General features: G+C 41.6%; 108 protein-coding genes and 1 pseudogene (1 of these 109 running past the window's edge). 65 read left to right on the top strand and 44 right to left on the bottom strand.

From position 1 onward, the window contains the following. The 8 genes and pseudogenes from AAE02nite_RS16240 to AAE02nite_RS16210 all read left to right on the top strand — a co-directional run. On the top strand, window positions 1–549 hold the 3' portion of the coding sequence (locus AAE02nite_RS16240; RefSeq protein ID WP_146899775.1) for a BREX protein BrxB domain-containing protein. The gene continues 42 nt to the left of window position 1, outside the view; 549 of the gene's 591 nt are visible here — the last part of the coding sequence; the start codon falls outside the window, past its left edge; its stop codon occupies window positions 547–549. Between the two features lie 5 nt (window positions 550–554). Beyond that, window positions 555–4,103 (top strand): BREX system P-loop protein BrxC, encoded by a 3,549-nt coding sequence (gene brxC, locus AAE02nite_RS16235; RefSeq protein ID WP_146899771.1) that lies wholly within the window; start codon window positions 555–557, stop codon window positions 4,101–4,103. Between the two features lie 10 nt (window positions 4,104–4,113). Further along, window positions 4,114–7,746: a BREX-1 system adenine-specific DNA-methyltransferase PglX gene (gene pglX, locus AAE02nite_RS16230; RefSeq protein ID WP_146899768.1), complete on the top strand. Its 3,633-nt coding sequence runs from the start codon at window positions 4,114–4,116 to the stop codon at window positions 7,744–7,746. A 42-nt stretch (window positions 7,747–7,788) separates the two neighbouring features. Next, window positions 7,789–10,329, top strand: coding sequence for a BREX-1 system phosphatase PglZ type A (pglZ, locus tag AAE02nite_RS16225; protein ID WP_146899765.1), 2,541 nt, complete (start codon window positions 7,789–7,791; stop codon window positions 10,327–10,329). After that, window positions 10,329–12,356: a BREX system Lon protease-like protein BrxL gene (gene brxL, locus AAE02nite_RS16220; RefSeq protein WP_146899762.1), complete on the top strand. Its 2,028-nt coding sequence runs from the start codon at window positions 10,329–10,331 to the stop codon at window positions 12,354–12,356. Before pglZ ends, brxL begins: the two co-directional genes overlap by 1 nt. A gap of 458 nt (window positions 12,357–12,814) precedes the next feature. Then, window positions 12,815–14,542 (top strand): C-type lectin-like domain-containing protein, encoded by a 1,728-nt coding sequence (locus tag AAE02nite_RS16215; protein WP_146899759.1) that lies wholly within the window; start codon window positions 12,815–12,817, stop codon window positions 14,540–14,542. A gap of 491 nt (window positions 14,543–15,033) precedes the next feature. Beyond that, on the top strand, window positions 15,034–15,234 hold the full coding sequence (locus AAE02nite_RS26720; RefSeq protein ID WP_246151094.1) for a hypothetical protein: 201 nt from the start codon (window positions 15,034–15,036) through the stop codon (window positions 15,232–15,234). A gap of 15 nt (window positions 15,235–15,249) precedes the next feature. Then, a pseudogene (locus AAE02nite_RS16210) lies at window positions 15,250–15,888 on the top strand (DNA/RNA non-specific endonuclease); the annotation flags it as partial. Window positions 15,889–15,932: 44 nt separating this feature from the next. Here the strand turns inward: AAE02nite_RS16210 and AAE02nite_RS26855 are convergent. Then, window positions 15,933–16,064, bottom strand: coding sequence for a hypothetical protein (locus AAE02nite_RS26855; protein ID WP_262713468.1), 132 nt, complete (start codon window positions 16,062–16,064; stop codon window positions 15,933–15,935). A 356-nt stretch (window positions 16,065–16,420) separates the two neighbouring features. Here AAE02nite_RS26855 and AAE02nite_RS16205 point away from each other — a divergent pair, with 356 nt between their 5' ends. The 4 genes from AAE02nite_RS16205 (at window position 16,421) to AAE02nite_RS16190 (ending at window position 20,845) form a co-directional block, all read left to right on the top strand. Further along, entirely contained in the window at window positions 16,421–16,984 is a 564-nt protein-coding gene (locus AAE02nite_RS16205; protein WP_146899756.1) for a Panacea domain-containing protein, read from the top strand. Then, complete coding sequence (locus AAE02nite_RS16200) at window positions 16,977–18,929, top strand: hypothetical protein (protein ID WP_146899753.1); 1,953 nt, start codon at window positions 16,977–16,979, stop codon at window positions 18,927–18,929. The genes AAE02nite_RS16205 and AAE02nite_RS16200 overlap by 8 nt, the downstream gene beginning before the upstream one ends. Before the next feature lie 857 nt (window positions 18,930–19,786). Next, complete coding sequence (locus AAE02nite_RS16195) at window positions 19,787–20,029, top strand: DUF5712 family protein (protein WP_262713467.1); 243 nt, start codon at window positions 19,787–19,789, stop codon at window positions 20,027–20,029. Window positions 20,030–20,281: 252 nt separating this feature from the next. After that, the gene (locus tag AAE02nite_RS16190; RefSeq protein WP_146899746.1) at window positions 20,282–20,845 is read left to right on the top strand and encodes a hypothetical protein; all 564 of its coding nucleotides are present in this window, start codon (window positions 20,282–20,284) and stop codon (window positions 20,843–20,845) included. A gap of 49 nt (window positions 20,846–20,894) precedes the next feature. Here the strand turns inward: AAE02nite_RS16190 and AAE02nite_RS16185 are convergent, their stop codons facing one another. Further along, entirely contained in the window at window positions 20,895–21,752 is an 858-nt protein-coding gene (locus tag AAE02nite_RS16185) for a hypothetical protein (RefSeq protein ID WP_146899742.1), read from the bottom strand. A 935-nt stretch (window positions 21,753–22,687) separates the two neighbouring features. On the opposite strand from AAE02nite_RS16185, the gene AAE02nite_RS16180 reads away from it, so the two are divergent. Beyond that, on the top strand, window positions 22,688–23,410 hold the full coding sequence (locus AAE02nite_RS16180; protein WP_146899739.1) for a recombinase family protein: 723 nt from the start codon (window positions 22,688–22,690) through the stop codon (window positions 23,408–23,410). Between the two features lie 332 nt (window positions 23,411–23,742). Beyond that, on the top strand, window positions 23,743–24,609 hold the full coding sequence (locus AAE02nite_RS16175) for a type IV toxin-antitoxin system AbiEi family antitoxin domain-containing protein (protein WP_146899736.1): 867 nt from the start codon (window positions 23,743–23,745) through the stop codon (window positions 24,607–24,609). Here AAE02nite_RS16175 and AAE02nite_RS16170 read toward each other — a convergent pair. The 3 genes from AAE02nite_RS16170 to AAE02nite_RS26315 form a co-directional block, all read right to left on the bottom strand. Beyond that, window positions 24,596–25,492 carry a nucleotidyl transferase AbiEii/AbiGii toxin family protein gene (locus tag AAE02nite_RS16170; RefSeq protein WP_146899733.1) on the bottom strand — a complete coding sequence of 299 codons (897 nt, stop codon included), beginning with the start codon at window positions 25,490–25,492 and terminating at the stop codon, window positions 24,596–24,598. The two genes, AAE02nite_RS16175 and AAE02nite_RS16170, sit on opposite strands and share 14 nt — an antisense overlap. 129 nt (window positions 25,493–25,621) lie before the next feature. Continuing rightward, complete coding sequence (locus AAE02nite_RS16165; RefSeq protein WP_146899729.1) at window positions 25,622–26,797, bottom strand: DUF3800 domain-containing protein; 1,176 nt, start codon at window positions 26,795–26,797, stop codon at window positions 25,622–25,624. A 163-nt stretch (window positions 26,798–26,960) separates the two neighbouring features. Further along, window positions 26,961–27,161 (bottom strand): DUF4113 domain-containing protein, encoded by a 201-nt coding sequence (locus tag AAE02nite_RS26315; RefSeq protein WP_170252622.1) that lies wholly within the window; start codon window positions 27,159–27,161, stop codon window positions 26,961–26,963. Window positions 27,162–27,658: 497 nt separating this feature from the next. Here AAE02nite_RS26315 and AAE02nite_RS16155 point away from each other — a divergent pair, with 497 nt between their 5' ends. The 4 genes from AAE02nite_RS16155 to AAE02nite_RS16140 all read left to right on the top strand — a co-directional run bounded on the left by AAE02nite_RS16155 (window position 27,659) and on the right by AAE02nite_RS16140 (window position 30,416). After that, the gene (locus tag AAE02nite_RS16155) at window positions 27,659–27,934 is read left to right on the top strand and encodes a hypothetical protein (protein WP_146899722.1); all 276 of its coding nucleotides are present in this window, start codon (window positions 27,659–27,661) and stop codon (window positions 27,932–27,934) included. 213 nt (window positions 27,935–28,147) lie between these two features. Further along, window positions 28,148–29,236: a replication initiation protein gene (locus AAE02nite_RS16150; protein WP_146899718.1), complete on the top strand. Its 1,089-nt coding sequence runs from the start codon at window positions 28,148–28,150 to the stop codon at window positions 29,234–29,236. Between the two features lie 642 nt (window positions 29,237–29,878). After that, window positions 29,879–30,166 (top strand): hypothetical protein, encoded by a 288-nt coding sequence (locus tag AAE02nite_RS16145; RefSeq protein ID WP_146899715.1) that lies wholly within the window; start codon window positions 29,879–29,881, stop codon window positions 30,164–30,166. Window positions 30,167–30,170: 4 nt separating this feature from the next. Beyond that, a complete protein-coding gene (locus AAE02nite_RS16140) occupies window positions 30,171–30,416 on the top strand; it encodes a hypothetical protein (protein WP_146899712.1) in 246 nt (81 codons plus the stop codon). Between the two features lie 55 nt (window positions 30,417–30,471). Here the strand turns inward: AAE02nite_RS16140 and AAE02nite_RS16135 are convergent, their stop codons facing one another. From AAE02nite_RS16135 to AAE02nite_RS16040, 21 genes are all read right to left on the bottom strand, one after another. Continuing rightward, window positions 30,472–31,242 carry an IS3 family transposase gene (locus tag AAE02nite_RS16135; RefSeq protein WP_146899709.1) on the bottom strand — a complete coding sequence of 257 codons (771 nt, stop codon included), beginning with the start codon at window positions 31,240–31,242 and terminating at the stop codon, window positions 30,472–30,474. A gap of 158 nt (window positions 31,243–31,400) precedes the next feature. Further along, window positions 31,401–31,778, bottom strand: coding sequence for a hypothetical protein (locus AAE02nite_RS16130; protein ID WP_146899706.1), 378 nt, complete (start codon window positions 31,776–31,778; stop codon window positions 31,401–31,403). Window positions 31,779–31,858: 80 nt separating this feature from the next. Then, window positions 31,859–32,224 carry a hypothetical protein gene (locus AAE02nite_RS16125; protein ID WP_146899703.1) on the bottom strand — a complete coding sequence of 122 codons (366 nt, stop codon included), beginning with the start codon at window positions 32,222–32,224 and terminating at the stop codon, window positions 31,859–31,861. Between the two features lie 5 nt (window positions 32,225–32,229). Then, entirely contained in the window at window positions 32,230–32,448 is a 219-nt protein-coding gene (locus tag AAE02nite_RS16120; protein ID WP_146899700.1) for a hypothetical protein, read from the bottom strand. A gap of 133 nt (window positions 32,449–32,581) precedes the next feature. After that, window positions 32,582–33,004 (bottom strand): hypothetical protein, encoded by a 423-nt coding sequence (locus AAE02nite_RS16115; RefSeq protein ID WP_146899697.1) that lies wholly within the window; start codon window positions 33,002–33,004, stop codon window positions 32,582–32,584. A gap of 15 nt (window positions 33,005–33,019) precedes the next feature. After that, window positions 33,020–33,391: a helix-turn-helix domain-containing protein gene (locus AAE02nite_RS16110; protein ID WP_146899694.1), complete on the bottom strand. Its 372-nt coding sequence runs from the start codon at window positions 33,389–33,391 to the stop codon at window positions 33,020–33,022. 14 nt (window positions 33,392–33,405) lie between these two features. After that, window positions 33,406–33,699 carry a type II toxin-antitoxin system HigB family toxin gene (locus AAE02nite_RS16105; RefSeq protein ID WP_146899691.1) on the bottom strand — a complete coding sequence of 98 codons (294 nt, stop codon included), beginning with the start codon at window positions 33,697–33,699 and terminating at the stop codon, window positions 33,406–33,408. 297 nt (window positions 33,700–33,996) lie between these two features. Continuing rightward, window positions 33,997–34,122 (bottom strand): beta-barrel fold lipoprotein, encoded by a 126-nt coding sequence (locus AAE02nite_RS27040; RefSeq protein ID WP_371863468.1) that lies wholly within the window; start codon window positions 34,120–34,122, stop codon window positions 33,997–33,999. Between the two features lie 40 nt (window positions 34,123–34,162). Next, window positions 34,163–35,089 carry a conjugative transposon protein TraN gene (gene traN / locus AAE02nite_RS16100; protein WP_170252621.1) on the bottom strand — a complete coding sequence of 309 codons (927 nt, stop codon included), beginning with the start codon at window positions 35,087–35,089 and terminating at the stop codon, window positions 34,163–34,165. Window positions 35,090–35,110: 21 nt separating this feature from the next. Next, window positions 35,111–36,391: a conjugative transposon protein TraM gene (gene traM / locus AAE02nite_RS16095; RefSeq protein WP_146899683.1), complete on the bottom strand. Its 1,281-nt coding sequence runs from the start codon at window positions 36,389–36,391 to the stop codon at window positions 35,111–35,113. Between the two features lie 27 nt (window positions 36,392–36,418). Beyond that, complete coding sequence (locus tag AAE02nite_RS16090) at window positions 36,419–36,712, bottom strand: hypothetical protein (RefSeq protein ID WP_146899680.1); 294 nt, start codon at window positions 36,710–36,712, stop codon at window positions 36,419–36,421. Window positions 36,713–36,989: 277 nt separating this feature from the next. Next, complete coding sequence (gene traK, locus AAE02nite_RS16085; protein ID WP_146899677.1) at window positions 36,990–37,613, bottom strand: conjugative transposon protein TraK; 624 nt, start codon at window positions 37,611–37,613, stop codon at window positions 36,990–36,992. Window positions 37,614–37,628: 15 nt separating this feature from the next. Then, window positions 37,629–38,660: a conjugative transposon protein TraJ gene (gene traJ, locus AAE02nite_RS16080; RefSeq protein WP_146899673.1), complete on the bottom strand. Its 1,032-nt coding sequence runs from the start codon at window positions 38,658–38,660 to the stop codon at window positions 37,629–37,631. 19 nt (window positions 38,661–38,679) lie between these two features. Continuing rightward, entirely contained in the window at window positions 38,680–39,294 is a 615-nt protein-coding gene (locus AAE02nite_RS16075; RefSeq protein ID WP_146899670.1) for a hypothetical protein, read from the bottom strand. Between the two features lie 37 nt (window positions 39,295–39,331). Then, a complete protein-coding gene (locus AAE02nite_RS16070) occupies window positions 39,332–39,727 on the bottom strand; it encodes a hypothetical protein (protein ID WP_146899667.1) in 396 nt (131 codons plus the stop codon). A 30-nt stretch (window positions 39,728–39,757) separates the two neighbouring features. After that, entirely contained in the window at window positions 39,758–42,250 is a 2,493-nt protein-coding gene (locus tag AAE02nite_RS16065) for a TraG family conjugative transposon ATPase (RefSeq protein WP_146899663.1), read from the bottom strand. Window positions 42,251–42,253: 3 nt separating this feature from the next. Then, entirely contained in the window at window positions 42,254–42,577 is a 324-nt protein-coding gene (locus AAE02nite_RS16060) for a DUF4133 domain-containing protein (RefSeq protein ID WP_146899660.1), read from the bottom strand. Between the two features lie 12 nt (window positions 42,578–42,589). After that, a complete protein-coding gene (locus AAE02nite_RS16055; protein WP_170252620.1) occupies window positions 42,590–42,916 on the bottom strand; it encodes a DUF4134 domain-containing protein in 327 nt (108 codons plus the stop codon). Window positions 42,917–42,935: 19 nt separating this feature from the next. Next, window positions 42,936–43,697 (bottom strand): hypothetical protein, encoded by a 762-nt coding sequence (locus AAE02nite_RS16050; RefSeq protein WP_146899654.1) that lies wholly within the window; start codon window positions 43,695–43,697, stop codon window positions 42,936–42,938. Between the two features lie 418 nt (window positions 43,698–44,115). Next, complete coding sequence (locus AAE02nite_RS16045) at window positions 44,116–44,646, bottom strand: DUF3408 domain-containing protein (RefSeq protein ID WP_146899651.1); 531 nt, start codon at window positions 44,644–44,646, stop codon at window positions 44,116–44,118. 5 nt (window positions 44,647–44,651) lie between these two features. Continuing rightward, window positions 44,652–45,404 carry a ParA family protein gene (locus AAE02nite_RS16040; protein WP_146899648.1) on the bottom strand — a complete coding sequence of 251 codons (753 nt, stop codon included), beginning with the start codon at window positions 45,402–45,404 and terminating at the stop codon, window positions 44,652–44,654. A 984-nt stretch (window positions 45,405–46,388) separates the two neighbouring features. On the opposite strand from AAE02nite_RS16040, the gene AAE02nite_RS16035 reads away from it, so the two are divergent. From AAE02nite_RS16035 to AAE02nite_RS16020, 4 genes are all read left to right on the top strand, one after another. Next, window positions 46,389–46,829 carry a plasmid mobilization protein gene (locus AAE02nite_RS16035; RefSeq protein WP_146899645.1) on the top strand — a complete coding sequence of 147 codons (441 nt, stop codon included), beginning with the start codon at window positions 46,389–46,391 and terminating at the stop codon, window positions 46,827–46,829. Next, entirely contained in the window at window positions 46,814–49,258 is a 2,445-nt protein-coding gene (locus AAE02nite_RS16030) for a relaxase/mobilization nuclease domain-containing protein (RefSeq protein ID WP_146899642.1), read from the top strand. Before AAE02nite_RS16035 ends, AAE02nite_RS16030 begins: the two co-directional genes overlap by 16 nt. 170 nt (window positions 49,259–49,428) lie before the next feature. Continuing rightward, the gene (mobC, locus tag AAE02nite_RS16025) at window positions 49,429–51,420 is read left to right on the top strand and encodes a conjugal transfer protein MobC (RefSeq protein ID WP_146899638.1); all 1,992 of its coding nucleotides are present in this window, start codon (window positions 49,429–49,431) and stop codon (window positions 51,418–51,420) included. A 5-nt stretch (window positions 51,421–51,425) separates the two neighbouring features. Next, the gene (locus AAE02nite_RS16020; protein ID WP_146899635.1) at window positions 51,426–51,788 is read left to right on the top strand and encodes a hypothetical protein; all 363 of its coding nucleotides are present in this window, start codon (window positions 51,426–51,428) and stop codon (window positions 51,786–51,788) included. Here the strand turns inward: AAE02nite_RS16020 and AAE02nite_RS16015 are convergent. Continuing rightward, window positions 51,767–52,504 carry a M23 family metallopeptidase gene (locus tag AAE02nite_RS16015; RefSeq protein WP_146899631.1) on the bottom strand — a complete coding sequence of 246 codons (738 nt, stop codon included), beginning with the start codon at window positions 52,502–52,504 and terminating at the stop codon, window positions 51,767–51,769. The two genes, AAE02nite_RS16020 and AAE02nite_RS16015, sit on opposite strands and share 22 nt — an antisense overlap. A gap of 279 nt (window positions 52,505–52,783) precedes the next feature. On the opposite strand from AAE02nite_RS16015, the gene AAE02nite_RS16010 reads away from it, so the two are divergent. The 7 genes from AAE02nite_RS16010 (at window position 52,784) to AAE02nite_RS15980 (ending at window position 59,745) form a co-directional block, all read left to right on the top strand. Beyond that, complete coding sequence (locus AAE02nite_RS16010) at window positions 52,784–54,121, top strand: DUF3945 domain-containing protein (protein ID WP_170252619.1); 1,338 nt, start codon at window positions 52,784–52,786, stop codon at window positions 54,119–54,121. A gap of 95 nt (window positions 54,122–54,216) precedes the next feature. Further along, window positions 54,217–55,854, top strand: a complete 1,638-nt coding sequence (locus AAE02nite_RS16005) for a toprim domain-containing protein (RefSeq protein ID WP_146899623.1) — start codon at window positions 54,217–54,219, stop codon at window positions 55,852–55,854. 434 nt (window positions 55,855–56,288) lie between these two features. Further along, window positions 56,289–57,275 carry a hypothetical protein gene (locus AAE02nite_RS16000; RefSeq protein WP_146899619.1) on the top strand — a complete coding sequence of 329 codons (987 nt, stop codon included), beginning with the start codon at window positions 56,289–56,291 and terminating at the stop codon, window positions 57,273–57,275. Between the two features lie 138 nt (window positions 57,276–57,413). Next, window positions 57,414–57,821: a hypothetical protein gene (locus AAE02nite_RS15995; RefSeq protein WP_146899616.1), complete on the top strand. Its 408-nt coding sequence runs from the start codon at window positions 57,414–57,416 to the stop codon at window positions 57,819–57,821. Between the two features lie 190 nt (window positions 57,822–58,011). Continuing rightward, window positions 58,012–58,266 carry an antitoxin VbhA family protein gene (locus tag AAE02nite_RS15990; RefSeq protein ID WP_146899613.1) on the top strand — a complete coding sequence of 85 codons (255 nt, stop codon included), beginning with the start codon at window positions 58,012–58,014 and terminating at the stop codon, window positions 58,264–58,266. A 12-nt stretch (window positions 58,267–58,278) separates the two neighbouring features. Next, on the top strand, window positions 58,279–59,316 hold the full coding sequence (locus AAE02nite_RS15985) for a Fic/DOC family protein (RefSeq protein ID WP_146899610.1): 1,038 nt from the start codon (window positions 58,279–58,281) through the stop codon (window positions 59,314–59,316). Between the two features lie 114 nt (window positions 59,317–59,430). Further along, window positions 59,431–59,745: a type II toxin-antitoxin system HicB family antitoxin gene (locus AAE02nite_RS15980; RefSeq protein WP_146899607.1), complete on the top strand. Its 315-nt coding sequence runs from the start codon at window positions 59,431–59,433 to the stop codon at window positions 59,743–59,745. A gap of 630 nt (window positions 59,746–60,375) precedes the next feature. On the opposite strand, the gene AAE02nite_RS15975 is transcribed toward AAE02nite_RS15980, so the two are convergent. Next, window positions 60,376–60,666, bottom strand: coding sequence for a HigA family addiction module antitoxin (locus AAE02nite_RS15975; protein ID WP_146899604.1), 291 nt, complete (start codon window positions 60,664–60,666; stop codon window positions 60,376–60,378). A gap of 18 nt (window positions 60,667–60,684) precedes the next feature. Next, window positions 60,685–60,969, bottom strand: a complete 285-nt coding sequence (locus AAE02nite_RS15970) for a type II toxin-antitoxin system RelE/ParE family toxin (protein WP_146899601.1) — start codon at window positions 60,967–60,969, stop codon at window positions 60,685–60,687. 721 nt (window positions 60,970–61,690) lie between these two features. On the opposite strand from AAE02nite_RS15970, the gene AAE02nite_RS15965 reads away from it, so the two are divergent. The 4 genes from AAE02nite_RS15965 (at window position 61,691) to AAE02nite_RS15950 (ending at window position 65,023) form a co-directional block, all read left to right on the top strand. After that, entirely contained in the window at window positions 61,691–62,029 is a 339-nt protein-coding gene (locus AAE02nite_RS15965) for a four-helix bundle copper-binding protein (protein WP_146899598.1), read from the top strand. A gap of 3 nt (window positions 62,030–62,032) precedes the next feature. Then, the gene (locus AAE02nite_RS15960) at window positions 62,033–62,833 is read left to right on the top strand and encodes an SDR family NAD(P)-dependent oxidoreductase (RefSeq protein ID WP_246151091.1); all 801 of its coding nucleotides are present in this window, start codon (window positions 62,033–62,035) and stop codon (window positions 62,831–62,833) included. Between the two features lie 68 nt (window positions 62,834–62,901). After that, on the top strand, window positions 62,902–64,101 hold the full coding sequence (locus AAE02nite_RS15955) for a family 1 glycosylhydrolase (protein WP_146899594.1): 1,200 nt from the start codon (window positions 62,902–62,904) through the stop codon (window positions 64,099–64,101). Between the two features lie 31 nt (window positions 64,102–64,132). Beyond that, window positions 64,133–65,023, top strand: a complete 891-nt coding sequence (locus tag AAE02nite_RS15950) for a cation diffusion facilitator family transporter (protein WP_146899591.1) — start codon at window positions 64,133–64,135, stop codon at window positions 65,021–65,023. 150 nt (window positions 65,024–65,173) lie between these two features. Here AAE02nite_RS15950 and lpcA read toward each other — a convergent pair whose 3' ends face one another. From lpcA to AAE02nite_RS15900, 11 genes are all read right to left on the bottom strand, one after another. Next, the gene (gene lpcA, locus AAE02nite_RS15945; RefSeq protein ID WP_146899588.1) at window positions 65,174–65,773 is read right to left on the bottom strand and encodes a D-sedoheptulose 7-phosphate isomerase; all 600 of its coding nucleotides are present in this window, start codon (window positions 65,771–65,773) and stop codon (window positions 65,174–65,176) included. A 47-nt stretch (window positions 65,774–65,820) separates the two neighbouring features. Continuing rightward, window positions 65,821–66,147, bottom strand: a complete 327-nt coding sequence (locus AAE02nite_RS15940; RefSeq protein WP_146899585.1) for a hypothetical protein — start codon at window positions 66,145–66,147, stop codon at window positions 65,821–65,823. A 77-nt stretch (window positions 66,148–66,224) separates the two neighbouring features. Further along, window positions 66,225–66,833 carry a cation efflux transmembrane domain-containing protein gene (locus AAE02nite_RS15935; RefSeq protein WP_146899582.1) on the bottom strand — a complete coding sequence of 203 codons (609 nt, stop codon included), beginning with the start codon at window positions 66,831–66,833 and terminating at the stop codon, window positions 66,225–66,227. Between the two features lie 103 nt (window positions 66,834–66,936). Beyond that, window positions 66,937–67,389, bottom strand: a complete 453-nt coding sequence (locus AAE02nite_RS15930) for an OsmC family protein (protein ID WP_146899579.1) — start codon at window positions 67,387–67,389, stop codon at window positions 66,937–66,939. A 23-nt stretch (window positions 67,390–67,412) separates the two neighbouring features. Then, window positions 67,413–68,807 carry a dihydrolipoyl dehydrogenase gene (gene lpdA / locus AAE02nite_RS15925; protein WP_146899576.1) on the bottom strand — a complete coding sequence of 465 codons (1,395 nt, stop codon included), beginning with the start codon at window positions 68,805–68,807 and terminating at the stop codon, window positions 67,413–67,415. 21 nt (window positions 68,808–68,828) lie between these two features. Next, window positions 68,829–70,865: a heavy metal translocating P-type ATPase gene (locus AAE02nite_RS15920; protein ID WP_146899573.1), complete on the bottom strand. Its 2,037-nt coding sequence runs from the start codon at window positions 70,863–70,865 to the stop codon at window positions 68,829–68,831. A gap of 22 nt (window positions 70,866–70,887) precedes the next feature. After that, on the bottom strand, window positions 70,888–71,508 hold the full coding sequence (locus AAE02nite_RS15915) for a hypothetical protein (RefSeq protein WP_146899570.1): 621 nt from the start codon (window positions 71,506–71,508) through the stop codon (window positions 70,888–70,890). A gap of 206 nt (window positions 71,509–71,714) precedes the next feature. Next, complete coding sequence (locus tag AAE02nite_RS15910) at window positions 71,715–72,959, bottom strand: efflux RND transporter periplasmic adaptor subunit (protein ID WP_146899567.1); 1,245 nt, start codon at window positions 72,957–72,959, stop codon at window positions 71,715–71,717. A gap of 2 nt (window positions 72,960–72,961) precedes the next feature. Further along, a complete protein-coding gene (locus AAE02nite_RS15905; RefSeq protein WP_146899565.1) occupies window positions 72,962–77,356 on the bottom strand; it encodes a CusA/CzcA family heavy metal efflux RND transporter in 4,395 nt (1,464 codons plus the stop codon). A gap of 124 nt (window positions 77,357–77,480) precedes the next feature. After that, the gene (locus AAE02nite_RS27035; RefSeq protein WP_371863467.1) at window positions 77,481–77,792 is read right to left on the bottom strand and encodes a DUF6660 family protein; all 312 of its coding nucleotides are present in this window, start codon (window positions 77,790–77,792) and stop codon (window positions 77,481–77,483) included. Window positions 77,793–77,989: 197 nt separating this feature from the next. Then, the gene (locus AAE02nite_RS15900) at window positions 77,990–78,181 is read right to left on the bottom strand and encodes a hypothetical protein (RefSeq protein WP_146899562.1); all 192 of its coding nucleotides are present in this window, start codon (window positions 78,179–78,181) and stop codon (window positions 77,990–77,992) included. Between the two features lie 642 nt (window positions 78,182–78,823). Here AAE02nite_RS15900 and AAE02nite_RS15895 point away from each other — a divergent pair. Beyond that, window positions 78,824–79,336: a hypothetical protein gene (locus AAE02nite_RS15895; RefSeq protein WP_146899559.1), complete on the top strand. Its 513-nt coding sequence runs from the start codon at window positions 78,824–78,826 to the stop codon at window positions 79,334–79,336. Window positions 79,337–79,975: 639 nt separating this feature from the next. On the opposite strand, the gene AAE02nite_RS15885 is transcribed toward AAE02nite_RS15895, so the two are convergent. Continuing rightward, window positions 79,976–80,242 (bottom strand): hypothetical protein, encoded by a 267-nt coding sequence (locus AAE02nite_RS15885; protein WP_246151090.1) that lies wholly within the window; start codon window positions 80,240–80,242, stop codon window positions 79,976–79,978. Between the two features lie 230 nt (window positions 80,243–80,472). Here AAE02nite_RS15885 and AAE02nite_RS15880 point away from each other — a divergent pair, with 230 nt between their 5' ends. Next, the gene (locus tag AAE02nite_RS15880) at window positions 80,473–81,153 is read left to right on the top strand and encodes a DUF6766 family protein (protein ID WP_146899553.1); all 681 of its coding nucleotides are present in this window, start codon (window positions 80,473–80,475) and stop codon (window positions 81,151–81,153) included. Between the two features lie 394 nt (window positions 81,154–81,547). On the opposite strand, the gene AAE02nite_RS15875 is transcribed toward AAE02nite_RS15880, so the two are convergent. Next, complete coding sequence (locus AAE02nite_RS15875; RefSeq protein ID WP_146899550.1) at window positions 81,548–82,342, bottom strand: histidine phosphatase family protein; 795 nt, start codon at window positions 82,340–82,342, stop codon at window positions 81,548–81,550. 229 nt (window positions 82,343–82,571) lie between these two features. Then, on the bottom strand, window positions 82,572–83,423 hold the full coding sequence (locus AAE02nite_RS15870; RefSeq protein ID WP_146899547.1) for a murein L,D-transpeptidase catalytic domain family protein: 852 nt from the start codon (window positions 83,421–83,423) through the stop codon (window positions 82,572–82,574). A gap of 1,124 nt (window positions 83,424–84,547) precedes the next feature. On the opposite strand from AAE02nite_RS15870, the gene AAE02nite_RS15865 reads away from it, so the two are divergent. Further along, complete coding sequence (locus tag AAE02nite_RS15865; protein ID WP_146899544.1) at window positions 84,548–84,880, top strand: hypothetical protein; 333 nt, start codon at window positions 84,548–84,550, stop codon at window positions 84,878–84,880. Window positions 84,881–84,982: 102 nt separating this feature from the next. Here the strand turns inward: AAE02nite_RS15865 and rpe are convergent, their stop codons facing one another. After that, a complete protein-coding gene (rpe, locus tag AAE02nite_RS15860; protein WP_146899541.1) occupies window positions 84,983–85,636 on the bottom strand; it encodes a ribulose-phosphate 3-epimerase in 654 nt (217 codons plus the stop codon). 87 nt (window positions 85,637–85,723) lie between these two features. Here rpe and AAE02nite_RS15855 point away from each other — a divergent pair, with 87 nt between their 5' ends. The 29 genes from AAE02nite_RS15855 (at window position 85,724) to AAE02nite_RS15715 (ending at window position 115,330) form a co-directional block, all read left to right on the top strand. Further along, on the top strand, window positions 85,724–86,353 hold the full coding sequence (locus AAE02nite_RS15855) for a DUF305 domain-containing protein (protein ID WP_146899538.1): 630 nt from the start codon (window positions 85,724–85,726) through the stop codon (window positions 86,351–86,353). A gap of 310 nt (window positions 86,354–86,663) precedes the next feature. Then, window positions 86,664–87,896 carry a di-heme oxidoredictase family protein gene (locus AAE02nite_RS15850; RefSeq protein WP_146899534.1) on the top strand — a complete coding sequence of 411 codons (1,233 nt, stop codon included), beginning with the start codon at window positions 86,664–86,666 and terminating at the stop codon, window positions 87,894–87,896. A gap of 2 nt (window positions 87,897–87,898) precedes the next feature. After that, window positions 87,899–88,336 carry a QcrA and Rieske domain-containing protein gene (locus AAE02nite_RS15845; RefSeq protein ID WP_146899530.1) on the top strand — a complete coding sequence of 146 codons (438 nt, stop codon included), beginning with the start codon at window positions 87,899–87,901 and terminating at the stop codon, window positions 88,334–88,336. Beyond that, window positions 88,333–89,574, top strand: a complete 1,242-nt coding sequence (locus AAE02nite_RS15840) for a putative porin (RefSeq protein WP_246151089.1) — start codon at window positions 88,333–88,335, stop codon at window positions 89,572–89,574. The genes AAE02nite_RS15845 and AAE02nite_RS15840 overlap by 4 nt, the downstream gene beginning before the upstream one ends. Window positions 89,575–89,826: 252 nt before the next feature. After that, window positions 89,827–90,213: an ArsR/SmtB family transcription factor gene (locus AAE02nite_RS15835; RefSeq protein ID WP_146899526.1), complete on the top strand. Its 387-nt coding sequence runs from the start codon at window positions 89,827–89,829 to the stop codon at window positions 90,211–90,213. Window positions 90,214–90,216: 3 nt separating this feature from the next. Then, on the top strand, window positions 90,217–90,825 hold the full coding sequence (gene merTP, locus AAE02nite_RS15830) for a mercuric transport protein MerTP (RefSeq protein WP_146899523.1): 609 nt from the start codon (window positions 90,217–90,219) through the stop codon (window positions 90,823–90,825). Beyond that, window positions 90,825–91,031, top strand: a complete 207-nt coding sequence (locus tag AAE02nite_RS26715) for a GDCCVxC domain-containing (seleno)protein (protein WP_146899520.1) — start codon at window positions 90,825–90,827, stop codon at window positions 91,029–91,031. Before merTP ends, AAE02nite_RS26715 begins: the two co-directional genes overlap by 1 nt. A gap of 203 nt (window positions 91,032–91,234) precedes the next feature. Beyond that, window positions 91,235–91,753: a hypothetical protein gene (locus AAE02nite_RS15820; protein ID WP_146899517.1), complete on the top strand. Its 519-nt coding sequence runs from the start codon at window positions 91,235–91,237 to the stop codon at window positions 91,751–91,753. 63 nt (window positions 91,754–91,816) lie between these two features. Further along, entirely contained in the window at window positions 91,817–92,149 is a 333-nt protein-coding gene (locus AAE02nite_RS15815) for an ArsR/SmtB family transcription factor (protein WP_146899514.1), read from the top strand. A gap of 37 nt (window positions 92,150–92,186) precedes the next feature. Next, the gene (locus tag AAE02nite_RS15810; protein ID WP_146899511.1) at window positions 92,187–92,759 is read left to right on the top strand and encodes a DUF6428 family protein; all 573 of its coding nucleotides are present in this window, start codon (window positions 92,187–92,189) and stop codon (window positions 92,757–92,759) included. 63 nt (window positions 92,760–92,822) lie between these two features. Then, window positions 92,823–93,260, top strand: a complete 438-nt coding sequence (locus AAE02nite_RS15805) for an arsenate reductase ArsC (protein ID WP_146899508.1) — start codon at window positions 92,823–92,825, stop codon at window positions 93,258–93,260. 18 nt (window positions 93,261–93,278) lie between these two features. After that, the gene (locus AAE02nite_RS15800) at window positions 93,279–94,058 is read left to right on the top strand and encodes a metallophosphoesterase family protein (protein ID WP_146899505.1); all 780 of its coding nucleotides are present in this window, start codon (window positions 93,279–93,281) and stop codon (window positions 94,056–94,058) included. Between the two features lie 26 nt (window positions 94,059–94,084). After that, window positions 94,085–95,188: an ACR3 family arsenite efflux transporter gene (gene arsB / locus AAE02nite_RS15795; protein ID WP_146899502.1), complete on the top strand. Its 1,104-nt coding sequence runs from the start codon at window positions 94,085–94,087 to the stop codon at window positions 95,186–95,188. Between the two features lie 10 nt (window positions 95,189–95,198). Then, the gene (locus AAE02nite_RS15790) at window positions 95,199–96,032 is read left to right on the top strand and encodes a universal stress protein (protein ID WP_146899499.1); all 834 of its coding nucleotides are present in this window, start codon (window positions 95,199–95,201) and stop codon (window positions 96,030–96,032) included. Between the two features lie 222 nt (window positions 96,033–96,254). After that, the gene (locus tag AAE02nite_RS15785; protein WP_146899496.1) at window positions 96,255–96,620 is read left to right on the top strand and encodes a metal-sensing transcriptional repressor; all 366 of its coding nucleotides are present in this window, start codon (window positions 96,255–96,257) and stop codon (window positions 96,618–96,620) included. A gap of 65 nt (window positions 96,621–96,685) precedes the next feature. Continuing rightward, window positions 96,686–99,082 (top strand): heavy metal translocating P-type ATPase, encoded by a 2,397-nt coding sequence (locus AAE02nite_RS15780; protein WP_146899492.1) that lies wholly within the window; start codon window positions 96,686–96,688, stop codon window positions 99,080–99,082. Between the two features lie 21 nt (window positions 99,083–99,103). Further along, the gene (locus tag AAE02nite_RS15775) at window positions 99,104–99,496 is read left to right on the top strand and encodes a heavy-metal-associated domain-containing protein (RefSeq protein WP_146899490.1); all 393 of its coding nucleotides are present in this window, start codon (window positions 99,104–99,106) and stop codon (window positions 99,494–99,496) included. Next, entirely contained in the window at window positions 99,496–100,185 is a 690-nt protein-coding gene (locus AAE02nite_RS15770) for a cytochrome c biogenesis protein CcdA (protein ID WP_146899487.1), read from the top strand. The genes AAE02nite_RS15775 and AAE02nite_RS15770 overlap by 1 nt, the downstream gene beginning before the upstream one ends. A 466-nt stretch (window positions 100,186–100,651) precedes the next feature. Next, complete coding sequence (locus AAE02nite_RS15765) at window positions 100,652–101,563, top strand: T9SS type A sorting domain-containing protein (RefSeq protein WP_146899484.1); 912 nt, start codon at window positions 100,652–100,654, stop codon at window positions 101,561–101,563. A gap of 759 nt (window positions 101,564–102,322) precedes the next feature. Then, window positions 102,323–102,568, top strand: a complete 246-nt coding sequence (locus AAE02nite_RS15760) for a hypothetical protein (protein WP_146899481.1) — start codon at window positions 102,323–102,325, stop codon at window positions 102,566–102,568. A 687-nt stretch (window positions 102,569–103,255) separates the two neighbouring features. Beyond that, complete coding sequence (locus AAE02nite_RS15755; protein WP_146899478.1) at window positions 103,256–104,356, top strand: DUF4856 domain-containing protein; 1,101 nt, start codon at window positions 103,256–103,258, stop codon at window positions 104,354–104,356. A 230-nt stretch (window positions 104,357–104,586) separates the two neighbouring features. Continuing rightward, window positions 104,587–105,621, top strand: coding sequence for an imelysin family protein (locus AAE02nite_RS15750; RefSeq protein ID WP_170252618.1), 1,035 nt, complete (start codon window positions 104,587–104,589; stop codon window positions 105,619–105,621). Further along, entirely contained in the window at window positions 105,608–106,999 is a 1,392-nt protein-coding gene (locus AAE02nite_RS15745) for an HTTM domain-containing protein (protein ID WP_246151087.1), read from the top strand. Before AAE02nite_RS15750 ends, AAE02nite_RS15745 begins: the two co-directional genes overlap by 14 nt. Before the next feature lie 7 nt (window positions 107,000–107,006). Then, window positions 107,007–109,394, top strand: a complete 2,388-nt coding sequence (locus AAE02nite_RS15740) for a TonB-dependent receptor domain-containing protein (RefSeq protein WP_146899472.1) — start codon at window positions 107,007–107,009, stop codon at window positions 109,392–109,394. Window positions 109,395–109,728: 334 nt separating this feature from the next. Beyond that, window positions 109,729–111,093 carry a vanadium-dependent haloperoxidase gene (locus AAE02nite_RS15735; RefSeq protein WP_146899468.1) on the top strand — a complete coding sequence of 455 codons (1,365 nt, stop codon included), beginning with the start codon at window positions 109,729–109,731 and terminating at the stop codon, window positions 111,091–111,093. Between the two features lie 52 nt (window positions 111,094–111,145). After that, on the top strand, window positions 111,146–113,326 hold the full coding sequence (locus AAE02nite_RS15730) for a TonB-dependent receptor family protein (protein ID WP_146899464.1): 2,181 nt from the start codon (window positions 111,146–111,148) through the stop codon (window positions 113,324–113,326). Between the two features lie 292 nt (window positions 113,327–113,618). Further along, complete coding sequence (locus AAE02nite_RS15725) at window positions 113,619–113,933, top strand: hypothetical protein (protein ID WP_146899461.1); 315 nt, start codon at window positions 113,619–113,621, stop codon at window positions 113,931–113,933. 1 nt (window position 113,934) lies between these two features. Further along, a complete protein-coding gene (locus AAE02nite_RS15720; RefSeq protein WP_146899457.1) occupies window positions 113,935–114,429 on the top strand; it encodes a DUF2231 domain-containing protein in 495 nt (164 codons plus the stop codon). A gap of 4 nt (window positions 114,430–114,433) precedes the next feature. Then, the gene (locus AAE02nite_RS15715; protein WP_146899454.1) at window positions 114,434–115,330 is read left to right on the top strand and encodes a cation diffusion facilitator family transporter; all 897 of its coding nucleotides are present in this window, start codon (window positions 114,434–114,436) and stop codon (window positions 115,328–115,330) included. Window positions 115,331–115,343 lie beyond the last annotated feature (13 nt).

Below are 115,343 nucleotides of genomic sequence, written 5' to 3'. Positions count from 1 at the left end.
TTTCAGGATCCTACAACTGGTAATTTGTATTTTCCGGCTTACATGTACATGTATGATCCAGAGCAGGAATATCAAATCCAGGCAGAGATTCAGAATATCCGGGATAGGCTTTATAGGCCTAATAGCTACTTAAATGTTTTAGTGATTGATATTTTTCAGGAGTTTCTTTCCTTTTTGAAGGGAAATAATTTTGGAAAGAAAACCAAGTATGAGTTCTTCCTGGAGCAAGAAACAATTAAACCTGAAAAAGTGGATGAATCGCTGAAACGTGATGCCAATAGTGATAGATTTATAAATTATCTCCATACCAGAATTCAGGAACACTTTAGTGTATCAGGAGATTTTGAGGTGGGTTATGTGTTAGTACATGGCTTTGGAGCTATTTTCCCTTATTTACGTGCTAGCAAGTTTTTAAACAATTTCGAGAAATACATCTCGTCCAGATACAAGATTATCCTTTTTTATCCAGGCGAGGCCAAGGAACATTATAACCTTTTCGGTCTGCTAAACGACGAAAATCTTTATAGAGCCATAAAATTACTCAATTAGTACCCATGAAAATTAGGGAGATTTACGACAAACCTATTGATAGGGATATTAATCCTGCCGTTGTAGTTAGTAACAAGAATGCCGAGACAGTTAAAGCAGAAATTAATGAATACATCTTTACCGATGAACTCATTGAAAAATTGTACTTGATATTAGATACGGTACAAAATAAAAAGAAAGGGAAAACTGGTATTTGGGTAAACGGTTACTACGGGTCCGGAAAATCTCACTTTATTAAGTACATCCACTACTGCCTTAATCCAGAAACATCCACGTCTGCCCTGGACCATTTCATGGAAGCGGTAATGAAATATGACACCACCAAGGCTGGTAAAAACGAGAATATTACTCCCAGCAATGTTGCCTTAATGCGGAAGCGTATGGCCCAGGCAGCATGTGATAATATTATGTTTAACGTGGAGGATGAAACGGATGACGGCAGTGGTGAGCGCCTGACCCGGATCTTCCTGAATATGTTTAACAAGTTCCGGGGCTATAATCCCAATGACATTCCGTTAGCTCTCCTGTTTGAGAAATACCTGGATAATAAAGGTAAGTTTGGAGAATTTAAGCAATTAGTTACAGATGAACTTGGACACGATTGGAAGTCGGATGCAGCAGATGTAGCCTCTTACGAGCTGGAAAGTGTCCTGGGTATTGCTAAACAGTTGGTCCCGGAATTAGATACGGTTGCACTGCATGCCAAGCTTACAAATCCTGATACTTTTAAAATAAGTATTACCTCCTCGCTTATTCCAGAGCTAAGAGAATTCTTACAAGGTAAAGATAAAGATTACCGGCTAGTGTTCCTAGTAGATGAGGTATCGCAATATATTGGTACCAACAAAGAAATCCTGCTTAACTTCCAGAACATAGTAGAAAGAGTAAGCGAAGACTGCAATAACCAAGTCTGGATTACCTGTACGGCTCAGCAAACCCTAGACGATGTTTCTTCGGGAGCAAAAGGCTCTGTTGATGTCCAGGATGAATTCGGTAAGATTCTGGGTCGCTTCGATACTCGAATTTCCCTGGAAAGCAATGATGCTTCATACATTACTCAAAAAAGGGTTTTAGATAAAAACTCTAAGGGCATTGAGGTATTGGGTAAAATGTACCGCGATAAAAAGGATGCCATCGAAAACCAATTTAAAATGCGGCATGAGCTTTATAAAGGTTACCATCGGGAAGAGGAATTTATTCTGGCTTATCCTTTTGTTCCTTACCAATTTAAACTAATTGCTCATGTATTCGAATCTTTCCAGTCGCTAAGATTTGTAATTAAAGAAGTAAAAGATAACGAACGCTCAGTTTTGGGTATAACCCACTATACCGCTAAGCAAAACGCTGAGGTGGAGGTAGGGCATTTTATGCCTTTTGATGCCTTTTTTAACAAGCAATTTCTAACTAACCTAACCCACCGTGGCCGGAGGGCCATTGATAACGGGCTTACTTTATCTTATGTAAAAAATAATCTTTTTGCAGAGCGGGTAGTTAAAACGCTCTTTATGATTTCCAACCTGCCCCAGCCAACGCTGCTTACCTTCCCCTCTAACTTGGATAACCTAACGGTTTTGATGATGACGGATGTGGACCAAAATAAGCTTCAGTTGCAAAACAAGATAAAAGAAGTACTGGATAAGCTAATTGAGGAAAGCATAATCCGGGAAGAGAAAGGCAGCTATTTCTTCTTTAACGAAGATGAAATAGATGTGCAGATGATGATTAAGAGCTTAAATGTTGGTTTTGATGACAAACTTTCTGAGTTTGATGAATTCTTTAGAAAGTTAACCAAAATAGCGCCAAAGCATACTTTCGGGCAAAACGATTTTAGAGTAGCTTATGCTGTAGATGATAAGGAGTTTTTCCGTTCGGGTGATTTTAAATTAACGGTGTTGTTTACAGACACCAGTGATATACAGCAGAAAGCTTTAAACAACAGCGGGAACGATTTATGTATCTGCGTAAATGAATGGTACCACCAGGATGCTCAGTTTAAAACAGATTTTGAGTGGTTTTGTAAAACCAAAAAGTATTTCCGGAACAACTCCGAAGCCGCCACAGGAGAAAGATCCAATACCCTGGAGAAATTCAGGGCTCGCAATGAAGACCTTCGAAAAAAGCTGGTTGCCAAGCTGGAAAACAATTATAGTTTAACCCGCTTTTTATCCGGACAGCAGGTTTTAGAAGCAAATGAAATTAATGGAACGCTGCCGCATGATCGCTTCAGAAGCTTGCTAGATAAACACCTGGAACGGGTTTATAAGTACCACAGGCTATCGGCAAGTTATGCCAAAACGGCTATAGAACTGCGCACCTCAGCGGCAAGTTTGCAACAGGAAATGCCTGATTTAACCCCACCCGAACAAATGGTTGATGATTTTATCTCCAATCATGGGAATCAGGTTGCGGTGAGCGATTTAATAAACCATTTTGAAAAGGCTCCTTTTGGCTGGCGTGATACTGCCGTGCTGGAGATGCTGGTTAAATTAGTAAAAAAGAAGAAGCGGGAATTTGAATACCGGAACCAGCCACGTTTCTCCGTAACTGAGTTTATTAATAAAGCTTTGTCTACTCCGGAGCGGCCGGTTTGTATTGTTAAAGCTGGGGAGGCAATAGACCAGCAAACCATTGATAAAGCCATCATGAATTTCCGGGAGGTTTTTAACCTGGACTTATCAGCCACATCAGATGGAAATGAGCTTAGCGAATTAATAATAGCCAAGCTGGTTCAAATTAGTAAAGAATATATTTCGCTGGAGAACGATTACCATGGAAAGTATCCTTTCGGCGAATCTTTCTACTCCTTGCGGAACAAGCTGCAGGAATGGGCTACTAAACGTAATCCGAAACAACTCTTCCAGTTGCTGGAGAATGAAAAGTTGGTTGTAAAAGAACTTTTCGACAAGGCAAAAGGAATGAAGGATTTTGCCAACCGGGCCCGTGCCGACTACGATGCTATTAAACGCTTCTACCAGGATAACCAGCAAAACTTCAAAGCCTTACCCCCTTCAGCCCAGGAGAAAGCCGAGAAGATGGGTGAATTTTTAAAATTAGAAGACCCTAGGTTTGAGTTCCGGCATGTGCGGAAGGCTTATGACGAGTTGAAAGCCGAGCTAAAAGAATTGGTAGAAAATCTGAAGGCAGGTGTGGTACAGCAATACACAGAAGTTTTCGCAGAGCTTAAAAAAGATGCAGAAAGCTATGCAGTAAATGAGCCACATATTTATTCGGATGAAGACCGCACTATAAAAACAATTCAAGCGCTGAGTGCAATAACAGACCTCAAATTAAAAAAAGCCCAACTATCAGAGTTTAAATCTAGTGAGCTTAAGAAGATAGTTGCGCATGCCTCTAAAAAGGCTGCTGTACTACCAAAAGAAAACGGTACCGGAGTAGACGTTAAGCTAACACCAGTAGGCGAACCTCAGGAATATTACATTACAGGCATTAAGTCTAAAATATCAACCGAAGAGGAATTAGAAGAATATTTACAAAAAGTTAGAAAAGAAATGCTGGCCCTGCTGCAGCAAAACAAGACCATAATCATCAAATAAGTTTTAAGCCATGGATGTAAATTTTGATACTACCATAGATAATACAGAAGTAAAACCAACAACCCGGAGCGGCATAAATACATCCAGGCTTAAAACCTTTGCCCAAAAAGCAAGAACCATACTATTGGCCGGGGTAGAGCGAAAAGTAATGTACTGGGGCTTTGATAAAAAAGGAACCATAACCGAAGAACCGCAAGCTATTGCTGGGGGATATATGTTCCGGGGCAATGTATTTGATGATGCTACTTTGCCGAACAAATGGAAAGCACTAAAAGCTGCCATTAACCGTAAAGGCATAAAAGAAGTAGTGGAAGAGGCGGCCTATACCTGGTTTAACCGCATGATGGCCATAAAAATATTGGCGCAAAACAACTACGACCTGCCCCAACTGGAATATGCTGAAGGTACCAGTTTATTGCCGGTAATTCTGCAAAGAGCCCGCCGGGGCCAATACGATTTTTTAAATAAAGAAGAAAGACAGCGCCTGCAAACCATAATTTCTGATTTTGAGAAGGAAACAGAAGCATTCGGAATTCTGCTGATTGGCTATTGCCACAGCCATACCTTGCTTAACCGGGTGTTTGGCGGCATTGATGATTATACCGAACTGCTTTTGCCCAACGATATTTTATCGGAAAAAGGATTCCTGCACCTGCTTAATACAACGGATGCCATCTCGGAGGAAGATTACAAACAAGTAGAACTGATAGGCTGGTTATACCAGTTTTATATTTCTGACAGGAAAGATGAGGTTTTTGCCGGTTTTAAAAAAAATAAAAAAGCTGAAGCAGCGGATATTCCGGCCGCCACTCAAATTTTTACGCCTAACTGGATTGTAAAATACATGGTGCAAAACACCGTAGGCAAATTGTGGCTGGACCTGAATCCGGAGAGCTCCTTAAAGCAGGAAATGCGCTACTTAGTGGAAGCTCCGGAGCAACAATACAGTAACCCTATTATTAAGGAAGTAGCAGATATTAAATTACTGGATCCTGCTGTTGGCTCCGGGCATATTTTAGTAGAAGGGTTTGATTTGCTTTACCAGATGTACCTGGAAGAGTATTACCCGCCCGAAGAGGCCGTAGAGAGTATTCTCAACAACAACCTATTTGGTTTGGATATTGATAAACGAGCTGCGCAGCTATCTCGCTTTGCAATTCTACTTAAGGCTGCCTCTAAGAATAAAGGCGTCCTGAAGAGCGGTATTCTGCCGCGGGTGTATGCTATGCCAGAGCCAGCGCAATTTAGCAGACAAGAAGTACTGGACTTTTTAGGTAAAGAAGGTGTTTCTTATGAGGAGTCGTTGACAAAGGCACTTACACTGATGCAGGATGCACAGAACCTTGGCTCCATCATGCAGTTCTCCCTAAAGCCTAAGGAGCTGGAATTCATTCTTAAGCGCTTCGATGAGCTGGAGATTAAGCCTTTTAGGGAATTCTCTGAAGAGGCCGTTCTGCCTAAGATTCGTCCGTTTATAAATGTGCTGGAGCAACTGACGATAAAGTACGAGGCCGTGGCAGCGAACCCACCATACATGGGGAGGTCTAATATGAACGGTAACCTCAAAGCCTATATTGAGAATAAGTACATAAAATCAAAGCTAGATTTGATGACTGTATTTATGGAGGTCTGTTTAGCTCTAGCAAAAAATAATGGTGCTATTTCAATTATAAACATAGCATCTTGGCTTACAAAGGACTCGTTTGTTGATTTAAGAGAGTTGTTGCTAACTTCTACTTTTATTAAAAGTTTGTTAGATTTTGGGAGAGGTATATTCGGATCAGATTTTGGTACCGTAGCCTTTAATGTCTTAAAAACAAGTGATAATAGTGAAGTTGGAATTTACAGAAAGCTCTATCACCATCATGTAAAGGTTGAGGCTCCAAGTATTAAGCAAGCTAGGTTCTTTAATCAAGATTTTGGCTTTTATACGGCTAAACAAAAAATATTTTTAGACATACCGTCTGCACCCTTCGTCTATTGGATGAGTACGAATGTAATTGAAGCATATAAAAAATCAGTCAATCTTAGAACGGTAGCAGAACCAAGAAAAGGAATTACGACTGGAGATGATGACAAATTTATTAGAAGCTGGTGGGAAGTAGATAGTAGAAAAATTAACCTCTTCGGTAGACCGAACATGTTTAATGAAGGTAAGTGGTTCCCTGTAGTAAGAGGTGGAGACTATCGCAAGTGGTATGGAAATTTGTATGCAATTATGGACTGGCAGGATGATGGCAAAGAAATTAGAAGCTTTAAAGATAGTAAAGGAAAACTTAGATCTAGACCCCAAAATATAAGTTACAATTTTGCTGATGGATTGTCATGGAATGATGTGAGTAGAAGTGGTTTTGCCGCGAGAGAAACTGGTGAAGGGAAGCTGATGCAGGCTGTTGGTCCAAAAATTTTCAATGCTTTTGACCAAAAAGCTTTGTTAGGGCTTTTAAATAGTAATGTAAGTAAACATATCTTTAGCCTTATTGCACCTGGACAAAAGTTCGAAGTTGGAACCGTCGGAGATTTTCCTATAATTCAAGATTTGTTAAACAATGGTATTAATGAAGTTAAACGAACTTTAATTAATGAAAATGTTGAAATATCGAAAAAAGATTGGGATACAAGAGAAACAAGCTGGGACTTTAACATATCCTCTTTAACAAGTTGTGACATCAGCTTGGAGGAAAGTTTTAAAAAGTGGTTAAATGCAATTACTACAGATTTCTTTAAAGTTCTTAAAAATGAAGAGCAATTAAATCAATATTATATAAATCTTTATGGCCTTCAAGAGGAACTAAATCCAGAAGTGCCATTAAGTCAAATTACATTATTTCAGGATGAGTTATATTATGATCAACTCAAAAAAATAGAATTGAAATTTCGTGAGGGAAATCGGGATAGGATTGAATTACCTATCAAAAGAGATGTAGTGTTAAAGCAGCTCATTTCTTATGCGATTGGCTGCTTTATAGGGCGATATCGATTGGACAAGCCAGGCTTACAAATCGCATATCCTAATCCTGCACCAGAAGAAATCGCCTCTTATGCTATTGCTTCTCCTTTGCACATTGGTACAAAAGAATTAGCCTTTTCTATTGATGAGGACGCTATCCTACCATTAATGGGTAAGTCCTGTCGCTTCACAGATGATGTACTTCACCGTACAGTTCATTTTATAGAAATTATTTGGGGCGAAGAAACCTTAACGATAAACATGAACTTCCTGCAGGAATGTCTGAACCAGGACCTGGAGCAATATCTGGTGCGTGATTTCTGGAAAGACCATGTGCGTACGTATAAAAAGAAACCAATATATTGGTTGTTCACCTCGCCTAAAGGTGCTTTTCAGGTTTTGGTATACATGCACCGCATGAATCGATTTACGGTAGGCAAAATTCGGGACAAATATTTGTTGCCCCATATGCAGTATCTAAACCAGCATATTGACCAATTAGAAATTCAAGGAGCAGCCCTAGGTCGGACGGAAGCACGGCAACTAGATAAGCTGCGGAAAGATTTGCTAGAATGTGAGCAATACGATTTACTGCTTAAGGATAAAGCCGATCAACAAATTGAGTTTGACTTGGATAATGGCGTTACTGCTAATTACGAATTATTTAAAGGCGTAGTAGCCCCTATTAAGTAATAAGCCCAAAATTCAAATATTAGTTGAATCAGAAAGAAGTAAATGCTGCAGGAGAAAATAGAGAAATATTATCGAACACACCCCCAATTACGGGTGTTGTTTTTTTTTGATAAAGAAGCAGATTTTAAAGAAGAGGTAGCGGCATTAGCCTTAAAAGATATCCGGGTAGTTCAGTTTCAACAAAACTATTTCTACATGAAAGCCATGCTGCATGGTGAGTGGAAACAGCAAAAAGTATTTTTGTACCTAAACCAAGAGAGCCCCAAAAAACAGGATGAATACTTGAACTTCCCTTTGCTGGATTTGCTCCTGGCCAACAAAGAATTATTGCTAGACGATGAAGCTGCTTTTATGGAAGAGTACCGGTTGCAGCGCCACCATCAGCCACTTATAAAGCGCTACATGCGCGAGCTGAAATACAGCTCGGTGCAGGAAGTTTGTGCTCCCATACTTAAACCTGAGTCTTTAGATGAGGCCAACTTGGTTCAGGCTTTATTTTCGGCATTCCTTAAATTTAAGGCTCCGGAAAACTGGTCCTTGCTGTTGGCAAAATTGTTTTCGTTGCTACGACCCGGCCAAGAAGAAGAACTAAAGCGTGTAGGTCGGAAAGTGCGCGAAAACAATTTGTTGGAGTGGCTCAACAAACAAATAAAGCAACATTTCGACCAGGAAATAAATGAATTGGAGCCGGATAAGCTTGCCAACCTATTAAAGGTTTTTAAGTACAATTCCCTTGCCCAGTTTATTCCGGATGCAGCTGCCGAAGATCCTTATAAAAGTCTTAAAATTAAAAAGGCAGCAGTACTTAGCCGCCTGAACCAGTTGCAGGAAGAAGCAGCCCGGAAAGATGGTTTAGGAGCACAATTTCAGGAAGCCGTTGAGGTAAACGCCGGCTCAGTTCAGGAGCTTAAGCTGCTGGAGATTTACGGAGCCACGGCCGATTTTGCCTTTTACACCCTACCCATGAAATGGCAACTAATAGCTGAGCAGGCAGCAAACCTGGATTATAACCCACAAGCTGTTATCCAATGGCTGGAAAAAATAAGTACATCCGAGCCAACCACTGCTTCTCTGAATAGTTGCCTAACTTTTATGCTGCATGCCGCCGAAATGATGAAGCTGGTAAATTCTATCTCCAGTTACATCTTAGATAAACCAGAAGATTATGTAAAAGTTTATACTTCGGAATGGTATAAAATTGACCAGGCTTATCGACGGGCTTTGTGTGCTTACCGGAGTATGGATGATACCGAAATTCCTACCCACATAAAACTTGAAGAGCTGGTTGGTCTAGTAAACAAGCGTTATGAAGAATTCCTGGAGAAAAGTAATCGGGAATGGTTAAAATGTCTAAATGCCTATCAATTTGATTATAAAGGGCTAAATATTCCGAAGCAGTACGAGTTTTATAAAAGGGAAATAGAGCCTTTTGAACAAAAATTAGTGGTTATTATTTCTGATGCATTGCGCTATGAAGTAGCAGAAGAATTGCTGTCCGAACTACACGGCGACCCTAAAAACAGCGCCGATATACGCTACCAATTAGCTTCTATACCATCTAAAACCAGTATTGGTATGGCACAGTTACTCCCGGGTAAAAAGTTCGCATTCAACCAGGGAGCCATTACCATCGATGGACTCTCTACAAGTGGCTTGGAAAACCGGGAAAAATTGCTGACTGAAGCGGAACCAGAGGCAAGAGTAGTTCCATTTTCAGATATCCAACAGAACAATCAGGAGCAGAATAGGGAGATATTTAAGGCTAAGCTGGTTTACATTTACCACGATGCCATTGATATGATTGGGGACAAAAAGGTATCTGAGCGTAAAACTTTAACTGCCGCCAAAGAAGCTGTTGAGGAATTAAAATTATTGGTGAAGAAATTACATGGCTCCTTGAATGTTGCCCGGGTCATTATCACCGCTGACCATGGGTTCATATTCAATGACCGGGAAATAGATGAAAAAGATAAGGAAAATGCCACAGGTTTAAAAGCAGTTACTACCCATAACCGGTATGAGATAGTGGATGATTTGGGGCAACCAACCTTGGGTTATAAGATACAATTATCGGCTACCTCTCTTTTTACTGATTCTTTATCCGTGGTTATACCGGCATCGGTTAACCGGTATAAAAAGCAGGGAGTAGGACACCAGTTTGTGCATGGGGGTGGCAGCTTACAGGAACTGGTTGTGCCGGTTATTGAGAGCTCCCGGAAGCGTCAGGATATTACCCAGAAAGTGAAACCGGTTTTGGTAAAGAGTGCTCCGCTCAAAATTGTATCTAATGTGATGCGGGTAAGTATCCTCCAGGAAAACAAGGTATCCCGGACCGAGAAAGAACGAGAGTTAGTGGCAGGTATATACAAAAATTCCGAACTGGTTAGCAACGAAGCAAACCTGTTATTAAATTCAACTTCTAGTATGCCTACTGAGCGCATCTACAAATTAGAATTTAATTTGTTGCATTCAGCCGCGCAGGAGACTTATCTGAAGCTCAAGATTTTTGATAAAGAAGATAACCTGAATACTTTAATTGAAGAACCGGTAAGTAACAATACCCTGATTGAGCAAGACTTTTAATGGAATTACAAGATAAAATTTTAAAATACTTTGAAGGGAAAGTAGTACGCAAAGATTTAACCTCCAGTGTTAAAGGCAATGCCGTGGTACCTACTTATGTGTTGGAATATTTACTGGGACAGTACTGTGCTATTAATGATGAAGAAATTATAAAAGCGGGTATTGAGAAAGTAAAAACGGTTATTAAAAATAATTACGTTCATAGAAGCGAAGCCGAAATAGTAAAGTCAACCATCCGGCAGCAGGGCAGTTATAAAATCATCGATAAAGTAAATGTTTCCCTTAATGATAGGGCTAATATTTACGAGGCCGAGTTTGCCAATTTAGGTATCAACCATGTACCAATAGCTGATAAAATGGTGATGGAGCACCAGAAACTGCTAAGTGGTGGCGGTGTGTGGTGTATACTAACCATGGGGTACACCCATGCGGCTGATGCCCAGGTGCGCTGGTTGATAGAAGATATAAAACCTATCCAGGTTTCTAATGTAAGGCTTGATGATTACCTGGAGGCCCGAAAGGAGTTCACTAGTGATGAATGGCTAGACTTGCTCATGCACAGTATAGGATTAAACCCCGAGTTTTTTAACAAGCGAGGAAAACTAATCCAGATTTCAAGGCTAATTACGCACGTAGAAAACAATTACAATTTTATTGAGCTTGGTCCAAAAGGAACCGGTAAATCCCATATTTTTTCGGAGCTTTCCCCGCATGGTGTTTTGGTTTCTGGTGGGGATGTTTCTAAAGCTAGGTTATTTGTAAATAATACTGGTAACCGCATTGGCTTGGTCGGATACTGGGATGTGATTGCTTTAGACGAGTTTGAGCAGGAAGTAGGAGGGCGCCGGGTGGACGGTGATTTGGTTAAAATTATGCAAAACTACATGGCTAACCAATCCTTCAACCGAGGCAAGGAGACTTACCAAGCTACAGCTTCTTTAGCTTTTGTCGGCAATACCAAACATACGGTGCCTTACATGCTGAAGAACTCCCATTTATTTGAATCCATCCCGGACGGATACATTAAAGGCGCTTTCCTGGACCGGATGCATATGTACATACCCGGTTGGGAAGTGAAAATTCTGAAGAACTCGGTTTTCTCCACGAGCTATGGTTTTATAGTAGATTACATAGCTGAAATCCTGCGCGAACTGCGAAAAGCGGATTATAGTGGTTTAATGGACCAGGTTATAGATTTGGACGGTTCCTTATCTACCCGTGATAAAACTGCTATCCGAAAGTCATTTTCCGGACTGGTAAAATTACTATATCCGCACAAAGAATTAACACAGGATGAATTGATTGAGCTGCTCAATTTTGCCATAGAAGGCCGAAAGCGGGTTAAGGACCAGTTATACATCATTGACGAAACTTTCCGCAACGAACCGGTTAATTTTACCTACCGATTAAAAGCTAGTGGTCGGGAAGTATCTATTGAAACGCTGGAAATGCAAAATTACTTGGCGGCCCTGAAGGATAAGAAAAAAGAGGCCGAGGAAAAAGAGGAGGCTCTAAATGAAACGAATGATTTTGTAATCCAGGAATCTAAAGCAAATCCATCTCCGCACCAGGTCTTAATCAAGGATAACCAAACAGGTATTTCTTATCGGAAGCTATTCGGTCAACACTTGAAAGGCGCTTCCAAAATTACTCTGCAGGACCCATATATCCGAATGCATTACCAGTTTAAAAACCTGCTGGAGTTTTGCATTATGCTGGAACAAATAAAGGAACCCGATGAGGAGATAGACTTGCATATTGTAACCTGGAATACGGAAGACCGCATGGCCGAAGCTATTGCCAATTTTGATGACCTAAAAGAAAACATGGTTGATATAGGTATACACTTAACCTATGAGTTCAGGAGTGTCCATGACCGCAGCATTATGGCCGATAATGGCTGGAAAATAAACCTGGGCCGCGGGCTTGATATTTTCGATCGGTACGAGGGTAAATTTAATGCTGCTGACCTTTATCAGGAAAAACGGAAGTGCAAAGATTGCGAGATTACTTTTTTGAGGATCTAAATACACTCCCGAACCCATTTACACTCTTTCTTAGACACTACCTCTCTACTTTCTAATGCCGCGGCCCCAGTTCGTTGCTCCCGTTCCTGAATCTGGTGCTACTGCTTCTTCTCCTGCTCTATCTTGGGCTATCCTGAGGCAGCCGCACCTTCGCACTCCCGTGCTCGGTCCTCTACTGCTTAACCTGTGGTAAACCAGCTTGCGGCTCGCCAATACGGTATTTGCACCCGCTGGATAATCTGAGTATATTCCTTCCAAAATATACCCGTACCATGCTGGGTACACACAATCCATATAAGCCACATGCTTCAGCAGACAGCCTCGCACGCCTCATGTACCAGGGTGTCTTGGCATGCTATCATAAGGACAATTATACTTGTTAAATTACTGGTGTGACAATTATTAAGTATTAAAATGCATTACGGACCAAATATTTATCTAATTAAAAAAATAAGTATTTGATTAACAATATGTTATTAAATAAAAACTACAACATTTCAACTTTTTACGTTTGCGGTATATTTAGCAATATAAAATTTATAAGGGCAGTGGGACAAGAAACATTAAAGCTACTTAGTAATGAACTCAATCAATATGAGGTTTATATAGCTAAGCTTATTAGTGATAAAAGATATCTTTCAGGCAAGGAGTTAACCAAAGAGTTAGTAAACACATTCCAGATAAAGGATGATAATGCTAGAAAAATCATTCAACGAACTGTTGTTAAAGGAATACTCGTCTCATCTAATCCCTTAAGCTTTGGTAATGGTCAATTTATATATTTAAATCCTAGGGATGGGTTAACTCTATCCCTGGTTAAAGAAGTTTCTAAAAAGCATCGCCCACCAATTTATCGATTGTTAGAAGCAATTGATATAAATGACGGAGTTATATCCTACTATGAAGCATTAAAGATCGTCGCTGCTCCACTTGAAAAATCATCTACAAAGGTAAATACACTGGATGAAATAATAAAAGAGCTTAGATTAATGAAATTTATATATGAAAAGACTGATTCAAATAATATCAAATATATTTTAAAGGAAGAAAGTAAAAAGGAAGAAGGTAAGGAAGAAAGCTTACTAAGCGCTCACTTTTCTAAGATGGTTATAGATGGGATGTTTTTACCAGACATTCTGCGGTGGTTACAAAAAAGTAATATAATAGATAATTACAAGACAATTTACCGCAACAAGAAAACACCTTCAATTGGCGCAAAGCAAAATAATTTGGTTTGGGATGCTTTCGCCTATACCAAAACAACTGGAATAAACTCAACCTTTGGGAAAAAAGCGGATACTATAGAGAAACAAACCTTAGTTGTCTTAGACGTAGTTATCAGTAGAGACTACTCCCAAATAGATCTTGACGGTTTTTATAATAGGATACAAATTAATTTAAATGCTGTTAAAAATGGAAGGCGCAAAATTCTTCCTATCATTATTTACAAGACAATAGCAGTAGATGTTTTAGAGAAAATAAGCTCACTGGGATTTATTGCTTTTGATTTAGGGTCTATTTTTGGAACAACAATTTACGATGTTGTCGAAAAGCTCAACATTTTACAGCTAAAAAAAGTGGCTGCAATAAGTGATGACTTTAATGTAACAATTGAATCTGCACTAACTACGATTAGAACATCTGGACAAGAAGATAGCTTAAAAGACATACGAGGAGTTTTATTTGAATTCCTATTGTATCCACTACTAAAGCACTATTATAGTAGTGCAGAAATTCTACATGGTAAGACTTTATCAATAGTAAAGCCTGAGGGTGGAAAAGAAAATTATGAGTATGATTATATTATTAAATCTTCTAACCCTAATGAGATTTTGATAGTTGAACTAAAAGGGTACTCTTCATTATCAAAAATTCCTATTGGTAGTTCAGATACTAAAAACACTCTAAGCTGGTTTTTTAGACGTACTTTGCCATTTGCAAAAAGGCATTTTCAAAAAGAAATTCAAGATACTGGGAAAAAATTCAGAGGTTGTTTTATTACTTCTGCTTCCTTTTATGAAGACGGTATAAATTTTTTAAACGGAATAAACAATGGTTCATTTAAACCACAAAATTTAAATGCTTTTTATGATGGACAGAGCTTGCTTAAATTATTAGAAGAAAACAATTACAGCAAAGTAAAAAGCACGGTTGAAAAATTTTTTATAAAAAGCGAAAGGCTTTAATAGCCAAATCTTACATTATCGATAAAGTGTAATGGTTCAAAAGATACGCTACATTTTACCCTTTGCAGCAATCTTATTTCTGAAATTCCAGCCTTTCTATATAATAGGGAAGCGCTTCCGAAATATGGTAGGTAAGATAAAGTACCAAAATTTTCGGTTCAATAGGTTTAGCGGATCCAAAGGATCACGACAACTTAAACTAAGCCAAGGACACTGTCTCAATTCAAGCTAGGTAGATGCTTATCGAGCCCCATGACCTTCAGTTTCTGCTTCGCCAGCTTTTTTCCAGCCTATTCAGTTCATCCAGATTTTTGAGCCCGCTGGCCAGTAATAATAGATAATGGGTGGAAATGAATGCTGCCATCAGAACCATGCTTTAGCCATGAAACAGATTTACCTCGGGCCATCAAGTTTTCCGGCCGGAAAGCATCTTTTTAACCTTATTTCAATATAATACAATTACCTTAAAACCTAAAGCTTCCGTTCACTTCATGTTCCACAAAAACCTTTACCTTCTATTCTTCCTGCTCTTACTGATTACCGGCTGTCAGGAAAGCGAAGTAACACCCACGGCTCCCAAAGATTTGATTCCCTACGAGCACCTGTTGCTAGGTAATCCCAGCCAGGCGACCCCGGACGAAGTGAATGCGAATAACTTTCTTCTACAGAAACCACAGTACACGCTTTCTTAAAGCCGGGATAGAGGCACGCCTAATTGGGTGAGCTGGCACGTGAGTCCGGATTGGCTGGGCAATGCTCCCCGACAGGATGATTTCCGGGCGGATAATACCTTGCCAGCCGGCTGGTACCGGGTAACCCCAACGGCTTATAGCGGCAGTGGCTTTGACCGGGGACACAATGTACCCTCCGCCGATAGAACCAGGTCAGCCGCAGATAATTCGGCGACTTTCCTGATGACCAATATGATTCCCCAGGCTCCCAACAATAACCAGGAAACGTGGGCCAATCTGGAAGAGTATACCCGCGATTTAGTCCAAGCTGGTAATGAAGTATATGTTATCATGGGCAATTACGGGGTCGGGGGTACTGGCAGTAATGGCCCCAAACAAACCCTTACTGCGGGTCGGGTCACGGTGCCGGCGCAAATCTGGAATGTGCTGGTAGTGCTGCCGGAAGGCCCGAATGATTTAAACCGGATTACTAGCAGCACGCGAGTCATCGCGGTGAATACGCCCAACAGCCAAACCGTGCGGGCGGATTGGGGTTCTTACCGCACCAGTATCGATGCCATTGAAAGAGCAACCGGTTATGATTTACTAAATTCGCTTTCTCAGCCGTTGCAAGTAGCCCTGGAGGCGCCAGTAGATAAAGGGTTAACGCAATAGAAGGGATATCAGGGTGCCTGGTGAAAGGATGATTACCTCCAAGCTTAATGGCAGATGTCGGAGAGGTCTACCATCGCCAAAGAGGGCTCCAAGCAAATCATACTTTTAGAGCTTCTTACTACCTCTATTTGATTATTTTCTACCTGGTACCAGACCTCGGCCAAGAATTTGCCCATGGTGTACAGGCAGACGCTACAATCCCCGCTTGGACGAACGGCCAAGGATTGTCCCTGCTCCCTAAACAAATGCATATTGCTTTGTAAATTGACTATTTACATGGCCTTTTTCTCTTACCGGGTAACAAATTCTATTAAGGTTGGAATACGAGTAAAAACTTAACCGATATATTTCTCGAAAAAAACACCTACTTAAACGTTAAAAAGGTTTTATCAACTACTAAAAATCTTCACTTGTAAATGATTGGCCATCTATTATATTTGAATTAAATATAAGGCCTAAGCTACTTCCTACAGAACACATTTCTTAAAGTCTATCGTATAGCTACTTTAATAGACAAACGATTATTATATATATGCTTCAACTACAAGGAATTACCTGCAAAATTAAAGCATTTGAATTTTTTATAAAACAGTTAGTCACTTGGTATAAAGAGCAAAATAATCAAGAAGGGTTAGACAAAAATGATCTGAGCAGACTTAAAGTCCTTAAATTACACTTCTTTGTCTGTGCAAGTACCGCCAATGAAAGGGAGGATGGATTGCTGGGTGTTTTTGATAATTTCTGGGCAATGCCCTATGGCCATGTAGAAAGCGATATTTATAAAAATTTGGAAAATTTAAATTATTGTGAGATAACCAACCAAAGATTAAATATTATTAAAGAACATAGTGAAGAGTATTTTACCAATTTAGACCCAATTATAAAAAGGGAAATATTGAATTCTTTCCAAATAATAAAATCAAAAAATAAGGATTTAATCAATTATATGGCTATTGACTTGGTAGAACTAAGCCATTCATGGTATTCATGGAGAGCTATGTATAAATTAGCAAGGTCATTCCATAAGTATAGCCTCAAAATCCCAAACGAAATGATTAAATCTGAAAACAAGCAATTCAGTTTACAAAGTGCATAAAAGCTTTCTCTATTTTAACGACACTATTACAAAGCTTGATTCTTTAGCTACACTATACTCTCAAAGTGCAATTTCCAACTATCTTACAGCTTCTGAAAACCAAAAAGAAGATCGTACATTAATATCAATTTTGGAAATAAATAGGGCTTCCGAGTCCATTTATTCAGCACTTAATAAATCTATTATAACAGGTGACTACATTCAAATAGACGAGTTAGAGAAAAGAATAGATGCTCTGAAGCTTAAAATAAACGAAATAATTTCAGGAATTCCATTTTTAGGAGAAGACAAAATTGAAATTGTAAATGAGCTTTTCGATGACTTACAAAGCTCCTTCAGCCTACCTGTATTACAGTCCATTTCTCAATTCAAGCTATTGATAAGCCAGATAAAATATAGGCTTTCTCCTACGAAATCTATTCACTTATTTGATGTAATCACGGAAGACGATATAGCCCCAAATTCTAATCCACTGAATACAATTACTCATGACTTAAGTCAATTATTTGGAATAAACATTCAACTTGCACGGATAGATCATAATATAGCCGTAAAAAAGGAATACTTAGAAGTATTGTTAAAGCTGCAAAAAAAACTTGAAGATGATTCATATAATTTTTCCCAGAGTACGCCTCAGATTGCAGATATCTTAGTTGATAAGTGTAATTATCTTCTTTTTAAAATTTTATATAGATTAGAAAAAGGCAAAAAGAATTTCCTCTATATCCATAATTACAAAGATAAAGAACTTAAGTTAGAGGAAATTAAGCAATCAATCTCTTATTTTAAGCCATTCCTTGAACATTCGGAGAACCATTATTATTCTGGCGACAGGTTTGGTCCATTCTATGACAACCAAATTAGGTTAATCAATGAAAAAATCAGAGCAAAAGAGAAACTATTTCTGGGAGATTATCATACTTTAATAAATTACTATAAAGACCAAAATAGAAGTTTTGAACAGGTAAATAATTTAACTGAAAGCTTTTCTGATGTTTTTAAAGAAAGGCCATACTTACAAAAACGGGAATTTGATAATAAAGCTTTCAATATATCATATAATTACTTTCTCAATAACAGGCTATCACTGTTAATCTATAAAAATAAATTTTCCATTGAATTTACAAATGAGTTAGAAAAGTATTTAGATAGAATTTCACTAGTTCAACAGGAGACGCATATTTATAACTACTTTCCATTTTACCGCTTTTGTCAATATTTATTAAAATCGATAAAAAAAGGGTTGAATGAAGATAGTATAGAAGTCAATCTGATTCAAAAGCTCTTCATCAAATTAGAAAAAAATCTAAAACGGTCATTTGAGAACTTTGAATGGTGCCAAGATAAAAATTTCTTAGCTTTTCAATTACCCAAAAAGGAATGCACTTTATTCAATAGAATTAATATCGATGGGGAAGATCTACCGATATTCTTAGCATCATCATTTATACTTCCTATTAATTATGAAGAGGCAAGAAGAGAACTTGATTTTATGTATAATGAATTAAATAGTCTAAAAAGCCAATTTGATATTCAACAAAGAATAAATGAAGAAAGGACCAAAATTGAATCTATAAGAAAAGAAATAAGTCAACACAATGGAAATCAAATTGAAATATTAAGCATTTTTGCTGCTATAGTTCTATTTGCTATAGGGAACATTCAGCTTTATGACAATGTTGAAAACTTTAGTCAGGCAATGCTATTCATGGTTGTATTTGCTTTTAGTTTAGGGTTATTTGTTCTTTGCATTTATGTAGTAACTAGATATGGCACAAGAAGAATTACTCCACTTCATTGGTTAATATTTATCTCCTATGTGGGTTTTACAATATTATTAGGTTCTGCTTTGATTGATTCAAAACAAGAAAAATATCCTAAGAGCAATAAGCCTTCAAGCCAAGTACCAAACAAAAAAGATAAAACCTACGTCGATAAGAAATAATAGGCTAAATGTAAATCGTAAGCTAAAAGTGGAAGTGGTGGATTTAAGTATTTTGTAAACGCTGGGCCCTATCACTTCTTCTGCGTTGGGTGAAAGCGCGTTGCTTGCTATTGGCACGTTGTTTTAGTTTTTCTTCCCTTTTGTTATCCTAAACCTGAGCCGGCGTACCATTATGCCAAGATTCATGGTAACCCGGCTGGTTATCATCCGGCACCCATTCGCCAAGGCGCTGTTCCAAATCCGGTGGTAGCTAATCGTGCGCCAACCGCAGCAGGTTTTTCATTGAGTGGTGATAACACGCCATCTTCCCTGGATTTATATACCACCTACACCTAATTAATCAGTATTTATTTTCAAACCATAAACGCACATTCAGGAATGGTAAAAAGCATCGGCTTTTTTGTCAGTCCGCTACTTTTGCCATTTTTTAGGGTAGTAGGTGATTTTACAAACCATAAACGCCTCTCAATGGGGTCTAACTACTCAAACGTACCATTTTCCCCGCGGCGCTCCTAAAACCATTTAAATTGCGTGTTACTGGTAAATAATTGGTTCTCAGCTCCTGAAAAGGTGCATTACAGCCTCTATATCAAAAGTATGGGTGAATCGCTTTTCCTTAAAATTAAATTCTATTTGCCAATTGATAAAATGCCAGGTATGCGTTGCCGGCTAAGAGATAAGGTTGATTAATTCTTCCCATTACTCAACTACTACCTATCTGCTGAGAGAGCAACTGGATAATCCGGAGCATACTGGTTAAGCGTCACCGGAATATCTAAGCACAGCCAGTTATAATAGTTAAATTAGCTATATTGACGACTCGCGGGGAAAATGGTTCTATTGAGTAGTTAAGCCCTATGTTATATAGCAAACTACAACATGTACCTATAAAATCGAGGATGTTTGACGGGGAAGCGTTCGTTCGGATGGGAGAAGAGGCGTTCGGGCGGCAGATCGGCTATAAACGGGAGCAGAAGGAAAATTTTGCTTATTGTAATGCGGTAAAAGACAGCGGGGTAGCAGCCATCCAGGAGCAGGCCAGGGCTAGGATAGAGCAGGAGCAGCAGAAATCGAGAGGACTCTATCCGATTTTAATTTAGCCAGGTGCCAAAAATAAAAGCTAGGTAAGCATCAAGCGATTAATCAGATCTGGTGCGGCAGCGCAAGTGGGGAAGTAGGAGGATTTAATTTCTTCCCTAATGCCTCTTTTACAATTGTAAATAATCATAATTAAGCAAATAGTTCGGTGTATATCCTCAGGTGTAAGGGAGAGAAAGCTAAATATTTCTTTATCATATTCATCTTAAACGTTATTTTCAATACTTTTAGTAATGATAAAGACATCAACCAATATGAAATACTATACAAAAATAATAACCTTATTAATTAGTATTATTTCTATTAACTTAGGAAATGCACAAACTATAAATGAAACAAAAGAATACATAATAGATAAAGTTAAAGTTAATCCATTAAAGAGTTATAAAACAGATGCCGTATTTGGAGATAAAATACTTCCACACGTTGTAAATATATATGCTGGTGAAGAATTAAAGAAGGATGAGCAGGAGCGTATTTTTATAATTGAGGCAACTCTATTACATCAAGGTAAACCCATATTAGTTCTTCTTTCGGCTTTTGATGTAAAAGGAATTAATTCTGTTACAGTTGCTTCTCAAAAAAATAATAATGGGAGGGAATTTAACTATTTAGCTATTAATATTAAAAACGATTTTTTAAATAAGACAATAACTCCTAAAGAGGGCGGCCAATATGAAACTCAGCCTAATAATAATAATGGTATTGTTGAAATACCTGTAAATTTAACTAAGGAAGGTTATGATTCATTGAGAAAAGCGTTTTTACATCTTTGTAAATCATATGGTGGCTCACCACTTAAAGATGGATTGTTTTAAGAATACTTAGCAGAACATACAGCATATTTCAACGCGTTATACATGTTGTTTATGTGTTAATTTGTTCTTTCCAACAATCAAGTATATCACTTACTCTGCAAATGTTATAAGTTATTGTTCCATCGTCGAACAGTTGAGGTAATAATGACAAACAAGAGAATACATTTGCATATTTGTTATCAATTTTTTTAAATGCAGATTTAAATGGTATTAAATCACAAATCTCTGTCCATATTAAAGGAAGAATTGCAAAATTAACTTCTTTGCCATCTTTAAGCTTTATTCTATGAAAATTTTCATCTAGATTCGGAGTTTTACTTTCTAACTTTCGATTAAAACGACCTTCAAGGAAGCTTATTAAGTCATCATCGTTGCTTAATTTTTTTGTATCAATATTGTGTATACTTACAAAATCTACATAAATTTCATCATCAAGTTCTTTGTCGTAAAACACAAAATCAGCCCTTTTTGGATTGGGCATTTTTTGTTCAATTGCTTTCAATTTAAATCTCTCTCCTGCAGAATAAATAATATGGTTCAACCCGACGATTTCACCAATGAAGTTCAAGTACTTTGGATTATTAGGAATTTCAACATTGGTATCGATGGACGATACTATTTTTTTAATTGTTCCTCTAATTTGATTATGAAACTTTTGCTCGGTTCTTTCTAGTAATTCAAAAACTTCGCTCTCTAGGTACATTAAAAATGATATTGCTTTCTCATCACCTCTTTTTGCTAAGAGCACCCAATCAAATAAGCAATGAGGCTTGTCAGGTGAATTTTGAATTTGAACTAGACTATCTAATCTCGTTCTGTATTTTATAAAAGCATCTTCCAATTCTGCTTCACTTAATTTTGATTCAGAAATGATATTTGGTATATACTTTTTTATGACTTCTTTCATTATAAATTTACCAAATTTAGGTTGTTAGCTAATCTAGCTTATATGAAGCGTAGTTCCAACGTTACAAAAAATAAAATTATTTTTCAATAAAGGATTAAAAGTTATCCTCCTCTAGTACCAAAAGAGGCGAAAACAAGCCATGTTCAGAACGCAGGAAAGGGGTTTTCGCCGATAACATGAATTATGTTAAAAGGCCTTGGTATTCTTACTAATAAACGTATCCATTTACTACCTGGTGGAGGTAGTTGTAAAAGGTAAATTACAAATCATAAATGCACCATTAAAAATCGTAAGAGCCACGGTATTTCTGCTACCCATACCACTTGTGCAATTTTTCTAGGAATTATTCAATAGCATCAAAAGGCACCAGCAGAATTACAAATCATAAAGGAACCTTCTAAATTGTAAACTGCCTACCTAATTATAAATAGGATCCTATGCCGGGGTTTGCCGGCTCGTTTACTTACCTGGTGTTTGTAGTATGAAATAATTTATAGGTCAAAGTAAAACGGTGCCCCCCCCCCCGCTTTTACCTCCTCACACCTTACCGGATTTTAGCCTTTTAAAAATTTTTAAACCTGTTTACATGAGCTCTACGGACAATGAGAAATTGTAAAGCGTAGAAGCCTCTTCCGCTACCCGCTCCTTTTTGGTAAAATTTTCTCAGCCGGACCGCTGTTTACATAAGCACTACGTTCATTCCATAATTGTAAAAAGCATCAGCCTTTTCGTCCGCCCGCCACTTTTGCTATTTTTTTAGAGAAGTTGGTCATTTTACAAATCAGGAACGCACGTTGCTGATTTGTAAAATGATGCTTACTTTAGTAAAAATTATTGAAAAAAGGGTAATAAGGAAGCAATGTTCGGATTCTGTTGTACTAGTACAACTGCTTCCTGAAAAATCATTTCCTTACCTGCGGCTATAATATATATATATGGAGTATCAAAAGTACATTGCCTACTACCGGGTGTCTACCCTCAAGCAGGGCCGGAGCGGGTTGGGCCTGGAAGCCCAACAGGCAGCGGTTATTTCTTTCGCTAAAAATCCAGCCAGCATCATCCGGGAATTTAAGGAAAATGAATCCGGCAAAAACGATGACCGCCCTTTATTAGAACAAGCCATCTTGGAAGCGAAGAAACACAATGCCACTTTAATCATTGCCAAGCTCGACCGCTTAAGCCGGGAAGTGGCCTTTCTGTTCCAATTGAAAAAGCGGGTAGAGAAAAATAACATTAGTTGGCTCTGCCTGGACATTCCCGAAATGAATACCCTCAACATTGGTATCTGGGGAACGATGGCCCAACACGAGCGGGAGCAAATCAGCAAACGCACCAAGGTAGCCCTGCAGGCTTTGAAAGCCCGCGGTCAGAAATTGGGCAACTTAAATAATTTAACTGCTGCCGGTCGGGAGCTTGGGGTGGAAGCTATTAAAAAGAAAGCCGCCACCAATGATAACAATAGGCGGGCCGCTGAATTAGTTCGTCTTTACCGGGAACAGGGTCTGACCTGGTTAAGCATTGCCGAAAAATTAAACCAATCGGGATTTAGAGCCAGCAAAGGCGGCGCGTTTCAAGCCACCCAGGTACAACGTATCTTTAAACGATACTGTGTGGAAAGCAAAAATGAGCTTGTGGCACCTGATTACTTAAATACTTAAATACATAATTACATAATTACATAATTACATAATTATTTAATTATTTAATTAAGTAATTGGTTATATATTTTACGGTCCCAGCGGTATATGATTTCTTATTTTTCCCTCTAGTATTCTGTTTTAGTCTAACAGTATAATTTTTACTTGCTTTTGACAATATAAATCATTAACTTTACATATATAAAGTATATATACTTTATATACTTCAGAGTATTTCAATCGTTTTCTTATTTTCAGCCGCTTAGCAGGCAGTACTTGACTTTATCATCTTAAATGATTAACTTTACGAGAAGTATATATACTTCTCGTCTAAAAATACAATCTTTACCGTTATGCCCGGAAAATCCCGCTTTGCTATTGCTGAGAGTGGTATGAAGTCTTTCTTTAAACAAAATCCGCGCAATGTCTTTTCCCGCGAACAACTTAATGAAATTTTTGAAGAAAGAAGAATTGCCTGGAATTTACCGGCTTCTACCACTGACCTTAGATTTATTGAGCAGCTGCAGAAAAGAGGCATTCTGACTAAAATTGAAATCCTCTTCGACGGGTATATCAATAAGAAGGAACGGTATATCACGGCTGATGCGCATGAATTTGAGATAGCGACCTCTTTGATTAACAAGTCTTACCTATCCCATTATAGCGCTATGTTTTTGAATGGCCTGACTACCCAGGTACCAAAAACTATTTATATCACCTTTGAGCAAAGCAAAAAAACAGGTGGTAACCGGCAACTAACGCAAGAGGCTATCGACGCGGCCTTCGCTAAGCCACAACGCCGAGCAATAACCGAGGCCATTTACGGAGATTTTTCTTTCCTCATTCTAAATGGTATGTTCACCGGCAGAGCTGGCATCCATTCTATAGATAATATACCGGTAACCAACCTGGAGCGTACCCTGATTGACATTACCGTACGCCCAAGTTATGCCGGGGGCATTTACTCGGTGCTGGAAGCTTACCAAAATGCCTTATCCAGTATCTCCCTAAATAAACTGGTGGCCACTTTAGACAACCTGGATTTTATTTATCCTTACCACCAGGCCGTTGGTTTTTACCTGGAACGGGCCGGCTACTCCGGCAAAAAACTGGAGGAATTGCGCAGCCGGAAGCAAGCGTTTAAATTTTACCTGACCTACGAAATGATGGAGAAAGATTTTTCGGAGGACTGGCAGCTGTATTATCCTAAGGGAATGTAAGCGGCTGGAAAGTATTGACGACATAATCAAAGTAGAAATCAAAGTTTTCTGATTCGTCAAACTTAGAAACAGTATCTTTAACGCTTTCCCAATTCCCTTTATGGAATTCCTTATTTATACTAATATCCTTGATGAATGATAGCGGAACCCGCTTAGCTTCAAATACCTTGGTTATAAGTTCTTTATTTTTATCCAAGGATACATCAATTTGACGCATCTCCATAATAAGGTGAATATCATAGAAATCCCGTGCCCGGGGTCGCGGGGTAAAAGATTTAATAATCTCCCTGTATGAGGGCAATTGTTGACAAATTGCCCTCAGCTTTTCAAAAACAATCATTTCCGGGGCGTATACATATATCGTATATCCGCCAAAATCAATCGGATTTTTAAGGCCTACATACTCAAACTTACTAAACTCTAATTCGAAAGTAGGAGAGGGCCCGACAGAAGAACGGCCTGGCTTCACCGGTATGGCCAGGTTTCGTTGATTTTTTAAACTGCCTTTGTTTTCATCAAAAGCTTTCTGGTTTAAAACTTTAAAAGTAACCAGATAACCTCCCCAAAACTCAGCATGAGGGCCAGTGGCTACTTTGGGTTTATTAAGAAATTTGTAGTCAATAATGGCGAAACCGTTTTCACTAAAAGTTTGCACCAAAGTTTTTTGAATGCGTTCCCTTATAATATCCTCGTCTTCCTGGAAATCGCCATCCTCAATCGAAAAATCTAAATCATAGGAAGTCCTGGAAATAGAATTATTACCATGGTAAGCAATATCTATGGCATTGCCGCCTTTTAGAACAATATTTTCAATTAGCTGGTCATCAGATGCTAAAGCAATAATTGCTAACGCTTTGATTTTATTAACTAATTCTAAATTCATTAAACAGTCATCTTTTAAAATCTAAGTATGATTAAATAGGCCAATAAAATGGGTGGGAACTTAATAATACTTGGGGCTTTCTCATTTTTACACATTACCTGGAGACCACCTTCCTATTTAGGTAAGTTATTAATATAGGGATTGCTTATCTTTATCCAGGGCCTTAATAAGTTCATGGAGTAACGAATAACTGGCATTTGCACTCAACATATCTACTTCTTGTAAGCTACTAACCATTAATTTGCGGTTACAGATATTAATGCGGTTAATCATGGGCACGATGCTGTTTAGGTAGCGGTTGTAAAAGCCGGCGATATCTTCTACCCGGTCCGGGATTTTATAGCCGGACTTCCCTTGAATGCTAACGATAAGTACCCCATTGTCCCGCAGGTGTTGGATACAAACCCGCAGTTGCTGCTCGGTAAAGTTGGGGTAAGCTATTTTTACTTTATCAATGATTTCGTATTTCTCCACCAGTCGATCCGGAGCGGTTCGGAACATGAGATATAAATATTGCAAAACCGCTTGTGCTTCATCCGAGAATTTATGACCACCGGCAAGGGCTTCCCGGGCAGAGGCGGCCGCAATTTTGGCAATCAGCTCGTTTTTTTCCTGGTCCCGCTCCGGAATAGCCAGGGAGAAGTCGGTTTTCTCAAAGGGAAAAAAATCTACAAAAGTCCGGTCATGCAACAAATCAAATAAGAAAGCCGCTTTTTCGTGGCTATGGCTGGTGCAATATATTTTACCTAAACAGCCTGAAATAAAATCTGCTATTTGCCCTAAGGGTTCTTCTAACCTATCTTCCACCAATTGATAGGTACGGTCGGGCGTGAACAAATCCCGTTGAATAACTTTATTATGAATATAATGGTGCAAATCGCGCTTAAATTCCGGCCAGCCCACGCCATCGGCATGAATGGAAAATGCGGTAAAGTTTTGCGGAAATTGCTTTAAAAAAATGCGGTTGAAATATTTGTAGAATATGTCTTTTTGTCCCAGGCCTTCCCCGGTTATCTTACTTTTATTAATGACTAAGCTTAATACCAGAAAATCTAATTGACGCATCTCCTTTAAAATAGCCAGCCGTTTTCGAAAACCTGCATCATCGTTCGACAACCGGCTGGATTTAATGGGATGCCCTTGAAAATATTGCTGGCTTATGGCTGACCGGAGGGCGCGGGCCTGCTCTAGCTTGCCTTCTTCTATTAAAACGGCGGTGAGGACATAATGAGAAAAAGTGCCCGTTTTCTCCAAATTCAGATGGGTGTTACCAAACTCATCAACAAATATATGAAGGTGCTGCATGGTGGTAGATAAGCCTAATATTCTATTTCTTTAAATTTAATGTTGGGGGTATAAAGGATATTTTCCGGATTATTTACATAGACTTTTACCTGATTCCGCCTTCCAAAAAAATTAAAATGGGTAGTATAGCCTGTCGTTTCACCCTCCAATATAATAATTCTGATTAACGAACCCTTAAAACTTCTTCTATCCGAATAGTAAAACAAGGGGTGTCATAATCCTGACGCATTTTCCAATTATTATTTTTCCCTTTACTTGCCAATTGAATTACTTCTCTTCCCATCTTTTTGGTCAGCTTATCCCGGGCATTCCTTAAATCGGTGTGTTGGCCCCGGTCTAAGGCATCTAATAAGTATAATTGCACGGAGGATGCCGGACAAATATTCAAAATTCTAAAACTAAACAATTTAGTATATGCGGACAAAGATTGCCAAACAGTATGTTCAATACTAGGAGTTAATACTAATTGAGTTATCAATTAAAGCCAATTTTAATAATTTTAATAATAAAATTCCAATTGCAAAATTTAACAGCTTAATTTTTAATTAAATCCAATTTGAAAGCCATTAGTTAAACCAGTTCCTTTTTTAACTAAACGCTTTTTTAAAAAACAGTTACCGGCTAACCGCTTCATACTACAGCAAATCCCTCGGCCGAAAAACCGGCCACGAGGATTTACTTCCGTATTTTGCTAGTTACCCCGTAACTTCCAACGGTAAATCTACTTCCAAATTGAATTATAGGTAAGGGAAATAGTGCCCTATCATTAGGATTGTTTAAAAATTAATAATACATTTCGTATCAATTAAATATACGGAACGTAAACAATGCAAAAGGAATTTTAACCTAATGAATTTAATCATGGATAAGTTAACCATTTTTGCGGTGATAAAAGTAAAAGATGCTTTGGCGCTGCCATTGCATTTTGCTGAAAGTAGAGAAATGGCCGAAAATTTATATTCGAAGGCATTGGATAGGTTTTGTAAGCCTAATATAGCCATTCAGTTAGTTTCCTTTTGGGTAGATAAGGACAGCCTGTATGATTTCATAGTAGGCGAGGACGACGAGGAAAAAGGGAAGTATTTATTTAATGCTTTCTGTAATTTTCATTCTATTATAAAAAGCAGTACAGACTAACTTTAAATACCGATTTTACGGAAATGGTATTTAAGTATGTAGGGCCCGGCTTTGGTTTACTGGGGCAGATAGTAAGGATAATTTTGGTTTTAATAGTTCAAGTAATTTATATTGTATTTAAAACTACAATTTTAGTGGCCTGGGCGCTTTTCATTGGTATAGTGTCTAGCTTGTTTGCAGGTATCCGGAGGGTTTAATAATTGTAAAAAGGGAATGGTTAAAATAGCAGCAGCACCGCAAGAAGAAGATAATAATAAGGTAAAAAAGGCCAAGCTAAAACGGTTAAGAAAAGCAACTCTGCCGGAAAAGTTAACGATGATAAAGCAACCTAACCAGGTTACGATGCTTCGTTATGATTTTAGCACCTTACAAACCCGGATCCTATATTCTATTATCTTTCATTTACAAGTTCATATAGAAGCCGTTATAAAAGGTGTAAATATGGATCAGCTTCCTTTATTTCAGGAAAATACCAACAAAGTAAGGTTAGTTATTCCCATTAAGGAATTTGGAATGCCGGCTAAACATTATTATTTGCTTCGGGATGCTATGTCCGCAGTGGCAAGTATTCCGGTTCAACTCGATACCAGAGATCCGGTAACGGGGGCAGAAGCCTGGAAGGTGAGTGGTTTATTCGAAGCGTATGTGCCAAAAGAAAAGTATCAGCGTAATATCACAATAGAAATTGATAAGCTGGTAGTACAATGGATGATAAATACCAAGCTGGGAGGATTTACTAAGTTCGCCTACGAAATTGCCATGAATGCTTCTACCAAGTGGACTTCCCGGCTATACGTTTTTATTTCTTCCTGGAAACAAAAAGGCGGTGTTACCATCACTTTAGAAAACTTCCGTCATATGTTATGCCTGGAAGAAAAGTATCTGAAATTCTCCCATTTAGTCGCGCGCGTGATTGAACCGGCCAGAATAGAATTACATGAAAAATCAGACGTTTGGTTTGAGTATAGCGTCATTGATAAGAAAGGAAAACCGGATAAAATAGTATTTAAAATTATTCAGGCTTCGGAGGTCAAGCAGCGCGAGATTGAGTTGGAAAATAAGAAGAACCAAATTATGTATTGGTGTTCAGACCGATTTAATTTTAAGGAAAATCATAAGAAGAGTATTCTGGAAATACTTACTCCAGAGAATACCACTCTTATCTTTTTAAAGCTGGCAGAGCTTTACAACTATATTTACGTTGATAAGAAGGTGGCTGATCTGCGAAACGTGCCTGAATATGTCTTAAAATCAATTCAAACGATGCTGGCAGATGTAACTATTAACTCCGAAATAAAATAAGAAGTTACAATGTTCCAATTTTGTGCCCTGCAAAATCGGCCAGAATGTTCCAATTTTGTGCCTGTAATAATTCGGTCAAAATGTTCCAATTTTGTACCTGGATAAAGTGGTTTTATTATATGTTCCAATTTTGTGCCCGTAACTAAATTGGTCAAAACCGCAGGTTATTAGCAAAAATGTTCCAATTTTGTGCCCCAAGCTTAATAATGTTCCAAAAGTGTGGTTAATAATGTTCCAAAAGTGTGGCCACAATGTTCCAAAAGTGTGGCAGCAATGTTCCAATTATGAACCCTAAAAGTGGCGCTATGCTTTAAAAATCAATGACTTATGGCACCTACTACTTTATCTACTTGATTAAAAAATCTTAATCTACGACTATTTTGATTAGATTTAACCAAATAATGGATTAAAGTGAAGGGGAAAAAGGCCAAAAGGACCGCCATTTTGTCTGCTTTTAGGATATTGCCACAGTTAAACGTGGATTGCTACTGAAAATGTAACCAAATGTTCCAATTTTGTGCCCGAAAGGAATTTTTAACAATTGTAAATGTTCCAATTTTGTGCCCGTATTCGTTTATGAGGCTAATAGCTAATATTTTATAGCTTTTTTAACAAGAAGCAAATGTTCCAATTTTGTGCCCGATGAAGACAACTGAAATAAATTTTGAGGATGATTTAAGGTATGTTAAGGTTAAAATTGGCTTGACTGAGGGTAAGATTAAGAGCCTGGATGAAGTATTTAAAATTATTCCAATAACTCATATTGCTAGAAAACTTAATTTGAATGCCGTACGTTTGCAGTCAAAAATAAAGGATCCCAGTACATTTAGGGTATCTGAATTGCAAGCATTTGCAAAACTAATAGATATTGATTTTTTGGCTTTAATGGCATTTATTTATAGACCATCAACGGAAGAAGGTACTAACTAAAATTATGAAAAATCAGGTTGAAATTGTGCTGCATACCCAGGAAGGATTTATTATAAAAGTAGAAAGTACAGAATTGAGAAATAAATTCTTTGCTTCTTCTCAATATCAAATGGTGGGAGATTGCCCCCTGGAAAAGTTTATTACGTTTATTCGGGAAGTTATGAAATGTCAGGTTCCAGAGCAGAGCCGGGAATTATTGCAGAATATTTTGCTTGAATCAGGCCATCCACAACATCAGCAAACTGCGTAATTTAAAGTAAAATTCGGCTAAATTTAAAGGTAGGTTCCTGAAAATACTTTACAGGTTAAACGGTTAAAGTACTATTAACTTTTTTATCAAACTGATTTTTATTCATAGAATTTTTTCTGTTGTGCTTTCGCCATCGCTTTCTTAATAAGCCATGCTGCTGGTGGGCCAGGTTAGGAGTCAGGTAATCACAAGAAGCAGGGGGTCGCAAGTTATTATAAGCTTGAATGCTCTTGGCTATTGCAGCTCTGGCCAGTTCAAAAGTAAGAAAGGCCCGGCAATGGAATTCTTCTTTGATGGTTCTGTTAATGCGTTCGGCAATGGCATTTTCACCCGGGTCTCCCTGACTGGTCATACTGATTTGAATAGTATGGGAGGAGAGTAATTCAATATAATCCTTGCAGCAGTACTGTAAGCCGCGGTCAGAATGATGAATCAGGCTTTCTTTTCCCTTTTGTAACGTTTTGGCAGCCATATTCAAGGCAGCAAGTGGCCCTTTGGTATGCAATGTTTCTGCTACCGCCCAACCTACGATTTTATGGGAATAAGCATCTGTGATTAAACTTAAATAGCTAAAATCACTTCCTGTTCTGATATAAGTAACATCGCTTATCCATAGCTGATTGGGACGGGTAAACACCAGTTCCTTGATGAGATTAGGATACTTGTAAAAAGGATGCTGGGAGTTAGTGGTCCGGGCCCGTTTACGCTTCTTTTGACATAATAAATGATTCTCCCGGAGCAAGTCATACAGCCTATACCAGCCCAAATTTATATGGTGCTTAGCTAAGAAGTCCGTTAATAAATGATGCAGCTTTGCTGTTCCCACGCCTAGTTACTGCTGCCAAATCTTCATTACTTGCTCTAAAATAGCCTCCTGATTTACTTCATTTTTATCTTCCTGCCATATTTGCTCATAATAAGCTTGCCGTGACTTTCCAAACAATCTGCACGGTTTTCCCAAGCCAGTTAAGGGATACTGGGTGTTTAACTCCTGGACTGCTTGGAACCATACTTTTTTCTGATTTCTATATTTAGCTGCTTTTCAGCTACCGAAATCATGGTTTCTAAAGCTGTCGTCTTTAATTTTTCCTGCGCTAATTGTGCCTGGGCAGCGGCTAATTGCTGCTTTAGTTGATCAATAGTGGGCTCCATAAGCAAAGATGGGTTTGGTCTAAAATATTTTAACAATCTAGTTTTATAATACCAGCGGCTCCAATCTTGTAAGATAGATACCGACACCTGGTATTGCTTCGTGCTTTGCCGGATAGTCAGCATGCCGGAACGAAGTTCTTCGACAATTTTTCTTTTCTTTGCAGACGGATAATTCCTTTTTACAGTTTCTTTTAAATTCCTATTATTCATAACTTTATACTTAATGTGTAAAGCTATTTCAGGAGTTTACCAAAAGTCCTATAATAAACATTATGTTAAATTGGGGGTAATCAGCCATTGGTTAAAAAACTTTGATATTCGGCAAAATCCGCTGAACCCATCTGCTGCCGAACATACTCATCTAAACCAATGTCATTCTTTTCGTTTACATACCGCGTAAATGACAAGATGCCTTTACAAGCTTCAAATCCCCGCTGCTGCATATCATGCCGCATGTTTTCGGGTAATCCCTCCAGCCATTCTTCAAAATCTTTTACCGTCGGATTAAATTCTTTCGCTTCCTGGTGATAGCGATAAGATATATTGCCATGGGTAAATAACAACTCGTGAAAACGGCGTTCCTCTGCCGGGCACTTGGCCAGGAATGTTTCCTGAATTTGATTGCAGCTTTCGTCCGGATGCTTTACTTTAATCATTATCGCTACTCATAGTAATACCAAGTGTTCTGTATTTTGCCATCTTCCCAAGTCCCTTCAAACTGGGTGATTTGATGATGCGCTTGACGATTGTTGTCATATTGAGAAGTACGCGTGACTAAAAATGAAGAAGAAAATTGGCTTTCTGCTTCCTCTAATGAACTATAATCTCCTATGTAATCGCCAGTATCGTTAAAAACGTATTCGTATAATCTGTATGTCATAACTTTATATAAAAATCTATTAGATAAATGTTGGTGCTTTTTTAAAAAAGTAATATGGGGAAGTGCTACCCGCTTGGATAAAATGTTTAACGTAAGTCGCCCCTACTATTTTTCTTAAAAAAGTGGCCATTCCTTAAAAGGCGTTAATCATCTGCGCTGGTGCCACGGGTAAATCTTGGTTTTCTAGCCGTTGCAGAAATTTAAGCTGCCGCTTGATGCTTTCCAGTACCTGGATGGTATCTACCCCGGCTAGCTGCTGCAGGGCGTGCATCAGCGGCGATACATCTACTTTCTGGCGAATAAAGTCTTTCACCCGGTAAAGCTCCAGCTCGCCCAGGTCCGTGACCTGGTGGTGCTTGATGAAAAGATACAGGTCGAATTGATGTGGCTGGTATCCCGGCTGCCGGCGGACCATGGGCAGGACCACCACCACAGTATTATGCAGGATATCCGGTTCCTGGAACTGCTGCTGCAAGTAAGGAGCACCCTGGATGATGGGCCAGATTTCAGCATCATCATAAAACTGCTCGATAAAAGGCGTGATTTGTTCCGGCATAAAGGGTCAGGTTAATTAAAGGGTGTTCAGTTTAGGCTCGGCAATCAGCACCTCCAAAGGAAAGCGCAGGCCCCGGTGCAATTTCCGGATCATCTCCAGGGAAAGCGCACGTTTGCGACTAAGTACCTTAGACACATTACCCTTGTTGCCCATGTAAGGCACCAGGTCTTCTTGCTTCAATCCTAACTCTTCCATGCGAATCTTAATGTATTCAATCGGGTCCGGCTCCTCAATCGGGTAATTTTCCTCCTCGAACTTATTTACCAGCAGGACCAGTATCTCCAGCTCTTCCGCCGCCGGCGTACCCGGTTCCGCTTCCCACAGCGCCCGTATCTTTTGAAGAGCAGCCTGGTATTCAGCTTCGGTATGAATTAATCTTACGTCCATGGTAAATATGCCTTTTACAGGTCTTTTATTTTGATTTTATTGTACTCGGCATGTGTGCCCAGCCATAGTACATATACCCTTTTGGTTCTGAACCCCACCAAAGCCACCAGCCTATAATCATTGGCCTTAATATTGAAAACAACTTTGCCATCTACTACCATTTCTGCGCTGGGAAAGTCGAGCCGCATCTCTTTTACGCTTTCCCATTCGGCTTTCTTGACGGTTTTGAACCAGGCGGTTAAGTAAGGTTTGGCGGCAGCATGCTTTTCATAGTATTCTCGGATAGCCTTGTAGCTGATGATGTGCATGCGGCAGGTGTAGGTTACGACAAAGATAATGGTTTGTTGTCAAAAAGACAACTTTTTCTTCCCTTTTGTAAATACGCTTTCTTTGGTTCTAACGAAGGCCCTGTACTTTGAGCAGCAAGCCAGCCGGATTCTTATCAGCTTTGGTCCTGCCTTTCTTAAATAGATTGTAACTAACCCTTAAATCAGTATTCTGATTAATTTGGGTGCAATTACTAAAACGTACATAAACCGCCACTTAAGCCTTATAGGAAAAGGCGCAAAAGCAGGCGGAAAGGTATTCTTTTAATTTGGAGCTAGCTAAATAGCAATCAAGGATTTATTATTATTGCCATAATCCCCGGACTGTTTAATTACTACTTTATAAGTACTGCCTGCCGAATTTACATTATGCCTATCATCCTGCTCACAGGAAAATAGAAAAATTAAAAAAGAAATGGAAAATATTCTTTCATAATAGTTCAGGCTATTTTGCTTTAAAGTTAATAGTAGAAGCTTTTACAATATCCTTGTTCTTTATATGCATTGTCATTACCCGGCCCCCGTTCTTCTCAAACATTTCTACTACCAGGGTTTTTTTATCTGGAATAGTGAATTTTTCCAGGCAGTAAACCCGGTTTAATTCCGATTTACCAAAAATGGTCCTGTGGCCATCCGGATAGACGAAAACCGGATTTACTTCTGTTTCCTGAACTGCGGTTCTTTTAGGCTGTTTTTTATCCCGGATATAGAATTTTATAAAATCTATGTCGTAGTTAATATTGCTTTTATTTTTGGCGTTAATGCTGTAAAAAATCACATTATCCTTCACGTAGATACCAGCTATATCAAAATTAATTTTGTTTTTATTCATGCCGATTCCCGAAATTTTATTCCCTCTTTCCGCTATTTCCCGGCTGTAAAAGTTCAGGTCTGCTTCATTCATGTTGATAGTTTCAAAGGTAACCGGGGCATTATTTAAACTGGCCGTCAGATAGATTTGAGGAGCTGTTTTACCTGTAGCCTGGGTAATGGTTTGCGTATTTCCGGTTAAATCTTCTCCTTCCATCCGATAGGTTAAGCTGGAAGGTTCTTCCTGATATTTAACGTAGAAGGAATAATATTTACCATCTTTAGTAATTACAGAAAGGTTTGTTTCCGGAAAGCCTTTTACATTGGCTTTAACCCGTAGTACATTTTCTACCCCGGAAAACTTATCCGCAATAACAGCAGTAGAACCCAAATCTACACTATGTACCCCACTGGGGAAAATAAGGCTGACGGTTTTGGAATAAGAAACCCCCAAGGAAAAAGATTTTAGCATTTGGCTGTCTTTAAAAGGTTGCCGGTTTTGGGCCAGTGCCGAAATGCTAAACACTACTACCAGGCAAACAGAGAAAATATGCTTTTTCATAAAATTTTTGGTTGACATGAATTAAGAATTTTCCGGTTTCAGGAACACCCGGTAATTTGCTTTAACATGAACTTTAACTAATCTGGTTTTTTTAGAGGCCAATGTTTTAAGGCCATTGATGCCGCTTTGCGCAGCCTGCATGGTAAGCTGTTCCTTTACCCCGCTTGCCATCGTTACATTATAACTGCCCCCGGAAGCCATTGAGCCCAGAGCCTCTTTCCCAGCATCCCGGTCGATGGATCCGGGTATATACACTCCCAGCATCCCATCATTATCATATACTTTCAAATTAACCGGAACAATATCTTTTCCGTAGCGGATATTCTCTATGTTAATATCCAGGCGTTCATTTTTCACGGAAGCGACGCCGTAGATAAAGGAATTTGCCGGGATAATGGTACCCTGCACCTGAATATCAGAAAGCAGCCGCAATTTAACCGTAGATCCCGTTACCAGGGTTTGGTCGTCGTGGATCATGGCGCTAATCGTATTTCCGGTTAAATGGGTACTACTGCCCCCCAGCGAATAAAAAGAGTTGCCTGGTTTTGTATTTGGCCGGGTTTCTTCTTCACCTACTTGGGGCAGTTTATGAACTACCTGCTGCTTAGGCCCCGAAACCTCAATTATTTGTTTTTTCAGTTGCTTTTTAGTAGTCGTATCCGGAACCTGTTTTACCTGCTTCTCACCGGCAAATTGGCCGGAAGTTAAGGTGCGTTGCAAATACTGTAAATATTGATTGTTTTTAAGTTCTTTATCTACGTCTATATTTCCCCCATTTTCTGCTCTTTCCATTAATTCGATTAACCGGTTGATTTTGGCTTCCGAAACTGCGGAATTATTGGCCGGGGTTTGGTAAAAGGAATTTACTTTGCCGTTTAAATGCTCATATTCGCGGCGGTCGGGACCAGGTGCCGGCCGGGTATAGGACCGGGGAGCCGACGTATAAGCCAGGCCAGTAGGCTCCCGTTCAACCGCCCCTGTATCTAATCCACTAGAAGAAGCCATACTGGTAGTGGAAAGATCATCGAGGGAACGCATCCTGGCGGCTTCTTCTTCCTGCTGGTCTTTTAATTTATAGGCACTTAATTTATCCTGGACAGAACTAGTATGGGAGTTTTCAGCAGGTTTAGGAATTTGTGTATTAAGTCCGGTAGCGTGCATCGATGCCGTAGCAGCCGGAGTGCCGCCGCCAAATAAATAAAAGATAATACCCAGGAAAGGCACCACAAATACCGGCAACATCACGGCCATTTTCCGCTTATTTAAAAATTCCTGGGAATGTTGAACTGGGGAATTTTCCATATTAGTTAATTTTAACTGAATCTTGTTTTAAACCACGTGCCTTAATTTTTGGATAACCTTATGGTAATCCATTTCATTAAGACTAAAGAAATCTACTTTTAAGCCCGATCCAATGAATTTTAAACCATCCCATTTACCCAGACTATCACCATACATGAGTCTATATTCTTTAATTGGTAGATGCTCGCTTAAATGGTTAATTATATTTTGAATATTGTTGGTAACAGACATTCCCCCATTATCTAAATCCCTTATCCAAACTACATCCGTATCAATGCCCCAGGTATAATCAGATTTAGCCGCTAATTTTTCAATGCTCATTTTATTTTAATGGAATCTTGTTTTATAGCCGGATACTTAACGATTGGACGTTTTATAGGCGAAACAGAAAAGCCCGAAGTACCATATCCGGCCAGGCCGGAAACCAGGCAAAACAGGAAGAAGCCCCCAAAGGAAAAAACGAACAGGAAAAAGTAGATTTTCTTTTGCCCCCGGGATAACCCTCTTTCCTTTCTTTCTAAAAATGTAACGATAGATTTCTGAACCGTTTCCCATTGGAATTTTAACCAGTTCAAAGGCGTACTATTTCTTTGCATGGCTACCGGGGAATAACTTTCAAATCCCTGTTTTCCAATACCCGCCAGCGTTCCATCAAAAAACCATGCGGGTTATTGTCGCTCCGGGTTACATCACGTAACTGGCATTGGGATATAAGGGAACGTTGGGTTTCAGAAGTAGCCCGAATAATGGTTTGGGTCGCATAACATTTGGCGGTATAAGGGTATTCATTAAAATTGGTTAATACGCTGTCTATCTTAATTTCCTGGCTTACATTACCGGCAATCAGACCGGTAAAATACCCTGCTTCTTTCAAGTTGGCGTATTCATCCTGCGCTGATTCATCACACAGATTAAGGGCCTGATTAATATTGTAATCTATTGCTTTCTGATCCGGCGCTAAGGTAAAAAACAGCTCATGGAACCGTTTTACGTGATCCCTGGCTTCTACGGGCCTATTCTGCTTCATGTCTTGCGAGATAGCCAGCATTAAGGATTTGCCATTATCAAGAACATATATTTTTTCCCTGGATTTCTTGGCAAAATTAAAGGACATATAAACCACGTAACTGGATAAGCAAAATGTTAATCCTATAAAAATTATTAAAAACAGCCGCATTTGTTTAAAGCTGGTTTCAATATTTGTTAAACTTTTGAATTGCATATTTTTCCCCTTTCCTTAAAGCTTTTTGTATCCTGCCATCACCTGAGCAGGGGCATTTACCAAATTTTTAGCGGCGACCGCCCCCCGGCCCGCTACCGCCCCGGCACCGGCTCCAGCCACCGATCCAGCGCTGCCAATTGTACTGGCAGAAGTATTGGTTATACTGGTCATAAACCGGCCACCGCCACAGCTTTGCACAATCCAACCGGCTACCGTCGGAACGCAGGTATAACCAAAAATACCAATCAGCAGAAAAACCAGGTAAGCTGTATTGGTGGCATCAAAATCGCCACCGTGTTGTAAATCGGCAATATCTTTTTGCAGCATCAGGACATTAATTTTAGAAACTATTGCTCCGAAAATATTAGCCACCGGAAGCCATAAAAAAACATTGATGTAACGGGCAATCCAATTGGTCAAAGTGCCGTGGAAGCCGTCAAATACGGCCAAACCAAAGGATATTGGTCCGATAATAGCCATCACGATTAGGAAAAAAGTTCTAATGGTATCCAGTACCAAGCTAGCAGCTTCATAAAGAACAATTAGCAATTCTTTAAACCATTCCCGCACACTCGTTTGCATTTGGTACATTGCCCGTTCGGTATACATTCCGGCCATTTCTCCAATGTCTGTAGGGTTCAATTCATCTAGTTTTTTTTCAAAATCCGCATCATCAACCATCCAGCCCTTACCCTCTTTTTTCATGCTGGCTTCTTCCAGTTTAGATAGTTGTTCCTGAAATTGCCGAACTTCTATATTCTGGTTATCAACTAAAGCACCAGTAGCAGTTACAATTGGATCTAGCACCCCGTTTAAAGTGCCAATCACCAAGGGAAAAAACATAATGCACCAACCTATAACAAAAGGCCGAAACAGGGGGTAAAAATCAATCGGTTCGTTATTGGCCATGTGCCGCCAAACCCGGTTTGCAATGTAAAAGATCGCACCTAATCCGGCCAGCCCTCTAGCTACTCCAATCAAGGAATCGCATAGGGGTAACATTTCGTCATATAGCTGTCTTAATATTTGATGCAGACTTTCATCCATAGCCGTATATTTTTAATTATTAGTGGGCTAATCCGTAAAGTCGCATTACCCCATCGGTATTGTTTCTTTTTTTCGCCCGGAGGTAGGAAACGGAGATGTTTTTATTTGTATAATATTGTACTAATGCTTTATGCTGCCTTACTTTTTCAAAAGTGCTACTTATCATATCCAGGCGCTCTTTATCGGTCATACTTAAGGTAGTAGCTTTAGCACCTAAGTTTAGATCATCCACGAGCCGGGAACTTTCCTTTAAAAGGTTGCCGTACCCATCCGTTATATAGCCAATTTCGCTGAGTGAGAAATTTTTATCCATCCGGAACCGGGTAATATTGGTCGCGTACAGGTCTACAATTTGGGCAGTGAGTTCTAGGGTTTCGTAGATTTTTTTATATTCGGCCACCGTATTATTTACCCGTTTCAGGCCATCGTACCACTCTTTCCCCTGATTATATATTTCATTCGTTTTCTGAAATTGCCGAACCAATTCGTATTTCTGCTGAATCTGTTCCGTAATATTGGAAATCTGCTGGATGGCTCTCTGAGAAAAAGCCGTTGGATCGGCTACCACAAATTGGGCAGATGCAGTAAAATTGAAAATAGTTAAAAACGTCCCGAGAAAAATCAGCTTTTTCATAATCCAATCACTTTTAGTTTTTCAATTATTAAAGACTTTATTGTTTTTTCGATACCCGACTATATTTGCCACCATTGCCAAATACAATCATATCTTCCTTTTCGATGTACATGATATCCATTGGCACCCCTATATTCAACCGTATAATATTGTTTTCTTCATCCCAGACACCTGGTACTGTTTTTTTTCCTTGCTGAATTAAGAAGTTATTTCCGTTTCGGGTTATAATTGCATGATCCCTTCCCTCACTTTGAACTGACTTCCATTCCCCAATAAAATTGTCTTTGTAGGGAGAAATTGGAGGTCTTTCCTGATCCGGATTAGAGGATTGCCCGGAATCGGTTTTTTCGGTTCCAGAGGAACAGGCAGATAACAGGGCTAACAGAATCCCTAACACATAATATTTGGTTTTTTGCAATTGTAAATTTTCCATCGTTCAGAATTTAGGTTTAACAGGTTTACATTAACTGGCTCTGGCTATGTTAGCCATTTCCGTAATGGCTAATTCCATACTCCCTTTCCGTTTAGCTAATTCAAATAGTTTTACTTTTTCCGTTTCTTCCGTGGTATAGGTAAAATATTCTTCCGGAGAAACTTCTGTGGCGTACACGGCGCTTTTTACACCGCCCAGGCCAATCCAAACTTCTTTGTATTTTCGGTTAGGGTTATTATCCAGGTTAATGGACAATACCTGTTCTTTTTCCTTATCAGATAATCCTAATAAGTTTTGAATCTGTTCGAATTTATTTAAGTACTTGCGCTGATCCAGCAAAATTTTACAATCGCTATTATTGATAATGGTATCTTTTACAATTGGAGAATGAATAATGTCGTCTACCTCCTGGGTAACTACCACCGCTTCGCCAAAGAACTTCCGAACTGTTTTAAAGAGGTATTTAATATATTCGGCCATCCCTTCCTTGGCAATAGCTTTCCAGGCCTCCTCAATTAAAATCATTTTGCGAACACCTTTTAGCCGGCGCATCTTATTAATAAAGGTTTCCATGATAATCAGCGTAACCACCGGGAAAAGGATTTTATGATCCTTTATATTGTCAAGTTCAAAAACAATGAAACGCTTATTCAGCAGGTCTAATTCTTTGTCCGAGTTCAGCAGATAATCATATTCGCCTCCTTCGTAATAGGGCGCCAGGACATTTATAAAATTGTCAAGGTCAAAATCTTTTTCCCTTACTTTCTTTTCTTCCAGAATCTTCCGGTAGACGCCATTTACAAATTCGTAAAAGGTATTAAAACTTGGGGTAATACTATTTTTGTCTTTCAGAGCAATCAGGTAGTAATTAACGGCATTGGATAAAGCTACTTCTTCTGCCCGGGTAGGAATATCCGTATCCCTTTTCCAGAGCGTTAAAATGAGCGTTTTAATACTTTCTTTTTTCTCAATATCAAATTGCCCGTCTTCGGTATAAAAAGGGTTGAAGCTGATCGGGTTTTCCTCGGTATAGGTTAAATAAACGCCATCCCTCCCCTGGGTTTGCCGGTTAATTAAATCACATAATCCTAAATAGGAATTCCCGGTATCAACCAGGAGCACATGGGTTCCCTGTTCATAATACTGCTTTACCATGTGGTTCGTAAAAAAGGACTTGCCGCTTCCCGAGGGACCGAGGATAAATTTATTCCGGTTGGTGGTAAACCCTTTTTTCATGGGTTCATCCGAAATATCGACCAGAATGGGTTTGCCACTCATGCGATCGACCATTTTTAAACCAAACGGACTACTGGAAGATATATAGTTGGTTTCGTGATTGATAAAGCAGCAAGCTTGTTCCAGGAAGGTATAAAAAGTTTCTTCACTCGGACAATCAGAAGCATTTCCCGGAATACCCGCCCAGAATAAAGCCGGCATATCTTTTGTATTCAAGCGAGGTTTGCAATCCATGGTTGCAATTCCAGCTGTAGCCAAATTTCGGTACTCTTTTAATTGCTCCGGGTCTTCCGACCATAAGAAAACGTTAAAATGAGCCCTTACTGAAGTCTGGTTAAAGCTAATGGCTTCATTCAAAAATTGGTCGTACCATTCTTTATTTATCGCATTTTCCCGGCTATACAAAGACAAAGAATTTAAATTTCGGGCCTTCCTTTCAAACTCTTTTAAATTTTCCGCATGATCGTCAATAAAGAAATATTGGTTATAGATATGGTTACAGGAAAGCAACAATCCAACGGGGGAAGAAAACCCCATATTGCAGTTGCTTTTATCCGTACTTAAGCGGTCATACCTTTTTTCGGTACTTACCGAACCGGGCAGATCGTCTATGTTCGATAAGGTAAATAAATTAAAGTTCTTCGCTCCTATTTGTAAACCATTGGTAAAATCAATATCTGCCAAGGGTACCACCTCATCCTGGCTAACCGCTAAGTATTTTTCAATAATGCCTGCTTTTCCTTCGGTGCCGACAATTTCGGATTCGGTTAAACGAACCAAGCCAACCGCTCCGCTATCCGTTAAGATCCTTTGAAACTGGCTGACCGTATCAAAAAAGTTGGTGATAACCACCGGGGAATCTATTTCCTTCGGGATAATTTTACCCCGAACTAGGGAGCCCCACATACTATTTTTCTTAGCCTTTTCCGGATAGGAAAGGGTAATATAGAGGTAGCAATAATGGTTAAGATAGGGCCGTTCGTTAAAATGGCGTTCGAATGCCCGATCCAGAAAACTTAAATCATCCTTGGCAAAATCCGGCTGATATTTTTCTTCCACAAACCAATCCTGTTTATGAATGATGGTATATTTTGGAAGTATTTTTAACGCTTTAATCCAGGTTTGATGTAAACTTTCATACTCCGGTTGCGACAGGGTAAATATCTCTTTCAGATTTACCCGAAAACAGACTGTTATTTCGGCAAACTTGTTAATAATACAGTCATGCTCCACCTTATACAAAGGCAGTTTCTTTTCGAGAGAATCCGATTTATAAATAACGCCCATTGGTTACCTCTTTCTTTTATACTTCAATATTTTTAAGAACCGGCCCTGATTTACCAGATAATTAGGCCGTTTTTGGGCCGCACTATTTTTCATCAGGCCATGCTCCCCGTAAATCCGGTTATACTTAAAAACTAAATGGAATAACAAGCTGGTTTCCAGAAGGGTAAACAGGATACAGAGATAGGCGTTTAAACCAATTATGTAGAGAATGGTAAAAACTAAAAAAATACCTAGTAAACCGGCCGCAAAGTAGAATAGATATTGCGCCTTTAAGCCCTTGAATTCAACGGGCTTGTTAATTCCCTTATTGATATTATAGGTTGCCACAATCGAGGTGAATTACAAAAAGAAGGCTCTTAAAATAGTCGCTACGACTACGAGGAATACACAGCTGCCAAACCAACCGGCGGCCACTTTCTGGGTATCCGGATCCCCGCTATTCCATTTGGAATAAACTTTAACCCCGCCAATCAGGCCGAGCACCGCACCTACCGCATACATTAAGTTAGTGGCCGGATCAAAGTAACTGGTTACTTGGGCCGTAGCCGCTTCGATGCCGGCAGCGCCGTTCCCCTGGCCAAAAGCAGCCGGGGCGATAGAAAATAACGCAACCAAAGCCACCGCACTTAATAATTTTTTGTTTTTTGGGGTTTTAAAATTTTTCATGTTGTTATAAATTAGGCTGTTAGAAATGGATACTATGTTTCATTAATTTTTTTACATCAACATCAGCGAAGGAATCTTTAATAACCTGCTCCCCTATTTCAGGTACTTCTTCTGCAAAGAATTTATCTCCAAAAAGTAAGTCCAGCTTTTCCTTTGCGCGGGTATTATCAGTGGTGATGCTTTGCAGCAAAAAGCTGTCTTCAATTAATTCCAGGTTCTTAGATAATTCCCTTTTTTCTGAGAATGAAATTTCTTCCTGTTGCAGCAGATCTACAGTTCTATCCAATTCCGCCACCGTGATGCCTCCGGTAAGAACTTCGATTGAATCTGCCTCTTCAAAAGAGATAAATTGCTCTTCCACGTTTACTTCATCGTCAAAAAACATATCTTCTTCCGGGTCTTGCACCGCAAAGGCATTTTCATCATCCCCTGGCAGTATGCTTAGTTCCGGGTTATGGTTAGTTACTCCGGTATCCGATGCATCTGAACTTCCCTCCTCTTCCGTTATTTCAGGTTCTTTATTCTCTTGATGGGTGGGATTATCAGTACCACCAGGGGTAACGGGAGCACCCAGGCTACTGCCATAATCCGGCGTACTACCAATAGCAGAAATGACGGGAACAGCCACCGGGGAAGGTACTAAATCAGCTGGCTTCTTCTTTTCTTGGAACTTGCCAAACACTTCGGCCCGGTAGTAAAGTAATATTACTACCACATAATAAATACTAATCGCAACCAGAAGGAAAAGGCCAAATTGCCCCCATGTAATACCTGCAAACATACCTAGTGAAAATTTATCTATATTATAAATAATTTTTATTCATATCAGAAATATTTTTTTGATATTTTTAGCTTTAAAAATTAGTTATCGATTCTTGTTTGGTAAAATAGAATGCTTATTTATTAGAAAATTAAGATATTGAGCGGTTTTTTACCCGGAATGGATTATTTTTTCTTAAAAAACTATACGTTAGGGAATATTTATAAGATGAATAAATTTAGGATATTTTTAAAATATATTTTCATTAACAATTGCAAAAAGAAATGGCTACCACCAGTGTTTAAACCGATGGTAGCCATTTCTTTAGAAACGGGTTGCGGGCCCCTCCCCTACTTTGATTAATTTTTTTATTTATCCCTAATTTTCAATTACATAGGTTTGATTGAATAGAATAAAACTCCTTAATATTCAAAACTGCTTATAAGTTATCGAACAGGGATTTTCTAAAATGGTCTTTAATTTGAGTTTCGTACTTTTCAAAGTGTTCATCCAGGACATTTTCTAAATAATCGGCAATAGCTATTTTATTACTTGTCAGGGCCAGGATCTGTCTAATCTTGGAATGTTTTAGATCGGATATATAGACATGGGAATTTTTACGGCCGGAAGTAGGCGTTAAAAATCTTTCATATTCCCAGGTATTTCCAGCCTGCGATTTGGGAGTAGCGGTACTGCTGGCAGATTTTTTTTTCCCTTTGCTTTCTTCCGGCATAACTACCGGCGCAGCAGCACTCTGGGGAGCCGGCGAAGGTTCTGTGTTTTCTAATTGTAAATCAGGGTCCAGGTTACTAGGTTCTTCCTCTTTTCCCCCTGGTACATCAGGTTCAGGCGCATTGGTGACAGCCGGTATTTCTACTGGTGGTTCAGGTTCTTTATTTCTATTCAACCCGCTGATACTGCCTATTAAAAAGCTTTCATCAAAAGCCGGAGTAGGTCTTTTCTTGGACATAACTTTTATTTTAAAGCATTAATACTAATACCAACAACCTTTAAAACTTCTTCAATTAAGGGAATCATACTGGTGTCTTTGATTAAGTTGGGCTGCATAGGGAATATAGTAGACCTGAATTCAGGTTTACGGAATTTTACGCTTTGCCCAATCATGGTCTCCAAAACCTTTAACCCGGCTTGTTCTATTACAGAATTCGTCATTTCATATAAATTTGACTTTTCCGATTTGACAACGTTATTCCAAAAGAAGTGCAGGGTCTTTAAATTTATATTTGGTTTATCTATTAAGTTATCGTTTACTAATACCCCAAATTCAAGAGAACTTTTAATAACCAGCTGATCCGCAATCAAGGGTATAAAGATATGGTCTAACTGGCTAATGGTTGCCAGCACCCCGGGGGTATTGATGGTGCCGGGCAAATCCACAAAAATTATATCGTATGGCTCCTCCCCTGCTTCCAGATCCAAAAATATATCCATTTGTGCTACTGCTTCGGTTGGATTGCTATTGGCAATTGGAAAAACTGGTTTGCCTAGACTTGCAAATGCCTGCTGATAGGCTTCGCTCCTTTTAACCAGATTGATTTCATCTTCCCTTAACTTATGAATATTTAATTGAGGATAATCGGCATCCAGAATAGCAATTTTTAATCCGAGTACATTGTGGCAATAACTAGCCATTAATATTTCTAAGGTTGATTTGCCTACTCCTCCCTTTTGATTAAAGAATGATATAAATTTTGTTTCTCTCTCCATTTTCAGTTTTGGACGTTACTTAATTACTTCTTTATATGTCTACTTAGATAGATAAATACTTATTTATAAAAAAGGGTTATATGTTATTTACCTAATCAGAAAATCATATGAATATATATTTACTTATCCCCTTGGTCATATAGGAACCCATCTACTTATTCAACTAATTATGTAAACACCTATTTACTTATTTACTTAAATATATAACTATGTTTTTACTTAATTATATAGTTGCCTGCTTAAGTGGCTGTAAAGATAAATAAATACTTTAAAATATAATTACAGAATTAAGTATTGTTCTCTTTACCTTTTTAAGTAATTAGGTGAATAAGTAATTAGCTAAATAGATAATTAGCCCGATATGTAATTAGCTGGATAAGTTGTTAGCTTAATAGATATTTTGCTGAATAAGTAATTAGCAGAATAAGTAATTAGCTAAATAAGCTATTAGTATAATAAGTAACTATATAATTATATATCCGGTGGAATAAATAAGCATATAAATACTTGTTTTGCTGGTTATATATTTAGTTTTATAGGTAATTAAATTTCTTCCTATATAACTAAATGTATAATTACATATTTTTGTAATCATATAACTAACTACCTGCTTAAATATTTGAATATATATTTACTTACTTTTTAGAATCGGGTATATATTAAAGAAACTTTAAAAATTACTTATTTATATATTTACTTAATTAAGTGATTAGCTAATTTTGCTTTGTATCCTTTATAGTATGTTATATAATTACTTAATTATATGATTACGTGTTTACTTATTTATTCCGGTCTTCTATAGGCGCTGGAATACCCTATTAGGTCCGAAAACTATCTGCTAACGAAATCAGTATATTGCCTTATGTTTTGCGATAGCAAAAAGCAAGATGTGTTTTTGTGCTACAAAAACTAAAATTGCCAAAATTCAGTGCTAATGCCAATTATTAAAAATGCTCCAGAGGCGCTTTTAAAAAATAATAATTAATGGAAAAAGAAGAACCGGCAAGTGAGCGAAAGAAGGGTAGGGGAGGGAGAAAGCCGAAGCCAGACCACGAACGGGCAAAGAACGATATTCATTTTCGGGTAACCGATGCAGAGCTAAAATACTTTGAGGAACTGTTTTTAAAAAGTTCTTATAACAGTAAAAGCGATATGTTTCACGATATGGCATTTAACAAAACGCTAAGAATTAAAGACAGTACCGGCGTAATTTTAGCAACCGAAATGCAGAATCTGATTCGGGAAATTAAGGATATCGGTACCAATTATAACCAGGTAGTAAAGAAGGTTAATTCCTTAACCCAGGCAAAACCTGTACCACCAGAATTAACAAAGTTGATCTGGTTAACCGAAAAATTAGAAGAAAAGCAAAACGAATTTTATAAAATTATTTTACAATTAAGGGAGAAATGGTTGCAAGGATAATAAGGGGGAAGGATATTATCGGCCTTTTAAATTATAACGAAAAGGAAAAATCATCCATCCTTTATGCGCAACTAATTAATGATATAAAGGCTCCGGCGGATATTACCCTGAAGGATAAAATCCAGGCTTTCCAGGCGTATATTAATCTGAACCCCAAAATCAGCAAACCTACTTTTCACCTTTCTTTAAATCCGGATCCTTCCGATAAGCTAAATGATAACCAATTAACCGAGATTGGTCGGCAGTATATGGACCGGATGAATTACGGCCAGCAGCCTTTTATTATTTACAAGCATGAGGATATTGACCGTACCCACATTCATATTGTTTCGGTAAATATCGGTTTAAATGGTAAAGCCATTCCAACCAGTAATGAGCGATACCGTTCCGAAGCGGTCCGGAAGGAACTGGAAATTGAATTTGGGTTAGTTAAAGCGAGTGAAAAGGTAAAAAACAGCCAGAATATTTTTGAGCCTATAAATGTTCAAAGCATTGAATACGGCAAGACGGATACAAAAAGTGCCATTTCATCCGTGGTACGTTCCGCTACCAGAGATTTTAAATTTACTTCTCTTCCGGAATTTAAAACGCTGCTCAATCAATACAATGTTACTGTAGATGAAGTAAAAGACAAAAGTGATCCGGATAAAACTTTAGGATTATTGTACTCCGTCATCAATAGGGAAGGGGAGAAAGTAAGCACCCGGATAAAGGCCAGCAGCATTGATAAGAAAGTAGGCTTGACAGCTTTGCTGGATAAGTTCAGCCAGGACGAAAAACAGATAAAGGATGCCAATCTAAAATCCATTCTAAGCCAGAAGATAAACGGCATTTTAAAAGCATATCCTTATATAACCCAGATTGATTTCAAGGACCGGTTAAAAGATCAGGGGATCCAGGTTGTTTATCACCAGAGCAAGGAAAAACGCCTTTACGGGATAACCTTCATTGATAACGGAAGCAAAATGGTTATCAATGGCCGCAGCTTAGGGAAGGAATATTCCGCCCATACCTTAAATCAGCGTTTTTCAGAAACTACGCTTTCGGGCCAGGACTTACAAAAAGCAAATAAAACGTTAATAGCTATTTATAATGAGTACCGGAAAACGGATGATACCTATTTTTTCGAAAGCAGTATTATAAAAGCTTTACCCGAATTAGCAGGAAAATTGGTTTTGCAATTGCAAAAACAGGCTCCCGATATGGGAAAGGAACAGGCCAATCTGGCGGTAACCGACTTTATTCAATATCGGCAAAAGCAATTACCGAAAGTACAGGAAAAGGAAACTGCTTATTTTTCCGCTAATACCCCGCAGCTGGTAGATTTTATCCGTTCTAATACGGCTCTAAGCTTAAAGCAAAAATTAAGCTTCTTGTACGCCAATAATATTACCTTTTCCCAAAAAGGAGATGACCTGCTGATCCACTCTACCAAAAGCCAGGAAGTAGGTTACCCGATGCCTCAGAACAACATTTTTAATTTATTTGGCACCCCGGCCACCGAAGAGAAATTAGCCGTAACAGCCAGGGAAATTCCTTTCTTTAAGAAGGCAGACCGGGATATTTTAAAGGTATTAAGCCATAAACCAGCGGACAGGAATTATAAAGATTTGAAACTAGCTGACAGAATTAACTTTTTAGATCGTTCGCCCATCCTGCCTTATTTGTCCAGAACAGATAAACATTTGCTATACAGCCATGCTAATTTAAGTTATGTGGATGGTTTTTTCAGGACCCAGAATAAAGATTTAAACTATCATCAAACCCTTTCTAATATGTTGGATAACGGGTTATTGGTAAAGCTGGTAACCGGTAGTCAAGGGGAAATTGTCTCTTATAATATCGGGTATTTCAAGTTCCCCGAAAGCACCTTTGTCAAAGCCGGAGCAAAAATTACCAACTATCTGAAAGCTAATAATTTTAACCTTAAGACCGAAGCCAGTATAAAAAAGCTAGTATTTCGGCAATTGGAAAACGGAGCGGTTAAAGTTTCGCCTAAATACAGCCTGATGGTAAGGTTAAATCAAGCCTACCAAAAAAATGACCTAAAAGTTACCCATAACGTATTAAGTTTAATTCATAAGATAAATAAATCGCTTGCCCTGAAAATTGAGAAAGACATAGCGGAAATTATCAAACTTAATCACAAAAACGGAGATGCAGAAAAGGTACAAGCGAAAGATTTAATTCCAGTAATTCAGAAAGAAATTGCGGGATACCCGGCAGATGCCCTGCGGGAACAAAGCCTGAATAACCATTTTACGAGCCGTTACAGCCCGGAATCAAAGCAAGGTGCCGGGATTTTAGAAAGTTTGGGAACGCTATTTAACAATCTGGCCGATGCTGTTTTTGGAATTGAAAGCGGAGAAATGGAAGAACATAAGCCGGAGAAAAACAAGCGGAAAAAGCGCCGCCGCCCCCGTTGGTAAACTTAAATTTCTGCTTAAATTAATTCACCTGGTAAATAATCTGGTTATCATTTTTAAAAACAGTACCTTATCGGAGGCTGCTGGCAAAATAATTTATATTTGCTTTGGCTCTTGTCTGAACCGGAATTTACTCCGGCATTACTGGTATTGAACCTTAACTTTTAAAGCAAATGCACGAAGATCAACGAGCCTTATCCAAGCTAATGGACTTTACCCAGGTTATTAGTATATTTCTCCTCTTATTAAATATTTATTGGTTTTGTTATGCTGTTTTTCAGGATAACGGATGGACGGTGCCATTTATAGATAATGTTTTAAAAAAGTTGAATAAAGGAAGTGGCCTTTTTCAAGAATCCATTTATTCTAAATTAGCTTGTATTCTCTTTTTAGCCATTTCCTGTTTGGGTACCAAAGGCGTTAAATCCGAAACCATTACGGGTAAAAAGATTAGAATATATTTTGTCCTGGGCGCTTTCCTGTTTTTTGCCAATGATCTCTTTTTAAATTTATTTAATCGCTTAACTTTAAATGCGTTCCTTTATATCAGCACCTTAACCGTCGGTTACCTGATGCTTTTAAAAAGCGGAAACTATCTAACCAGATTATTTAACCATGATCTGATGAAAGATATTTTTAACGAGGAAAACGAATCTTTCCCCCAGGAAGAAGCTTTCATGCAAAATGAGTATTCTGTTAATTTGCCCACCGAATACCAACTAAAAGGCAAAATACGCAAAGGCTGGATAAACGTGGTTAATCCCTTTCGGGCCACTGGCGTAACCGGTACCCCCGGGTCCGGTAAATCTTTTGCGGTTATTAATCAATTTATAAAGCAGCACATCCAAAAAGGGTTTGCTATGTATATCTATGATTATAAGTTTGACGACTTAAGCCGGATTGCTTATAATACCCTTTTAAAGAATTATGATAAGTACCAGGTAAAGCCAAGCTTCTACGTTATCAACTTTGACAACCCGGCCAAGAGCCACCGTTGTAATCCGCTTTTACCTTCCATGATGAGTGATATTATAGACGCTTACGAAAGTTCCTATACCATCATGCTTAACCTGAATAAAAAGTGGATCGAAAAGCAGGGAGAATTTTTCGTGGAATCTCCTATTAATTTTCTGGCGGCCATTATTTGGTTTTTACGGTTATATGATAACGGTAAGTATTGTACGTTTCCGCATGCCATCGAATTTTTAAGCCGGAAATACGAAGAAATTTTTCCTATCTTGGGCAGTTACCCGGAAATTGAAAACTACGTTAAGCCGTTCGTTTCCGCGTTTGAAGGGGGGGCGATGGAACAGCTGGAAGGCCAGATTGCCAGCGCCCGGATACCTTTATCCCGGTTAGCTTCTCCGCAATTATATTGGGTGATGAGCGGCAATGATTTTACGCTGGATCTGAATAACCCGGAAGCGCCCAAAGTTTTATGCGTCGGCAATAACCCGGACCGGCAAGCCATTTATGGCGCCGCCCTCGGTCTGTATAATGCCCGGATTATAAAACTGATTAATAAAAAACATAAGCTGAAAAGTTCGGTAATTATCGACGAATTGCCAACCATTTACTTTAAAGGTTTAGATAATTTGATTGCCACGGCCAGGAGTAACAAGGTTAGTACGTTATTAGGCTTCCAGGACTTTTCCCAATTGGAAAGAGATTACGGGAGGGCAGAAGCGACCGTAATTAAAAATACAATTGGCAATATTTTTTCCGGTCAGGTAGTAGGGGATAGCGCCAAACAGTTATCCGAGAGATTTGGCCGGATATTACAAAAGCGCCAGAGTATTTCCGTAAGCCGGGATAGCACTTCTTCTTCTACTTCTACCCAATTGGATAGCATGATCCCGGCCAGTAAGATCGCTAACTTATCTCAGGGAATGTTTGTCGGTGCCGTAGCGGATAATATGGGGGAAGAAATAGGACAAAAGGTTTTCCATGCCACGATTAAAATAGACGTTAAAGGGGTAAAAGAAGAAGAAAGTAATTACCAGGAAATTCCGGTCATTACCAATTTTACCGATAGTGCCGGCGTAAACCGGATGGATGAAATCATCCAGAATAATTACCTTCAGATTAAAGCCGACATTGAGAATTTAATAAAAGCAGAATTAATCCGTATTAATACAGTTGTAAAAGCACCAGTAGCTAAGTAAATATAATGGAAAACAAGGTTGAAGAATTGGAAGATTCCCAGGAAAAAAATAAGGTGGTACCCATGGATACAACCGAATTTCAGGTAATTGTGGGAAAACGATTGCTCGAAGTCCGGACTTCCATCCGGCCCAAATTATCACAAATGAAGCTGGCAGAGGACACAAATTTAAACCAGGGCATTATTCATCGGATGGAATCAGCGGGAAGGGGAACGATAGATAATTTCCTGGTCCTGCTAAATTATTATTTAAAGAAAGATTTTAACCTGAATTATATACTAGCCGAGGATAATTCTATGTTTGCGCCAAAACTACGCTTACAAGATAAAATAGACAATATTGATAATTATTTTGAACTGCCGGAATAAACAGGCTTTTCTTTTGCTCTAAACTTTTCAAACATTAAAAAGCAAAAGGGATACGGGTCCAGGGCAAAACCATTTTTAATTAAAATATAATGTAAATGGGGTCCCGTGCTCCAACCCGATTGCCCGACGTAACCAATTACCTGCCCTTGTTTTACCGTCTGCCCCGGTAGGACAATAAACCGGAGCAAATGGCCATACAGCGTAATAAATCCGTTTAAATGGTTTAGCTGAACAAAATTTCCCAGGGAGGAATGAAATTTTACCGCGCTAATAACCACGGCATCGGCCACGGCATAAACCGGCGTACCATTAGGAGCCGGAATATCAATCCCCCCATGAAACATATCATTATTTTTTAGGGGATGCTTCCGGTAACCAAATCCGGAACTGATTTTAAACTTAATTATCTTCGCCTGTCGGATCGGAACCAGGCTAGGGATCGTTCGCATCATGCCGGAATCCCAATTGGAAATCCGAAGGACAGTATAAACATCGTTGTAAGTAGCCGCGTGTTTTAAAAGGTCAATGGTGGCCTTTTTTATTTCTTCTTTTAAAGCTCTTTTTTTCAACCAAAGCAGCGAAGCTTTTAATTTTTCTGCCTCGGAAATCTCTTCCCATATAGCGGTATCTTTTCCAATTGCAAAACCTTGCGCGTGCAGTTGTATATTAGCCAAAAAAATAAAACTAAAAGCTGTCCATTTTAAGTGCCGCGGCATGCCATTTTTTAAAATTATTCGTATGATGAAATATACGCATTAAAAAAGGCGTAAGATTATCTATATTATAAATAATTTCGTTTTTATCCCGACCAAAACAGGATTTTATTAAACCTTTTATTTTGTGAAATTATGGCAGCGTTTGCACCCTCCTTCCCAAGTACAGAAAACAGCAACCAGGAAGAATCGATTAAGGGTCCAGTAAAAACAGAAAGAAATATAGGCGAAACGGTGCAACACTTATTTACCGTAAATAAAGAAACCGGAGAAGTAAGTATTTTGGGCAAAGACGAACAAGGCAATCCCCAATTACATAATCCAGCGAAACCCGGCAATCCAGCTAACCCGGCGTTTGAGGTAATCCTCCACCAAGGGTTTTTGGGAAATTTTATTATAAACTTCCATAACAATTACAAAAATCATAATTTAGAGGTGTTAGCTGTACCTACATCAAAAAAAATAGATAAAGCAGCCGCGGAAATAAAGGAGCATCTGCCCAGTTTAAAATCCAATTTAATAGATGGCCTGAGAAAACTAAAAGAGAAAACCGGCATTACCGGCATTACAGATAGAACGGAAAGGGCCTTTATCAATCTTCCGGAAGACCAGAGACAAAAAATATTTCAAAAAATGGCAAATGATCCGAATGGAGATAAGGCCTATTCTTATAATCAAAAGAATGGCCTTTATCAAATGCCGGATGATGAATTGCCGAAAACCAGTTTTCGAACAGATTTAAGAAACTTTATCCAATTTCTAAAGAATGAAGATTTTGAATTTCCAGAAAATAATGAGCCATTAAATACAAATAAAACTATAAAAAAAGAAAATTCTAATCAAATGCAACAACCAAAATTTAATCCGGATGCCATCAACTGGAAGGATGCCGAGAAGTTAGGTTTAACCAGGGAACTACTCGAAAAGACTGATAATATGAAGAAATTATTGAATGGGGAAAAGACTTCTTTATTTCAGGGACTTAAAGGCGATTTAGGCGGGGTTAAAATTTCATTGGATGGGAAATTTCGTTTGGTAGAGAATCCGGCCGGGCAACCTACCTTCGTTTTCCACGGGGTTAAGGCCGCATTAGATATTCCCAAAAATTATTTGGGCTATGAATTTTCAGATGAAGATAAGCAAAACTTAAAAGAAGCCGGAAATCTGGGTAAGCAGGTCACACTTATGGACAAAACTACTAATTCGGAATTTAAGGCTTATGTAGGGGTAGATAAGGATACGAAAGAAATAGTGGCCATTCGGGCCGACCGGATTAAAATTCCAAATATGTTGAAAGGAGTTTTATTAACGGATGAACAAAAGAAGTTATTAGAGCAAGGAAAACCAACCCCAATCACCGGCATGAAGGATGATAAAAACCAGGAATTTTCAGCAACGGTACAAATAGATCCGGCTAAAAAAGGTTTTTCCTTCCAGAAATTGCCCGAAACAACTATCAAAGAAACGGTAAAACCAGAACATAAAATTCAGGTAGCAGCCAATAACGATGGTAATAAAGCCGATACGGTGAAACAAATAGATACGGTAAAAAGCCAGCAGCAGAAAGATCCTAAATTAAAAATAGTACCTGGAAAAAAAAGAGGGGGACCAAAATTATAAAATTGTGAACCACTATTTTACCATTATTAATTCAGTCCAGGTATTAAGATAGGAATCTGTTTCCCCTTTTCTATTAATTGCTTAATTTTTCCCCCATGGAGGATATTAAAAATAAGTTTCCCCAGGCCAGAACCTTCGAGGACTTTCGTAACGAAATTTCTATTATTGAATTGGCCACGGCCAATGGTTACCAACACGAAATAAAAAAAGGCTCCCGGACACCGGTTTTTTTTAATCCCCAAACGAACGACCGGATTATTATTATGAATCCAACCAACCCGGGCAAACAGGGTTATTGGAATCCGGATGATGATACCGATAAAGGCAGCTTAATAAATTTTGTAAAAAGAAGATTAGGCACCACTTTTCCGCAAAACAATACCAGGAATGAAAATGCCAATGTGAATGCTGTTTTATATAATTACCTTAAATTACCCCAGCCGGTTAGACAGCAGAACCGGGAATTAGTAAATTCCGAAGTGCTGCAAAATATAGAGGCCCATAAATTCCTGGTTGATTATTACAAAATTAAACCTCTCTTTAAAAAAGACTTCTTTCGCGAAAGAAGCATTTCTTTAGACACCCTGGAAAAACCGGAATTTACCGGACGTATTTTTAATGTGCAGTACCAGGATCCAACTAAACCGGGACCCATATATACAAACGTAGCTTTCCCTTATCACCTGGCTAATGATACCCGAATGGTAGGGTTAGAAATACGAAACAGCAATTATAAGGCCCATGCGGAGGGCTCTGACCGCAGCAATGGTGTATGGCATTCCAATATGCCCCCCAAGCTAGATAAAATGGTACTGGTTGAAAGTGCCTTGGATGCCCTTAGTTATAAAGAACTCCGGAATCCGGAGAATACTTTGTTTGTATCCTACGGGGGAAACTTAACCATAAATCAAATTCAGACCATAAAAGACTTAAAAGCCAAAGGAAATACGGATGCAAATTTTAAATACGTTACCGCCAACGACAACGATAAAAAAGGCGCTTATTATGATCTGATGTTCCTGCGGGAACTGGCTTCTGAAAAATTTCCTTCCCAACGTCTTGCCAACCCCAAAAATAGCATTAAGCTGGCCTTCGCCAGCTTACAGGCCCAAAATCCAGGCACTCCCGCGCCTAGTTCGGTCATTGATTTAGCCGATAAATTAATGCAGGAATTGAATCCTTATAATAAGCAGATTGAGGAAGAAATGAAAAAAGAAGGGTTGAGTAACGTCGTTAAATTGGAGTTGGAAAAGGATAAAATTAAATTTAAAGTAGAAGGAAATCAGTTTTTGGTCCAAATTCCGGCTACGTATTTTGCCATGCACCAGTTTAATAAAGCGTTGGTAGTAGCAACTGGGTTAGAAAATGTTATTAAGATAGATAAAGCTGTATTAAACGATTATAATGAGGATTTAAAGTTGTTTAAGCTGATTAATAAGAACCCGGAAATTTTAGCAGATATCAATAAAAATGATCTCCAAAAGAAGCACGAAGAAAAGCTGGCGTATTCAGATTTAAAATTTGTGGTTTCACAGCCAGGACGCTATGAGCAGCTCCAAAAAATGTTCGATTTGAGTAACGCGAACCAGGAAAGTCAGGAAATTTTAAAGAAAGAAAATAACGTTTCAGGGATAAGTAGAAGCCCGGATACAGTAGGATTAGCAGCAGATAATCAGTCAAGTAAACCAGGTAACTTTAAACAAAAAACATACCAGGCAAGGCTAGGATTTTAAGGTAAAAGTTGGAATTTCAGCAGTATTAAAAGGTATAAAATTAAGAATTTCAGAAGTGCCGATAGTAAAAGCCAGATCCGGAAAAGGGTTTGGTTTTTTTTAAAAGAAGGAGGCTCCCTATTGGTCGAACCCTTCCAGGCTACGCTTTGCTTTGGTCGCAAGCGACAAATTTACTTTGTAAATTCCCTTCCAGGCTTCTAGCCCACAATCCTTTCAATATCCAATTCAATGGGACTTCCCGGCTTAACTAAAAAATTGTAAAGTACGCTTTTAGTGCCTGATATCCAGGAAGAAAAAGGATTTTAAGTGAAGGGGAAAAAATATCGCCAAGTTATAAATGTTTGTAAATAAATATATACTAATCGTATCTTTAAATGATACGTTTCGTATAAATATATATAGACAATAAGTTAACAATTGTAACTAAAAAGATTATGGCAACGCAAAGCACAATTTTAGAAAAAGCAACTTCCTGGGATAATATCTGCTTTCCCATAGTGGAAGAAAAATTACAAGACCTTTTACCCGGCTCTTATAAATTGCTGCCATCCGATAGACAACGGGCAATCGTTGGCTATATGCCCGATGGTACCCAACACGTTTTTGCCCTGCAATCAGATGAATATACTTTAATACCCAATGATTTTCTTCGGTCGGTCGTGGACAGCGTGGCAACAGATTATAAAATTGATGCCCGTTATACTTCCCGAGGTGATTTTGGTATCAATATTATTCTTCCTGATAGCCTGAAAGTAGGCAATGAGCGCATATACAAAAACCTCATCATCAATAATTCTTATACCGGAAAAAGTCCTTTTAACATTCAAGGCTCAAGCATTGAAAGTACGAACGAGGATAAAGTAAGAATATCTTATTACCGCCAGATTTGCGCGAATGGCCTGATGGGATGGGCAGACGAATTTATGAGTTATGAGGAATATTTTAATTGGTTAGCCAATGGCCAGCCTAAAAAATATCTGGATGCTTTAAAAGAAAAAGTAGAACACGTAAATATCGAGCGGATTAAAAAAGAAGAAAAAATATTGGCCGAAACTTTTCACCATAAAGGTTTAAATCTGGAATTTTTCAAAGAGCATTTAACTAAAATCTTAAAAAATTTCACGGCTCAAAACAGTTCCGTAACGGGTGCCATTTATAATAAATTGGTTCAGGTGGCCTTACCTACTGATGCCGATGTTCAACAGGTTATTTTGGAATCCGGATTGCCGAAAAAACTGGCTTCCATGGCGGTAGAACGGTTACGGGTTGAAGAGCAGGAATTGCAGACCGACGCTAATTTATGGCTTTTATATAATGCTGCTAATTATGCCCTTTTTAACGGTAAATCGGCCTTAACCATTAACGAGAGGTTTAAAGCTGATCAAAAAGCTTTTCATAATATCGCCCAAATGGCGCTTTAAGGGGCGGAAAGAAGCCGGTAAGAGCAACCCGTTTTTACCGGCTTCTCCAGCACTTTTTACAATTGTAAAACTCCCATTTTCGAAAAGTATCAATTTTGCCTTAATTTTTTCCAATTGTTTTAATTTAAAAATCTCTTTATGGAAGCTGTAAAATTAAATCCAGAATCCTTTTTTAAAGAATATTTTTTTAACCAGAACCACGTTTGCACAAACCCCGAAAAAGCTTTTTCCTGTTATGTAGATCTGGCTAATTATTTAACCATTACCGTAGCGCAGCATCCCCTAAACGGCCGGTGGTGCGTAGGAGAGGATTATGCCAGTAATCAGGTCTGCAGCTTTGAAGGAGGATCGTCCAGCGCCAGCCATAATCCGAACGAATTAGGAACCGGATACTTAACCGCTAAAGAAGGATTAAGAATTAAAGTAAACCATATTTTAGAAAATCTGAACCGGTACCGCCTGCACCCTAAAATTTTGGAAGCGCTCAAAATTTATGGCGTTACCTTAGATATGGTAGTGCCGGGCCAGCAGCTACCTTTATTCTGAAATTTTAAAATCTGGGCAAGCTTTTACGCTTGCCCTAATTTTTCCCAATCTTTTCCGGCCGCCAATTAGGTCCCAATTGCCATCGTACGCCAGGAATTAAAAAGGCTTAAATTTGTTCTATAGTTAGAACGCTATTAGGTAGCTGTTTTAACTTTTTTTCGATTCGATTCTTATAAAAAAACCTGATTTTATGAAGTTAGACGTATTTAAAGCAGCGCCCCCCGGATTAAGCACCGAGCAATTGGCAGCCAGAAATAAAAGAGAAAAGTTAGTCCTAAATTCCCTTGCCTGCACTATTACCAATGCTCCCATGCCAGATGATTTTACCCTGGGCCTCATGCAACGCTATATCGATGGGGAATTGACTTTAGAAGAAGTCGAAGATAAATTATTTGCCGAGATCAAGCGGAAATTTCCCCCTGTTACTACCGAAGGCCGTTTTTAACAATTGTAAAATATGGCAGATCTTTTTTCGGATAGCAACGGCGTATTAATTAATAATTTAAACATAACCAATGCCAAAGATCTGTCCCAACAGGAAGCTAACATTTCCTTTTTAAAATTATCCCAATTAAACGATAGGGGAGGGATACCCGGGGGGAAATTTGATAAAGACCATTTTCAGGAAATCCATAAAGCCTTATTCGGAAGAATTTACCCCTGGGCCGGGGAAACCAGAGCTGACCGGGAATTTCAGGGACATAAGCAAAGTTATGCCACCGGGGAACGGGAAATTATGGTATTCGCTCCTTATACCGATATAGACAAAAATTTAAAAGCCCTGTCGAATCAATTAGCGAAAGAAAATTATTTGATTGGTTTACCCATAGATAAATTTATTGACCGGACCGCTTTTTATCTCGATCAATATAATTATACCCATGTTTTTCGCGAGGGTAACGGAAGGAGTATGCAAGCTGCTATTTCGCAATTAGGAATTCAGGCCGGTTACAGCATTGATTTTTTTAGCATGAATAATAAGGAGGATTATAACCGGGCAAGAGATTTAGGTATAATCCGGAAGCATGGTGCACCAAACAATAACGAGAACCTTGACGAATTAAAAAATTTATTACGGGGAATTACCAGGCCCATACAAACCAAAGAAGCCGAGCAGATCCGTAACACTCCCGCATCGACCACCCCACTTCTAAGCGAGGAATTGGCGAGAATGGAAGTTAAAAGAGAGTTTGATGTTACAGGCATCCGGCTAATGGAAATCCATTCCTCGCTCCGGGGTACGGAGCCACTGGAAGTATATCTTCAGCGCCTGACTGAAACCCGATTTAATGAGAAAAATATAGTACAGCATAAGGATAGTTTTAATAAAGTTATAAAAGCTGTTTTTAATCATTCAGTCATTGCACCCGGAACCCAGGATTTCAAAGATGCAAAACGGTTTGAGCAGTCTGTTTTACAATTGGAAAAAATTGCCAAAGGGCAAAATATTGGTGAGGATCTAAAGCAAAAACCGAAAGGACCAAAATTAAGATAAAAGCAAAGATGGCCTGTTCCGCAAAGTGCTGGGGCTTCGTTAGAACTAAAGAAAAAGTATTTACAAAAGGGATGAAAAAATCACTTACTATTCTGAATCAGTAAACTTGTACTTATGAAACAGCGCACTTATCGCATATTGCTTACTCCACAGGAAGAAGGAGGATTCAGCGTAAGCGTGCCTACGCTGCCTGGATGCTTCACCCAAAGCGAAACAACGGAAGAGGCTATCAAACTGGCTAAGAAGGCTATTAGCTTATATGTCGAAGGTCTTGAGTCAGACGGCGAAACTTTTCAGGTAGTCACAGAAATTTCTGATGCGGAGGCAAAAGAGCTACTACAAGCCAAGCGTGACTTTCTAGAGGGTAAAATCACAGCCCGTCCCTGGGAAGAAATTAAAAAAGACTTAGTTCGTACCACCCTTTTCTAATATTGTCAACTTTTTAATTTCGCCGTATTTTAACTTATTACTAAATAATAGAAAGCCATGGATGTGATACCTTATATCATTATTGTCAGCCTTACTATCGGTCTTCTTTGTACTTACGTATTAAGCCGAAATGAACGGCAGGAATTTATGGAAAGGGAGACTTACAAAACCCTTAGCATTATTTCTTTTCTTTTTAATATGACCGGCAGCATCCTGTGCATGTTTATGCTCTCCCAATAATCAAGAACCCCACTTAAATATTATTTTATGGATTCAGGCGAAAAGCCTTTAGGCCCCTCTGCGGGCCTTTTTTTGGGCACATTTTTGGTGCATTTACAGGGAAATTAAATACTCAGGTGCTTATCTGGGCCTGCTCCCGGATGGCTGCTACCCTGCCATTCTTAACGACATGACTATATATAGAATTTTCCTACTGGACCCGTTTTAGCCTGTTTGCCCGCTTAACGCCTCTTCGCCTGTACGAACCTTCTGCTGGGTCAAAAACAAAATAAAGAATCGGTACTAAAGCAGCCGCCGAAAGAATCAGCACCGGCAAAAAAGAAATGCCGTTGGTGGCAATGGTAAATTACAAAAGGGAAGAAAAAATAACTTTTTTAGTTTGATACCTGATTATGCTGCCTGCACGAGCAATTGCGGTATTTGGGAGATATCGACCTTCTGCTTGGCCTGCCACAAGTCATACTGTTTCTGCAAATTAATCCAGACATCAGGTGTAGTGCTAAAAGCAGCGGAAAGCTTCCAGGCCATTTCGGCACTAATACCCGCATGGCCATTTAAAATTTGCGAAAGCACTTTTCGGCTTATGTGCAACTTGGCCGCTATTTGCGTTACGGATAGTTCCGTTGCGTCCGTGTATTCTCTTAAAATTTCGCCGGGATGCGGCGGGTTAAACATTATCATAATTTAAATTTGATTGGGTTAATGGTAATCTAGGTAATTTATATCTAGTACCTCTACTTTTTCCTCAATAAATATAAAAGTTATCCGGTAATTCCCGTTGACCTTTACTGACCAATGGTCTTTAAGATTTCCCTTTAAAGGGTGCAAGTCCCACCCAGGAACGTTAACATCCTGTACCTGCTGAGCAGCGTTTAATTGGGCCAGAATCCTTCTAATCTTGGGCAGGTGCGTTTGATTTAGCTTAGAGCTATCTCCCTTCCGGAAGAAGCGCTCTAAACCCTTGTGCTTAAAACTCACAATCATGTTGCAAATATAACCTGTTACGTAATAGGTTACAATAAGATTAAAAATTATTAAAATTTTATTCGTAAAAAAACCTGTGAGAATAAGCCCACAGGTTCTATTAATTTAACCAGAAATATTTCCTCTTATTTTAGGACATCAAAAATCACTAATCCTTGGGCTTATGTTTGTGCGGTTTGAGAGGAGGGGAGTATTTTTCCTTTTTCTCTGGCGTAACTCGTCTTCTTTCATCATACGACCCATCATCTTTTTTTGGTTTTGGGCCCGGTTTAATAGCTTGAATGTCTTCCATAATGCTTGTTTTGAATTTTTAAGAATAAACCCTTTGAGCAAAGACGGCTTATTTTTTGCATATATTGAAGTTTCCGCCTTTAGAATTAGTACGTATTAAATCTATATATAGATGTAATATTATTGCAGTTTTCACCTCATAAAAGAGTAGAAGAAGCAGGAGAATAAGTAAACTTTTCTACTGGTCCCATTATTTGTTCTATTATGCTATATCTATAGGAAGCGCCGTAACTTTTGTTTATAATTTAAATAATTTTGTCCATGTTTTATGGTTAGGCAGCTGAACAGGTTGGCAAATCCAGGTCTGCGCATCTCTATACTAATTCATCAGCTTGCAGCTGTTAACAATAAAAATAACCTAATATAGTTAAGTGCGTAATTTTTTATTCAAAGTTAATCTAAATAAATGTCAATGTAAAATTTAAAAACTATGGAAAACCACAATCATCAGCAGCTTATCGAAAAATTATTAAACTGTGCAAACACGTGTGAAATTTGTTTTTCCCATTGTCTTTCGGAAGGGGGAATGATGGCTAATTGCGCAAAGCTGGACCGGGATTGCGCCGATTCCTGCCGCCATGCTATTGCGCTTTTACAAAGTCAATCGGTTATTGGTCACCAATATCTGGTTCTTTGCGAAGAGATTTGCCGCAAATGTGCGGAAGAATGCGCTAAACACCAGCATGAGCATTGTCAACGTTGTGCCCAGGCTTGCCAGGAATGCGCAGAAGCCTGTCACAGCCACCATGAACAAATCACTCAACGTTAATTTATGGCGGCTAACTCGTTTGGTTTGCAACGCAATGGGTTAGCTGCCTATGTTTTATTTTCAACAAGTAGATGGATGCGTTTTAAAGATAAAGTGTGTCTGATAACTGGTGGGAGTTCCGGCATAGGGCGCGCTACATCCCTACAGTTAGCCGCTGAAGGCGGTAAAGTGGCCATTTTAAGCCGAACGGCACAAGAGGGGAATGCGGTGGTGGATGAAATTTCAAAAGCAGGCGGGGAGGCCGTTTTCATCAAGACCGACGTCGGAATTCCGAGCGACATTCAAGCTGCCGTAAATACAATAATGGGAAAGTGGCAAAGAATTGATATTTTGGTAAATAACGCAGCCATAATGACCTTTAAGCCCCTGGTTGAATTATCCGTAGAGGAATGGGATATGGTAATGGCCGTTAATCTGCGGTCGGTATTTCTGTTTAGCAAATATTGTTTACCCCATATGAAGCAGGGAGCCATCGTTAATGTAAGCTCCGTACACGCCCATGATACCACGGCCAATGTAATTCCTTATGCTGCCAGTAAAGGAGCCATGGAAGCCTTCACCCGGGGAATGAGCCGGGAATACGATAGCGACCAGGTAAGAATTAATAATGTTGCTCCGGGCGCGGTAGATACGCCCATGCTTTGGTCTAACCCCAACGTAATAAATGGTACCGAAAAAGTAACTGGAACTATTGGGAAGCCGGAGGATATTGCCGCGGCTATCTGCTTTCTGGCTTCGGAGGAAGCACGCTATATTAACGGAACCACCCTAGTCGCGGATGGGGGACGGTTAAATACACTATAAATCCGAGCCTCAATAAATAAAAGGGTTTGTATTTTAAGATGTAATTACAGTTAAATAAAATTAAACAGATGAGCAAATTCATGTTCGCCACCGGCATTGAGAATAGCTATCCAACGATTCAATTACCGGATGGTACCACCAAGCGGATTGATGAAATGGAAAAAGCAGGTCATTACCAGCGTTGGCGGGAAGATTTTAATCTGGTAAAAGAATTAGGCATTGAATTTTTGCGCTATGGCCCCCCTTATTATAAAGTGCATACCGGGCCTAACCAGTATGATTGGTCTTTTACCGACGAAACCTTTAACTATTTGCAGGAACTCAATATTACGCCATTAGTTGATTTGTGCCATTTTGGAGTACCCGATTGGGTCGGTAGCTTTCAAAATCCGGAATGGCCGGTTCACTTTGCCCAATATGCCAAAGCCTTTGCCAAACGGTTTCCTTACCTGCAATTCTACACCCCAATCAACGAAATATTTATTGCCGCTACCTTCTCGGCCCAGTATGGCTGGTGGAACGAACGTTTAGCCAGTGACCAAACCTTTGTGACAGCCTTAAAGCATTTGTGTAAAGCTAATGTATTGGCCATGCAAGCCATTCTGGAGGTGCAACCCCAGGCTACTTTCATTCAAAGTGAATCAACAGAGTACTTCCATGCCGAAAAACCTAGCTGCCGGCCGCACGCTGAATTTCTGAACCAGAAGCGCTTTTTATCGCTGGATTTAACGTATGGCTACCCGGTAGACGTAACGATGTATAAGTACCTGCTCCAGAACGGCATGACTGATGAGGAATACACCTGGTTCGGCAATCAGAATGTAAAGGCCAAATGTATCATGGGTAACGATTATTACATTACCAATGAGCATATGGTGCATCAAGACCATACCACCAGCGCCTCCGGTGAAGTTTTTGGGTACTACGTGATTACCAGCCAGTATTTTAACCGCTATAAACTTCCTGTGATGCATACGGAAACTAATTTGAAAGAGCCGGGCTCTGCTGATTGGCTCCAGCGGCAATGGGCCAATGCCTACCGGCTGAAACAGGACGGGGTGCCTCTCGTTGGCTTTACCTGGTATAGTTTAACCGACCAGGTAGACTGGGATTCTGCCCTGCGGGAGGATGCGGGTAGAATAAATGAGTTAGGCTTGTATGATATTAACCGCAACATTCGTCCCGTGGGCACCGCTTACCGCAATTTAATTAGTGAATGGAAAGGTATCCTGGCTGATGAAAGCTATGGCATCCACATTACTTATTGAATAATAAGTTATACCATAAATATATCCGGATATGTCACAAGGACACGCTATTTCGCCCAGCAGTCAGAATAAAAAGCGCCTGAAACTTGTACTGGGATTTACTTTACTATATTTATTAGCCGAAGTAGTTGGCGGAATCTGGACCAAGAGTCTGGCTTTATTGGCCGATGCCGGGCACATGCTGACGGATGTAGGGGGATTGGCGTTTGCTTTGATTGCCATAAACCTGGCTGAGAAAAAAGCGACGCCGGAAAAAACGTACGGTTACTACCGGGCTGAAATCCTAGCGGCACTGGCGAATGCCGTTGTTCTGATTGGAATATCCTTATACATTTTATACGAGGCTTACTTGCGTTTCCTTAACCCGCCGGAAGTAGAAAGTAAATTCATGCTGGTTATTGCCGGAGTAGGCTTAGTCGTGAACTTGGTCGGCATGTATATTCTGCGGAAAGGTTCCAAAGATAGCCTGAACATGAAAGGGGCTTACTTTGAAGTTTTATCCGATATGCTGACCTCAATCGGGGTAATTGCAGCAGGTATTATTATGTGGACCACGGGGTGGTATTATGCTGACCCTATTTTATCAGCGGGTATTGGCTTATTTATTTTACCCCGCACCTGGATATTATTGAAAGAAGCCGTTGATATTTTGCTGGAAGGAACGCCCGCTGATGTTAATCTGGCAGTGGTGCGGGAAACGCTACAGAAAATTCCCGGCGTAACACAGGTTCACGATTTACACGTGTGGACTTTAACCTCCGGCATTAATGCGATGAGTGCCCACGTGGTTATTGAAGAGCAAACAACTCCTAATCAGGTTTTAAAAGCTATCAATGACCAGGTAAAAGAACCCTTTAAAATAAAACATACCACTATTCAGGTAGAAAATGAAGGTTATGAAGAACAGGAGGTTCACTTGTAACTAAACTTCTGCTGGTTCTTTATCGAAACTAATTTCTTTTTGAGCTTTTGCGTAAAGAAAGGGAGTTAATAGAAATTAAACCGTTAGCAATAATACCTTTTTAATAGTGGTTACATTGGTTGGACCAGTAACAACCGCCGCACACATGCTTCATATAAGTGGTGGAATCAGCACCTGCTGCTCAATGAGCAATACCAGGATATGAATAATTTTAATATGAACTTCCTGGATACGGTCGGCGTGGCCAACGTGCGATACCCGAATTTCCACATCGGCTAAAGCCGCTAACTGGCCACCACCATTCCCCGTTAGCGCTACTACTTTCATTTCCCGTTCCCGTGCCGCGCGGGCTGCCTGTAGGATATTTTCTGAATTGCCGCTGGTGCTAATGGCTAGAAGTATATCTCCCGGCCGGCCTAACCCTTCCACAAAGCGGGAGAAGATAAAAGAAAAGCCATAATCATTTCCGGTGCAGGTAATATGGCTGGTATCCGAAATAGCAATAGCAGCCAATGCCGGCCGGTCCTTCCGAAAGCGGCCCGTGAGTTCTTCGGCAAAATGCATGGCATCACAGTGGGAGCCGCCATTGCCGCAGGATATAACTTTATCCCCCTGCCGCAGGGCCTTACTCATTAACAAGGCTGCCTGCGCGATGGCTTCTGTATTTTTTTCTTCGGTCAGAAACGTTGTTAATACGGTCTGGGCTTCTTGGAACTGCTGTTTTATTAAGGAACTGAAAGAATGGTCCATATTTAAGTTTTAAAAAAATAATAGCCGCCTTTATTTGCTTCTCCCAACTATTGGAGCGTGAAATAAAGTTCTACCTCAAATTTTATATCGGACGCGTTTGTTATTAAACTAACCTGTAGATGTTCCCAAATACTGAACTCCTGGTGGAGGTAAGCGACTGTTTCATGGTTTTCTTTTTTGGCTAAAGGAGCTACCAGTTCGTTGAAAAGGGGCAACTCATTTTCATCTACTACTTGCAGACTCAAGGAGGGGGGAACTATTCCCCCCGGCGGTAGGATAAAAACCAGCTTGCTAAGAATCAGGGCGGTATGGTTATGATTGTTTTCCACCCGAAAACTGTTATTAAAATTATTTAATTGAACAAAACGCATCATATTTATTTTTGACAGTGGAAAAAAAGGTGAGTATTATAACAACATCTTTTTCCATGATGAAGATTTATTGATTAAGGTTACTTGTTTTTCTCTGCCCTGGCATCTTTTAATATTTTTATTCCGCCCCAGATGCTGATGCATACGACAATAATACCCACCACCAGGTCCGGAATAGAGGACTCTAAAAGCATCACCCCTAAACCAGATACAATAATTCCAAGATTTATCCACATATCATTATCGGTAAAAATTATGGATGCTTTTATATGTACACCGGCTTGTTTTTCAGACTTCAGCAATTGAACAATCCAGTAATTACTGGCTGTATTAACAATGGCAACAATAATCATTGCCCAACCCACTGGTTCAGAACCTTCCATAAATTTTCTTATCACATCAATTAAAAGAAGAATACCTACGCCGATTAAAAAAACTCCTGAAAAAGTGGCTGCCCGCACTTTGGCCTGGACACTTTTTCCGACAGCATATAAGCTTACCAGGTAAATAGCCATATCTCCTGCGCTATCCAAAGCAGTACCTAACAAGCCGGAGGAATTGATAAGAAAACCTACAATGCCCGCAAGGGCTACTTGGGAAAGATTAATCAACAATACTTGTATCAGCGTCCGCCGCTCTTTTTTGTTGCCCGGATCGAGTTGCGGTTCTTTTTCTTCTTTTTCCTGCATTTCTATACTTTTAATGGAATAACTTCCCTGAATTTTCCAGCAGCTGACTGCTCCGACAGTTCATCGGCTCATTCCATAGTTATAAGATTAAGCCTTCTTTCAATTATACTACCGGCTTTATGATAACCGCTGTTAAAACCGAATTGGAAATAAAGCAGTCGTTATGAGCTCTATGATGTAGGGCGTTTAATTGGTCAGCAGTGGGCAGATTCTCTCCGCTAAAAGTTACCTTGGGGTTTAAAGTAACTTGTAAAACTGCCATTTTCCCATGGGCATTCTTACCCACCGAAGCAACGGCCTCGTCTTCATAGCGTTCCACGGTAAATTTCTGAAAAGCAGCCAGGGCCAGAAAAGTAAGCAGGTGGCAGCTGGCCAGGGAAGCGGCAAAGGCTTCTTCCGGATTGACTAATTCGGCTTTGCCCAGGTACTCCGGGGCAGCCGAAGCTTCAATGGTGCTGCCCCCGCCAAAGGTCCAGGTATGGGTGCGGCTGTAGGTTTTATACGTAAAGCTGGTCGTATCACCCGACCATAATAAGTTTACTTTGTATTCGCTCATCTTGGTTGCTTTTAAGGAAACAATTAATTATGAATGGCCTGGTTGGCTATCGCCAGACACGCTTCTTTCAAAGATTCGTAAAAGGTGGGGTGCCCGTGGGACATCCGGGCTATATCCTCGGCCGAAGCCCGGTAGCTCATAGCAGCGACTGCTTCCCCAATGATATCACTGACCCGGGGGCCAATCATGTGAATGCCGAGAATTTCATCGGTTTTAGCATCGGCTAATACTTTTATCAGCCCATCCAAATCTTCATTCATCCGGGCACGGGCATTGGCCCGGAACGGGAAAAAGCCGCTTTTATACGCTTTACCGTCTGCTTTTAGCTGCTCTTCGGTATAGCCCACACTGGCGACTTCCGGCCAGGTATATACAATGCCCGGAATGAGCAGGTAATTCAGGTGCGGCTTTTGGCCGGCCAGGCGTTCAGCCACAAATACACCTTCTTCGGAAGCTTTATGCGCGAGCATCACCCCTTTTACCACATCACCAATGGCATAAATACCCGGCACATTCGTTTCCAAATTTTCATTTACCTCGATGCGGCCCCCTTTGTCGGTTTTGATGCCAACGTTTTCCAACCCCAAGCCATCGGTATAGGGTTTGCGGCCCACCGCCATTAAGCAATAATCACCTTCCAGGGTCAGGGTATTACCCGCGGTATCTTCCGCTGTGACGGTTACCCCGGTTTCCGTGCTTTGCGCGCCCGTTACCTTGTGGCTGAGGTAAAATTCCATGCCGAGCTTTCGCAAAGACTTTTGCAGTTCCTTGCCCATGGTCCGGTCCATGCTGGGAATAAGGATATCGGTATATTCCAGTACACTGACCTTGGAACCAATACGGGCATACACCGACCCAATTTCCAGGCCGATGACCCCGCCGCCGATGACCAGCAGGTGCCGGGGAATTTCCGGCAAGGTTAGTGCTTCCGTGGAGGAAATAATTCTTTTTTTATCGATGGTTATACCAGGCAAAGAGCTGGGCTTGGAACCGGTAGCCAGAATGATGTACTTGGTTTCAACGGTAGTGGGCGTCTCTGCCGCTCCCTGAATGCTCACCGTTTGGGGTGTCAGCAAGGTTGCGGTGCCGTGCAATACTTCTACCTTGTTCTTTTTCATTAAATAGTCCACCCCGGCTACGGTTTTTTGAACCACATCCGCTTTATGGGCGAGCATTTGGGGAAAATCCAGTTGCAGGTTTTCCAGCCGGATGCCATGGATTTTAAATTTATGTTGCGCATTGTAGAAGTGCTCGGAACTGTCTAAGACGGCTTTGGAAGGAATACATCCTACATTGAGGCAGGTGCCGCCTAAAGTATTATACTTTTCAATCAGAGCGGTTTTTAATCCTAACTGGGCGCAGCGAATAGCTGCCACGTAGCCGCCGGGACCGGACCCAATAATGGTTACATCGTACATAAGGTTTCCTTTTAAAATGGGTTAATCTTTCTTGCCGAAATTCATGCGCTGAATGCGGATGGCATTTAAAATTGCCAGGAATGCTACCCCCACATCGGCAAACACGGCTTCCCACATCGTGGCAACCCCAAAAGCGCCGAAGGCCATCACCAGGAGCTTGACGCCAAAAGCCAGCCCAATATTCTGCCAGACAATCTGCTTGGTCGCTTTCCCGATATGAATGGCCGTTGCTATTTTAGAGGGCTGGTCGTTCTGAATCACGACATCAGCGGTTTCAATAGCGGCATCGGAGCCCATGGCACCCATGGCCAGCCCGACATCCGCCAGGGTAATTACCGGCGCATCGTTAATGCCATCGCCCACAAAGGCTACCGTTCGGCCCTGTTGTTTTAATTCCTCTACTTTGCTCACTTTATCCTGGGGCAATAAGCCGCCGTAGGCCTTGTCAATCTTTAAGCTAGCGGCTACTTGCTGCACGATGGAATCTTTATCACCAGAGAGCATCGTAATGTTAGTAATTCCTAAAGCATGTAATTGCCGGACGGTTTCGGGCGCATCGTCTTTAATTTTATCGGCAATGGTGATGTACCCGGCAAATTGATTTTCAATGGCTACCATCACAATAGTATCCACAATAGCATCAATTTCCGGGTCATAGCTGATGTGAAATTTGTGCATCATCTTGCCGTTGCCGGCCATGACTGATTTACCGTCTACCGTGCCTTTCAGGCCATGGCCAGATATTTCTTCTACTTCCGAAACGGTCAAATGCTTATAGCTGTCTCCCGCGTGTTGTACCACCGCCTGGGCGACCGGGTGCGAAGATTTACTTTCCAGCGCGGCGGTCAGCGCCACCAGTTCCGTTTCCGGCAGGCCATAGGTCTTAATTTCTTGTACTTTGAAAACGCCTTCCGTCAGGGTACCGGTCTTATCCATCACGATGGTATCAACGGTCGTAATCAAATCCAGAAAATTGGAACCTTTAAATAAAATGCCATTCCGGGAGGCGGCACCAATGCCCCCAAAGTAACCGAGCGGAACCGAAATGACCAGGGCGCAGGGACAGGAAATTACGAGGAATATAAGGGCCCGGTAAAGCCAATCGTTAAAAACATAATCTGCTACAAAGAAATAAGGCAACAAGGCCAAGCCCAGGGCGGCAAAAACAACAATGGGCGTGTATATTTTCGCAAAACGGGTAATAAATTGCTGGGTTTTGGCTTTGCGGCTACCGGCGTCCTCTACCAATTTTAGTATTTTGGATAAGGCACTATCTTCGTAAGCCGATGTTACTTTAATATCGATAACCTTATCCAGGTTAATCATTCCGGCAAGCACTTTTTCTCCTTTGCTTTTGGTATCCGGTTTGGATTCTCCGGTGAGGGCGGCCGTGTTAAAAGAGGATTGTTCGCTCAAAATCTCGCCGTCCAAAGCCACTTTTTCCCCGGCTTTTATCTGGATGGTATCCCCAATGCTCACCTGCTGGGGTTTCACCTCCGTGGCCTGCCCATTTCGAAGCACCGTAACAATTTCCGGGCGATTATCTATTAAATCCTTGATGGATTTGCGGGACCGGGCGACTGCCGCTTCCTGGAAGTGTTCGCCAATGACGTAAAACAACATTACGGCTACCCCTTCGGCATATTCCCCGATGTAAAAGGCCCCGATGGTAGCCATACTCATGAGAAAGAACTCGTTGAATACGTTGCCTTTGGTAATATTGCGCAAGGCGTGCCACACGACTTTACCGCCGACCAACAGGTAAGCAATGCCATATACGGCCAGGCGCACATACGTTGTAAACCAAGGTACATCAAGGTAATCCAGGAGAATCCCGCCTAATAAAAGTACCAGGCTAATGATAGTAGGGACATAGGAAGCAGTCTCGTCGTGGTCGTGGTCATCATCGCCATGATCATGACCATCATTGGGACCATGCCCGGCTTCGTACTGCGTGCCGGTTTTGGGAATTTGCGGGCCTGGTTGTTCGGCCGTGCGGGGAGAAGTAATCTCCATCGCCTTCGGCACTTGTTCATTTTTATCGGTTTCTCGGTTCATAGTATTTGGTTTAAAAACTTATCTAATGCTGGTAAAAAGTAAAAAGGCCCAGAAGGATGAGGACCAAGCCAGTAATTTTCTTATGATGCTGCTCCAAAAAGCTAAAATTAAATTGCGCCATCCCTTTATAGGCCAGCGCGACTAACAGCACCAGGCCGGAAATGGTAACGGTGAAATAAACCATGGCCACGGCAGCGATGCCCTGCCATCCGTGCGCGCCAGCCGTTATGAAGTAAGTGTCAATTTCCAAACAGGGAGAGAACAACATGGCCAGGCATAAGGTGAAAATGATAGCCGGTTTAGATTTTTGTTTTAACTGCTTCAGCCCCGGAAAGGTCTGATGTTCTACCTGCTTCAGGTCCAGTACTACATACACGCAGCCCATCAAAATAAGAATAACCGGCGCCAGTATCGTCGTAAAGAATTGGTGACTTTCAGATAACTTATAGCCTATTACCCCAAGGCTAACCCCGATGATAATCGTACTGAGCACATGGAAAAAAGCAGTGAGCGCTGTGATGCCTAATAACTCCCGGCGGCTCCAGTTTTCGGCCCGGGAAATCACCAAAATGGGCAACCAATGGTTGGGGATAACCGCATGAATCAAACTTAATAGCAAACTTCCGATTATTAAGTGGCCCATTTTGCGCTTTTGGGGTGATTTACTTTAATCCTTCTTTCTCTTAAAATTATTCTAATATCTTACATTTCCAGACCTTGGTTTACCGGCCAAGGCATCCTTGGCCGGTAAATTGATTGCCCTGATTCCACCTATAGGAAAGCACCGATGAGGTAAGCGGATCCATATCTATAGAGGTTAACCTTAAGCCAGGAGCCAACTACTTACTATTAGTGATGCCCGCCTTCGCCTTTATTGGCTTGGGCAGCTACATAATAGGCCCCTTTCGTCACCAGTTGCGTGTCAGCCGGCAGCGGCTCCAATAATTTTACCTCGGTAAATCCCGCATCGGAAACCCCGGTTTGTACCCCGATTTTCTGGAAAGTCCAATCCGGGGTTAGTTCTTCTTCGTGTTCCTCTTCGCCGGCCTCCGGCTTATCATGGGGTTTGGCCGAAGCAGCGGCCCGTTTGGCGGCAAAGACAAACTTTAAATCACCTTCTGTTATAATGGCTTCGTCGGGCAGGGCCGCCACCGCCGCCTCCGAAGTCAAGATGCGGCCGGTAACAAACATGCCGGGAAGCAGCGTGGCAACCTCATTGTCCTTGATTTCGGCATGAACTTCCACCGATTTGGTATCATTTCTGAAAGCTTTGCCCACCGCAAAAATGGTGGCTTCGTATTCCTGGGCCGGGTTAGAAGTCAACGCAAATAAGACTTTCTGACCTATCTTCACCTGGGCAATATCTTTTTCAAACACCTGCAGGTCAATATGAATATGGTGGTTATCAACCACCTGAAATAGTTCCCGCGCTGGTTCCACCAAGGCACCGGTATTTACTTCAATCTGGTGCACGTACCCGTGCATGGGCGATACCACCGAAACAGCCCGCACCAGCGAACCTACTTTTACTTGGTTGGGCGAGATACCAAGCTGGCTTAACCGGCTGCCCAAAGAAGCGAGTTCTGCTTGCCGGGCCCGGTATTCGGCCTCCGCTAACTGATACTTTTTGGCCGCAATGACATTTTCCTGCAACAGTTCCTTCTGCCGCTGATAATCTAGCTGCGCGTAGTTGAGGGCGCTGCGGGCTTTTAAGTACTCTTCCTGCAATTGAATAATACTGGGATGCTCCAGGCTTACCAGTTTTTGACCTTTCTTCACAAACTGTCCCTGCGTCACAAAAATCTGCCGGACGATGCCTTCCGTTAAGCTGGAAATAGTGGCTTTATTCTGCGGCGGCAGATCGAGCATGCCATTGGCTTGGATCCCGCTTTTCAACGGTCGGTTTTCGATTGCGCCCAATTGAATGCCAACGGCATCCATTTGGGCTTGGGTCAGACCGATTGCTGCTTCGCTTTCGGTATGCGCTTCTTCGGTTTCCGCTGGGGCGGGCTTGGAGCCATTCTGGCAGGCGCTGACGCTCATCGTAAATACCAGCAGGAGGGAAGCGGTTATTATTTTTATATGCTTTAACATCTCTAATTATTTTTTAAATGATACTCTAATTGAATGACCGCCTGGTTAAACTGGGACACCACCTCCAGGTATTGCAGCCGGATACGTTGGGCTTGCGCAATATTCTGAATGTATTCGGTATAAGGGGTTTCTCCCAACCGAAAGCCCTTGGTGGCATACTCAATAATTAAGCTAGCCTGGGGTAAGGCTTTTTCTTCGTAGTACCGGAGCGTTTGCTGGTGCCGGGCGTATTCCTGGCTGAGCCCTTGCAACTCGGTTTGCAGCAGTAGCCGCTGATTTTGGTATTGGGCAGCCGCCACCTGGGTTTGCAGCCGGGCCGCCTGCACCCGGGCCCGCTGTGCCCGGGAAACAATCGGAATACCTACCCCCACCTCTACCGAGTGGAAGCGTTGCCCCATCCCGTAAAACTGTTCCGTACCCGTGATATTCTGAAAGCCCTGAATGGTCTGACTCGTTACCCCCAGGGAGAAATCAGGCCATAGCTGGCTTCTCTCTACTTGGGTTTGGGCTTGGCTGACGGCCACCTGGTTTTTGTAATAAGCTACTTCCGGATGGTTACTGAGCCAGGTGGTGTCGGTGGGCAAGGTTAAGGTTGCAGGCCTTAATTCCGGCCGAAAATTAACCGTGTCCGTGACAAAGAGCGACCGCAGTAACCGCTGCCGGACAATGGCCACCTCGGCCCGGGTGGCAGTTAATTCCGTGCGGGCTTCCATGGCCTGCGCTTCGGCGGCAATTTTCTCTAAATAATTAGCTTCTCCGGTTTTAAAGCGCAGACCCGCTGCCCGTTCAAACTGCTGGGCTAAACTATCCTGGGCCACCAGGGTTTTTTCCCGTTGGGTTAAAACCGCCCATTCATTAAAAGCTAGTTTTACGTCCCGCACCACCGTCCGCCTGGTTTGCTGGAGCTGGAGTTCCGCCCCGCTGACCTGCTGGGCCGCTAACCGGGCCTGGCTCCGGTACACGCCCGGTAAGGAAAAGTTCTGGGATAAAGAAAGCGCATTGTCATTGGCCGCACTATTCATCTGGCCATAGGCCCCCGTAACCATGGTTTTAGGTAAGTCGAAACTGGTTCGACGTAAAGCTTGTTGCTGCTTTACCATTAAGGTGCCGGCGCGGACCGCGGGGCTGTTTTGCAGCGCCAAATCTACTGCCTGGTTCACGGTTATCGGGTTTCCGGTAGGAGACTGGCTAATTTGTGCCTGAGCTGGCAAGGCCAGGCTACCAGCCAGCAGGAAAAACAGTACCAGCGCGACCTGCCCCCCGGTGCTCGATAAGTTTTGGGGCTTTTTCATTTTCTCCACGTAACTATATAAAATAGGTAATAAAAAGAGCGTCAGCAGGGTAGAGGTAATCAATCCCCCAATCACGACGGTGGCCAGCGGCTTTTGCACTTCAGCTCCGGCCGAGTTGGAGAGGGCCATGGGCAGAAACCCTAAAGAGGCAACCGCCGCGGTCATGATGACGGGCCGCAGCCGTACTTTCGTGCCTTCCATGATGCGGGCGAAAGGGTCCGTTAAGCCTTCCTGCTTTAATTGGTTAAAATATCCGATTAAAACAATTCCGTTTAAAACGGCCACCCCGAACAGGGCAATAAAGCCGATACCAGCTGATATACTAAACGGCATTCCGCGTAACAGCAAGGCAAATACGCCGCCAATAGCGGCCAGGGGGATGGCCGTGAAAATAAGCAAGCTTTGTTTAAACGAGTTGAAGGTAAAAAATAACAGAATTAAAATGGTAGCCAGCGACAGGGGTACCGCCACCGAAAGCCGGGCCTTGGCTGCCTGTAAGTTTTCAAATTGGCCGCCGTAGGTAACGTAATAACCCACGGGCAATTTAAATTGCGCATCCAAAGTCGTTTGAATATCTTTTACCAGGTTCTCTACATCTCGTTCGCGGGCATTAATCCCAATGGTAATACGCCGCTTGGTATCATCCCGGGAGATTTGCATGGGGCCTTCTTCCAGCGTTACCTGCGCGACCTGGCGCAACGGTATTTGGGAACCGTTCGGAAGGGCAATAAGTAAATCCTCTACATTGGCGATGTTCTGGCGGCTGGCCTCGTTTAACCGTACGACTAAATCAAACCGTCTCTCCTTTTCAAAAATGACCCCGGCTACGCCCCCCGCAAAGCCGGTACGTAAGGCCTGATTCACGTCCTCTACGCTAACCCCCATCTGCGCCATCTGCGCCCGGTTATACTGCACCATAATTTGCGGCAGGCCGGTAGTTTGTTCTACTTTTAAATCCCCCACCCCCGCAATAGGTCGAATCAGATTGGCGGCTTCTTCTGCTTTTTGCGCGAGAACCGCGAGGTCTTCACCGTATATTTTCACGGCAATATCCTGTTTTACGCCCGTCATGAGCTCATTGCTTCTTAATTGTATGGGCTGGGAGAACTCGGCATTTAAGCCAGGTATTACGGATAAGGCCTCTTCCATCTTCTCCATTAACTCCTCGCGGCTGTCCGCGGATACCCATTCGTCCCGGTCTTTTAAAATAACGGTCATATCGGCAGCCTCTATGGGCATGGGGTCAGTTGGTATTTCGGAGGCCCCAATTTTACTGATGACCTCTTTTACTTCCGGAAATTGCTTCAGCAGGATTTTCTCCGCTTGCGAGAAGGTTTTAACACTTTGGGTTAAAGAGGAGCCGGAACTGATGGAGGATTCAATGGCAAAATCGCCTTCATCCAGGGTCGGAATAAATTCGCCGCCCATGCGGCTGAATAAAAAGAGCGTAATTAAAAATAAACCTAAGGTTAAAGCCAAAAGCAATACTCTTAATTTTAAAGCCCGCTGTAACAATCGGGCGTAGATAGTTTCCAACCGCCCCATCATTTTGTCGGCGAAGCTGGGCTTGTGTTTCGTCTTTTTGCTTAGAAACAAAGCTGAGGCCATAGGGACATAGGTGAGTGATAAAATCAAGGCTCCCAGAATGGCAAATCCTACCGTTTGGGCCATGGGACGGAACATTTTTCCTTCAATGCCCACCAGCGCCAGGATGGGCAGATATACAATCAGGATGATGATTTCTCCGAAAGCAGCGGATTGCCGGATTTTAACCGTGGCATCCAAAACCACATCATCCATTTGCCGCTGGTTTAAGCGATCTACACCCACAAACTGTTTATTCACGGCTATCCGGTGCACGATACTCTCCACGATGATAACCGCGCCATCGACTATCAAGCCAAAGTCAATAGCGCCTAAACTCATTAAATTTCCGGATACGCCAAATAGCTGCATCATGGCAATAGCAAAAAGCATGGCTAAAGGAATGACGGAAGCTACTACCAGCCCAGCCCGCAAATTCCCTAATAGTATTACCAATACAAAAATAACGATGAGCCCGCCTTCAATCAGGTTTTTGCTCACCGTGCCGATGGCCCGGTCTACCAAGCGGGTACGATCCAGGAACGGCTCCAATACCACGCCGGGGGGTAAGGTTTTCTGAATCGCCGCCACTTTCACTTTTACGTTTTGAATAACCTGGGCGGAGTTCTCCCCTTTCAGCATGAGGACAATGCCGCCCACGACTTCGCCTTCGCCGTTGCGGGTGAGGGCGCCGTACCGGACGGCACTGCCTTCTTCCACGGTGGCTACATCCCGGATTAATAAAGGCAACCCTTCGGTATTTTTAATAATGATTTGTTCTATATCGTCGAAATTTTTAAGTAACCCCAAACCCCGGATAAAGTAAGCATTCGGACCTTTTTCTATAAAAGCGCCGCCGGTATTTTGGTTATTTTGCTCCAGGGCCCGGAAAATATCCGCGAGGGTCAAATCAAAAGCCCGCAGTTTATTCGGATCCACAGATACCTGGTATTGTTTCAGGATTCCGCCAAAGCTGCTGACTTCCGCGACACCGGGCGTTCCGGCTAACTGGCGTTTAACAATCCAGTCCTGAATCGTACGGAGTTCGGTAGGGGTATATTTTTTTGGTGAATCAGGAGTAGTATGCAGTACATACTGGTAAATTTCCCCTAATCCGGTGGACACCGGGCCCATTTCGGGAGAACCCAAGCCATTGGGGATTTGTTCCTGGGCACTTTGTAGTTTTTCCCCTACAATTTGCCGGGCCAGGTAAATGTCCACCTTGTCTTCGAAGACCACCGTTACCACCGACAAACCAAAGCGGGAAATAGACCGGATTTCTACCAGGTTCGGCACGTTGGCCATTTCCATCTCAATGGGGAAGGTGATGAACTGTTCTACTTCCTGCGCTGCCAGCGTGGGAGAAGTGGTAATAATTTGAACCTGGTTATTGGTAATATCCGGAACGGCATCAATGGGAAGCCGGCTGAGAGAGAAAAGCCCCCAGATTACCAGCGCGAGCGTGAATATCCCGATGATAAGCTTATTCCGGATGGAAAAAGCTATTATATTGTCAATCATGAAATTTTTAAATTTAAACCTGTAAAATGGTGCTTGGGCACAGAATAAAATCCAGGCACGTTGCCTTGGGATTGCCAGCCCATAGGTGGTAATCCAAGACTAAATAGAAAAAAGGCAGGAAGGTTTAAACTCTAGGCGGTTGCCAGATGCTATCAGAATATTGGGAAAAACCGGGCTGGTAAGAAAAATTGGTTTTTGTAAGCTCCGGAATATGAATGGCTACTTCTGAAATCGGTTGATGAGGCACTACTGAAATAACGGAACAGCAGTTACATACGCAAAGGGGAGAGCAAATATCACGCTGCACCGGTTCATGGTCAGACTCTGCATGGAAAGCCGTGATTATTTTACCAGATATGCCAATGTTCTCATCGCTACACGGCGAACACGCCATGTATACCATCAAACACGTCAATATCCAGGTTAACCACTTCATGAACGCAAAAATAATAAACTTTAAGCTAAAAATTTATAAAAAATATAATCAGGAATTGGAACTTTAACTGACAACTTATGAATAAAGTTACAACCCGAATTAATTTTCCTTATTCAATTTGAATTGGCCGCCTGGAATAAAGGAAAAAAACTGAACCTCTTAAACAAGCTAACAACTAAAATAATTTCTTTTAACCGCTATTTAACATGGTTGTGAAGAAAATGCGCAAACTTGGCATATACACCTAACCCCAGGATAAAGGCAAAAAGCACCAAAAGCACTATTTTCAAAATTTTTTTAAAGGTGCTTCTCTTTTTGTTACTTCCACTAGGGTTACTACCTTTTAGTGGTTGATATTTTGCTTTATGCGTATAATAAGGCTTTTTCATACAAGTAAATGGTGAGCAACAGAAAAAAACAAAAACTATACTTCTAGAAGGATCAGGAAATAACCTTCCTCTCCTACATGGTATTTACTGGGATATTCAGCATAACAGCGGCAAGCGAAATACCCAACTTTTTCCTAGTATAACTAGGTTCCTGTTGAACAACAAGTTCATTTTAAATGAAATTCCATTTAAAAATGAACAGCTAGGATAATTACAAAATAGTGTTTTTTGTGATATTATTTTTTGTTTGGGATACCTGATGAAACTTTTCTTCACAAATGCTTATCATTTCCTTAATTCCTTTAGGCAGCCTTCAAGGGGGAAGAAGTTAAGATGGGAAAATGGCAATCCGGCGAAAGCGGCGGATGGTACTCGGCGAAGTACTCCAGCCCAAGGGTTAGGGCTTTCAGGTCATGGTAAGCATAGTAGGGCTGCCATACTTCATCAAGGGGTTCAGTAATTCGAAGAACTCGGCTGCTGTCAAGGACGTTAAACGCAGCATAGAGTGGTAGCTAGGAGGATGGTTTTTTACCTGTTCTAAATTAAAAACTTTTCCGATGCCACTTTCAGGTTATCTCCAACTCAATTTATTGTAATAGGGCTTATTATTATATCCTTTTGTTAAAAATTTTTACGATTATCATGGAAATTTTAGCCTATTATAAGTTTGAAAAAATAAAATTAAGAGACCTTATTATCTTAATTTTATATTTATTTGGTTCACTTTTAATATTTTACCTGGCAGATAAAAAATCTTTATCGGAAGCAAATGTTTTAATTGCGGAATATTCCCTTATTACGCAACTTATTTTATATGCTTTCCTTTACCGTTCCTTAAGAAATTTAAGTGTTTATTTCTTATGGCTTTTGGTAGCTATCATGCATTTTTTAATGTCCTTTACCTTTAAGGGGAATTTAAATGATGCGATGCCTGGAGTGCAGGCGGCAAATGGGTTACGTGATACTATTATTTTACTTCTTTTATTTCAGGTACTACGCTTTGGAAGCTTATATTTTCAAAAGCGAGAACTGATTCCTCCTTTTAAAAATCGTTTGAGAAAAGTGCCAGAAGAGCGAACTGTTACTTTTATTGATTTTATAGCTTTTTTCTTATACATAACAGTAGCCATCTACTTGATGCAAGTATCAAGTTGAAAAGCTTCCCTGTTTTCTAATTTCTTTTATCAACAAAATAATAGGAATACCATAAATAATTAAATGCCAGAACCAGTCCAGTAACGTCTTACTGTTGGTGCCATTTAGGGCGGACTCATAAAAAACTTGTATTATATAGGTTGTCAGACATAAAGCCAAGAGAAACAAAAACAAATAATATCCACCTTTAAAACCTTTTAAAACAAGAATGCTGCTTACTATGAGTAACAGCATCAGCAGTGTATTTATGTAAATAATGAAAGCCGCCGAATTAATAAAAGAGGTAGTGAAATAATTTCTGGCCAAATAATCTGGGTGCGTGAGCGCGTCCAGAAATACTATAATGATTAAACCGACCAGGCCGATAAGGATGAAAATAACTGCATAAACTTTTATTAAAATTCCGTTCCAATTGTTCGCATATAATCTTTTCATGTTTAGACAAATTGAATTTGGAAGTTTATCTGTTAATGATAGGTTCAATATGACTGTTATCCTTCTTTTTAAAAGACTGTACAGTAGGAGTTACAGAATACCGGCTTAAATGCTATTTAAGGAAGCATGTAACGTACGATAAAATCCAAGAAGTTGCTCTTTTTAGAAAAGAGCAACTTCTTGGATTTAGCTGTTAACGTGCAATTATTTACCAGGCTGTTCATGGGCATGTAAAGGCTCATCAGTTTTATGCTCATGAGAATGGTGTAAAGCCGCTTGCTGAGCATGGTATTGTGCGTGGGAACTTAAACCATAGGCGGTATACCCATGATGGGCTGCCTTTTGGTGGTCTCCTGCGGCCAAATGTTCCGCTGCGGCCCGATGATTTTTGGCGGCTTGCTCCAAATGATCAGCCGCTATTTGATGATGTTCTGCACTTTTTTTGTGTTCTTCCGGATGTTCTGCCATCATAATTAGGTTTAAAGATTAAATACTAAAAATTAATTGTACTTGAAATTTCTAATCAAGTCGTTTTTTGTCTTTTTATAAAGAAGGCTTTAATCAGCATCTGATGATCAAACCTAACATATTACAAATATCTTAACCAGCTTTTATGACGCCTGTTATATAGATTTGAAAAAGTACAAAGTGTAATTTTTTGTATATCATTGTAGTTCCAATAGAAGTAGAAGCAAACAGATATGTTAACGGCACCTCCTAAATCTCGATATAAAAAGATTCTTTACGAGAATGGTTTAAGTCTGATAGTGCTGCTTTTAATTATAATATCCATGCTAGGCCAATTATTTACTGGTTGGCTCGATTATAATGATGAGTTGAAGCAGATGCAACTACCAACGCTGACCCTAAATCAATATTTAGGTTCCGGCCACTTCTTGGAAGCTACTTTCGAGAATTGGGAAAGTGAATTTTTACAGATGGGACTTTTCGTACTGCTAACCGTTTGGTTCCGACAAAAGGGATCTGCTGAATCTAAAAAGCTTTATGAACAGGAAGAAGTTGATCGAGAACCTAAACCGGCCGTAGAAGCTCCTTGGCCAGTAAATGCTGGAGGTCTTTGGCTAAAACTCTATAAGAACTCTTTATCCTTGGCCTTCTTCTTGCTGTTCCTACTTTCATTTTTATTACATGCTTACGGAGGAATGAAGGTTTACAATGTTGAGCAAGTCGACACGGGAGAGCCGACGGTCACCATGTTGGGTTATATGGCTTCTTCCCGCTTCTGGTTTGAATCTTTTCAGAATTGGCAGAGTGAATTCGTTTCTATTTTTTCTATCGTGCTTTTTTCAGTATTTCTTAGGCAAAAAGGATCACCAGAATCAAAACCTGTAGATATGCCACATAGCGAAATGGAATCATAAGTTTTTGTTTAACTACTACTTTTGGCAGCTACTGCTAGTAAGCAGATTTCCTAAGTAAAGGTATTCTGGCACCCCAACGGTAAAGATAGGGAGAGACGGGCACACCCAACTTGATGTGTAATGACCTTACCCTGTTTATACAAGCCTTATTTGTTAGGCAGCAATAAGAAGATTGAAGATTAACGGCTTAAATGGCAACTAATCACAGGCGCCATGCGCTTAAGGCGTGTGGTTTACCCGTTATGATTCTCCTCGCCCGGAAGAGAAAAGATACAGGCTAATGCCGCTTATAAAAAGTATTTCTGGATTAGGTTTGGCAAACCAGCTGGACGTTTAATTAGAGATAATATCTATACCTGCTGGTTATTGCTAACGAGTTTTCTAAAGCCTTATTTTATGATTCTATTTTGGCTAAAATGGTGGTGCCCAAATAACCATTCCCGCCGTCCCGCACCACATGCCATCCCATATCTTTCAAGGACTGCTGAATGTAACGGTTTAACAGGCCATGAGCTACCAATACTACTTCCGGCTTTTTATCACTTGCTTCAGCTAACACCTGTGCTGCCTTTCGGGCCCGTTTACGGGCATCAGCGAAACTTTCGGCTCCTTGCCGGTCTATGCCCAACATCCACTTTATACGGGCGGTAGTGGTCCAAAAATTAATAGGCATGCTTACATTGGGGCTGTGCTTACCAATAGAGGTTTCAAATTCCCGGAAGTCAGGCGAAATAGTCATTCCCCTATCTGCACCAAAAATATAATGGGCGGTGGCCTTCGCCCGGTTAATAGAACTGACGAAAATAACGGCATTATCTGGGTTATCTATTTTAAAAAAGGGGGTATCCGGAACTACTATCCCCACACTATCATAGCTCTGAACAAATTGTTTAGCCTGGTTTAAAGAGAATCTGCCTGTTTTTAACAAATCAGGCTCTCCGTGACGAATCAGAGCAATTTGCCGAAGGCGCTTATTGGCAGGCAGTGCTAATTCTGCTTCCTGAAGAAAACGCACTTCCGGTGCTACAGGTATCCCCTTCACAGTTGCATAAACAGACTTGGCAGCCATTTTCTTATAGTGCCCTTCTAAGCTTCCAATTGCCGGCTGATGCGCGTGGTCTCCGCTAGCATTAACTGATACAATTGAGAGCGACACTAAAGAAAAAATTAAGCAAAATATCCTTTTCATTTCTTAAAGTTGGTATATAGTAAAAACCATCTTTAAGCAGCGAAAGTTCCTTGTTTAAAGCGTGATTATGCAGTTTATCGCAAAGGAATTCTCCTTTTTATCACCTACTTCGTATGCAGGAAACCTGTTAAAATGCCTGCAAAGCAATTAAGAAAAAACAGGTCCGCTACCTTGTTATTAACTTCTGATTCCTCAAGGCTATATCATGTTCCAGGTCAGCAAAACATGATTAGCTTGGAAGGTGTCCTTGCCCGTTTTTATCAGCGCTGAAGCAAAGAGCTGCCCGTTCGACATCTAAATAGGAGGAAGAATACGATTTGGAAGGGCCGTCAATATACAGGACTGTTTTATTTTTAATGGTGTTAATAATAGGTTGCGCGATATCCAATGGCAGTGCCGGACATCCCTGGCTACGGCCCAGGCGGCCATTTACCTTAATGACGTCTGCGTTTGCATAAGCTGCCCCATGCACGACAATGTACCTTTGCCAGGCGTTGGTATTAAAACCATCATCCAAACCTTCCAATTTCAAAGAAGTGCCGTGTTTGCCCACATAAGTATTCTGAGTGGTATAGAAGCCAAGGCTGCTCTGGTAGGAATTGGTAGTATTTGAAAAGGAAGTGGCGTATTCTCCTCCGCTGCCCTGTCCGTGAGCTACCCAAGTATTATATACAACCTTGTTTGCCGCCATATCAATGACCCACAAACGGCGGTTTTTGCTCGACTGGTTAAAATCTATTATCGTCATTAACGGTTTGGCAATTGAAACTGAATTAGCAGACATAATATTATGATAACCCGTTACTGCTTCCCGGTATGTTTCAAGCGTAAGACCTGCCTGCGCTAAACCAGCTGCCTGGTAGCTGGTTTCTACATACTGATCAAAGATAGCTAATGGAGCAGAATTCACTTTAAAGGTGTTTGCAGATACGCTCTCCAGGACTTTATTTACTTCATTTGACCTTTCTACTATTTTAACTGGAGTTGGATCATTGCTTTTTAGGGAAAAGCCCATGTGAAAGCAAATAACAAACACTGCTAAAAGAAAAATAAGAGAATGGATTAGAGAATTTCTTTGCATTTCGTTCTTTTATTTTATAACAAACATCGCTGCAATGATTGTTCCATGAGGTGGTTGAGGTAGTCCGATTTAGGTTTACAGTTTACTTGCCCGTTGAGCGTAATACTGTGATTCAAAAGTGAGTGGGCGCTGGTATCCACCGACCCACAAGGTGGTTAACCATTCCTGGTGATGGTAATTGACCAAATGATTATTTACTTGTTTGTTCCCGCTGTTCGCTTCAAATGAGCCACCTAATATATTGTCTTAACTCCATGCTATATCGGTTAATGGCATATAACAGGCATTGCGCAGCAAAGAAGCATGGATTACCAGGTTAATAATGAAATTTCTTAAAGTTTTGTTCTAAATTATTAAGGAGAGCTTTCTAATTTCATTTCATAGTTTTTTAATTGACCGGATATCAAAATCATCGTATATTAAAACTGATATATGCGCATCTCTTAAGTGATGAAAGGATACTTATTTAAATTGCTTATTCTTTCGATAGGTATTTGCTACTTACTAGCTTTTTTAGAGGTAAGGATAAGCGATTACAGCAAAACTTATGGAGATGAATATGATACCTATTTCATTGAAGACGTTGGTGAAAAAATTGCGATAACGATAAGCAAAGGCCCAACTTTTACGCCTTACCTGCCAGTATTCCTAGCTTTAGCATTCCTTTATTTTTCCAGGATTAATAAGCATCTGATTTGCCGCATACTTTTTTCCCCTCCACCCAAGAAACTTCATCTTCAATATTCAGTTTTTATAATTTAGATTACAACCCAGCCATTCTGGTAGCATTCACCTACCGATATGCCCCACCTTTGCCCTAAAGGGTGTCTACCGCTATTTTAATATCTGTAATCTAAATTTTTCTGACCTATATGTTCTCCTGCTTTTTTAAATTTTCCTTGGTTCTTCGTTATTTGCTGGTATTCTTTTTTGGGATGGCATCGGGCATTTCCTATGGCCAAATTCAGCTATTGGCACCGTTTATGGATAGTGATTCCACTAGAGCAGTTTGCCCGGTTACGCAAAAACCTGGCTGCCCGGCCGCCGGATTTTTTATTTCTCAATCGGACTGGCTGGCAGGAAAAGCTTCGTTTGTTGCCTGCTTAAAACAACCGGGAAACAGAATGGGCCACCCTTCCCCCTTTGCCATGCGTACCATCAGGCTAATTACCCCAGATGGTGAATTCATTTTTCACCCGGGTGACATTTACGGTTACTTCTGCAATGGAAAGCTTTACCAATTCTTTGGGGGAGAGTATTACACCGTCCGGAAAATAATATCAAATCAAATTCTCTATTCGGCTCAACTACAGGACGAACCCGGCAAGGCACCCGGGGTTTACTACTATAGCCGTAACTGGACCAGTCCATTGCATAAATTATCCCGCCGGAATATCCGGAAAGAGTTTTCGAACTTAAACCTAGAACAAAATCACTTTAAAACCCGGCATAATTAAAAGTGTTTTTCCCTAAATTAGGTTAACAAAGTTGCCTTAAAATGGTACTTTGAAATAATAGATGCAGCGAAAGGCCTTAAATATGTTTCAGCAATAAGCGAATCATAGCTCCTTTAAATGCCTGATGGCCTCCCGGGGATTATCAGAGTCAAAAATGCTACTACCTACTACAACCGCATCTGCCCCGGCTCTTACAACTTCTCCACCATTGGTTTTATTAATTCCGCCGTCAACCTCAATCAGCGCGGCACACTTTTTTGTTTTTATCAGCGCTTTTACCTGGCGTATTTTATCAAGTATTTGCAGCATGAATCTTTGTCCACCAAACCCAGGGTTCACTGACATTAGACAAACCATGTCCAACTCCTGGATGATGTATTCGAGACAGTCAATAGGGGTATGCGGATTCAAGGCCACACCGGCTTTACAACCCAGTTCCTTAATCTGCTGGACTACGCGGTGCAGATGCAGACATGCTTCGGCATGAACAGTGATTTGTTGAATCTGAAAGCGCGCGAACGTTTCCAGGTAGCGTTCCGGTTGCACTATCATTAAGTGTAGTTCAACCGGCTTGCTGGTATACTGCTGAATCGCCTTCAGGATAGGCATCCCAAAGGAAAGATTGGGGACAAACAAACCATCCATTATATCCACGTGCAACCAATCGGCCGCACTCTTATTAATAATAGTTAAAGTATTACCCAGGAAGGCAAAGTCAGTGGACAGAATGGAGGGAGCAACTAAGGTCTTTTTCATAATCGCGTTACAGGTTTAAAAATGGAGAAGGCGGGAATATGCTTAATACGATATTTATGCCGTTATAAGATTTATTTGGAGTAAGTCATGAAACCTTATCGTTATAAATTACTACCGGTATCCTTCGTTCTTTTAGGTATTGCTGGCTGCCGGGAGGAAACCCACCAACAGCGAGACCAGCGTTCGCGAACAGAGCCTCATTACCATGCAGCGGAACAAGCACCACTGCTACCAGCCGATACCTTGAACACCTTTCCTCCGGAGCAGAAGCTGGAACCAAGCCATTCGGACCATGATTTTCTTCATGCCATGGTATACCAGCACCAGGTAGCCATGAATTTGGCGCAGGAAGAAATAAATAATGGCCAAAGCAAAAAGTTAACCCACCTGGCAAAACAGATTTACGCGGAACATCAAAAAGAAAAGGATTTTTTAGAAGGGATTGCCAACCAGCTGGATAAAAAAAATAGGAAAGAACAGGGTCATCCCATGTTGCACCGGGAGTTAAACCGGACCCTCCAGGAAATGAACCAGAAAATGAGCCAGAAAAAAAATGATAATCCGGATAACAAATTTAAGTCTATGATTATTATCCATCATCAAGCCACCATCACCATTGCCCAGGCTTATATTACTATTGGGGGGAACAAGGATTTACTGGAATACGCCCAACGGCTGATTGTTGAACATCAGGAAGAAATAACAGCCCTGGAATAATATTTTCTTTATGGTTGAGAAACTTCAATCATACAGCCAGAGGTAGGCTATCATTTTAGCTGCAAATTAGCAGCTACTTCTTAATAGCCAGCATAATGCTGTTTGATTCCATTCTCAATAAAATTAATCTCTTGTAGACAATTAAATCTTTCATACAAAACCCGGATTGATGTCCGGGTTTTGTATTTATTGCTTAAGCTCAGAATAAAGGCAAAAATCCATATGTTTTTACAGTTTTTAGGTTTGTCTAAATATTTTATTTGGTTAATTAATAAATTTAATTAGATTTACTTAATAATTGCCTGTGCTTATGGATAAAACACGTTTACTCGCTATGGCTTTAAGCCTGGGTTTGTTTTTAGCGGTAGTGGCTTGTGAATCTTTGTTTCCGGATAACATAGAACCGGAAAAATTACTGGGTGAGCCTATCCTGGCGCTGGCACCGGAGCAGCAGCAAAGTCATGCCAAAGGCGATACGGAGTTTGGGCGGGTATTCGGGGTGGTGGATGGTTTAGGCCCTATTTTCGTCTCCACTTCTTGTGAAAGCTGTCATATTGGGGACGGCAAAGGCCATCCAACTACTTCCCTAACCCGGTTTAACCGGCAGGACGGCTTGGATTTTGACCCCATGATTTCCGTCGGGGCCTCCCAGCTGCAGCATCGGGCTATTACGGGGTATACCCCGGAAACCTTACCTATAGATATCAAGGGTTCCACCCGGTTAACGCCGCCGGCCGTAGGCGGATTAGGGTACCTGGCCGCCGTGCCGGATGCGGATATTCTGGCCATGGCGGATCCGCATGATTTAAATGGCGATGGCATCTCGGGCGTACCCAATTATTTCCCAGCTCCAGATTTCTTTGAACCGGAGAAATTCCACCTCCCGGATGCTGCGGGCCGTTATATCGGCCGTTTCGGCAAGAAGGCCGGCGCGATTGATTTACTGCAACAGGTAGCCAATGCTTACCTGCTGGATATGGGCATTACTTCGGAATTCCTGAGAACAGATTTGTATAATGAACAATTAGGCAATCACACCGGCGATAATATTCCCGATCCGGAAGTGCCAGGCAGTGTGGTGCGGAACGTGGTATTATATATGCGAACCTTGAAGGTTCCTCCTCGCCGGAATGCCCGGCAACCGGAAGTACTAGCTGGTGAGCAGCTGTTTATCCAGCTTGGATGTGCCAAATGCCATGTACCTACCTTAAAAACCGGCTTATCTGATATTGCGGCCCTAAGCAATCAGACCTTTCATCCTTATACGGATTTGCTCCTCCACGACATGGGGCCGGAGTTGGATGATAACTATACCGAAGGTTCCGCCCGCACCAGTGAATGGCGAACGGCACCCCTCTGGGGCTTGGGCTTAGCAGCAGAGGCACAAGGAAGACAGGTTTTCTATCTCCATGATGGCCGGGCCAGAACGCTGGAAGAGGCCATTCAGTTTCACGGCGGGGAAGCTGCCGGTAGTAGGATTAAGTTCACCGCACTACCGTCTCCTAACCAAAAAGAATTGGTGGCCTTTTTACAATCCCTTTGAGTATGGAACGAGATGAATTTCTAAGAAAATGCAGCCTGGTATGCCTTTCCGGGCTTGGCATTAGCTTTTTGCTGCCAGGTTGTTCCCCGGCTTATTACATTCCTTTTGTTGTGGAAGGAAACCGGGTAAAAGTCAAAAAAGCGGATTTTGTGGAAGTGAAAAAGGAAAAGCTCCTGGAACATAATTGGGTATTGGTGAAAACGGAACGCTACGAAGAGCCCATTTATCTGCGCAAACTGGAAAATAATGACTACTCCGCTGTTTTGCTGCATTGCCAGCATAAGGGATGTGAAGTAAATCCGGCCGCTGATATGCTGCATTGTCCCTGCCATGGCAGCGAATATACGACTACCGGCAAGGTGGTTAAGGGGCCATCGGAAAAGGATTTACAGCAGTTTATGGTTCAGGCGGACGGTGACTACTTATATATCCAGCTATGAAAGAAATACTACGAATCTGGTGCAAAAGAAAATGGCTGCTTCTTGGCTTGCTTTTGATGGGCGGGTTTCCCGGCCTGGCGCAAATTGATTCCGCCTGGTCCCGGACAGCAACCGACACTTCGCGAAACAAAATGGTACAGGATGCCATTTATAACCGGCCCTTTATCCAGCTGGGCAAAACCACCACGGCAGTAGGCGGGTATTTAGAAGGCAATACCAATTACTTTGTCACCGATGGCATCAGTGAAGGCTATTCGATGGAGCTGCGGCGTTTTAATATTTTCCTGTATTCCACCATTGCCCGGCGCATTAAATTCTTATCGGAATTAGAGTTTGAGCATGGTACAAAAGAAATAGGCCTGGAAACGGCACAGCTTGATTTTGAAATCAATCCGGCTTTCAACCTCCGGATGGGAATTCTAGTAGTGCCCATCGGAGCCTTCAACCAAAATCATGATAGTCCGAAATGGGAATTTATAGAACGGCCGCTCGTAACCACCAACCTGATACCCAGTACCCTTTCGGAAGTCGGCTTTGGCATTCATGGGAAGGTGTATGCGCCGCAGAAAGTATTTACCTATGATGTCTACCTGGTAAATGGCTTGCAGGACGGCTTAATTTTGAATGCGGAAGGCCGGACCTCGCTACCGGCCGGGAAAGACCCCAGTATGTTTGACCAAGACAACAATGGCCGTCCCATGCTATCCACTAAATTGGCTTTCCGGCATCGTAAACTGGGAGAGGTAGGTATATCTTACTACGGAGGCATTTACAATACCTATAAAATAGATGGCATTCCGGTAACTTCGAAAAAGCGCCTGGCCCTCTATGCCCTGGACTTTAATACGACCCTGGGCCGGGCCGTCGTGAACGGGGAGTTTGCGCATGCACGCTTGCAATTACCACCGGCTTTAGGTCCAGCTTTTGGTAACCGACAGGCAGGGGGATACCTGGAGGTGGTATATACGGTTTTGCAAAAGACACTATTGGATTACCCGAAGACCGCCCTGAATGCCAATTTAAGAATAGAGATGGTAGATTATAACATCGGTCAGTTCAGTGAAACCGGAACTAGGAGACGTGATGATATTCGGGCCATTGTGCCGGGTATTAGTATCCGGCCTTCGGCCAATACGGTTATCCGGGCCAATTACCGCTATCATTGGACGCGTGACCTGCTGGGTAACCCACCTGCCAGGACGGGCGGATTTCAAGTAGGATTTGCTTCTTATTTTTAAGTTTCAATGGGATTATTTATTTGGATAATTTAGGTTACATCCAACGATGCCAATTAAGGTAATGTAACCTTTCGTCCTTTGGCCAAGATAAAAATCAAGTAAAAATAGCCTAGAACCGCATGACTTGGATTGCCTGAAAGGTTTTGCCCTGAATAATCTTAAAGTCGTTTTCGTTTCAAGCCTCCTAACTTAAATATTTAAGAATTTGCTTAAATACTTAATTTATATTACTTTTGCAGGAAAGAAGTACTGATGGAAGAAGAAAATGCCTGTTTAAGGGTCTTTGCCGATAAAGAACAGCTTAACCATTGTTCCAGGAAGTTAGAAACCGCAAAGGAGACGATTCAGAAACTAAGTGAAGTGCTTAGTCTGGCCGGCAGTGAAACTAGGCTCAAGTTGCTTTATCTGCTAGAGCAGGAAGGGGAATTGTGCGTGTGTGACCTGAGTGATGTGCTTGGCATGACTATGCCAGCCGTGTCCCAACAACTGCGCAAACTAAAGGATGGTAACATTATCCAGAGCAAAAAAGTGGGCCAAACCATCTTTTACGCGCTTAAGCCAGAACACCTGGCGGCAATCAGGCCTCTTTTTCAATATATCAGCGCTGAAACAGCTAAACGTTTAGAAAAGGTAATTTAGCGTATGGCATCCAAAAGATTAATTGGCGGCGGAATAGTGGCCTCGGTGTTGGCTTCTCTTTGCTGCATTACACCCCTGATGGCTTTGTTAGCCGGCACCAGTGGCTTGGCCTCCTCCATTGGGTGGCTCGATGCCTACCGGCCATACTTGATTGGCTTAACCGTAGCGTTGCTGGGTTATGCCTGGTACCAAAAATTAAGACAGGAAAAACAAAAGGCCTGTAATTGTGAAACAGAAACCAACCCTTCTTTTATGCAAACTAAATCCTTTCTAACCTTAGTAACTGCGGTAGCATTTTTAATGCTCGCTTTCCCGAACTACGCAAAAGTATTCTATCCGGCCGCTAAAACCCAAGTGAGCCAAAGGGTAGTTCAGGATAAAGTCAAAACCCAAACTGTAGAATATAAAATAAGCGGTATGACCTGTGATGCCTGCACTTTGCACGTAGCCAATGAAGTAAACAAGGTCGCCGGTATTTTGAATTTAAAGGTTTCCTATGCTAATGGCAATGCCCTGGTAGCCTTTGATAAATCAAAGACTAATATCCAAGCCGTACAGAAAGCTATTCAGGCGACGGGTTATAAAGTTACGGCAACAAATATCCAGCAATAATGGAAATACTGACTACTTCTACTATTACCTGTCCAAAATGCGGCTACCAGAAAGAAGAAGAAATGCCTACGGATGCTTGTCAGTACTTTTATGAGTGCGAGCATTGTAAGACCGTGTTAAAACCACAGCCAGGTGATTGTTGTGTGTTTTGCAGTTATGGCACCCGAAAGTGTCCCCCCATCCAGCAAAATCTAAAATGTTGTTAGGACAAAAAGCCAGACTTCTAAAAACTGGCTTTTTGTTCCTATTTTTATTAGGTGATTTAGTAATTCATCGTTTCTGATTAAATTTCCTCTTTTGTGCCTGATTCAGTAGAAAAGTAATTGTTCGTTCTACCAGCAATGCCCCCGAATCATATACCTGCTCATGTTATTTAAGAATAACCAGGATAAGAAAAAAAGCTGTAGTAATGGATAACGAGGTAACTTTTATTTTCGGAGTTCCGGTACCATCTGACAACAAACTCTTTTTAGCAATTATTGTTATTCATATAGTTTTGGGGCTTATCTGCATCATCAGCGGCATGGTTGCCATGCTTAGCCAAAAGACTACCAAAATCCATGCGACCACCGGTAAAACCTACTACTGGGGCATGACGGTTTTATTTATTACGGTCGTAATTACCTCTCTTATGCGTTGGCCTTTTAACACGCATTTACTGATTGTTGGAACCGGTGCATACACTTTAACTTTTGTTGGGCAAAGAGTAGCCAAAAGCCATAGGCCTAATTGGACCCGCTTACATACGGTAAGTATGGGGCTTTCTTTTGTTTTGCTGTTAACAGGTTTTTATGTTGACAATGGCAAGAATTTACCTTTCTGGAATCAATTTCCCCAACTATTTTTTTGGCTATTTCCTGCTGCTATAGGGATACCCATAATCATTTATGTGTTTTATAGACATCCGCTTAATAAAAGAAAAATCTAGATAAAATTTGTCTAAGCAAAACATTAATCGTATCATTGCGATATATTAATAAAATATTAAAAGATGGGCGTTACCAAAACACAGAATTTCACGCAGGAGCAGAACCAGGTAGCAACTTATGCCAAAGCGCTGGCCCATCCGGCACGGATTGCCATTCTGCAGTACCTACTTAAAAAGCAAACCTGTATCTGCGGGGACCTGGTAGAAGAACTGCCCCTGGCTCAGGCTACCGTGTCGCAGCATTTAAAAGAATTAAAAGCCATTGGTCTAATAAAAGGAACGGTGGAAGGCACCAGCGTTTGTTACTGTATTGACCAACACAAATGGGAAGAAGTGCGGGATGTACTCCTTAATTTGTTCTCCAGCCCGGTAGCTTGTCAGGATAGCTGTTGTTAAAAATTTTTGTATTTGTTAATCGTAAAAACGCAATATTATGAATAATACAGATTTCATGAACTGGCAATCTTTTAAAGAGGCATTGCTGAAGAATCCGGATTTGCACCTGCAATTCCAATATGCCGAAGGTAAGCTGGTAGATGCTTCTTACCACATCACCGAAATCAAACAGGCTCCGATTGTGTCAGTAGACTGCGGTGGGGTGATGAATACCTGGACCGAAATTATTGTGCAGCTGTGGGAGCCGCAGCAACGGGATAATGACCGGGAAATGAAGGTCAGCAAGGCCTTATCTATTATCGGGGTGGTAGAAAAGATGTTACCTCTAAATCCGCTGGGAAGGGTAAAAATTGAGTTTGGCAATTCTCAATTTGATACCCGCCAAATGTATCCGGGCGAATTTTTAGTTTCCGGCGATAACCTGGTGGTTAACCTGAGCCCGGACTTTGTGCAATGCAAAGCCATTGAACGCGGCGGCAGCTGCGGCACCAATGAGAAAGGCGAAGAATGCTGCACGCCGGCGACAGAAATTAAGCCGGAAAAAATGAAAATAGAATTGGTAAGCCTGTCGGCAACCAACAGTTGTGCACCCGGCTCCGGCTGCTGCTAAATTCAGAAGGGGGTAAGCTGCTATAAACCAGGTTACTCCTTCTTCTCTAACTTAATGCTTACGATGAAAAATATACTTGTTCTCTGTACCGGTAATTCCTGCCGCAGCCAGCTGGCCGAAGGATACTTAAGACATTTTGCCCAAGGCCAGGCTAAAGTTTATAGTGCCGGCATCGAAACACATGGGGTAAATCCCAGGGCCATTGCTGCCATGGCCGAAGAGGGCCTGGATATTTCGGGGCATACTTCCAATCATATTGATGAATACCGGGAAATACCTTTTGATTACATCATTACCGTGTGTGACCATGCCCAGGAAAACTGCCCTTATTTCCCTTCCCAGGCAGCCCGGTTTCATCAGAATTTTACGGACCCAGTCAAGGCTACCGGCACGGAAGAAGAAATAAAAGCCACTTTTCGGCAGGTACGGGACCAAATTAAAACTTATAGCCGGCAGTTTATCACGGATAACATTCTAAGCCAAACCATATCAGCCAACTAAGACAAATAAAATTACCTCATGAGAATTGCCCTTTTTAGTGACATCCACGCCAATTTGCCGGCATTAGAAGCCGTGCTGGCCGATATGGATAAACAAAACCTGGATGCCGTGTATTGTTTAGGTGACCTGGTGGGTTATGCCACCTGGCCCAACGAAGTAGTAGCAGAGATTAAAAAAAGAAGAATACCCACTATTGCCGGTAATTACGATGAAGGGGTGGGGTTGGCCAGCCCCAACTGTGGTTGTGCTTATAAAACCGATACGGAGAAATCTTTAGGGCAACAATCCATTGATTATACCAATAGTATTGTCACGGAAGAAACCCGCCAGTATCTGCGGATGTTGCCCCGCCATATCCGCTTAACCCTAATGGATAATTCGGAGGAAGCGAATAAAATGGAGTTGCTGCTGGTGCATGGTAGCCCCCGGAAAATAAACGAGTATTTATTGGAGGACCGACCGGAGAAAAGTTTCCTGCGGATGATGGAAGAGGCCCAGGCCGACTTGCTATTTTTTGGCCATACCCATAAGCCTTACCACCGGGCGATGCCTTACGAGCACGAAAGGCAAACTCGTTACCGCCACGCCATCAACATTGGCTCGGTGGGTAAACCCAAAGACGGAGACCCTCGCAGCTGCTATGTCATTCTGGAATTAACGCCAGATAGTAAATTAACCCAGCCCGAAAGTATAAAAGTGGAATTTGTGCGGGTAGCTTACGAGGTAGAGAAAGCCGCGCAGGCAGTAGAAGCCAGCTCGCTGCCCAGCGAATTTGCCCAAATGCTGCGCACGGCTTAAACAACGTATAATTTAATCATCAGAAAATGAGTCAGTGTACCGTAGATAAAAGAAAGAAGCTTTCCCGCTTAGACCAGTTTTTAACCCTTTGGATATTCCTGGCCATGGCCATTGGTGTATTCATCGGCTATGTTTATCCGGAAGTAGAAGGGTTTATTAATACTTTTCAGGCCGGCACCGTAAATGTGCCGATTGCCACCGGGTTAATCCTGATGATGTACCCGCCTTTGGCCAAGGTAAGATACGCGCAGTTAGGCCGGGTCTTCCAGAATGTAAAGGTCATTACTTTATCCCTGGTGCTGAACTGGCTAATTGGCCCGCTGCTCATGTTTTTTCTAGCCATTATTTTCCTGCGGGATTATCCGGAGTACATGGTAGGCATTATTTTAATTGGCCTGGCCCGCTGTATTGCCATGGTGCTGGTCTGGAATGAGTTGGCCGAAGGAGACCGGGAGTATGCGGCGGGTCTGGTAGCTTTTAACAGTATTTTCCAGGTGTTGTTTTACAGCCTCTTTGCTTATATTTTTATTACCGTGCTGCCGACTTGGTTTGGCCTGGAAGGCAAAATAGTGGATATCAGCATGGGGGCTATTGCCGAAAGTGTAGCTATTTATTTAGGTATCCCGTTCCTGCTGGGTTTTTTGTCGAGCCTTATTCTGCGCCGGCTGAAAGGGGATGATTGGTACCAGAAAGTTTTCATTCCGGCCATTAGCCCCATTACCTTAATCGCCTTGTTGTTTACCATTGTGGTCATGTTTAGCTTAAAAGGCAATTTAATCGTGCGTATTCCGCTGGATGTCATCCGGATTGCCATTCCGCTGGTCATTTACTTTGCCATTATGTTTGTAGTAAGCATTTATATGGGCAAAGCCCTGGGCGCTAATTACGCGCAGAATGCTTCAGTTGCTTTTACGGCTACCGGTAACAACTTTGAGTTAGCCATTGCGGTAGCCATCGGCGTTTTCGGGTTAAATTCCGGACAGGCATTTGCCGGCGTGGTGGGCCCCCTAATTGAAGTACCGGCCTTAATTGGCCTGGTTAACCTCGCTTACTGGTTCCGCAAGAAATACTACGGCATAGACGCATCTCCCCAAGCGGTACCGCAAAAGAGCGTTGAGGCCAATATTTAAACTTACGGCAATGGACAATTTAGTGGTGCTAACCAATTTCTCCACGGCAGCCGATAAAGCCCTGGAATATGCCGTTGCTTTAGCCCGGAGGTTAGGTGCTAAAATACACCTGGTACATTTTTGGGAGCACTCTCTTTTGGATGCCAACTACTTTGTGGAGGTACCGGTTTCTTCAGCCTACTTTGATAAGGTGCCGGTAGCCTCCCGCAAAGAACATGAGGAAGCCTTACCAAAAAGGTGTGCTCGGTTTGGCCAGGAGGTAGAAATAACGCCGCACTTTATCGTGGGTTCCTTGCTGAATAAACTGCCTGTGCTTTTAAAGCAGTTACCGGGTGCTTTAGTAATCATTGGCAAGTGCTATACCGAAGACATTCCGGATGAAATGGTAGATAGCACCTCTATTCACCTGTTATCCATTAAGAATACGCCGTTTTTGATAGTACCGGAAAAATGCGAGCCGTTTACCCTTCCCAACCGAATAGCGTTGGCCTTGGATGGTAAAGAAATCAATCAGCCAGGTGAGGTGTTGATAGATATTGTTCATGCCCTGAAGACTGAATTAAGCATTATTCATATTGCCTCCCAGCCAGAACAAACGATACCGGATAGGCTAATGCAGCAGGCAGAAAAATTCCTGGATTTGGGTACTCTTAAAACAGAGGTAGAGCCGGCGGAGAAGGATGCTGTTGTGAGCAGTCTTAAAAAATACTGTAAGAAAAACCATAAAGATTTGTTGGTACTCATTCACCGGAAACATTCTTTCCTGCAAAGTTTATTTCATGAAAGTACCACCGGCATCTTTATCCGGCACACTTCTATTCCGCTACTTATTCTACCAGGATAATTAGTTTAAAAGGAAAAAGAAAATGGCATAACACGGGTGAGAAGTGCTATGCCACTATACCGAGATAGGCTTAGTCTCCCTATCGGCGGTAGGAGCCTGCCCGCAAGGACAGGCTTTTAAATTTACAGAAAAGTAACCAGGTAATTAAACTTAAGAAAAGTTTGGCTACCTCTCCCGTATATGGTTAATATTATTGGTCGGGATAAATTTTAATTTAAAGCAATGCTACAAAAGGACTTAATAAGGGATGTAAAAACCCGCTTAAATACCATTAAAGGCCAAATAGAAGGCATTATAAAAATGCTGGATAATGACAGAGACCCGGAACAGATCCGACAGCAATTTAAAGCAACCGGCAAAGCCCTGGAAAACGCGGAGTTATTACTCCTGGACGAGACCTTTCGGAAATCTTTAGCGGTGAAAATCGCTGAAACCATACAAAGTTGCCCGGGCAATTGTGGCCAGGAAGAAATAATTGAACGCTTAAGGCGGCAGTTCCCGGACCTGGGCGATGACGAACTGACGGATAAGATGAAAGAAATCCAGTTCGTTTCGGACCAGGTTAAAAAAAATCAAGAGCAGCAATAAATAAAATTTGGAGACCTCCCCCCCGGCGGCTGTTTCTTTGCGCTATATCTTATTAAAGTAAAATAATGGCAACAGAAACAGTTCAGATGAAAGTCTCCGGGTTAATGTGCTCTTTCTGCACCATGAGTGTTGAAACGGCGCTTAAAAGATACCCTGGGGTTAACAGTGTGATGGTAAACCTGGTCCATGGTATTGTGCTGGTAGAGGCCGATACTACCAAAATGAGCCGGGAGCAACTAGCCGAAGCCGTAGAAAAATTAGGTTACAACGTTTCTGCCACGGAAGTACAGCAGTACAAATCCGATGAAGATTTATTCCAGTTAATCAAACAGCGGGGTACCATTGGGATGGTGCTCTCGGTAATTGATTTACTCGTTGACCCCATCAATATTTTTGCCCTTCCGGCTCATTACCGGGCCTGGTTTAGTTTTGCCGTAGCCGCCTTTGTGCTGCTGTGGGTAGGTTATCCGGTGCTGCGTAAAACCATCATGGCCATTAGCCAGCGGGTCATAAATGCCAATGTGCTGCTTTCCGCTGGTGCCTGGGGCTCCTTTATCATGGGTACGCTGGCGCTGTTCGACCCCAGCTGGCCTAACTTCTTACCGGTAGCCGCCTGGTTAATGTCGCTGCACTTATTTTTCGCTTATTTTAAGCTGGATACCCGCAAAAAAGCATCCGAAGCCGTACGAAAATTACTTTCGCTGCAACCGCCTAAAGCCAGGGTACTACGGGGCGGCCAGCTGCGGGAGGTTTTAACGGCTGAAGTGACTATTGGCGAAGTGGTAGAAGTTAGACCGGGTGAGCGGCTCCCCCTGGATGGATTGGTACTGGAAGGCGTTGCCAGTGTGGATGAATCCAGTTTTACCGGTGAATCCGTTCCGGTAACGAAAGAAAAAGGAGCCAGTGTTATTGGCGGTACCCTTAATTTAGATGGAGCCCTGCAAGTACAGGTGACCAAAACCGGGGCTGATTCTTTTTTAAGCCAGATTGTACGGTTAATGAGCCAGATAGCCGAGCGTAAACCACCTATCGAGTTGCTGGCGGACCGGTTAATGAACTATTACGGTCCCGTGGTCTTTATCGTAGCGGGTCTGGCATTTACTGCCTGGGCCTTAATTACGGGTAATTTCAACCAGGCAACCTTGGCCTTAATTACCACTATTATTATGGGCTATCCTTGCGCCTTGGGTATCACCACGCCCATGCTGGCGGCGATTGCCGGGGGGAAAGGTATTTCTATTGGCTTATTGGTTAAAGCAAGTGAAGTATTCCATGGGCTTTCTACGATTGATACCCTGGTGTTCGATAAAACCGGTACCCTGACTTACGGGCGGCCCACGGTAACCGACGTGGAAACCTTTGGCTTAGACCGGCTAGAGGTGCTGGCCCTGGCCGCTGCGGTGGAAAAGCAATCCGAGCATCCTTTGGGGCAAGCCATTCATTTTTATGCCCAACGGGAAGGGGTAAAAATTTTAACCGCGAATAATTTCCGGGCTACTCCCGGCAAAGGCGTACAGGCCACCGTGGAAGGTAAAGAAGTACTGGCCGGTAAACCTTCTTTTATGCAAGAACGAGGTATTGCTTTAAGCCTCGAAGTTATGGCCAGCATAAACCTTTTAGGCAGCCAGGGCAAAACGGTTACTGCCTTAGCATACGATAGCAGGGTTGTCGGACTTCTTTCGCTCCAGGACACGCCCCGTAGAGGGGCGGCGCACGTAATGGCGGCCTTAAGCAGAAGGGGCATTAAAACGGTGATGCTGACCGGTGATGCCCAACCGGTAGCTGAGGCTATTGGTAAGAAACTGGGGTTTGATGAAGTACGGGCAGAGCTATTACCAGCCGATAAGGTAGCTGCTATTGAATCCCTGCAAAAGCAAAATAGAAAAGTGGCAATGGTGGGTGATGGTATCAACGATGCTCCCGCTTTGGCGCAGTCGGATGTCGGAATTGCCATTGGAGCCGGCACCGATGTGGCTATTGAATCAGCCGGGGTTATCCTGCTGGGGGACCGCCTGGAGGATGTGGTAAATGCCCTGATATTAGGCAAAGCCAGTTACTGTACCTTAACCGGCAATGTAATCGTAGCCGTTCTTTTCAACTTTGTCGGTATGGTGTTAGCCGCTTTAGGTTTGATAACGCCGTTACTAGCCATCGGGGTGATGATTCTAAGCATTTTTGCCATTTTGCTTAATACCCTGCGCATCCGAAGCATCAAGCTAGAAAGGGCCATAGAAGTCAAGCCCGAAGCATTGGCCCAGGTAGAATTCAGCATACCGAATATGGTTTGTGAAGGCTGTGCCGGTGCAATTTCCACCACTTTAAAAGGATTGTCCGGGGTACAGGAGGTAAAGCCTAAGGTAGCCCAAAAACACGTATACGTAAGTTATGAGCCGGATAAAGTAGGGCAGGAGCAACTGAAAGAGGCCCTCCGGAATTCCGGTTTTACCGCTATTGAGGTTTAAAACTACTAACAACTATATTTTATGAAAGCCTTATCTTTTTTCAAAATGAATGTTCTGGCCAAATCTTTAAGTCTGTTCTCTTTCATTTTTATCTCTTTTGTTCTGCCTTCCTGCGGGCAGAACAAAAGCCAGGGAACACCAGCAAAAACAAACGCGAAGGAACAGGTAACGGCTGGCCCTTCCGTTAAAACCGTAACGATGCCGGTGGAAGGCATGTCCTGTAGCAGCTGCGTTTCCAATGTTAAGAAAACGGTTAAAGCCTTGGCAGGGGTACAAAATGTAGCGGTAAGCCTGGAAAGAAGACAGGCTACTATTACCTATGCCCAGGAGCAAATTTCTCCTGAGCAGATTAGCAAAGCCATCAACGACAAGGGATATAAAACCGGTAAGGCAATAGCGGAAAAAGAATACTAATGACGCTCGAAGATTTTTTCTATAGTTTCGGCTCCAGCCTTTCCCAGGGTTCGCTATGGGCTTTGGGAGTAGCGGTGATGGCTGGGATGGTGGCCAGTGCGGTATGCCCCTGTACCTTACCGGTTGGGCTAGGTATGGCCGGCCTGGTGAGCAGCAGTTCAGAAAGTAAATCCGGTCGCGATGGAATCTGGATTGCCGTAGCGTTTTTTGCCGGAATAGTGGTAAATCTAAGTTTATTAGGGGCTTTAGCCGGCAGATTAGGAGCTATCTTGACGGAATCTTTTGGGCGTTACTGGGCTTTAGGGATGGCTATTGTATCTTTATTGGCAGCGATACTGGCTTTTTATGGCCCCCGGCTAAAAGAAAATCAGCTTGCTTCTTTGCGTAAGCCAGGCATTGGCGGAGCCTTCTCTTATGGTTTTATTTTTAGTTTAGGCACCTCGGCCGCACCTTTGTTACTGTTGTTATCGGTAGCGGCGGCTCAGGCCAGTCCCTTCTATGGCTTCTTATTGGCGTTGGCTTTTGGTTTAGGCCGGGGGCTGCCTTTTTTAATTGTAGGAATATTTGCCGGGGCCGTTTCCCGGTTAGCACAATTAACCTGGCTCCGGCGCAGCATCCAGCTGATTAGCGGCTGTGCTTTATTATTCGTAAGCTTCTACTACATTAATGTTTTCGTAAATTTGTTATAATAGTTAGTAATCCTTCTATTGTTAGAGCCGAGCAGTGCAAATATTAGGAATAATAAATTACAAAAGGGAAGTAAATATAATAAAACCCCAAACCGGCTTTCATTTAACATAGCATTACTTATAAGAAGATTGATTAAGAGTAGTTCAACAAATTATTGGTCACACAATTGAATTGATATTACATATCTCCTTACTGACGCAAACCCTACCCGGCCGTTTTTTAGATTTGGTGAGCAGGTGTTAAACCTTACAGGTCTTCTAGATAATTATTTTGCCTAAATATATTTATTATTAAACATATTAAAGGTTAAACATATTAAAGGAATATGGCAACTTTTTACTTCTTGTTTCCATATATTTACTTAGGTTTCGAAACCTACAAAGCCTTATTTTATTAAATTTTTGGTGTTTTTAATTTACGACCCTAGATGAATCTTTTTTAAACTCTAAGTTCTCTGAACAACTGATGAAAAAGTACTTGCTTAGTATTGTAACCCTTCTTATTTGTTTGCCGCTGTTGGCTCAACGCGATGTTCACAAAGAAATTTTAATTTATTTTACTAAGGATGTCAGCTGGGAAGCCAGAATAATTAATGGGGTCTCCACGCCGGTGGTTCAGGTAAAAAAAGAAACTTTAAAGCAAGCCCTGGAAGAAATAGGTATTCAGGAATCGGACTTAATAGTAGCCGTACCGAATTTTAATCTGGCTGATACCATTCATGTATTGCCGGATGGGAAGGTAATCCGGTCGATGGATATGTCTAAATTATTCATTTATACGGTTAAACCGAATCAAAACATGGAAGAGCTGATTACCAAACTGCGTACTTTACCGGAAGTGCTGATTGCCCAAAAAAACTATGTTGAAACGGTTCCCGATGCTCTTCCCACCAAAATTAATTTTATTCCCCGGTTTGCTACCCGTTATACCGGGACCAATCTTAGAAGCTTTAAACCGGGTATATTTAACCAAACTGTTTTAGACATTCACAAGACCCGTCTAAAAGATATAAGCGGCTTGGTGAATTATAAACCAGGTAAAAAAATCATAGAAAGCTCTTTCCTCCATCCGGAAAAAACTTCTGTCAGGGAGAGCGTGGTCACCGCCTATCCCAATCCTGCTACTGATGTAATCAGGCTTCAAATAGGTGATGTTGAAACTTTAGATTCGCCTCCTTCCCACGTATATCTTTATGACCAACTAATCAACAAAGCTGTTCGGACAGTTTCAGTAAATAATAGATTGGAGCCGGTTGGTTCCCGCCAAAAAGATGAAATAGAATTGGATGTCCGGGATTTGCCGCGAGGCATCTATTATTTAAAAGTGATTTCAAATAACGACCATAAAACCCAGTTAATCCGGATTCTTCTAAAGTAGATAAATCGGTTACCCCAAATAAGCTTTGCTTTATCCTTTAATCGTAAATTATAGCTTTCAAAACTACCCAGTAGCGCCTCCCAGTAAAACAATTATGTAGCACCTACTGCTGAAGCAGCTAAAATCGAAAAGTTGAAAATAGGACCAGAATTACAGACCCTTTTACTGGCTGCATCTCTTACCCAAATTTCTTTTTTAACCTGGCAAGCAGGAGGAGTAGGTAAAACCTTACAGGAACTAAACTTGTCCGAATGTCTTTGCCACTGTCGGCGCCAAATATACACCTTATTCCCCTTCCCTTAAATATAACAAAAGTCAGAAAACCACTCTTATTTACCATCCTATGTTTGGGTGGAGTTTGCTAAGGTTCTTTTCTCCCTATTGTAAAGTTGGTTAAGAATCTATCTAAAACACCGAAAATGGGTATCTAGGATAGCAGACCAGAAAACTGGGTAAGGCATAAAATTCTTTATTTAACAGGGGTTTGATAAACCAACGCTTTCGGTCATTTAATAGGGGTGATGAACAAACGCCCAAGCAGGTATTGGGGATGGTTAAATAAGGTGAAATTGATGAAGCCAGTCGCTAAAAAACAAACGAAAATACTTGCTTTTGACCCGACCTCAATAAAGATGAACAGTATGGTTTGAGAAGTGTGTTCGGTAAAGTTTCCTTTTCGATTAAACAACCTTAAAGTGAGAATTCCGCTATAAAAGTGATGTAGTTTCGAGATAACCAGTTTTAATCCCTAACCGGACTATGATAGAATACTTTGACCCGGAAGAATTTATCTTTAATTTTTTTAAGGAAAAAGGTTACAAGGTAGGATGCCAAGTCAGGAGCAATTTTAAAGTCAGAATCTATGTTTACAACAGTGCCAATGGTAAACCCTTTTCGGTTAACCAGGACTTATACGTATCGGATATATATAACAAAAAAACACTGACCGAAGCCTTGAAACAAATTAACCGCCAGATAGAAGCGCAATTAGAAATAAAGAAATAATAGCAAAATTCATTTGTTCTACCTAAAAGCTGATTATGGACCTCTGTGAGTTCAATTTACAGGACCTTCAAGGGCGAGCTACCCTAATCTGGAAGCATGGTAATTTTATTGAATTTCGGGAGGAAGAAGATAGCCGGATTGCCCTTTATGACATGGGTAGTTTCTTTTCTGAAATCTGGTTTGACGCAGAGATGAGAAGGGTAAAAAAAGTTATTGGATTTAAAAGCTTACAAGGTTTGGAGCCTTACCTTAATAGCATAATAATAGATAAATAGCCCCTTAACGGTGAAAAATTAACTCCTAGGTAATTTTACATATTCTGACTTATAGGTCTGGGCATGCCGTTAGATAAACCAGAATGCAATTCTAGTTGTTGAGCGAACATTTATTGGCTGTCCTTCGCGAATAATCAACTTTAAAGTTTAAGAAGTAGAACCTGATTCTTTATTATAATCTAGGACGAAGCGATGTAGATATAATCAACGGGCTCCTTATATCAAATGACTAAAAAACCATCATAAGTTAATTTCATTAACAATTAAACTCATCTTTTTAAAATTACTTCTTATTTGATAAGGTTAAAATCATAAAACTTTATTTAAAATAATTCTAAATAATACTTGCATGGAAAAGATGTGGTATATAGTTTTGGGCCTTATTTAAAATTAGTCTAAATAAAGCTCCTTTATGCCCATGTATATTACTTTAAAAACTAAAGCCTTTACCCTTCTGGGATTAGCTGTCTGCCTTTCTTTTGCCTCCTGCTCGGAGAAGGAGACCGATACCATTCCGGAATATACCGTTCCAGCAACTTATGATTTTGCAGGGGCTGATTTTAGTACTTCCACAAACCGGATAAAAATGGCGGTGGAATTAAATTCTTATTTAGGTTCTGGTTCCACCACTGTGTTAGACCAAACCAAAGCTAATAACCTGTTCAACAACACCAGCGCACCCTTTAGCAATGCCGCTTTAAACACAGCTAATGTAAACCTGGCGTCTAAAACAGCTGATGCTGCCGTATATCAGGAGTTTATCCGGCAACATGTTACTAACAGCAATGCTAATGCCATACCGGCTACTCCGGGTCGGGCTGGTTTTATTCCGAGAGGCAGTGGCAAAATTTTAGTAGGCCCACAAGGTTTAGAGTACAACCAGGCCGTAGCTAAAGGCATGATGGGGAGCTTATCCTTTAAAGAAGCCATGACTATTCTGGCTGGTATTGCCAACGAAAATAATTCAACCGCCACCGAAGGCACTACGGCCATGGAGCGCCGCTGGGACGAAGCTTTCGGTTATTTGGGTATTCCGGCTGATTATGACCCCGCAAAAGAATACGCCAGCACCGATGTAAACCGACCAGTATTGTGGGGTGGTTATTTAGCCGAAAGAGGGAAACCAATTAACGCGGGCAGTACCTTGTTCGAGGCTTTCCGCAAAGGCCGGGCCGCTATTGAGGTTAAAGATTATGCCGTACGCGATGAGCAGGTAAAAAATATCCAGGAAACCTGGGAAAAACTAGCGGCTATTTCGGCTTTGGCTTATGTTACTATTCCGCAGGCTTCTGCCAGCGTAGGTAACCTGGGCACCCAATTCCATGCTTTATCCGAAGGCTATGGTTTTGTACTGGCTTTAAAATACCGGGCGGCCGGCAGTAAATTATCCGAAGCCAATTTCCAGAAGTTACTGACTATTCTTAACACCGATTTTTATACGCTGGTAAATGAACCGGGCTTTACTAAACTAAAAGAAGCCGAAACTATTTTAAAAACTGTGTATAGTTTATAAAAACAAAAGAAATTAATACTCCTGTGGGCAAACTCCCGGTAATTATTTACTGGGAGTTTGCCTGTTTAAAAGAGCAGAAACAGTTATGAATACTAAAGAGGCGGTCCTATAAACTGAACCTGCTTTTAGATAAAATACCAACATTAATTAAGCTTTACTGCAACTAAATAATTTTGAAGGCCATGAATTTATCCGGGAAAAAGACCTGGCTAGGGTTAATAGCAGCTGTTATGTTATTTGTAATTGCCTGTTCGGAGGGAGATAAAACAGAAGCCGTGCCCGACAATGGCTTTGATAAGACTGCCATGTTAACTAATTATGCTGATAACCTGATTATTCCGGCTTATGCCGGCATGGAGCAAAAACTGGCTGCCCTGGAAAGTGCCGTAAATACGTTTCTGGCAACCCCAACCACCGAAACCCAGCAAGCCTTAAAACCAATTTTTAAAGAAGCTTATTTGCAGTTCCAGCGAATTTCAGTTTATCAGCTAGGTCCGGCTGAAACGCTATTATTGAACAATTTCCTGAACACCTTCCCGGCTGATGCGGCGCTTATTGAAAATAACATCAGCAACAATACTTATAATCTGGAAGTAAATGCGGCTACAAAACAGCAAGGTTTTCCGGCTTTAGACTACCTGCTTTTTTCAGACCAAGCCTTACAGAAGTTAGACCAACCAACAGGCCCAAATCGGAAAAAGTACGTGCAGGATATTTTGGCCCGCATGAAAGCCCTGGTAAACACTGTACATGCAAACTGGAACAATACCTACCGGGCGCAATTTATCGCCAACACCCGGGCGGATGTGGGCAGCCCGATTGGCTTTTTGGTTAACCAGTTTGCCTATGAGCTGGACCAGTTAAAAGGGCCCCGCATTGGCTGGCCTTACGGCAAGCAATCCGGGGGTACGCTCTTTCCAGAAAAAAGTGAGGCCTATTATGGGGGCTTTTCGGGTTCCCTGGCCGTTGAAAACCTGACCAGCCTTAAAAAGGCCTATACAGGCAATGAAAGCGGTAAAGGTATTTCGGATTACCTGATAGCCTTGAAAAAAGAGCAGTTGAATACCGATGTCCTCCGGCAATTTGATTTAACCATAGATAAATTAAAAGCTATTCCGGACCCGCTTGCGGCCTCCTTTACTAGCCACAAAGATTTAGTAGATGCGGCTTACCGCGAGGTGCAGAATTTATTAACCTTAATGAAAACAGATGTAGCATCGGCTACCGGGGTGCGCATTACTTACCAGGATAGTGACGGCGATTAATTTTTTACCGGATATTCCGGGATGGCAAAGTTTCAGAAGCCGTCTGCAGCAGCCTCTTTCCATTGCGCCGCTGGTTACCTTTCGGGTACTGTTTGGCCTGATGATGCTGGGCAGCCTGGCCCGTTTTTGGCACAAGGGCTGGATAACCGAATTATACGTTAAACCTTCTTTTTATTTTACTTATCAGGGTTTTGAATGGGTGCGTCCGTTGGGTTATACCGGGATGCACCTTTTGTTTGCCGGTATGGCCTTGGCTGCCCTCCTGATTACGCTGGGTTTATTTTACCGGCTAGCCTGCGTCCTGTTTTTTTTAACTTTCACTTATGTAGAACTAATTGACAGTACCAACTACCTGAACCATTATTATTTTATCAGCCTAATTAGTTTTTTGCTGATTTGGTTACCGGCTAACCATTATTTTGCCCTCGATGTTACTTTTAAACGCCAGCACCCGATTAATTCAGTACCTCGCTGGATGGTAGGCACCATCCGGTTACAGGTAGGGCTGGTTTATTTTTTTGCCGGTATTGCCAAGCTAAATGGCGATTGGCTGCTTCGGGCTTTGCCTATGAAAATATGGTTGCCCGCCAAAAGCCATTTATTGCTGGTAGGTCCGTTAATGTATGAAACCTGGGTGGCTTACCTATTTAGTTGGTTCGGCGCCCTGTACGATTTGTTTATAGTTTTCTTTTTACTTCACCGGAAAACCCGGCCGGCGGCTTACTTCTTGGTATTGGTATTTCACCTGGCGACTGCTTTGTTCTTCCCCAGTATTGGCGTTTTCCCTTACGTCATGATTCTGTCGAGCCTGGTGTTTTTCAGTTCCGCTTTCCACCAGCGTTTTTTAGCTACTATCCAGCGAACAGGTTTATTTAGGATTGCCAAGCTAAATTCTCCAGCTCTGCCTTTTAAGCCGAGGGCGAACCAATTCCTGCTGACCATAATTGGTATCTTCTTCTTTTTGCAGGTACTCATTCCTTTTCGCTTCCTGCTGTATCCGGGTTCCTTGTTCTGGCACGAAGAAGGGTTTCGGTTTTCGTGGCGGGTAATGCTGATGGAAAAATCGGGGAATGTTTTCTTTTATGTAAAAGAGCCAGGCACGGGTAAAACCTACGAAGTAAATAACCGGGAATATCTTTCCCCTTTGCAGGAAAAAATGATGAGCACCCAGCCAGATATGATTTTGCGCTTTGCCCATTTTTTAGCTGAAACTTACCAGCAGGAAGGTATTAAGGAGCCTGCTGTGTACGCCGAGTGTTACGTGGCCCTGAATGGCCGCCGGTCCCGTTTGTTTATTGACCCAACGGTAAACCTGGCGCAGCAATCTTTAAGCTGGCGGCATTATAGTTGGGTTTTACCTTACCAAAAATCTGAATAGCACAGTAATGAAATATATAGCCTTCTTACTTTTAACCTTAACTACTTTTTTTGCCAACGCCCAGCAATTTACCATTAGCGGACTGGTTAAATTTAATGCCGCTCCGGCCACTGGTGCTACCGTATCGTTGCAGCCTTTAAACCGACAGGCGAGTTGTGCGCCCGATGGAATCTTTGTGTTTGAGGCTTTGCCACCTGGCAGTTACGAGATAATTGCAAATTACGGGGGAGCCAAAAAATACCGGCAGCAGGTAAACCTGGAGAACCAGAACGTAATCCTTCATATTGTTTTAACTTCTTCGGATGCTACCCTGAACGAAATAACGGTTACGGACAAAAATGAACAAGTAGCCGGAAACCTGCGCCAGGTAGAAGGAATGGCCATATATGCCGGTAAAAAAACCGAAGTAATCAATATTAATAATATTAATGCCAACCTGGCCACCAATAATTCCCGCCAGGTTTACAGCCGCATTGCCGGTTTAAATATTTGGGAGTACGATGGCGGTGGCCTACAGTTAGGTATTGGTGGTCGTGGCTTAAATCCCAGCCGGGTATCTAATTTTAACACCCGTCAGAATGGCTATGACATTAGTGCCGATGCGCTAGGCTATCCCGAAAGCTATTATACCCCTCCCATTGAAGCCGTAGATAAAATCGAAATTATCCGGGGCGCAGCCAGTTTGCAGTACGGTACCCAATTTGGCGGCCTTATTAATTTTCAGTTAAAGAAAGGCATCGTGGATAAACCCATCTCCTTCTTAAGCCGCCAGACGGGCGGTTCCTTTGGCTTTTATAATTCTTTTAACAGCCTAGGGGGAACCTTTAAAAAGCTAAATTACTACACGTATTACCAGTACAAAAAAGGAGATAGCTGGCGGCCAAACAGCCATTTTGAGCAACATGCCGCTTATGCTCACCTGGATTACGCTCTTACCCAAAAGTTAAAAGTTACCGGGGAGTATACCTATATGCATTACTTGGCGCAGCAGCCTGGTGGCTTAACCGATGCTGATTTTGCGGCGGATGCTTCGCAATCGGTGCGGGCCCGGAACTGGTTTCGGGTAAACTGGAACTTGGCCAGCCTTTCGTTCGATTACCGTTTCAGCGACCGCACCAAGATAAACTGGCGGAGCTACGCTTTGCGGGCGGGTAGAGAAGCTTTGGGCATTTTAAGTTATATCAACCGGCCTGACCCTGGAGGAGAGCGGGATTTATTAGCTGACACTTATAAGAACTACGGTTCCGAAATCAGGTTATTGCACCGGTACGATTTGGTGAAAGGACAACCCAGCACTTTCCTGGCCGGTGTGCGTTTGTACCGGGGACTGACCTTGCGCCACCAGGGGGATGCCGATGCAAGCACCGGACCCAAGTTTAACTTTGTACCCACGGAACCCAATACCTCCGGTTACCGTTTTCCGGGCACCAATGCCGCCGTCTTTGCCGAAAATATTTTTCAGTTGAACGACAAGTGGAGCATTACGCCGGGGGTACGACTGGAATATATCTCTACTAAAGCCAATGGCTATTATTACCAAACCATGCGCTTTGTACCGGATGTAAAAGTGAAGGAACAAAAAGAAAACAACCGTTCCTTCGCCCTGGCCGGGATTGGCTCTTCTTATGATTTAAGAAAGGGGGTAGAACTCTATGCCAACATATCGCAAAACTATCGCTCTATTAATTTTAATGATTTACGGGTAGTTAACGCCAATGCTCGGGTAGACTCGCTCTTAAAAGACGAAATGGGCTATACGGCGGATGGTGGTATCCGGGGCAAGTTAAATGATTGGCTTTATTATGATGTAAGCCTTTTCTACTTAAGGTATAATGACCGGATTGGTTCGGTATTTACCAAAGACCAGGATAATATGGTGTACCGCCTCCGGACGAATGTAGCCGACAGTCGGAATGCCGGTTTCGAAAGTTTAATAGAGGCTGATTTGTTGAAAGCCATCACCGGTGGTCGGAGCCGCTATAAATTCTCGGTTTATACCAACTTTTCCGCCATTGATGCCCGCTACATCCAAACGGAGGAAAGTGCCATCCAGGGCAAACGGGTGGAGTTTGTGCCACCTACTTTGTTCCGGACCGGGCTTTCTTTTGGTGATAACCGGTTTAATCTCACTTACCAGTATTCGTACGTGGCCAGGCAATATTCTGATGCAACGAACGCTGAATTTACGCCTACCGCAGTGGATGGTACTGTACCGGGTTACCAAGTCATGGATTTTAGTGCCAGTTACCAATGGAAATGGCTGGGTATTTTTGGGAGTGTGAATAACCTGGCTAATGCCAAATACTTTACCCGCCGGGCCGATGGTTATCCGGGTCCTGGCATTATACCTTCTGACCCCAGAGGTTATTATTTAACCTTACAGGTGAAGTTCTAAACCATATGCCACTGGAATCCGGTAAGCAGACCAATATTGACCACATAGTTAGCCTCTGGCTAATTAAAAACTAGTCTATGTTCTATTCAGTAGGCTTTTAACGTTCTTCCAGGTTCTACTTTAATAAATAGTCTTCTAAGGCCATTTTACATAAAGGCACTTATCAGCTTCTTAGTAAGAATCGGAAATAGTTTTCAACTTAGGGCAAGATATTACAGGAAACATATTAGGTCCCAAGTGGATATAATCCGAAATTGATAGGGAAGAAGCCTAAACTTTTCTTTTCTGAAAATATGTTCTTATGTTTTAACTTTGGAAATTATCGATAAGGCTTATGATGAGAATTTTTATTCTTTTAACCTTTCTGGCGGGTGTCCTGGGTGCCAATAGTTGTGAGCGCACCAGCCCAGAGGTTTATAACAAGCAAGCGGCTGATCCAGAGCTCCTGCATCAGACAGCCGATGAGCTTACCACGGCCATCATTCATGACATCTTTAAGCCCCCGGTAGCTAGCCGGATTTATGCTTATGCCAATCTAGCGGCTTACGAAGCCTTACGCAATGGCTATGCTGCTTATCCTACCTTAGCCGGAAAACTGAATGGTTTCCAAGCCGTACCGAAGCCCCAAAAAGGAGTTGAATACGCTTTTCCGGTGGCCTCTATTCAGGCCTACCTAAAAATAAGCAAAGCGTTCACCTATTCTACTGATTACTGGGAAAAGTACGAGCAGGAACTAAACCAGCGGTATGAAGCCATGAATATCCCGGCGGACGTTTATGAACGTTCGGTGGCGTACGGCCAGCAAGTAGCTGACCACGTGTTAGCCTATGCGGATAAAGATAATTACAAAGAAACCCGCGCCCTCATGCGCTATTCCATTACCGATATACCCGGTTCTTGGCAACCCACCCCTCCAACTTACGAGCCGGCATGTGAGTCTTCTTGGAACCAGGTCCGCTCTTTTACGCTGGATTCCTGCACCCAATTCAAACCCGCACCCCCGGCCAAGTTTGACCTGAAGCCCAACAGCTCCTTTTTCAAGATGGTGCAGGAAGTCTATGATTATGGCAAAAACCTGACGCCGGAACAAAAAGCCATTGCTTATTTCTGGGATGATAATGCCACGGTCAGTAATATTCACGGGCATGTGTCTTATTTATCTAAGAAGATGACTCCACCTGGCCATTGGCTAGCCATAGTCAAAACCATTTCCCAGGATAAAAAGCTGGATATGATGGCTTCTTTGCAGGCTTATACTTATTCTTCTATTGCCCTGTATGATGCTTTCATTGCTTGCTGGGATGAGAAGTACCGGAGTGCCCGGATTCGGCCCATCACCGTTATTCATCAAACAATAGACCCGTTCTGGGAGCCTTTCTTACAAACACCCCCTTTTCCGGAATACGTAAGTGGTCATAGCGCCATCTCGGCTTCTGCCGGCACAATGCTAATTCATTTATTGGGTAATGAAATAGCTTTTACCGATTCAACAGAATTTGTGTTTGGCCATGGCGTAAGGTCTTTTAAATCAATCAAAGAAACTTATATGGAAACCTCCATGAGCCGGATTTATGGCGGCATTCATTTTCGGGATGGTGCGCTGGAAGGAACGCGCCAGGGAGAGCAAGTGGGCGAGTGGGTTTGGTCTAAACTGGCCAGACCAAAAGAAACGCCGGAAAATATATTAGCAAGGAAATAATACGGTTGCTAACCGGATAAGAAAGGCTGCTTTAAACTCCTCCAAAGATTTAATGAAAAAGATATTTGTCTTACTACTTCTCCTTTTAAGCATTACCTCCTTCGGCCAAGGCCAGGTGCCGCGAGACAGTATCAAAGCCCAACAACTACGGGAAATTGAGGTTACCGGACAAAAGCCCACCATCGAGCGCTTAGCCAAAGAGAGGGATACTTTTATTTTTGCCGGTAAGAAAACCGAGGTCATCCAGCTGGAGAACCTCAATGCCAACATTACCGAAAAAACACCGCGCCAGCTGTTTGCCAAAGTACCGGGCGTTTTTGTCTACGACATGGATGGGTCGGGTAACCAGGTCAATATTGCTACCCGCGGTTTGGACCCGCACCGTGGCTGGGAGTTTAATATCCGCAAAAACGGCATTATCACTAATTCGGATATGTACGGCTACCCAGCCTCTCATTACAGCATGCCCATGGAAGCGGTGCAAAGAATAGAAATTGTCCGCGGCACGGGCTCGCTGCAATACGGCGCCCAGTTTGGCGGCATGCTCAATTATGTTTCCAAACAACCCGATACCACCAAAGCTATTGGCTTGGAAAGCATTGCGGCCGCCGGTTCCTTTGGCCTGTTAAGCACCTATAATGCCATCAGCGGCACCGTAGGCAAATTTAGTTACTATGCCTATTACAGCCGGCGCACATCGGACGGTTACCGGGATAACAGCCAAACGGATTATGATGCCCAAGGCGTTATTCTGCGGTACCAACCGACAAAGGCGCTGCGGGTCTCAGCGGAATTTGCCCGCTCCAACTATATCTATCAGATTCCGGGTCCATTGACCGACAGCATGTTCCGGGCCAATCCCCGGATGGCTACCCGGGGCCGGAATTATTTTAATCCGGATATTTACGTTCCTTCCCTCACGGTTGACTACCTGCTGTCAGACAATACCCAGCTGCAGTGGACCTCCTCGGCGGTACTGGGAAACCGCAACAGTGTGCAGTTTGATAAACCAGCTAATGTAGCGGATAGAATTGACCCGCTAACCCTTCAGTATGCTCCCCGGCAGGTAGATATTGACCAGTTTCATAGTTATACTTCCGAACTTCGGTTACGCCACCGCTATCAGTTAGGAGCCCTGCCGGCTACCTTAGTTACGGGCCTGCAGCTGATGCGCAATAATTTACACCGCTCCCAGTTAGGCAAAGGTACTACGGGTACCGATTTTGATTTAACCTTAAGTCAACCGGGCTGGGGAAGAGACCTTAATTTTATTACAAAAAATATGGCCATCTTTGCTGAGAACCGGCTGCTGTTAAGTTCCAAATTTTCCCTGAGTCCCGGTATCCGGCTGGAAAGCGGGCAATCTGACATGAGCGGCCAAATTACGTATTACCAGGCGCAGCAGCTGCCCAATACCATCAAGCACCGTTTCCCACTACTGGGTATCAACGCCGATTACGAGTGGCGGGCCGGGCATAATTTTTACGCCGGCTTTTCCCAGGCTTACCGGCCGGTCATCTTCAAAGACATTATTCCGGCTTCTACTTTCGAGCGGGCGGATAAAAACCTGAAAGACGCTACCGGCTATAACCTGGAAGCCGGTTACCGGGGCCAGCTAGCTGCCTTTAACTGGGACGTCAGTTTGTTCCAGTTGCGCTACAATAACCGGCTGGGCAGTCTGATGCAAACGGATGAGGCGGGTGATTTTTATATTTTGCGCACTAACACCGGTAATTCCTTAACCCGTGGGCTGGAGTTCTTCACCGAATACCAGCAGCAGCTGGCCCCGGACTGGCATTTTTCCCTCTTTACTTCTACTTGCTTCATGGAGGCGCGGTATCTGCAGGCGCAGGTGCGGCAAGGCAACGAGAATGTGTCGATTAAGGGCAACCAGGTGGAGGGCGTTCCGCAGGTGATTAGCCGCAATGGCATGACTATCCGGCACCAGCCGTTTAGCCTGTCGGTACTTTACAGTTATACGGCCAAGAGTTATGCCGACCCACTAAATACCGAAATCTCACCAGCTAACGGAGCGGTTGGGCTGGTCCCGGCTTATGGCATCCTGGATGTGAATGCGGCTTACCGTATTTCCCGGCAGATTCAGCTCAAGGTTAACCTGAATAATGTCTTCAATACACATTACTTCACCAAGCGGCCTAGCTTTTATCCGGGTCCTGGTATTTGGCCTTCGGATGGCCGGAGTGTCAATGCCGCTATTGGTATAAAGATTTAAATAGTGGTGAATCACTATTGATTCAGTAAAATGAAAAAGAAAGACAAATGTAACAAAACCCGGAACTCACCCCCTTTTTTACATAAACGAACTTATAAGCCAAATGGATCTGGTAAACGGCAGGGGAGACTTTTCAGTAAGACATATCGACCGGAGCGCTGTTTAAGTTATTAAGCGTATATTTAGAAGGGTAATTTATCCATACATTTCTTACTTATTTCCAGCCAAATATCTATTATAATAAATATTACGTTTATCAACTTAAAACGCCTTAACTCTTATTACATCAACTATGAAAAATTTAAAGAAACTTGCGTTAGCGCTTTCTTTTGTCCCTTTTCTATATGCCTGCGAAGAAAGTACAGATGTGGTGGATTCCGGTACTTACCAAGGCACGATTGATGAAGTGGAGGCGGAGGAAACTGAAATTTATGTTAAAACAGCGGATAATAAACGGCTGGAACTTTATTTTACTGATTCTACAAAGCTTACCCAGGCAGGCAGTACCGTTCCGTTTGAACAGTTGAAAGAAGGTGGCAAAGTGGAGGTGGAAGTAAAAAAAGTAGGTAAGCGATTAGAACCCATAGCCGTAAAAATTCTGGAATAAGATGGGGGAACCTTCTTTTTGGCGTACAGAAATTTGGCATCCCCTTACCATCCATTTTCCTATTGCGCTTTTACTGCTGGCTACCATAACGAAACTAACAGCACTTTTACTGCGAGAGAATTCTGCCGCTTTCTGGCATAGGACTGGGGCTTATCTGCTTTATGCAGGTTGCCTTACTGCTTGGCTAAGTATCTATACCGGAGGTCTGGCAGACGGGATAGTGTCACGGAAAATTTGTGACCCCACCGTTCTTAAAGACCATGAAATTGCCGCTTATAATTTAGCCTACCTCTTCTCTGCCGCTACTGTTTTAGAGCTATGTCTACGGCTTAATTTAATTAAGTTTAAAGCGAACGTTTTGCGTTTGGTTGTTGCCCTACTTATGCTTACAGGTTCTGGCTTCTTAGTATATGCTGGTCATTTGGGGGCCAGGGTAGTATATCAGCAGGCCGGCGGCGTATTAGTACCCACTGGTGATTGTGCCGGCTATAAGTAATAAGATGTCAGATTTAAATAACTCCTCCGAAAAAGGTCTTAAAACAACATTTATCGGAATCCTGTTCAGTGCCTTTTTAGCAATCATTAAGGCGCTGGGCGGGATTTTTGGTAATTCCTATGCCCTGATTGCAGATGCCATTGAATCAACAGCAGATATTTTTACCTCCGGTATGCTTTGGCTGGGATTAAAATGGGCAGCTAAACCAGCCGATAAAAATCATCCGTATGGCCACGGCAAAGTAGAAGCCTTGGTGGCGATTGGTATTGCCTTAGCCCTTTGTGCAGCAGCAATGCTCATAGCTACTGAAAGCATTCATAATATCCAATCTCCTCACAAAGTACCCGCATCCTGGACGCTTATTATTTTAGTTGTTGTCATTTTAACAAAAGAATTGCTGTACCGGTTTGTCCTGAAGACCGGATTGGAAATAAATAGCGGGGCAGTTAAAGCGGATGCCTTCCACCACCGTAGTGATGCCATCACCTCAGCAGCAGCTTTTATCGGTATAACTATTGGTATAATAGGTGGTAAAGGATACGAAGTAGCGGATGATTGGGCGGCTTTGCTGGCCTCCGGTATTATTCTTATTAATGCCTATTTAATCATTAGACCAGCTATTGGAGAATTGTTGGACGAAGATTTAGATCCGGAACTAACTAAAAAGGTTGCAAATATAACCCAGCAGGTAGCAGGAGTATTAAAAGTTGAAAAGTGCCATACCAGAAAAATGGGCGTTATGAATCACGCGGACATCCATATTTGGGTAGACCAGAATATTTCAATTGCCGATGGGCACCAAATAGCACACAAGGTGAAAACCAAAATCCAGGCCCAGCTACCCCAGTTTATTGATGTAATGATACATGTAGAACCAACTGAGGAAAAACGCTATTTATAAATGACTTAGGTTT

The sequence above is a fragment of the Adhaeribacter aerolatus genome, assembly GCF_007991635.1.
In the GTDB taxonomy this organism is placed as follows: domain Bacteria; phylum Bacteroidota; class Bacteroidia; order Cytophagales; family Hymenobacteraceae; genus Adhaeribacter; species Adhaeribacter aerolatus.
This window is presented reverse-complemented; position numbering and strand designations above follow the sequence as displayed.

Excerpts from the sequence above, each read along its gene's own strand:
- AAE02nite_RS16045 (WP_146899651.1), bottom strand. The coding sequence starts at position 44,646 with ATGTCCAAGAAAAGACCTACTCCGGCTTTTGATGAAAGCTTTTTAATA.
- AAE02nite_RS26855 (WP_262713468.1), bottom strand. The coding sequence starts at position 16,064 with ATGGGCAAATTCTTGGCCGAGGTCTGGTACCAGGTAGAAAATAATCAA.
- AAE02nite_RS15900 (WP_146899562.1), bottom strand. The coding sequence starts at position 78,181 with ATGAAAAAGCCTTATTATACGCATAAAGCAAAATATCAACCACTAAAA.
- AAE02nite_RS15785 (WP_146899496.1), top strand. The coding sequence starts at position 96,255 with ATGCTACAAAAGGACTTAATAAGGGATGTAAAAACCCGCTTAAATACC.
- AAE02nite_RS15850 (WP_146899534.1), top strand. The coding sequence starts at position 86,664 with ATGGATAAAACACGTTTACTCGCTATGGCTTTAAGCCTGGGTTTGTTT.
- AAE02nite_RS16005 (WP_146899623.1), top strand. The coding sequence starts at position 54,217 with ATGGAGGATATTAAAAATAAGTTTCCCCAGGCCAGAACCTTCGAGGAC.
- AAE02nite_RS15725 (WP_146899461.1), top strand. The coding sequence starts at position 113,619 with ATGAAAAATTTAAAGAAACTTGCGTTAGCGCTTTCTTTTGTCCCTTTT.
- AAE02nite_RS15775 (WP_146899490.1), top strand. The coding sequence starts at position 99,104 with ATGAAAGCCTTATCTTTTTTCAAAATGAATGTTCTGGCCAAATCTTTA.
- AAE02nite_RS16040 (WP_146899648.1), bottom strand. The coding sequence starts at position 45,404 with ATGGAGAGAGAAACAAAATTTATATCATTCTTTAATCAAAAGGGAGGA.
- AAE02nite_RS15970 (WP_146899601.1), bottom strand. The coding sequence starts at position 60,969 with ATGATTGTGAGTTTTAAGCACAAGGGTTTAGAGCGCTTCTTCCGGAAG.
- merTP (WP_146899523.1), top strand. The coding sequence starts at position 90,217 with ATGGCATCCAAAAGATTAATTGGCGGCGGAATAGTGGCCTCGGTGTTG.
- lpdA (WP_146899576.1), bottom strand. The coding sequence starts at position 68,807 with ATGTACGATGTAACCATTATTGGGTCCGGTCCCGGCGGCTACGTGGCA.
- AAE02nite_RS16020 (WP_146899635.1), top strand. The coding sequence starts at position 51,426 with ATGGAAAACAAGGTTGAAGAATTGGAAGATTCCCAGGAAAAAAATAAG.
- AAE02nite_RS16030 (WP_146899642.1), top strand. The coding sequence starts at position 46,814 with ATGGTTGCAAGGATAATAAGGGGGAAGGATATTATCGGCCTTTTAAAT.
- brxC (WP_146899771.1), top strand. The coding sequence starts at position 555 with ATGAAAATTAGGGAGATTTACGACAAACCTATTGATAGGGATATTAAT.
- AAE02nite_RS15865 (WP_146899544.1), top strand. The coding sequence starts at position 84,548 with ATGGGCCACCCTTCCCCCTTTGCCATGCGTACCATCAGGCTAATTACC.
- AAE02nite_RS15975 (WP_146899604.1), bottom strand. The coding sequence starts at position 60,666 with ATGATAATGTTTAACCCGCCGCATCCCGGCGAAATTTTAAGAGAATAC.
- AAE02nite_RS15960 (WP_246151091.1), top strand. The coding sequence starts at position 62,033 with ATGGCGGCTAACTCGTTTGGTTTGCAACGCAATGGGTTAGCTGCCTAT.
- AAE02nite_RS16050 (WP_146899654.1), bottom strand. The coding sequence starts at position 43,697 with ATGTTTGCAGGTATTACATGGGGGCAATTTGGCCTTTTCCTTCTGGTT.
- AAE02nite_RS15920 (WP_146899573.1), bottom strand. The coding sequence starts at position 70,865 with ATGAACCGAGAAACCGATAAAAATGAACAAGTGCCGAAGGCGATGGAG.
- AAE02nite_RS16165 (WP_146899729.1), bottom strand. The coding sequence starts at position 26,797 with ATGCAGCACCTTCATATATTTGTTGATGAGTTTGGTAACACCCATCTG.
- AAE02nite_RS16145 (WP_146899715.1), top strand. The coding sequence starts at position 29,879 with ATGAAGACAACTGAAATAAATTTTGAGGATGATTTAAGGTATGTTAAG.
- AAE02nite_RS15720 (WP_146899457.1), top strand. The coding sequence starts at position 113,935 with ATGGGGGAACCTTCTTTTTGGCGTACAGAAATTTGGCATCCCCTTACC.
- traJ (WP_146899673.1), bottom strand. The coding sequence starts at position 38,660 with ATGGATGAAAGTCTGCATCAAATATTAAGACAGCTATATGACGAAATG.
- AAE02nite_RS16155 (WP_146899722.1), top strand. The coding sequence starts at position 27,659 with ATGGATAAGTTAACCATTTTTGCGGTGATAAAAGTAAAAGATGCTTTG.
- AAE02nite_RS16000 (WP_146899619.1), top strand. The coding sequence starts at position 56,289 with ATGGCAACGCAAAGCACAATTTTAGAAAAAGCAACTTCCTGGGATAAT.
- AAE02nite_RS16015 (WP_146899631.1), bottom strand. The coding sequence starts at position 52,504 with ATGCCGCGGCACTTAAAATGGACAGCTTTTAGTTTTATTTTTTTGGCT.
- AAE02nite_RS26715 (WP_146899520.1), top strand. The coding sequence starts at position 90,825 with ATGGAAATACTGACTACTTCTACTATTACCTGTCCAAAATGCGGCTAC.
- traK (WP_146899677.1), bottom strand. The coding sequence starts at position 37,613 with ATGCAATTCAAAAGTTTAACAAATATTGAAACCAGCTTTAAACAAATG.
- AAE02nite_RS15985 (WP_146899610.1), top strand. The coding sequence starts at position 58,279 with ATGGCAGATCTTTTTTCGGATAGCAACGGCGTATTAATTAATAATTTA.
- AAE02nite_RS15810 (WP_146899511.1), top strand. The coding sequence starts at position 92,187 with ATGAATAATACAGATTTCATGAACTGGCAATCTTTTAAAGAGGCATTG.
- AAE02nite_RS15755 (WP_146899478.1), top strand. The coding sequence starts at position 103,256 with ATGCCCATGTATATTACTTTAAAAACTAAAGCCTTTACCCTTCTGGGA.
- pglX (WP_146899768.1), top strand. The coding sequence starts at position 4,114 with ATGGATGTAAATTTTGATACTACCATAGATAATACAGAAGTAAAACCA.
- AAE02nite_RS15895 (WP_146899559.1), top strand. The coding sequence starts at position 78,824 with ATGGAAATTTTAGCCTATTATAAGTTTGAAAAAATAAAATTAAGAGAC.
- AAE02nite_RS15910 (WP_146899567.1), bottom strand. The coding sequence starts at position 72,959 with ATGTTAAAGCATATAAAAATAATAACCGCTTCCCTCCTGCTGGTATTT.
- AAE02nite_RS26720 (WP_246151094.1), top strand. The coding sequence starts at position 15,034 with ATGTTCCACAAAAACCTTTACCTTCTATTCTTCCTGCTCTTACTGATT.
- AAE02nite_RS16070 (WP_146899667.1), bottom strand. The coding sequence starts at position 39,727 with ATGGAAAATTTACAATTGCAAAAAACCAAATATTATGTGTTAGGGATT.
- AAE02nite_RS15990 (WP_146899613.1), top strand. The coding sequence starts at position 58,012 with ATGAAGTTAGACGTATTTAAAGCAGCGCCCCCCGGATTAAGCACCGAG.
- AAE02nite_RS15800 (WP_146899505.1), top strand. The coding sequence starts at position 93,279 with ATGAGAATTGCCCTTTTTAGTGACATCCACGCCAATTTGCCGGCATTA.
- AAE02nite_RS16195 (WP_262713467.1), top strand. The coding sequence starts at position 19,787 with ATGTTATATAGCAAACTACAACATGTACCTATAAAATCGAGGATGTTT.
- AAE02nite_RS16125 (WP_146899703.1), bottom strand. The coding sequence starts at position 32,224 with ATGATTAAAGTAAAGCATCCGGACGAAAGCTGCAATCAAATTCAGGAA.
- AAE02nite_RS15735 (WP_146899468.1), top strand. The coding sequence starts at position 109,729 with ATGATGAGAATTTTTATTCTTTTAACCTTTCTGGCGGGTGTCCTGGGT.
- AAE02nite_RS16205 (WP_146899756.1), top strand. The coding sequence starts at position 16,421 with ATGCTTCAACTACAAGGAATTACCTGCAAAATTAAAGCATTTGAATTT.
- AAE02nite_RS15740 (WP_146899472.1), top strand. The coding sequence starts at position 107,007 with ATGAAATATATAGCCTTCTTACTTTTAACCTTAACTACTTTTTTTGCC.
- brxL (WP_146899762.1), top strand. The coding sequence starts at position 10,329 with ATGGAATTACAAGATAAAATTTTAAAATACTTTGAAGGGAAAGTAGTA.
- AAE02nite_RS15840 (WP_246151089.1), top strand. The coding sequence starts at position 88,333 with ATGAAAGAAATACTACGAATCTGGTGCAAAAGAAAATGGCTGCTTCTT.
- AAE02nite_RS16130 (WP_146899706.1), bottom strand. The coding sequence starts at position 31,778 with ATGAATAATAGGAATTTAAAAGAAACTGTAAAAAGGAATTATCCGTCT.
- AAE02nite_RS15905 (WP_146899565.1), bottom strand. The coding sequence starts at position 77,356 with ATGATTGACAATATAATAGCTTTTTCCATCCGGAATAAGCTTATCATC.
- AAE02nite_RS15955 (WP_146899594.1), top strand. The coding sequence starts at position 62,902 with ATGAGCAAATTCATGTTCGCCACCGGCATTGAGAATAGCTATCCAACG.
- AAE02nite_RS16140 (WP_146899712.1), top strand. The coding sequence starts at position 30,171 with ATGAAAAATCAGGTTGAAATTGTGCTGCATACCCAGGAAGGATTTATT.
- mobC (WP_146899638.1), top strand. The coding sequence starts at position 49,429 with ATGCACGAAGATCAACGAGCCTTATCCAAGCTAATGGACTTTACCCAG.
- AAE02nite_RS15835 (WP_146899526.1), top strand. The coding sequence starts at position 89,827 with ATGGAAGAAGAAAATGCCTGTTTAAGGGTCTTTGCCGATAAAGAACAG.
- AAE02nite_RS15995 (WP_146899616.1), top strand. The coding sequence starts at position 57,414 with ATGGAAGCTGTAAAATTAAATCCAGAATCCTTTTTTAAAGAATATTTT.
- AAE02nite_RS16120 (WP_146899700.1), bottom strand. The coding sequence starts at position 32,448 with ATGACATACAGATTATACGAATACGTTTTTAACGATACTGGCGATTAC.
- AAE02nite_RS15820 (WP_146899517.1), top strand. The coding sequence starts at position 91,235 with ATGGATAACGAGGTAACTTTTATTTTCGGAGTTCCGGTACCATCTGAC.
- AAE02nite_RS16185 (WP_146899742.1), bottom strand. The coding sequence starts at position 21,752 with ATGAAAGAAGTCATAAAAAAGTATATACCAAATATCATTTCTGAATCA.
- AAE02nite_RS15855 (WP_146899538.1), top strand. The coding sequence starts at position 85,724 with ATGAAACCTTATCGTTATAAATTACTACCGGTATCCTTCGTTCTTTTA.
- AAE02nite_RS16150 (WP_146899718.1), top strand. The coding sequence starts at position 28,148 with ATGGTTAAAATAGCAGCAGCACCGCAAGAAGAAGATAATAATAAGGTA.
- AAE02nite_RS15885 (WP_246151090.1), bottom strand. The coding sequence starts at position 80,242 with ATGATGGCAGAACATCCGGAAGAACACAAAAAAAGTGCAGAACATCAT.
- AAE02nite_RS15750 (WP_170252618.1), top strand. The coding sequence starts at position 104,587 with ATGTTATTTGTAATTGCCTGTTCGGAGGGAGATAAAACAGAAGCCGTG.
- AAE02nite_RS15730 (WP_146899464.1), top strand. The coding sequence starts at position 111,146 with ATGAAAAAGATATTTGTCTTACTACTTCTCCTTTTAAGCATTACCTCC.
- AAE02nite_RS15765 (WP_146899484.1), top strand. The coding sequence starts at position 100,652 with ATGAAAAAGTACTTGCTTAGTATTGTAACCCTTCTTATTTGTTTGCCG.
- AAE02nite_RS16115 (WP_146899697.1), bottom strand. The coding sequence starts at position 33,004 with ATGCCGGAACAAATCACGCCTTTTATCGAGCAGTTTTATGATGATGCT.
- AAE02nite_RS16180 (WP_146899739.1), top strand. The coding sequence starts at position 22,688 with ATGGAGTATCAAAAGTACATTGCCTACTACCGGGTGTCTACCCTCAAG.
- AAE02nite_RS16075 (WP_146899670.1), bottom strand. The coding sequence starts at position 39,294 with ATGAAAAAGCTGATTTTTCTCGGGACGTTTTTAACTATTTTCAATTTT.
- AAE02nite_RS15950 (WP_146899591.1), top strand. The coding sequence starts at position 64,133 with ATGTCACAAGGACACGCTATTTCGCCCAGCAGTCAGAATAAAAAGCGC.
- AAE02nite_RS15965 (WP_146899598.1), top strand. The coding sequence starts at position 61,691 with ATGGAAAACCACAATCATCAGCAGCTTATCGAAAAATTATTAAACTGT.
- AAE02nite_RS15935 (WP_146899582.1), bottom strand. The coding sequence starts at position 66,833 with ATGCAGGAAAAAGAAGAAAAAGAACCGCAACTCGATCCGGGCAACAAA.
- AAE02nite_RS15815 (WP_146899514.1), top strand. The coding sequence starts at position 91,817 with ATGGGCGTTACCAAAACACAGAATTTCACGCAGGAGCAGAACCAGGTA.
- AAE02nite_RS15915 (WP_146899570.1), bottom strand. The coding sequence starts at position 71,508 with ATGGGCCACTTAATAATCGGAAGTTTGCTATTAAGTTTGATTCATGCG.
- AAE02nite_RS16190 (WP_146899746.1), top strand. The coding sequence starts at position 20,282 with ATGAAATACTATACAAAAATAATAACCTTATTAATTAGTATTATTTCT.
- AAE02nite_RS15930 (WP_146899579.1), bottom strand. The coding sequence starts at position 67,389 with ATGAGCGAATACAAAGTAAACTTATTATGGTCGGGTGATACGACCAGC.
- AAE02nite_RS16105 (WP_146899691.1), bottom strand. The coding sequence starts at position 33,699 with ATGCACATCATCAGCTACAAGGCTATCCGAGAATACTATGAAAAGCAT.
- AAE02nite_RS16175 (WP_146899736.1), top strand. The coding sequence starts at position 23,743 with ATGCCCGGAAAATCCCGCTTTGCTATTGCTGAGAGTGGTATGAAGTCT.
- rpe (WP_146899541.1), bottom strand. The coding sequence starts at position 85,636 with ATGAAAAAGACCTTAGTTGCTCCCTCCATTCTGTCCACTGACTTTGCC.
- pglZ (WP_146899765.1), top strand. The coding sequence starts at position 7,789 with ATGCTGCAGGAGAAAATAGAGAAATATTATCGAACACACCCCCAATTA.
- AAE02nite_RS15715 (WP_146899454.1), top strand. The coding sequence starts at position 114,434 with ATGTCAGATTTAAATAACTCCTCCGAAAAAGGTCTTAAAACAACATTT.
- AAE02nite_RS15760 (WP_146899481.1), top strand. The coding sequence starts at position 102,323 with ATGATAGAATACTTTGACCCGGAAGAATTTATCTTTAATTTTTTTAAG.
- AAE02nite_RS15940 (WP_146899585.1), bottom strand. The coding sequence starts at position 66,147 with ATGATGCGTTTTGTTCAATTAAATAATTTTAATAACAGTTTTCGGGTG.
- AAE02nite_RS27035 (WP_371863467.1), bottom strand. The coding sequence starts at position 77,792 with ATGAAGTGGTTAACCTGGATATTGACGTGTTTGATGGTATACATGGCG.
- AAE02nite_RS16055 (WP_170252620.1), bottom strand. The coding sequence starts at position 42,916 with ATGAAAAATTTTAAAACCCCAAAAAACAAAAAATTATTAAGTGCGGTG.
- lpcA (WP_146899588.1), bottom strand. The coding sequence starts at position 65,773 with ATGGACCATTCTTTCAGTTCCTTAATAAAACAGCAGTTCCAAGAAGCC.
- AAE02nite_RS16065 (WP_146899663.1), bottom strand. The coding sequence starts at position 42,250 with ATGGGCGTTATTTATAAATCGGATTCTCTCGAAAAGAAACTGCCTTTG.
- AAE02nite_RS16090 (WP_146899680.1), bottom strand. The coding sequence starts at position 36,712 with ATGAGCATTGAAAAATTAGCGGCTAAATCTGATTATACCTGGGGCATT.
- AAE02nite_RS15880 (WP_146899553.1), top strand. The coding sequence starts at position 80,473 with ATGTTAACGGCACCTCCTAAATCTCGATATAAAAAGATTCTTTACGAG.
- AAE02nite_RS15790 (WP_146899499.1), top strand. The coding sequence starts at position 95,199 with ATGGACAATTTAGTGGTGCTAACCAATTTCTCCACGGCAGCCGATAAA.
- AAE02nite_RS15770 (WP_146899487.1), top strand. The coding sequence starts at position 99,496 with ATGACGCTCGAAGATTTTTTCTATAGTTTCGGCTCCAGCCTTTCCCAG.
- AAE02nite_RS15780 (WP_146899492.1), top strand. The coding sequence starts at position 96,686 with ATGGCAACAGAAACAGTTCAGATGAAAGTCTCCGGGTTAATGTGCTCT.
- AAE02nite_RS15875 (WP_146899550.1), bottom strand. The coding sequence starts at position 82,342 with ATGAAAAGGATATTTTGCTTAATTTTTTCTTTAGTGTCGCTCTCAATT.
- AAE02nite_RS15870 (WP_146899547.1), bottom strand. The coding sequence starts at position 83,423 with ATGCAAAGAAATTCTCTAATCCATTCTCTTATTTTTCTTTTAGCAGTG.
- AAE02nite_RS15980 (WP_146899607.1), top strand. The coding sequence starts at position 59,431 with ATGAAACAGCGCACTTATCGCATATTGCTTACTCCACAGGAAGAAGGA.
- traM (WP_146899683.1), bottom strand. The coding sequence starts at position 36,391 with ATGGAAAATTCCCCAGTTCAACATTCCCAGGAATTTTTAAATAAGCGG.
- AAE02nite_RS16035 (WP_146899645.1), top strand. The coding sequence starts at position 46,389 with ATGGAAAAAGAAGAACCGGCAAGTGAGCGAAAGAAGGGTAGGGGAGGG.
- arsB (WP_146899502.1), top strand. The coding sequence starts at position 94,085 with ATGAGTCAGTGTACCGTAGATAAAAGAAAGAAGCTTTCCCGCTTAGAC.
- AAE02nite_RS16170 (WP_146899733.1), bottom strand. The coding sequence starts at position 25,492 with ATGAATTTAGAATTAGTTAATAAAATCAAAGCGTTAGCAATTATTGCT.
- AAE02nite_RS16110 (WP_146899694.1), bottom strand. The coding sequence starts at position 33,391 with ATGGACGTAAGATTAATTCATACCGAAGCTGAATACCAGGCTGCTCTT.
- AAE02nite_RS15845 (WP_146899530.1), top strand. The coding sequence starts at position 87,899 with ATGGAACGAGATGAATTTCTAAGAAAATGCAGCCTGGTATGCCTTTCC.
- AAE02nite_RS15805 (WP_146899508.1), top strand. The coding sequence starts at position 92,823 with ATGAAAAATATACTTGTTCTCTGTACCGGTAATTCCTGCCGCAGCCAG.
- traN (WP_170252621.1), bottom strand. The coding sequence starts at position 35,089 with ATGAAAAAGCATATTTTCTCTGTTTGCCTGGTAGTAGTGTTTAGCATT.